Raw genomic sequence first — 110525 nt, forward strand, 5'->3', positions numbered from 1 at the left:
GAGATGGGCTTCGAGGCCCCGGACGGGGAGTCGCCGCTGGACACCGCCGGGGACGGCGAGCCGCGTCGAGAGGTGGTCGAGGCGGACGTCGAGGCCTTGGACGAGCCGGGCTATGCGGACGGCCGCCGGTTCCGCAGTTCGGCCTGTTCCCGCCGGACCCGAAGGCTCCGCTCCCGGCCCCGGCCCTGCCGAACACCCGGATGCGCCCCCGCGGCTGAGTCCGCGCCGGGTCCGCAGCGGGCCAGACCGCACCGCGTTCGCGGAGCACACCCCCGACGACGGCACTCACCCCCGTCTTCCGCCTCACCCTGACAGTCCCCGCCACCCGCACCCCACGAACGAAGGAGCACGACATGACCGAGACCACCCCGACCGTCGACCAGCCGCAGGTGCGGGAGGCGCAGGACCGCTACGCGATCCATGCGGACGGCTCCGGTGACGCGGCCGGCTTCACCGAGTTCGTGGAGCACACCGCCGAGGACGGCACTCGCCAGCGGATCTTCCCGCACACCGAGGTCGGCCAGGAGTGGGGCGGCCACGGCCTCGCCTCCATCCTCGTCCGCGAGGCCCTGACGGACAGTGTCCGCCAGGGGTTCCGGATCGTCCCGGTCTGCCCGTACGTGCGGAAGTGGCTCGCCTCCCATGAGGACGTGGCCGGGCACGTGGACGAGGCGACGGACGCCCACCTGGCGCTTCTGGACTCCCGCTGATCGCACGCCCCGCGCAGACGTCCCGCTTCCGCTGATCGCGTGCCCCACACGCACGCCCCGCGCGGACGCCCCACCCGGCCCCGCACAGCCCGCCGTGTCCGGACCGTGGACTAGCCTGATGTCCCATGACCGGCTCGTCTGATCACCTCGCCTCCGCCCCGCCGCCCGCAGGCCGCGCCCACGCCCCCGGCGTACCGGCGCGTCGGCTTCGACCGCGAGAAGTACATCGAGCTGCAGTCCAGGCACATCCAGGCCCGCCGCGAGCAGATCGGCGGCAAGCTGTACCTGGAGATGGGCGGCAAGCTGTTCGACGACCTGCACGCCTCCCGCGTCCTGCCCGGCTTCACGCCGGACAACAAGATCGCGATGCTCGAGCAGCTGAAGGACGAGACGGAGATCCTGGTCTGCTTCAACGCGAAGGACCTGCAGCGGAACAAGGTCCGCGCGGATCTCGGCATCACCTATGAGGACGACGTGCTGCGCCTCGTGGACGTCTTCCGTGAGCGCGGCTTCCTGGTGGAGCACGTGGTGGTGACGCAGCTGGAGGACTCGAACCACCGGGCGGTCGCCTTCCTGGAGCGGCTGGAGCGGCTGGGCATGAAGGTCGCCCGTCACCGCATCATCCCGGGCTATCCGCAGAACACGGCGCGGATCGTCTCGGAGGAGGGCTTCGGCCGGAACGAGTACTCGGAGACCTCGCGTGACCTCGTGGTGGTCACGGCTCCCGGCCCGGGCTCGGGCAAGCTCGCCACCTGCCTGTCCCAGGTGTTCCATGACCACGCCCGGGGCATCCACTCGGGCTACGCGAAGTTCGAGACGTTCCCCATCTGGGACCTGCCGCTGGAGCACCCGGTGAACGTGGCCTATGAGGCCGCCACGGCGGACCTGGACGACATCAATCTCCTGGACCCGTTCCACCTGGCCGCCTACGGCGAGCAGGTCACCTCGTACAACCGTGACGTGGAGGTCTTCCCGCTGCTGGCGGCGCTGCTGGAGAAGCTCACCGGCTCCTGCCCGTACAAGTCCCCCACGGACATGGGCGTGAACATGGCCGGCCGCGCGATCGTGGACGACGAGGCCTGCCGCGCCGCCTCCGAGCAGGAGGTCATCCGCCGCTACTACAGGGCTGTGGTGGCCGAGGCGATCGCCGGGGACGACGACGAGGTCTCCGAGCGCATCGCCCTGGTGATGTCCCGTCTGGGCCTGTCCTCCGCGGACCGCCCCGTGGTGGACGCCGCCCTGGCCGTCCAGGCCCGCACCGGCGAGCCCGGCTCGGCCCTGCAGCTCGCGGACGGCACGCTCGTCACCGGCAAGACCTCCCGCTGCTCGGCTGCTCGGCCGCCATGCTGCTGAACGCGCTGAAGCACCTGGCGGGCATCGCGGACGACGTCTCGCTGCTCGCCGCCGCGGCCATCGAACCGATCACGGAGGTGAAGGTCCGCCACCTGGGCTCGTCGAACCCCCGCCTGCACACGGATGAGGTCCTCATCGCGCTGTCCGTCTCGGCGGCCACGGACGAGCGTGCCCGCCGCGCCCTGGACAAGCTGGGCGAGCTGGACGGCTGCGACGTCCACACCACCACCATCCTGGGCAGCGTGGACGAGGGCATCTTCCGCTCGCTCGGCATGCTGGTCACGTCCGAGCCGGTGTTCCACAAGAAGGGCCTGTACCGGAAGCGCTGAGGCTCACCGCCTCATTCCCGACGACGGCACTCGCCTCCGCCGCGCCCCTCACGGGGCATTCTGGGCCGCCCCCTTCATTCGGTCCGGTCGCTCTGTGAGTCGTCGGTTTCGATTTGATGGGTGCACTGCCGAGCGTACTCGGCCGGGGGTAGGTAGCCGAGCGATGAGTGCCGACGCAGATGGTTGTACTCGGTCTTCCAGTCGCCGATCACGACCTGGGCGTGCAGCAGTGAGTAGAAGCTGTTGATGTTGAGGCACTCGTCGCGGAGGCGGCTGTTGAACGATTCGACGTATCCGTTGTGCCAGGGCGAGCCGGGCGGAATGTAGAACAGGCCGGTGCGGGTACCCGCCCAGTCGGCCATCGCGTCGCTGATGAACTCGGGCCCGTTGTCGCTGCGGAGCACACCCGGTGCACCGCGGACGGCGACGAGCTCTTCGAGGTGGGCGGTGAGCCGGTCGGCGGTGATCGACCGCTCCACGAGCCCGCCGATGCATTCGCGGGTGTGCTCGTCGACGATGGAGCAGATCTTGATCGGGCAGCCCCGCTCGTCGGCGTCGAACTGGAAGTCCACCGCCCATACGAGGTTCGGTGCGACTGCCGCCGGGGCGTCGACGGTCGAGGATCCGACACGCTTGCGGCGTCGCCGCTGCGGGACGCGGAGGCCTTCGGCTCGCCAGAGGCGTTGGATCTTCTTGTGGTTGACCGCCCGGCCCTCACCCGGGCGTCGTGATACGCCCGCCGGTACCCGTAGCGGGGATGCTTCTTCGCCCACGCGCGCAGCCAGTCTCGCAACGCGCGATCAGGGTCGGCGACCGTGTCGCCCTTGAGCGGGCGACGGTACGCGGACCTGCTCAGCCCGGCCAGACGGCACGCCATCCGCTCGCTCACCTGCAGTGTCCTGATCAGGTGCGAGACGGCGGCGCGGCGCCTGCCCGGGCCTAGAAGTTTCCCTCGGCCAGCTCCTTGAGCGCAGCCTTCTCCAGCTCCGCTTCGGCCAGCAACCGCTTGAGCGTGGCGTTCTGCTTCTCCAGCTCCCTGAGGCGCTTCGCGTCGTCGGCCTTCAGTCCGCCGTACTGATTACGCCACCGGTAATACGTCTGCTCGGATATCCCAAGCTCCCGACACACCGCGGCGATGTCGCTGCCGTCGGCGAGCATCCTGTCGGCCTGCCCGAGCTTGCGGACGACCTGCTCCGGGGTGTGACGCTTCCTGCTGTTCGACATGATCTGACCAGTCTCCCTGCCCTCAACCACGGGCGACAGGACGACTCCCAGAACCACCGGACCTAAAAAACGGGGTCAGCCCACATCCAATCGCAGGGCGACCCGATCGCCGACCACCAGCTCTCAGCATGTTCCAGCACGCGCAGCCAGGCTCTCGCAGATCTGCTCGCACGTGTGCCATGACCCCGACGTGCAACAGCCCCGTGCGGACCCCAAGACACCAATTACTTGCTTTTCCGAATGGTCCTTCGTATTGTGGAGTCGTGAGCAAAGACTACGGGCAGTTCTGCGGACTCGCCAAGGCGGCGTCCGTTCTAGGAGAGCGGTGGGCCCTCCTCGTGCTGCGCGACCTCTCGCTCGGGCCGCGCCGGTTCGGGGACTTGCAGAAAGGGCTCCCCGGTATCCCCACGACGGTCCTGACCACCCGACTACGCGAGTTGGAGGAGCACGGCATCATCGAGCGTCAAGCCCCTCCGTTGGGGCGACGTGGGCTGGTATACGCGATGACCGACCATGGACGCGACCTCACCCCGATCCTCGACGCGCTCGGGCGCTGGGGCGCACGCCGCATGGCCGACCCCGGCACGCATGACGTCATGACGTCATCATCGCTGGCCGGCGCCCTGCGGTCGGCCTACCGGCCGGGCGTAATCCCCGACGAGGTGACCATCCGGGTCGCCGCCGGGCCGGTACTGGCGTGGGCCCGCACCACCCCCGACGGGGTCGCCGTCGGCGCAGGCATCCCCGATGGCCCCATCGACCTGACCATCACCACGGCCCCGCCATGCGCCACATCCTGGCAGGCACACTTTCCCCGTCTGAGGCGCTGGCCACCGGCGCCCTGGCCTTCGACGGCTCCCGCGAGCTGTTCGACCTGTTCCCGCGGGCCTTCCACGTCCCGCTCGACCCGACCATCATCCAAGGAGAATCGACATGAAGCTCAGCATCAACCTGTTCCGCACCTTCGACGGCGTATCACAGGGGCCCGGCTCGGCCCACGAGGACCCACGCGACGGGTTCACCAACGGCGGCTGGCTCATGCCGGTCTTCGACGAGGGTGTCGGCGAGGCCGTGAACGGCTGGTTCGAGCACTGCGGCGCACTGCTGCTCGGACGCCGCACGTACGACACCTTCGCCGCGCACTGGCCGCAGGTCACCGACCCGAGCGACCCGGTCGCCGCGGTGATCAACCGCGCTCCCAAGTATGTGGTCACCTCCTCCGAGCTGGCGACGGACGCCTGGGCCGACTCCACCACGGTGCTGGGCGAGGACTTCCTTGAGCGAATCCGCGAGCTGAAGGCTTCCGACGCCGAGAGTGAGTTGCAGGTGCACGGCTCGGTGAAGCTCGCCCGCACCCTGCACGACGCCGGCCTGGTCGACCTCTACCGCTTCGTGGTGGCCCCTGTGGTCGTCGGCAGCGGCTCGGGGGTGTTCTCGGACGCCGGCCCCGCCACGACGATGTCGGTCACCCACAGCACCGTGACACCGAACGGCTGCCTGGCGATCGAGATGGTTCCGGGCGAGTTCGTCAACGACCTCACGGCGGCCGTGGAGGACGGTCAGGACGTTATCCGTCCCGCCGAGTGAAGCACCCTGGGTTTCGCGCTCCACTTTCCATGTGACTGCCGGTCTACACGCTCGCGTTCGATGGTAGTTCTGCCAACCTCGATCGAGTGCGTGTACACCCGCCGCACACGCAAGAGGGACTGATGCACCCTGGCCGACGGATGGGCCTACGCCCGGTTCTACACCAGTGAGACCGAACGCCGAGATGCCCTTCCCGGCTGGATCGGGCCTTGCCCCTTGATCGTGGACACGGTGTCGGTTCGGTTATGCCGCTTCCGTGAGGGTAGCTGACCTCGCGGTGTCGTAGGCGTTCTCGTAGCTATTTGGGCTCACCTGGCCGATCGTGGAGTGGCGTCGGCGGGTGTTGTAGCGGTTCGCCCATCGGAACACGGCCCGGTAGGCCGTGGCCTGATCTGGAAATGCGGCCCGGCCCTCGAGAAGCTCCCGCTTGAGCGCGGCGTTGAAACTCTCCGCGAGTGAGTTGTCGGCACTCGTGCCCACCGCACCCATGGACTGGACGACGGTGAGCTGCTCGCAGAGGGCCGCGTAGGCCTTCGAGGCGTAGACGCTGCCGTGGTCGCTGTGAAACACGGCGCCGGCGAGACTGCCGCGGTCGCGGGCCGCGGCGCGGAGTGCGTCCTCGACGAGTTCGGTGCGCATGTGGTCGGCGACCTGCCAGCCCGCGAGCTTGCGGGAGCCGAGGTCGATGCACGTCGCGAGATACAGGTTCGACCCGTCTGCGATCGGGAGGTAGGTGATATCGCCGACGTACCGGCGGTTCGGCTCCCCGATCGAGAAGTCCCGGCCGATCAGGTCGGGGAACTTCCTCCCGGACTGGTCCGGGATCGTGGTCTTCACCCGGCGTCGCAGCCGGATCCCCACCAGCTGGTGCTCACGCATCACGCGGGCGACGCGCTTGTGATTCATCGCTCGGCGGCGGTGGTGACGCCGTCGTTGAGGTCGGCGGTGATCCGGGGTGCCCCGTAGGCGCGGTCGCCGCCCTGGGGGGTCCTGCAGCACCCTGATCCGTGCGGCGAGGGCTGTATCTTCGGCCGCTCTCGCCGCCCGTCCCGGAGCCGCCGCGAGCCAGGCGTAGAACGACGACCTCGCGATCTCGACGATCTCGCACAACCGCTTCACGCCGTAGGCGTCCTTGTGGTCCTCGACGAACTGGAAGCGGTTCACCAGTTCGTCTCCCCGGCGAAATACTTCGCCGCCTGACGGAGGATGTCCCGCTCCGTCTCGAGCTTCAGCTTCTCCGCCTTCGACGCCGCCAGTTCCGCCTCCAGCCGCACGATCCTCGCCGCCTGCGACTCCGACCGCCCCGACGTGGGCGGCGACATGGTGCCGGCGGTCGTCGTGCCCGAGCCGTGCTTTTCGACCCACTCCCGCAGCGCACCGCGGGAGATCCCGAGGTCCGCCGCGATGCCATTCAACGTCGCACCGGGCGTCGACTCGTACAAGTCCACCGCCCGCTGCGGAACCCGTCGTGTAGTTCTTCCTAGCCATCCCTTGGATTCTCGCTTCCCCATCATCGTGCTGGAATCAGCGTGTCCAAGATCAGGGGTCAAGCGCCGCGCAGACGCAGCGAAGCAGTGCCGTAACCAACATGCCAACCAGCGTAGGCGACCCATCGCCACTCGGCGACCCAATAGCCCGTCCATGCGTCAAAGACGCGCAGATCCGTATCACCACCGGCCAGAACCAGCTCACAGTCTGTCCGTGCCCGACGAGGGGACTGATGCACCCATAGGTGACAGTCGTCTTCACGCCGCGTCTGCGGGCGTGTGGTCCATGATCAACTCGTACTCGACCGGCGTCAATCGGCCCAGGCGCACCTGCCGGCGGCGGCGGTGGTAGGCCCGCTCGATCCAGGTGATGATCCGGCCGCAGCTCGTCCGGGTGTCCCAGTCGCGTCGGTCCAGCACGTTCTTCTGCAGCAACGCGAAGAAGGATTCCATGCCGCGTTGTCCCCGGCAGCACCGACCTGGCCCATGGACCCGATCAGCCCGTGGGTGGTGAGGGCGTCCTGGAATAGGGCCGAGCGGAACTGCGAGCCGCGGTCCGAGTGCACGATGCACCCGGCGACCACGTCGGTGCCTCCGGCGGGCCACGGCCTGCTCGAGCGCGTTCACGGCCAACGAGGCCTGCATACGGCCGGCCATGGAGTACCCCACGATCCTGCCGGCGTAGAGATCCTTGATCGCGCAGAGGTAGAGCTTGCCCTCACCGGTGGGGTGCTCCGTGATGTCGGTCAACCACAGCCGGTTGGGCTCCTCGGCAGAGAAGTCCCGGCGGACGCGGTCATCGTGCACGGGCGGGCTGGGCGGGTCCCGTTCTTGCCGCGCTTGGCCCGAACGCGCAGTGCCACTGGTTCTCGTGGCAGAGCCGCCAGGCGGTACGGGCCGCCATCGGAGCGCCAGCATTCTCGGCCTCGTCGCGCAGCAGCCGGTACCCGAACTCGGGATCGTTCTGGTGGGCGTCGTGGAGGGCGTTGGCCCGGTGAGCGGCCTCCACCTCCGCGGTGGTGACAGGGTTCTGGAGCCAGCGGTAGTAGGGCTGGCGGGCGAGCTTGAGGACCCGCAAGGACACCACGACCGGGATCTGGTCGGCAGCGAGCTCGGACACGAGCGGGTACATCATTTTTTCGGCAGGTTCGCCTGGGAGAGGTAGGCCGCGGCGCGGCGTAGGACTTCGTTCTCCTGCTCGAGCAGCCGGATCCTGCGGCGGGCTGCGCGGAGTTCTTCGGCCTCGGCCTTGGTGGGGCCGGGTTTGTTCCCAGCTTCGATCTCGGCCTGGCGCATCCAGTTCGTCAGACAAGAGAAGCTGATCCCGAAGTCCTTCGCGATCTGCTTCAAGTGGGTGCCGGGCTCACGGTTCTGGGCGACGCGGACGACGTCATCGCAGAACTCTTGGGGTAGGGGCGGGCAAAGTGCACATCCTTCCCTGCGGTGTGGGAACACCACAGATCGTATGTCACCTATACGTGCATCAGTCCCGTCAAGCGTGGAGGCTGCCCCTACGCCCCTGTCCTTCATGCTCGCCGAAGTGTCGGTGGTATGAGGCAGGCTCAGAGAAGTTCAAGACATTCACAACGAGATCGGAGGGCCCGATGGCTCACCTCAAGCAGCAGTTCAAGGATGCGCTGAGCTCCATCGAGCCCGGCGATGACAAGGCCAACGCGCCGGAGGCGCACCGGCTGGTGCGCGCTGCGCTCGAAGCCGACGCGAAGCTCGCAGAGTACGGGGTGGACCCGGTGCTGATCGGCTCGTACAAGAGGAACGTGTCGATCAAGCGAGTCAAAGACGTTGACGTGTTCGTGCGGCTCCCGGACCTACCGAGCGACGTCACGTCGAAAGACATCCTCGACCGATTCTTCACCGTCCTGCATGCGGAGTTCGGTAGTGATGGCGATGGTCACCGGCGAACGAAGCGTCAGGATCGCAGTTTGCAGGTGTCGTTCCCCGAGTACGACCTGTATGTCGACGCGGTGCCTGCTCGTCCTTACTGGGACGGTGAGACGTGGGAGATCCCTCAGAAGGGCGATGAGGACGAGTGGGTGCGTACCAATCCGGAGAAGCTCACGTCGTTGTCGAGCGAAATGAACTCGGCGCATGACGGCTATTACGTTCCCACGGTGAAGCTGCTCCGTCAGACCCGACGATCGATACTCGGCTCCGGCAAGAAGCCTGGTGGGTTCTTCATCGAGGTCGCGACGTATCAAGCCTTCGCCTCCGGCCTGGTCTCGGGCAACGATCATGCAGAGTATTACGTCTCTGCTCTCGAAGAGGTCAGCAAGATCATCGACGGCTACGTCACCCTCGGCATTGGAGTGAACGACCCCACCATGGCGGGGCACACCATCAGCATTCGTGCGACAGATGATGAGCTGGATGCAGCCAAGACTCGTTTCGCTGAGGCTGCGGAAACCGCGCGCGACGCGCTCGACGAGGAGGACGAGGGCAAAGCCGCACTGGCGTTCCAGGGACTGCTGGGCAAGAACGGGGACGACGATACAGTGTTTCCGATGCCGCCGGGATTCAACGAGGATGGGTCGAAGCGCGCGTCCGCCATCTCGGCTGGCGCACGGACCGTTCCGGCGGGCACGAGGACCTTCGGGTGACCGTCACCGAGTACGACGACTACGTCGCATACTCACGACAGCACTTCGAGGAAGGGCTGATCCGAGCCGGCTTCACGGAGGAAGACCACGGCTGGCGAGGGACAATCGTTCACCCTGGCGGTGCAACCGAGGTTCTCATAACGCTGCGTTCCCGCTACCCCTTTCACCCTCCTCGCGTGGTTCCGCTCGACTCAGATGCGGTCGCGTGGTCCTGGCACAGGGAGTTGGACGGGGCGCTGTGCTTGGTCGCCGAAGACGATCACGACGGACTGTGGTGGACGGAAGCGCCAGCGTTCCTCGAACACGTCACTGCCTGGTTCGAACAGGCGGCAGCAGGCTGGCCAGACGATCGACCCGACCTAGACCTCGACCGTTACTTCAAGCCCTCCGAGGATGAGCGGCTTTATCTCTACGATGACCTGACCCGATATCCCAGCGGATTCGTTCGGTTCCGCCCGGCAGCGAACAACCTGATGCGGATCGCCGGCGGCGCCAAGCCAGCGAAATCCTCGAAGCACAGCAAGGATCGCTTCGGATACGTTGCCAACCTCGGCGATGTAGACGTGCCCCCCAGATCATGGGACGACATCTCCGCTCGCATCGACCCCAGCGTCGACCTGGACCGCAGAATCCGCAACCACACGATCGAGATCGTGGTGCTGATCTACAGCCGGGGCTCTCACAAGGGCGCAATCACACTCGAAGCGTGGCCCACGATAGGTGGCGGCGTCGCAGTCAGAAGCCTGAGCTCGGGTGCCGACACCGATGCCGCCAAGTCCGCACGCTCAGGTCTGCTTGCTCCTGAACTCCGTGGACGTCGGGTAGCGATTGTGGGCGTCGGAGCCCTCGGCTCGTTCGTCGCGGACATGCTCGTGCGCTCCGGTGTTCACAATCTCACCCTGCTCGATGGCGACGTCGTTATGCCCGGAAATCTTGTCCGTCACCTTGTCGGCCCTGAGGCCGTGGGGCGGTCAAAGGTTGAGGCGGTCAAGCAGCATCTGGTTGACCGCAGTGGGATTGCAGCCGCCGACATTGCGGTGATCGATCACTCACTCACCTCGGGCGACGAGGCTGTCAAGCTTCTCGGAGACCACGATCTCGTGGTAAACGCGACCGCCGATTTCGCCACCACTGCACTTCTCCACGTCACCGCACGGGCGTTGTCCAGGCGAATCGTCTCAGCGGCGATCCAGAACGGCGGCACGAGCTACCGAATCGATGTGCTGCCACCGCTCGACGGAGCCGAACCACTGCCACCCTCGTCCAACGTTGTCGATCAGCCTGAGTCTGAACTGTTCGAAGCCGGCTGTGGCAGTCCAGTCTCTCCGACGCCCCCTTACGCGGTGATCGAGGCGGCCGCAGCGACCGTGCGCCACGCCGTCGGCCTGCTCGTCGATCGCCCTCTCCACCCAGCGGGGAAACGCGAGACCTGTCGATCGGCGCAGTAAGGAGTCACGAATGATTCGACCACCAACGCGCATCGACCTGCTCGTCGACGCCTACGAGACCATCGCCTTCGAGGCAGCGAACCACCTCCCTCGGGAGACCGGTGGCATCCTCCTCGGCTACCAGGACAACGGCACCATCGTGGCAACTCACGCCCTGGTCGTTGAGGGGCAAGGGGCAACGACGAACAGGTACGTTCGCGACGACATTCGCGCGGACGAGCTCTTGCAGGAGTTTCTGCAGCAACGAGCTGACGACGATCCGATCGGCTACGTCGGTGAGTGGCACAGCCACCCCTCCCCATCTGGACCGAGCACCGTCGATCACGCAGCGATGCGTGCGACCGCCAAGATCAGTTCAAACCCGATCGCGCTGCTCGTCTTCGCGCCTGGCGCAACCGGTGCGATCTTCGGGCTCATCGCCCGGCGCCAACGGTTCGGGAAGACCACAACGAAGGCAGCAGTCGTCTCTGTCCCTCCTTCGAGATTCCCTCCCCTCGGTCCTTTACCGGACGGTGCCGTCCGCGGCGACGGCCCAGTATTCATCTCCTACCGCCAATCAGACGGCACCGCGCAAGCCGACGCCCTCGAAGATCTACTCCGGGCCGCCGGGCTTGTCGTGTGGAGAGACCACACTGACCTGCGACCCGGCACGACCACCGACCGCCTCGAACAGGCACTCACCCGAGGTCTCTCGGCGGGCGTGCTCGTCGTCACCCCCGACATCGCATACAGCGACATCGTCCGCGAGCGCGAACTGCCACGTCTGCTCCAGCTCGACGCCGATCCCAACTTCAGCCTGTGCATCGCGAACACGGTCTCACGGGCGGGCGAAGAGTTGAAGTGTGACTACGACGCCCCGGATCGGCTCTTGCGACTCGCGCCAGCACGAACTCTGGCTGACAAGAAGCAGGCGAACATGCGTCAGCCGTCTGGCGAAGTCGAGATCGTGCGTGACCTTCTGATGCACCGCATCGAGCAACGAAAGCCCATCATTCGCGCGGAAGGACGCGATCTCACGATTCGTGTGCAAAGCCGCCCCGCCTCGTCTGCCCTCGACGCAGACGAGGAAGACCTTCACATGCGACTCAAACCGTCGGACGACGGGCGGCTTCCTTCCCGAGACGGGCTGGAACTGCTCCGGAAGACTCTCCCGCTGACCAGCGACGCCGTTTACACGGCAGGCGCAAGGAGTGTCCGAGTGTCGGGCGGAGCCCACTTGTCAGTCGGACTCGCAGTTGGCGCGGCGCTGCCTGAAACGAAGATCGGCAGGGTGATAGTGACCGATCCAGAGGGCAATGCCTGGACATCCGCCGCGCCCAATGACGACCCGCAGACCACCGAGCTGACCATCGAGCCCGCCCAAGTCGAACAGGACCGAGCGGGGGAACTCCACCATCGCGTGGCGATCTTCGTGACCTTGACGCCACATGCAGATCGGACCGCTTTCGAACAGCTTGTGAACGACTCGGCCGATGGATTCGACGCGGCCGAGATCATCTCGCTTGGGAGTACAGAACGAATCGACCCACGAGAAGCAGCTCGTCTCAGCGCGGCCATCGCACAGCAAATCAAGAAACTCTCCGCCAGCCAAGGACGCGCCGAGGTACACCTCGCCTTCCATGGTCCTTACACGATGGCCGTACTCATCGGGCGCTACCTCAATACGCTGCGAACCGTCGTCTATGAATGGGATGGCAACAGGAAGGATGAGCCCCGCTACAAGCCCGTGCTCGTCCTCGAACCTGGTGTGACGGGCGGACCGATCACTGAGGTCTTCCCGTAAGGATTGGCACGACGAGCATGGAGGATGCCTACACGTGATCCCTCCGCAAGCATCGTCTTCCCGTCATCCAGCCTTACCAAAGGCCCGCTCGAGATGCTCCGCGGTGGCGGGGTTCACGGTCTCGCTGCGCTGGATGTAGTGCTGCATCGTGATCCTCGGGTCCGTGTGCCCGAGGAGCTCGGAGGCGAGGAGCGCGCCTGGGTCGACGTCACCGGAACGGAGGAGACGGGAGCGGATCGCTTGAAGGGCGAATGACGGCAGTGCGACGCGGCGAACCGAGCGATCCGTCTTCGGATGGTCTTGCCGGTGGGTGGGCTCGCCTTTGCGGCTGATGATCGTCCCGGCTATTCGTGCCGTCGGGATCGGACCGTCCAGGTCGAGGTCCTGGAGGCGTATGGCGAGGACTTCGCCGATGCGGGCGGAGGTGCCGAGCATGACCTCGACGATCTGCCCGAGTTGCCGATCCGGTCTCGGTCCCGCCAGTATCCGCCGGGACTCCCATGCCTTGATCGCGGCTCGGATCTCCTGCACCTCGTCGATCGTGAACGCGTCCGGGATCGTCTTCTTCCGGTGGAGCCGGGAGACGTGGTCCATCGGGTTGCGGGCAGGATCTCGTGTCGGACCGCGAGCGCGAGTGCAAGGCGGAGGACGACGCGGGCGTGCTTGGCCCGGCTGTAGCTGCGCTTGGCGAGTCGTTTGAGGAAGTAGTCGCAGCGGGCGACGCCGATCTCCCGGAGGGTGAGGTCTTTGAATGCGGGGAGGACGAGGGCGCGCATGTCGCGCTCGTAGAGGTTCCTCGTGGTTCGGGAGAGGCGGTCTTCAATTTCCATGTCTTCCAGCCAGTACGCGACGAGCTCTGGGAACGAGCTGTCGGCGCTCATGCCGTTGAATCCTGGCTGGTAGAGGGAGCGTTCGGCGAGCTTCTGCTTGAGCTTGCGCTCCGCGGCGGCCCGTGAGGAGCCGGTGGCCTGGACGAGTCGGTTGCTGCCGTCCCAGTCCCGGTACCGGGCGCGGGCCACATGGTTGCCGTTCGGCTGGGCGCGGGTGGCGATGATCCCGAAGGTTCCAATCGGCGTGCGGGGCCTACCCACGCGTGCCCTCCCCCGCTCCGGGAAAGGTGGCAGCGCCAGTAGGAGAGGCGGGCTCGCGCATGGTGTCCATCCAGGCGCGGATGTCGGTGATGCCGAACATGATGCGCTTGCCGAAGCGGTAGGCGCGCGGGCCTTTGCCGTTGGTGCGCCAGTCATAGATGGTGGACACGGGGACGCCGAGGTAGTCGGCGAGTTCGTCGATGTTCAGGAGCGGTTCCAGGCCGTGCGGGCTGGACTGGTGTTGATTCATCCCTCCAGTTTCGAAGGACAGGCGAGCGGGTCTGTTCTTCCGCCCTGCTCCCCGTGGAGTTGACCGTCGCCGGGCACGCGGATCGCCGCGTGCCGCGACGACTTCGCCGCTCAAGGGCGCGGCCGAGGTCGCGATGCCATTCCTACGGCATGCGCGCCGTTGTCGGTTCAGCAGGCTCGATCGGCGGACACGCACGGCGGTCGCGGCGCCGGACCGCCCACTCCTCCATACGAGCGCGGATGAGGAGCACGACGCTGACCGGGCCCATGATGAGGAACTTGAGCGCATTCCAGCAGAGCAGGAGCAGGAGGAGGTTCAGCCAGCCGGGGCCACCGTCCTCGATCAGCGTCAGGCAGTAGTTCGCTGCGAGGAAGTACGGCACCGCGAGGAGCATCGCGGGGATGCCCCATTTCAGACCCGACGTGGGCGAGCGGGCCGGTATCGCTCCGCAGTACCTCTCGGAACTCGAGCGCGGCCTCAAGGACCCCTCCTCCGAGGTGCTTCACGCGGTGTCTGACGCCCTCGAAACTCCCTTCTACGAGATTGTCCGCCGCGCAGCGTCCGTCCTGGACGGGACGGCCCGTTTCGGACCCGTGGTCCTGGCCATAGCAGCCTGACGCCGCTCACAGCAGATTCGCCCCACATCGACGCGTCCGCCCGACACACTGGGGGCATGCACATCCTCCTCCTCGGCGGCACCGGCTTCCTCGGCCGGGCACTCGCCCACGCGGCGCTCGATGCCGGCCACGCCGTCACGTGCCTCGCCCGCGGATCGGCCCCCGCCGCATCCGGTGCCACCTTCGTCCGCGCCGACCGGGACGACCCCGACGCCCTCGCCCCGGTCGCCTCCCGGACGTGGGACGCCGTCGTCGACCTGACATCCCATCCGGCCCACGCCCACGACGCCGTGCACCAGCTCACCGCCCGCCATCGCCTTCTCGTGTCCACCACCAGCGTGTACGCCGCGTTCGACACCCCCAACCAGTCGGAGAACGCCCCCCTGGCACCGCCCGCAGGCATCGACCGGATGACCGAGATGAACCAGTACCCCGGAGCCAAGCGCCGCTGCGAAGACATCTACCGAGGCGCGGATGGGCAGGTCACCGTGATCCGCCCCGGGCTGATCGGCGGAGCCGGCGACGACACCGGACGCTCCGGCTACTACCCCTGGCGATTCGCACACCCGACGGGGACCGACGTGCTGGTGCCCGATGCGACGTTCCCCGTCTCCGTCATCGACGTGGCAGACCTGGCCGCGTGGATTCTGCATTGCATGGAACACACGGTCACCGGCACGTTCAACGCCGCCGGTCAGACCCACACCTTGGCAGACCTCTACCGGGCGAGCATCGAGGTCACCGGGTCGGCCGCTCAGCCACACGTGATCCCCGACGACGTCCTACTGTCCCAGGGCATCGCCCCGTGGGCGGGGCCGAACTCGCTGCCCCTCTGGATTCCGCTGCCCGGGTTCCGTCACGTCGGCAGCGTCGACTCCTCGGCGGCCCTGGCCCACGGGCTGGTCCGCCGCCCGCTGCGCGAAACCCTCGCGGCCGCCCTGGCCACCGAGGAGGCGCGCACGACGGAGCGCCCCGTGGGGCTGACGGATGCGGAGGAGAGCGCCCTGCGCGCCGCGTGCAGTCCTCGTTGCATCGAGACGTCTGGACCGGATCGGAGTCAGTAGTTCCCTGCGATGGCAGGATGGTGCCATGCCGGACGCCGTCTTCGACCACCCCCGATTGGCCGCCGTCTACGACGTCCTCGGATCACTGGATCGCCCCGACCTGGACGAGTACACGGACATCGTGCGGGACGAGTTCCCTGCCTCGAGGGTCCTCGACATCGGATGCGGCACCGGCGCCTTCGCCCTGCGGCTGGCGAAGCACGGCATCGACGTCGTCGGGGTCGACCCCGCGGCGGCTTCCATCGACGTGGCGCGGGCGAAGTCGGGCGCGGAGGCTGTGACGTGGGTCGTGGGAGTGGCCGAGGACGCGCCACCGTCGCAGGTGGATGCAGTCACGATGACGGCGAATGTCGCTCAGGTGTTCCTCGACGACTCCGCGTGGGACGCCACGCTCCAGGCCGCCCATATCCGGCTCCGGCCCGGCGGGGTGCTGGTCTTCGAGGCCCGTCGACCCGAGGACAGGGCCTGGGAGCGCTGGACGAAGGCGGCCACCCACCGCCTCGTCACGGTGCCGGGCGCAGGCGAGGTCGAGACATGGACGCAGACGACCCGCATCGACGGGGAGCTGGTGACGTTCGACTCTCCGACCGTGTTCCGCGCCGACGGCCAGCGGCTGGAGTCGACCTCCACACTGCGCTTCCGAACCCGCCGTGCGATCGAGGCTGCGCTGGTCGCCGCCGGATTCGATCTGGTCGACGTGCGCGACCTGGCGTATGCACCCGGGCGGGCTTGGCTTTACATCGCCCGCCGGCCCGATGACTCCCCCGGCCATGATGGCCGCACGCGACGGCACGCCATCGGATCATTCGTCGGCCGCGCACTGGCTGCTCACGCACACCCCTGTGCTGGTCGTGCCAGAGCTCTCCCGCCGAGGAGTGCCCCGGCTTGTGGGGTGGTCCGGGGCGACGATGACCTCGCTGCGCCCCCGAGGTCCCGAGCAGTGGCTCACAGCTGGCTTGACGGTGCTCCCCGAGATCCGCCGAGCCGGTATCGGCCGACGCCTCCTGCAGGCCGTGATCGAGGCCGTCGAGACACTCGACGTCCGCTCCATTGACAGCGTGGTGAACGCCCGCATACATGAAGGGGCGCTCCTGTGAGAACCCAGCCGGAAGCTGACGGCCCAGCAGCCCAGACGACGACTCCTCCCTGGCACTGGCCAGCCCCCACCACGGGCAGCCCCGCCTGGACACGCCTGGCCCAATGGACCGCGGACGGACACCATCTGCTCCACGGCTCCGGGACCGCCGGCCTGGGTCGCCTTGAGCCCCGCGCCCCGCTGGACCACAGCCCGGACGAGTACTCCAAGCGCACCGCGGTGTTCGCCACCGAGGACCTAACCTGGGCCATCGCCTACGCCGTACGCGCGTCTGACTGCCCGCAGTTTCTCAACGCCTGCTTCTACCCTGGCGACCGGCCGGGCACGCCCGCGCAAAGACGACTGTTCTTCTCCTATGGCCGCCGGACCGACGGGACCGTGCCGGTGTCTCCCGGGGTGGTCTACGTCGTGAAGGCGAGGTTCTTCGAGCGCCAGCCGCCGGCGTGGGATGTCGACCTGGGACAGGTGATCACCGAGTGCCAGTGGACGAGCCGGGACACAGTAGACGTCGTCGCGGCGGTCCGCGTCACTCCGGCTGATCTGCACGGGCCCATTCCAACCCACGATTCGGCCGAGGTCAGTGCACGGATGACCCAGTACGCGTCGGGGTTCCCCTGGGGTGCACCCGATGCCTGGACACCCGCTCCGTTCGTCGGCTCGACGGAGGGCACATGCGGTGCGTGTTGATCGGCCCGCCCGGCACCGGGAAGTCGACCGTGGGGGCCATGCTGGCCGCGTCCCTCGAGGTGCCGTGGGTCGATCTAGATGTGATGTCCAGGGACGTTGTTGCGGGACTCGCTGATAGGTGAAGGCCTCCTGTTGCGAGAGTGGAGCTGTCTAGGTGAGCCGCCCCCTTCATTCGGTCCGGACGTTCTGTGAGTCGTCGGTTTCGATTTGATGGGTGCACTGCCGAGCGTACTCGGCTGGGGGTAGGTAGCCGAGCGAGGAGTGCCGGCGGTGGTGGTTGTACTCGTCCTTCCAGTCGCCGACGATGACCTGTGCGTGCAGCAGTGAGTAGAAGCTGTTGATGTTGAGGCACTCGTCGCGGATCCGGCTGTTGAACGACTCGACGTACCCGTTGCGCCACGGCGAGCCCGGAGGGATGTAGGACAGGCCGGTCCGGGTGCCGGCCCAGTCGGCCATCGTCTCGCTGATGAACTCGGGCCCGTTGTCCGACCTGAGCACCGCCGGGGCGCCCCGGGCGGCGACGAGGTCCTCGAGGTGGGCGGTGAGTCGGTCGGCGGTAATCGAGCATTCCACGAGGCCGCCGATGCACTCCCGGGTGTGTTCGTCGACGATCGAGCAGATCTTGATCGCCCGGCCGTGCTCGTCGGCGTCGAACTGGAAGTCCACCGCCCACACCACGTTCGGCGCGTCCGCCGTCGGCGCGTCGACGCTCGAGGACCCGACGCGCTTGCGTCGACGCCGCTGCGGGACCCGGAGCCCTTCGTCACGCCTCAGGCGTTGGATCTTCTTGTGGTTCACCACCCACCCTTCGGCGCGGGCGTCGTGGTACGCCCGCCGATACCCGTAGCGGGGATGGTCCTTCGCCCAGGCGCGCAGCCACTCCCGTAGCGCCCGATCCGGGTCCGCGACCGTGTCGCCCTTGAGCGGTCGCCGGTACGCGGAGCGGCTCAGCCCGACCAGACGGCACGCCATCCGTTCGCTCACCCGCAACTTGCGCTTGAGGTGATCGACGGCGGCGCGGCGCCTGTCCGGGCTTAGAAGTTTCCCTCAGCCAGCTCCTTGAGCGCGGCCTTCTCCAGCTCCGCTTCCGCGAGCAGACGCTTCAGGGTCGCGTTCTGCTTCTCCAACTCCTTCAGGCGCTTTGCGTCGTCGGCCTTGAGGCCGCCGTACTGGTTCCGCCACCGGTAGTACGTCTGCTCGGACACCCCGAGCTCCCGACACACCGCCGCGACGTCCTGACCATCGGCGAGCATCCTGTCGGCCTGCCCGAGCTTGCGGACGACCTGCTCCGGGGTGTGACGCTTCCTGCTGTTCGTCATGATCTGACCAGTCTCCCTGCCCTCAACCACGGGCGACAGGACGACTCCCAGAACCACCGGACCTAAAAAACGGGGTCAGCCCAATTCGGCTCTCCTCGGCCCAGCACCCGGGCGGAACGCCCGCCAGGCCCTCACAGACCCGCGGCTCGTCTCAGCCCAGCAGCCCGGCGAACTTCTGCGCCTCGGCGGCGCCGGCCTCGGCGTCCATGCCGGGGTGGCGCAGCAGTCGGGCGAGGGTGGCGGCGTCGAGCTGGGCACCGAGGGCGCAGGCCGCGGCGACCTCGTCCCGCTGGGGCGGCAGGGCGTCGTCGTCGAAGCCCGCCGGCTCGTCCGCCTCGTAGGCCTCGACGAGGTCGGCGAGGGAGGCGGTCATCGCGGCGAGGGACCACATGGGCATCACGTGGTCGAGCGAGCTCGCGGACAGTCCGGCGTGCCCGGCCGACCGCCAGCTGCCGTCCTCCCACACGGCCAGCAGGTGCGTGGGCGTGCGGTCGCCCTCGCCCGGCAGGTGCGGGTGCGTCCAGGCCGGGTACTCGTCGGCGAGCTGTGGCCCGGAGGGCACCTCGGGCGCCCGGAGCTCGTCCCGGTCCCAGGCCCGCAGGACGGCGTGGTCGGCGTCGACCACGTCGAGTGCGGCCCAGCTGCCGCCGCCGTCGTCGACGCTCAGCCGGCGTCCCTCGATCATGGGACGGCCGGGGTAGGAGGCCTGGGTCCGGGCGGCGTGGACCGCCCAGCGGTCCACGAGGTCGGTCAGCGGGGGCAGGTCCAGTTCGATCGCACGCATGGCCCTCACGCTAGGTGTTGTGGGTCATGAGGTTCTTGGCACGAGGGCCGGGCTGAGATGAGACGAGTGGGCCTCTCCCGCAGGATGGAAGTTCCTACACCACCCATCCGCGCAAAGAGACCCACTCATGACTCACGCTAATGCACCCCTGACTCCCACCGGCCGTCTCAGGATGGTCCAACGCCACCTGAACGACGGCATCCCCCAAGCGCACGTGGCAGCCGAGTTCCGCGTCAGCCGCCCCACGGTGGCCACCTGGGTGGCCCGCTACCGCGCCGAGGGCGAGGCAGGACTGCAGGACCGCTCGAGCCGGCCCCACCACTGCCCCGCCCAGCTCGACACCGCGATCCTGGCCGAAATCGAGGCCCTGCGCCGGGACCAGAAGTGGTCCGCCCGACGCATCCATCACCACCTCGTCTCCGAAGGCCACCAGCTGTGCCTGCGCACCGTGGGGAGGTGGATGCACCGGCTGGGCATCTCCCGGTTGCGAGACCTCGCGCCCACGGGTGAGGGCCTGCGCCAACGACCACGGAAGATCACCGCCCGCGGCCCGGGGCACATGGTGCACATGGACGTGAAGAAGATCGGGCGCATCCCCGAAGGGGGAGGCTGGCGTGCTCACGGCCGGGACTCCGCGAACGCGCGAGCGGCCAAACGCGGGCCTGGCCGACGGGTCGGGTACACGTACCTGCACTCGGCGATCGACGGGTACACCCGCCTGGCGTACACCGAGGCGTTGGAGGACGAGAAGGCGGTGACCACGATCGGGTTCTTCTGCCGGGCGAGGGCGTTCTTCGCCGCCCACGGCATCACCGTGGACCGGGTGGTCACGGACAACGGGAACAACTACCGGGCCGTGGACTTCACGGCCAAGGTGGTCTCGCTCGGGGGCCGGCACCACCGGATCCGCCCCTACACCCCGCGTCACAACGGGAAGGTCGAGCGGTACAACCGGCTGATGGTGGACGAGGTCCTCTACGCCCGCCCGTACTCCTCAGAGACGGCCCGGCGTGAGGCCCTGCAGGTGTGGGTGAACCACTACAACTACCATCGGCCTCATACCTCCTGCGGGAACATCCCGCCGGCCTCGTTGGCCCCGGCGCGAGTCAACAACGTCAGGCCCTCCTACAGCTAGGGCGGGCTCCGCACGCCGGTCCAGGGCCTCGAGGCAGCCGACTCACACCGGGGCGTGGCGCAGGGAGCGCTCGAGCACGTCCTCCACGCGCTCGGACACGTCCTCGTCGCGGGCCTCCAGCACGGCCACGGTCCGCTCCAGCCGCGCGACCCGCGCCCCGAAGTCACCGGCCCGGGCGCGCTCCACCAGTGAGGTCTCGGCGAGCACCTGGGCCTCGCGCCAGGCGGCCACCAGCTCACGCTCGTAGAGCCGCTGGCCGGCCTCGGCGGGGGTTCCGGCGGGGCCGGCGCCGAGCACGGCCACCGCGTCGATCCGAGACCGGTCCAGCCCGAGCATGAGCGTCTCGAGCCGCCGCATGACGCCGCGCAGCCGGCGCGCACCGCGCCCCAGGGAGCCCAGGCCCCGCACGCCGGCGGCCTGCCCGGTCAGCGCGTCCAGGACCATCAGCAGGGCCACCAGTCCACCGAGGATGGAGGCGGTCAGCAGGACGTGGGTGGTCGTGGAGGAGACGTCGCCGAACCGGGTGTGGGCGCGCTCGGAGACGTTCCGCAGCTCATCGGCCGCCAGGCGCACCTCGGTGGCGACCATCCGGGTGATCTCGTCGTGGTCCTCCACGATCTCCACCCGCTGGAACGACGCGGTCCCGTTGTCCATGCGGGGGCCGTCCATGGTCACGAGTGCGGAGCCGACCTGCCGGGTGCCGTCCTCCCACACGTACACGGGCACCACCATCACGCCGGGTGCGGGCTCCCCGGTCTCCGGGGCGGCGGCGCCGGTCTCCCGGAGGATGCGGTGGACGCCCTCCTGGGTGACGGCGGGGTCCAGCCGGCCGTCGGCCGCCGCGTCGTCGGGCACGGGCAGCGGGGCGAGGTAGTCCTCGGCGCGCCGCACGGCCACGACCACCTCGTACTCACCGGGCATGCGCTCGTTCACCATCTGCGGGAGCCGTTCGGACTGCACGCCGTAGGCGGGCCCGTCCAGGCGCACCGCGGCCACCTCGCCGAGCTGCTGCTCCTGGACCGCCGCACCGGCGCTGTCCTCCGTGAGGCGGTCTCGCAGCTCTCCGGCCAGGGTGAATGCCGGCAGGCAGACGAGCATCAGCACGAACGCCCAGCCGCGGGGCCCCAGCCCGATCGAGGCGATCGCGCGGGTGCCGGCGAGGAACCGCTTCGGCACGAGCGCCTCCCGCCCGACGGCGGCGCTCGCCCGTTCGTGTCGTCGCGCCTCGTCCTCGGGGTCGGGCTGGACGTCCAGGCCCTCCGGCTGGGCGCCCAGCAGGGTCCGGGCGGCGTGGTCGGCGTCGGCGAGGGCGTCCCGCAGCCCGGCGTCGGAGGGCAGGCCCAGGGACCGGCGCAGGTCCTGGCGGGCGGTGTCGTCCTCGTCCGGTCCGTCCGCGCGCGGCGTCATGGGGATCGGGTAGCGGCCCAGCTGGTCGGAGACGTCGCGGAGCACGGTGGTGAGCCGGTCTTCGGCGGAGGTCCACCGCCGTGTCCCCGCCTGGTCGAACTCCTCGTCCTGGGCCAGGGCGAGCAGGGCCTCGTGGGCGTCGTCGAGGGTCTCGAGGGTCGCCTCGGCCACGGTGCCGCTGGGGGCATCGCGGAGGCGGGCCTTCAGCCGGATCAGTGCTGTGGCGGTCGGTCCGAGCACCCGGTCCAGCACGCGCGTGGACCGTGCCGTTCCGACGAGCACGTCCGAGGAGTCGATGAGCGCCTCGGTGCGTCCGGACAGCCGCTCGGTGTCGGCGACGAGCTCCTCCACCTCCACGGCGAGCTCCCGCCAGGAGCGGGTGTGCAGGTGGTCCCGGTTGTCCTGCACCCGCCCCTCGGCGGTGAACCGCGGGGTGCCGAGCGGCTCCCCCAGCCGGTCCATGCGCCGCTGGGTGGTGCGTGCCCGGCGGGCCACGGCCTCCAGGCTCTTGTGCAGGGCGCGGCGTCCGTCCTTGATGCGGCGGCGTTCCTCCGACCCCGCCACGCTGACGTCGGCCAGCGCGAGTGCCTCGTCCTCGAGCATGGTGCGGGCCAGGCTGGCCTGTGCGCGCTTCATGCCGCGCCGAACTCCCCGTTCCCGGGTGCTCAGGCGCAGGCCTGCGGCGCCGCACACCAGCAGTCCGATCAGGGCCGGCAGGCCCCAGGCGAAGTAGGTGAACACTCCGCGCGGCTGCCCGTCGTAGGTGCGGTCGCCGATGTCCCGGACGGTGTTGACCACGGCGGTCGGTCCCATGCCGCGGGCGAGGTCGGCGTGGTAGCGGCCCTCGAGCCGCAGCTCGACGCGGTAGCGGCGCTTGTCCTCGTGGTTCATGGCGGCGCGGACGTCGGCGGCGACGCGGATCCCGGCGTACTCGCGCTCGTAGCCGAGGTGGTGGGGGCGGTCGTCGGGCCGGGTGGAGATGACCACGTCGTACTCGTCGGTCTCGGGCTCGGCGCTCAGGCTGGCGAAGTAGTCGTCGGTCACGAGGACCTGCAGCGGTCGCCAGCTGGGGATCGGCCGGTCCCCGATCACCTGGTCGACGCTCTCCTGGCTGATGCCGGAGACGGTGTCCTCGCCCTGCACGGTGATCTCGGCGGTGTGCTTCGGCTCGGCGGTGTTGGCGGTCCAGCCGACCCACCCGACGACGCCCAGCAACAGCGCGCAGAGCAGCGCTCCGATCAGTGCGCCGCGTCCGGTGAACACGTAGAGGTCGGCCCAGTGCCGCAGGACGCCGTACTTCTTCATGTCCGCGCGGCGGCGGCCGGCGGAGTAGGCGGTCTCGGAGCCGATGTTCCTGCGGCCGTGCGCGCGGCGGCGTCGGCGGTCGTTGCTGCTCATCGGCTCCTCCGGGACATGTGGCGCAGCCAGCCGCGTCGGCCGTCGGAGGCGGATCTGCCGTGCCCGGCGTACTGCCGGCCGGCGTCCTCCACGGTGGAGTCGAAGCGGACGGGCGGGTGGGCGCCGTGGCCCTCGCGGACGAGGTCCCCGATCAGCCGGGCGGTCTCCTCGGCACGGGCGGCGAGGTCCTCGGCCCGCGACTTCTCGCGTGCCGCACGTCCGGGGCGCAGGCTCTCGCGGAGGCCGCCGGCGCGCTCCTCGACGGCCTGGGTGTGGTGGACGAGCGCGGTGACGGCCTTCCGTCCGGAGGGCAGCTCGTGGGCGCCCTCGGCGGACAGGGCGAGGCCGAGCAGGGAGAGGCGGTGGCGCAGGCTGAGGCTGGGGTCGCCGGCGTGGGCCGCGTACCAGCCCGGGTCCATCTCCTTCCCGACGACGGCCGCTCCCCTGCCTGCCCCGCCTCGCCGGGATCGTGTGGACCCCTGGGAGGAGTCACGGCCGTCCTTGCCGGTGGCAGCCGAGCGGTCTCCGCCGCGGCCACGGGCGGCGCCGGCGACCTTCCTGCGGCGGCTCAGGATGTTCGCGCCGATGCCGAGGACGAGCAGCAGGGGGACGGCCACCAGCAGCAGGGCTCCGAGGGCCGGGACCTGCGAGTCATCGTCACCGAAGAGGCCCGGGTCGAACTGACCGGGACTCTTGACTCCGGGGTCCACCTCGGTGAGCTGGGGCAGGGCCCGGACGAGCTGGTCAAGCGCGTCGTTGAGCCCGTCCTCGTTGCGGTGCCCGGCGAGGATCTCCTCCAGCCTCTGGCGGGCGTCGTCGGTGGCGGTGACGCCGCCTCCCACGGCGAGGTCGACGACGGGCTCGAGGGGGCCGCCGTCGGGAAGGCCGGAGGAGGAGGCGGGCGGGAGCATGACGGTGGCCATGACCCAGCCGGGCTTGAGGCGGGGCTGGCCGGTGTCCACGGTGGCGGCGGCCATGCCGGGGCGCTGTTCCTGGACCATGGCGCGGCCGGTGGCCTCGGCGTCCTCGCGCATGTCCTGCTCGGTGGCGCCCTCGTCCGCGATGTCCACGGTGAGCATGATCTTGCGGTTGCCGAGGGGGATGGAGCGGGCGGTGTCGAGGAGGGCGTCGAGGTCGGCGTGGGGTGTGACCGGGTAGAGGACGGCAAAGTCGATGGACTCGGTGACGCGGGTGACGTGCGGGATGACGCGGCCGTCGGCGACGATCTTGTCCCCCGGCTGCCACTCGGTGGCGTCGATGGGCTGCGGCGAGGGGAAGGAGCGCTCGGAGGGGTCGTTGCCGGGCGCCGTGGGGTAGACGGGGGTCGGCCGGGCGGGCTGTGTTGAGGCCGGGGTGGCCGAGGGTGAGGCGGTGGCGGTGGGCGCGGCCGAGGCCGGTGTTGCCGCGGCGGGAGTCGCCGTGGCGGAGGTGGCGGAGGCGGTCGCGGGGAGGCCGAGCGCGACGGCGGAGACGACGGTGAGGGCCGTCAGGCGCGCGGCGCGGCTGCGCATGGCCCACCTCCCTCCCCTGCTCGCGGGCGTCACAGTCGGGGATCAGTCTACGAAGGCCCTGGCACGCCGGGTGGAGACCAATGTCCACAACCGGGCAGCATCACCCTGCTGCGCTGGCCTCGGCAAACGTCGCAGCCGGCATTTCCCGGTCGAGTTCCCAGGTGATCTGCATGGGCCGTTCGGTTCCCGACCACTCATGGAACTGCAGCGTTCCCAGGCAGAGGAAGGCAGCGCCCTCCCCGATGTCATCCGATCCGGTATTGCGCACAAACATCAACGTGTTCGACTCCCCGCGCTGCTTCGCGAGGTACCGCTGGCCCTGTGGCGACTGGGCACGCGTACGGCTCTGGCTTTCCCAATGGAACTGGGACGGGCTGACCGCGAAGTCCCGATACATCGTCGTCGGCGAGAACCGCGATTCATCCTTCTTCAGCGTGACCAGGAAGGCGTCAGTCTCATAGCGAGAGGACCAGGCGACGCCTTCGCGATGCCCACTCTGCTTGCTGTCCCACGTGGCGATATCGAGTCCAGCAAGAATTTCCTCGCGCCTGTAGTGAGCATGACTCAGCAACGCGGATTCCCGAGGAAGGTCCAAGGGCTCTGGCATGGTGCGTGCAGCGTCGAGAGAACACTCCAGCAACTGTGTCGCTTCCTCGACGAACGCAGCCTGCTGACGAGCCCAGCGAAGCCCCTCGTCGAAGGACGTAAAGCGTTCCCGCTTCTTGTCATGGATCGCTGTGAAGTAGAGCATGCGAGCGAACTGCTGCTCGCGCGCAGTCAGAGCGTCGTAAGGGACGTCCTCGGTCAACAGCCGCGTGTAGGCCTCTGCCCGTTCCGCATCATCGACGTGCCGCAAGGTGATGGCGCGCAAGGACTGCCGACGCTCCTCGTCCGTCATCGGACCCCATGGCGGGGCACCGGCGGCTTGCTCGCGAAGGGTGGTCCAGTTTCGTCCGTTAGCGCCCGGACGCATGACGTCGGCCAGCGACCGATCTGCTTCATCGAGGTACTCCCGCAGGCGGTACTCCCACGGTGAACGACGGCCGGCATGGACGCGAATGTCCTGGGCCAACTGTTTGGCGTTCATGTTGATCTGCTGCCGAATATTGCTCAGGACATGATCACGTGCCACCTCGTCCAAGACGATCTGGCTACCTGCAGGCAGGTACGGGAAGTCGTGATGGAGGTCGTCCACCAGCCGCTTCCGCCCCGACCCCGTCAGGGCTCGCAGCTTAAGGTCGAACCGGAACTCAGCACGCTGGTGGCCGACGAAGTCCAGCGCGGTCAGGACCGCTTTGCCTGGCGCACGGCGCAGGCCGCGGCCCAGCTGCTGCAAGAAAATCGTGGCGCTCTGCGTGGGGCGCAAGAACAGGACCGTGTTGACGGTCGGGATATCAACACCCTCATTGAAGACGTCTACACCACACACGATCTTGAGCTCACCCGTCGCCAGCCGGCTGAGAACAGATGCTCGTTCGTCTGAATGCGTCTCGCCAATGACGACAGCCGCGGGGATGCCCGCCTCGTTGAACTTGTCTGCCATGTATTTGGCATGCTCCACCGTGACACAGAAGGCGAGCGCCCTCATGTCATCGAGATCGGAGACCTTGTCCTCGATTGCCTTGATGATCTTCCCAGCCCGCGCATCATTGCCGGTGTAAACGTTGCTCAATGACTGATGGTCGTACTGACCATGCCGCCACTCGACATGCGTCAGATCGACGTCATCAGAGATACCGAAATAGTGGAACGGGACTAAGAGGTCGTCGGCCAGCGCATCCCACAGACGCAGCTCTGACGCGATCCTTCCCCCGAACAGGTCCTTCACGTTCGTGCCGTCCGTCCGCTCAGGCGTCGCAGTCAGACCCAATACCTCGTGAGGCTGGAGATGCACCAACAGCGCTGAGTACGACGGAGCGGCTGCGTGATGGAACTCGTCAATGACCACCACGGAGAATGCCGCCGGGGCCAAGGACTGGACTCGCTCAGGTTTGAGCGACTGAACGGAGGCAAACACATGTTTCCACTGCGTCGGTTTGTGGCCATCAACATAGAGCTCACCGAAGGCCCCGTCCTTCAAGACTTCTCGGTACGTGTGCAGCGCTTGATCGAGAATCTCCTTACGGTGCGCGACGAACAGCAACCGGGGCCTCCGGCCACCCGCCGCGACCGTCAGGTCGCGGTAGTCGAGGGCAGCCATGACGGTCTTGCCTGTTCCGGTCGCGGCGACAAGCAGGTTGCGATGGTGGCCTCGGCGGCGTTCTGCATTGAGGTCGTCGAGCATGATCTGCTGGTGCAGGCGCGGCGTAACGTCCAGACCAGATAGTTGGATCTTCTCGTCCCTTCGCGCGCCCGAAATGTCATCGCTGCGAAGTGCATCGTCGAGACGCTCGGCATCCGTGTCCGGGTTGTAGAGCTCGAACGCCTTGTCGCCCCAGTAGGACTCGAAGGTGGCCTGGAACTTGCGAATGAGAGCAGGCGTCGCGATTTGGGACAGCCGAACGTTCCACTCGAGACCATCGAGCATTGCAGCCTTAGAAAGGTTGGAGGACCCCACGTAGGCCGTTGACAGTCCAGAATCACGGTGGAATAGCCAGGCCTTGGCGTGCAAACGTGTGGATGCCGTTGTGTAGTTCACCCGCACTTCACCACCGAAGTCGCGGACGATGCGGTCCAAAGCGCGGCGCTCTGTTGCACCGACGTACGTGGTGGTGATGACGCGGAAGGGAATCCCCCGGTCCCGCAGCTCCGTCAGTTCCTTCTCCAGCGTGCGCAATCCATGCCACTTGACGAAGGCACACAGCAGATCCACTCGGTCAGAGGACGCCAGTTCGAATCGAATCTCCGAGCCAATGCTGGGTTCACCTTGGCCGTTTGTCAGAAGAGCGACATCGGAGAACGGAGTTTGGGGACGTTCAAAGGGCGTGGGCTTCGGTTCACGCTTCGGTTGAAGCTCATGCAGGACACGGACCTTGCCGTTGTCGGCCTCCTCCACCTCGTCCGGCCCGTAGTCCGGTCCCAGCGCATCGACAACTCGTGCTGCAAGCGCGAGCTGCTCTTCCCGAGTGCGGGCGGATGCCCCGCTGAAGGCATGTTCAATGAGCCCCGCGAGATGCACGGCAAGGTGCCGCGGCAGCGCATCGTCCGCAACGTTCTCCAGAACCGGCGACAGATCGGTGATCTCTTTAAGGTTCTTCGCGACCTGGCGAGTCTCCAAGCGTTCGTAGACACCAGGCACCAGGTCGTTCTGGCGCTTCTGCGAAGACGAGGGACTCGAGCTCATACTCCGATTCTGACAGGCGCGACCGACGCGATAGTGTCCTGGCTCTCCTCCAGGCACCTGCTTTTGCCTACTCTTGCCCCCATGACCACACCCCAAAACCCGGTGCCCTCCGCTGCGGAGGCGAGTGCCGTCGTCGAGAATCAGGAGCAGGGCTCCTCTCAGCAGCCCGCTCCCCTGGTGCCGGGGGCGCCGCACGGCGCGTTCGAGCGCTTCGACGAGTTCGGCCGCCCGGAGCCTGCCTTCGCCGCCGGGGAGGCCGGCACCCTCCTCGGCTTCCTCGAGTTCCAGCGGGCCACGTTCCGGTGGCGGACCTCCGGGCTCACGGAGGAGCAGCTGCGTCGCCGCGTGGACGGGCACGCCTCCGGGATGACGCTCGGCGGGATGCTCAAGCACCTGGCCTTCGTGGAGTTCTTCTGGTTCGAGGTCACGGCGCTGGGCACGCCGACGTCGCAGCCGTGGGTGGACGTGGACTGGGATGCGGACCCGGACTGGGACTGGCACTCCGCGGACCAGGACGGCGCCGAGGACCTGCGGCGGCTGTGGGAGGAGTCGGTGGCGAGGTCCCAGGGCATCGTGACCGAGCTGCTCGGCGAGGATCCCGCAGCAGGGCTGGCCGGAACGCACCCGGCCTGGGGTGGTGCTGCCGACGTCTCGCTGCGCTGGATCATCGTCCACATGATCGAGGAGTACGCCCGCCACAACGGGCACGCTGACCTGCTGCGCGAGCAGATCGACGGTCAGACCGGGGAGTGATCGGCCGCCTCAGCCGCGCGCAGCGGTGAGCTGGCCCAGGCGGAGGAGGCCGCGGGCCGAGGGCTATGGTGTCCGCTGCGCCTGGCAGAATCGGCGTGATCGCCGCCGACGCCGACCGAGGGGAGACACGTGGAGTCCGTGCTCTGGATCCTGCTGATCGTGCTCCTATCCCCAGTCCTGATCGGTCTCGGCCTGGTCTGGCACGAGCACCGCTTCTACGGGAAGCTGCCGTTCCAGCAGAAGCCGGAGCTGGAGACCGCGAACCACATGGGAGTCCCCGGCCAGGACCACTTCCGTCAGGCCCTGCGTGAACTGCGGATGTCCATGGGCCATGATCGGCCCGCAGACGCAACCGCCTGGGTCCGCGCCGCACGCCGCCGCGGCTGGTGGCTCGCCGAGACCGCCGCCGCCTCGGAGGAGTCGAAGGAGCTCGGGCAGGCATTCCGCAAGGTCGCCGCCACCCGCGCAAACGTGGAGGACAACGCCATCACCATCGAGGACACCAGTCTGGCCGGCAGCCTCGAGACCCACCAGCGGGCCGGTCGGAAGTTCGACACAGCCCGCACCATCGGCAGGCAGGCGTGGTCCGTGCTCACCGCTGACCAGCGCGAAGCCATCCGTGCCCGCGCCGAACACCACCATGCATGGGCGGTCTCCGAAATCGTCGCCGTCATCGGCGGACACTGCCAGGACCCAGGACTCTCCCGCGAGCTCACCGCCGCCGCCCAGGCGCCCGTCACGGACAAGGACCTCGAATCCTGGACCGACTGGGAGGCCTGCCTCCACCACTGGGCCCTGGAGAAGGTCCCCCACTCCGCGCGCGTCCACCCCAAGCGCCCGCCCCTGCCGGCCTACGCCGGCGCCGCGGCGAGGAAGAAGCACCTCGAAGCCGCCGAACACCAGAGACGCCCCTCTAACGCCTCCTTCCCGACGACGGCACCCCGCCTTCCAGCGGAGCCTTCCGCTGGAAGGGGTGCGGCCGTCGTCGAGGACCGACCCACACGCGGCTGGGACGGACGCGGCACCCTGGCACGGCGGCGCGAGCAGGCGCGTGGGCTGCACCTGGAGATGATCCGGAAGGTCGCCTCCTATGACCTGGACTTCGACCTGCAGCTGAAGTACCCGCAGTTCCACAACCGGGACATCCCCGAGGTGCGCGCCATGGACGGTGCCGCCCGGCGCGCCTCGGACGAGTGGGACCTGATCGAGTCCGTGCCGCAGCGGGGGCTGACCGCGGCGGACGTGGCGGCCTACCGGGACGCCGTGGACGCCTTCAAGCAGGCCGTGCTCGCCTGCGATGCGCGGGTGCGGCTCATCGGGGACGCCGGCATCTCCGACGCCGAGCTGCGCGACCTCCAGACCGCTCGCGGCCTGTTCACGCACATCTCCGACCCGGCCAACCCGGAGCCGCTGCGGAACCAGTACCGGGCGCGGCTCGTCCAGGTGCTCCGGCGCATCGACTCACGGCCCGGCAGTCGCGTGAGCTTCACCCCGCAGGGGCTGCTGGCGCTGGAGTCCGGCAAGGGTGAGACCGCGGGCGAGGAACGCGAGGACTGACGGCCGCTGGGTCGGCCACAGTCTCGCCCCGAAGGGCTCAGGGACGCTGCACGCGGATGCCGCCCCAGATGAGCAGCAGGGACACCAGGATGGCCATGAGGCCGCCGCCGAGCCAGGCGAAGATCTCCGTGTAGTCCTCGGCGAGCGCGGCCTCGCGCAGGGGGTCGCCGATGTCCTTGAGGATCCAGACCGCTCCGACGGCGATCGCCAGGCCCAGCAGCACGGCGATGATCCCGATCAGACGGCGCAGGAAGCCGGGGCGGCGGCGGCCGCTGCCGGGGCGGGCTCGGAAGGTGCGTCGCTGTGACGGTTCCATGGCGTGAGCCTAGCGGTCGGGCCTGTGCCGCCCCCAGGGCCAGTCACAGTCCGTCCTGCCGTCGCCGCCTCAGCCCTCCGTGCGGGGCCGCAGCGCCAGGCGCCACTGCCAGCCGGCGAGCACGGGGAACAGCACCGCACCGAAGATGCGCCACCACTCCACGCTCTCCTGCGGGGCGAGCCACTTGAAGCCGAGCATGCCCACCCAGTACGCGGCCACCAGCGTCAGCAGCACGGCGTACAGCCGGTCCCTGCGGCGGGTGTCCGGCTGGAAGCGGGCGGCGTACTCCTGCGGGGTGCCGAATTCCTCGGACAGCGAGCTGCCGGAGGCCGCCGCATGCGCCCGGGCCTCCTCCACCACCTGGCGGGCACGCTCGTCCGAATAGCCCAGCCGGCCACGCAGGGTGCCGCCGAGCACGAGGGCCCAGGTGCCGTCGTCGGGGATCTGCTGCTCGAACTCCTTCGCGGTCTCGTCCGTGGGCAGCAGCAGGAAGCCGAGCACGCCCAGGGCGAGGTAGCCGGCCACGATCGCCAGATGCCACGCGACGCTGCCGGTGAACAGGTGCAAGTCCGCCAGCGTCGGCAGCAGGAAGCCGGCGCCCGTGGCCAGAACCAGGACGGCCCCGACCACGATAGCCACGGAGACCCTGAAGGTGCGGCGCACGATGGTCCGCGACCACAGGGTCACCACCACCGCCATCAGCGACCCGAGCACCAGCGGGACCAACAGGTGGGCCCAGGAGAAGTCCACGGTCAGGCCGTCGCGGATGGCGAAGACCAGCGCGAACGGGATGGAGAACAGCGCCGAGATGATCAGCGCGTTGGACGGCACAGACCTCCACGTCAGCGGAGGCTCCGTCTCCAGGACCACCTGGCCCTCGCCGGCCAGCTCGTCGCGGCGGGAGCGGGCCCAGTCCGCGGCCGGGCCGAACAGCTTGTCCGGGCGCGTGCCCGACCCCTCGACGACGGCCACCGCCTCCGCGAGCTCCCTCGCCACCACGTCCTCCCGGACGTCGTCCATCAGGAAGCGGGCGAGCGCCTCCTCTGCCCAGCGCCGGTCCGACTCCAGGCCGCGGGCCGCGACGAAGCGGTCCAGCAGGGCCGGGATGCGGTCATCGGCTCCGTGGGTGTGCGTGCTCATCGGGGCCCCCTTCGGTGGTGCGGGTGGATGTGGTGTCGGAGGTACGGGTGGAGGTGGTCTCCGCGGTGTGCGAAGACGGCGTCTCGGCGGCGTGGGAGGCGCTGCGGACACCGGCCCAGGCGAGCCCGGCGGCGGCCACGGCACCGGCGACGATCACCCAGTGCACCCAGGACGCCTCCCCGGCCGGGATGAGCACGCCGAACAGCATGGCCACCGTGATGGCCATGGCGATCGTCATCACCACGGCACGGTTGCGGGCGAGGTGGACGCGGTCGCGGGGGACACGGGCGGCGTAGGAGGCCGGCGAGCCGAACTCCTCGGCCAGGGTGGTGCCGGCGTCCGCCGCATGGGCCCGGGCCTCGGCGACCGTCTCCGTGACACGGTGCTCCGGCACGTCCGCACGGGAGCGCAGGAGGTAGGCGAGGCGGGCGGCCCACTCCTCGTCGGTCCGCGGGGTGGCGCCCTGGTCCGCCGCCGCGTCCGGGAGCACCCGGGCGGAGATCGCGGCCAGGCCGCCGTAGACCGCTGCCGCGGCCAGCCACAGGAACGTGCTGGTGCCGGCGACAACGACCTCGCCGAGGGCCAGCATCACCAGGACGACGGCGCAGAGGACCACCCCGGCCAGGGCCAGCCCGACGCCGAGCGCGACCGCCATGGCCAGCCGGCGCTGCAGCCGGTCCCAGGCCCAGAACACCCCCACACCGCCCACGCCGATCACCCCTGGCATCAGGAGCAGGCCCGGGGAGAGGTCGGTGGTGAGTCCGTCCACGGCGAGGGTCAGCACGAACGCGAGGAGGCTCGCGGCCGCCGCGAGCACGAAGCCCACCGAGAAGACGTCCGCCACGGAGGTGGCCGAGGAGTCCGTCAGCGAGGTGCCCTCGGCTGCGGCCTCCGCCTGGACCTCGGCGGCCCAGTCCTCCGGCAGGCCGAACAGCTCGTCCGGGGACTCCTGGGCCTCGGCGACCACGGAGCGGGCCCGCGCGAGCAGGCGATGCCGGTGGGCCGGGGTCACCTGGTCATGGGCGAGGTGCCCGGCCGCCTCACGGGCCCAGTCCGCGTCCTCCTCCCGGCCGCGGACGTCCGCGAAGGAGTCCACGAGGTCCCGGAGCGCACGAGAGGCAGAAGCGCCCCTGCCCAGGGTGCGGGCGACGGGGCCCTGGCGGTCTCGGTGGTCGGTACGGTGCTGCGGCGTGCTCATGAGGTCCCCTCCTCGGTGGTCTGCAGAGTGTCGGCCTCGGATCCCACGGCTGCTCCCGCGGCGCCGAGGCCGGCGAGCGCGACGGCGAGGGCCTGGAAGGACGCCACGGCCTCCGCGTACTCGGCGCGGCCGGCGTCCGTGAGCTCGTAGTCCTTGCGGCCCGGGCCGCCCTGACCCTCCACCCAGCGGGTGTCCACGTGGCCGGCCTCCTCGAGGCGGGCGAGCACCGGGTACAGCGAGCCGCCGCGGAGCTTTCCGAAGCCGCGCTCCGCGAGCGTCTGCGCGATCCCGTACCCGTGCAGCGGCCCCTGCAGGAGCGCACCCAGGATGGCGGGCTCCAGGGCAGCCCGCACCCAGCCGGAGGGCCAAGGGCGGTGGTCTGCGGAGGCGCGGGAGCCGTCGTCGGGAAGGCGGGTCATGTATCTAAGTACACCTTGTACCTAGGTCCGGGCGCAACCCACCCTCACGCCATGGACACCTCGGCGAACGGCCGCCCGGCCTCACGCCACAGCGGCACGATGTACTCCGCGTACTCCCGCCACACCGCCTCCGGCATGACCGTCCAGCACTGCAGCCTGTTCGCCGCGCCCAGCGTCATCGCCAGGTCCAGCGCCCGCTGCTGCACCTGCTGGGGCGGCGCCTCACCGCCGGCGAAGAACTCCTCCAGGTAGGCCGCCCGGATCGCCGTCACCGCGTCTTCCCCGAACACGTTCCGCGCCGGGAACAGCAGCGCCCGCAGCGAGGCGAACGGATGCCCGAGCACCGCATCGCCCCAGTCGCTGATCCGCACGCGCCCGTCCACCAGGAACGCATTGCCCGCGTGCAGGTCGTTGTGCTCCACGCTCAGCAGGTCCAGCTCCGGGTGCTCCCCCACCAGCTCCTCCCACGCCCCGACGACGGCACGCATCTGATCCGCGGCCCTCGCCTTCTCCTCGGGCCGACAGTGGACCGGATGACCGACGGGCAGGGCGGCAAAGACCTCGAGCCGCTCGGCCATGGTGCGGACGGCGTCGGCGGGTCGGAACTCGGGCATGCCCAGTCCGGCGAGGTCGGCGGCCGAGACGCCGCGCTGGACGCGGGCCAAGGCCCGGGCGAGGGCGACGTACCCGGGGGCGGGGCCGTCGTCGGGAAGGGGAAGGAGGAAGGCGATGTCCTCGGTGCGGGAGAGGGCGGCGAGGGTGGGGCCGGCGTCGGCGCTGAGCTGCCAGCCGCGGCTGGCGTCCGCGGCGACGAGCGGGAGGATCTCATCCGGGCAGCGGGCATCCAGGACGCGGCGCAGTCCGACCTCGCGGGCCAGGGACGGGTGCGGGGCCTTGAACCAGTGCAGGAGGCCGGCGGCGGGGCCGGTGCGCGGGGTGGCCTGCCAGATGTCGCCCCAGCCGCGCTCGCGCACGACCGACACGTCCAGGTCCGCCGGCTCCACGGCGAGCGCCTCGGCGATCCAGGCGTGGGCGGCGGTGCGGTCGGCGTCGCTGAGCATGCCGGTCAGCCTACGGGGCGGTCGGGGGCACCGCGCCGGGCCGCCGTGCGCTACCCCGCGGGCTCACTCCACGCCGCGGGCGGCGAGGGCATCCCCCACGTCGTCGGCGTGCTTGAGCGAGAGCACCAGCAGCGGCAGGATCCACGCCCACGGGCGCATGCGCACGCCCCGGGACGCCTGTGCGGCGCGCACCTGGTCGGCGAGGCCGCGCAGGTACCCCATCGCGCTGAGCACCAGGCCCATCGCCAGCCCGACCCGTTCCGGCCGGAAACCGGCCCGCGCCAGGGCCGACCCCACCACCGGGATACGAGTCGCCGCCCCCACGAGCGCCTCGGCCACCGCGGTCATGGCGGCGATGCGCGTGGTCCGTGTCATCACCTGGGCCGCGAGCACCACACCGAGCACCCGCCCGACCGTCGCCACCGCCGCGGTGAGGTCTGCGAAGAGCCACTGGGCGGCCAGCAGCATCGCGTAGAACAGCCACAGGGACCGCAGGTCCGCGGCCAGCATCCGCACGCCGCGCGCGGCACCGAAGCCCACCAGGTAGCAGGCCAGCGCCCCGGCCACGGCCGCCGCGGCGGTCCACAGGGTGGCCGGCACGATCGCCAGCACCAGTGCCCACACCGCGAACACGGCCATCTTCAGCCCGGCCGGGCCGCGGTGCAGCAGCGAGTCCCCGGCCACGTACAGCGAGATCATCGGGGCGGCACCGCCTCACCCGCGCCCTCGGCCGGCGCCACGTCGAGCGCCCCACCGAACTCCTCGGCCACGGCCTCGTCCAGGAACGCCTCGTACTCGGACACCACGTCCTCGGCAGGGCCGTGCGCGCGGAGGCGACCGTCATGGATCCACACGGCCTCGTCGCAGGCGCGGGCCAGATCGAGGTCGTGGGTGACCAGCAGCAGCTGGAACCCGTCCGCGGCCAGCAGCCGGTCCGCGACGATCCGGCGGTGCCGTCCGTCCAGCAGCGAGGTCGGCTCGTCCGCGATCACCAGGGACGGCTCCGCGGACATCACCGCGCACATGGCCAGCCGCTGCGCCTGACCGCTGGACAGGGCCAGGCACGGACGGTCCGCCAGCTCGGTCAGCCGATGTTCGGCCAGGGCGGCCTCCACTCGCGCGGCGATCTGCTCCTTCGGCATCCGCTGGCCGGCCTCGTCCCGGAGGGACTTCACGGTGAGCTCCACGTCCTCGCGGACGGTGGGCATGATGGACTGCGCCGCCGGATTGGCGAACACGAACCCGACCGTCCGCCGCAGCGCCTTCACGTCCTCCACGGCGTCCACACCGTGTACGGTGACGGTCCCGTCCACCACGTCCGCCAGCCCGGCCACCGCGCGCGCGAGCGTGGACTTGCCGGAGCCGTTCTCCCCGACGACGGCCACCCGTCGCGCCGTGAGCCTCAGGTGCACGTCCTGCAGCAGCGTCACGACGCCGTCCGGCCCCTCCGCCTCGACCCGCACCCCGGCCAGGTGCACGCCGTCCGAGGATCCGGGGCTGCGGTCGGGCACGCCCCCCGCCTGCGGTGCCTGCACCCGATGGGCCTCGTGTGCGTGGCCCCACTCGTGCGACCTCTGCTCCGCCGCGCGGCGGCGTCGTCCCCACAGCCCTGCCATGTCAGCTCACCTCCAGTGTCATCGCGATCCCCATTCCCCCGGCCACCGCGGCCGTGACCAGCGCCCGTGCCCCGGGCGGCTGCTCCTGGAGCCGCTGCACCGCCTGCAGGACGGCCACGACCCCGGAGGCGCCCCACGGATGGCCCCATGCGAGGGCGCCGCCGCGGGCGTTCACCCGTGGGTCCACGTCCTCGTCCCCGGATCCTCCGGGACGGGCCAGGCCCACCGCGTCCAACACGGCGAGCGCCTGCACAGCGTAGGCCTCGACCACCTCCACGACGGCGATCCTGCCGTCGTGCCCCACGGTGTCCCCGGAGGCGGAGAGCACCTGCTCGATCGCCGCCACCGGCGCCAGCCCGGGCAGCGCCGGGTCAGAGCCGGTCAGGGCCGCCGCCACGATCCGGCACGGCCGCGGCAGCGTGGCCGATTCAGCACAGGCCGCCCCGGGGACGGCGTCGGGCACCGCGCCGTCGGCCTCGCCCACCTCGGCGCTCGGAGTCGGCGTCTCGACCGAGCACTCCACGCGCACCGCCGCCGCGCCGTCGGCGATCCGGGCGGCTGTCCCACCGGTGACCGCGAACACCGGGTCCGCCTCGGCGAACACGGCCGGGAAGCGGGAGAGGTGAGCGGCGCCGAGCCGGCGGGGACCGTCGTCGTGGGCCGGACGGTGGGCCGCCGCGGCCAGGGCGAGCCGGTGCGAGCGGGCGGCGAACGCCTCCTGACGTGCACGGGTGATGCCCTGGGCGGCGGCGAGGCGGTCCGCGGCGGCGGTGAGATCCGGGTCCTCCCACCCGGACGGGACCATGGGCGCCTGCGTGTAGGGCACGCCGGCGATTCGGCGTTCCGGAGCGGTGGACGGAGACTCCACGCCCGCCGCCACGCACGCTCGCCCCGTCAGCGCGGCATGCTGGGCCGCCTGCACCACGGCGGCGATCCCGGAGCCGCACTGGGCGTCCACGGTCCAGCCGGGCACCGCGGTGCCCAGCCCTGCGCCCAGCGCCGCGATCCGGCCCAGGTTCCCGCCCGGCCCCGTGCAGTTGCCCACGACGACGGCGCCCACCTCCGCCCCGGGCGTCACCGTGCGCTCGGGCCCGACGACGGCGCGGACCGCCTGCGCGGCCAGCGTGGCGGCGTCGAGGTCGGCCTGCGCACGGGAGCGCCCCGTCACAGGGGTGCGGGCGGCGGCGGTGATCCAGAGCCCGGCGGGGAGCATCATGCGGGTACCTCCGGTGCAGGTGGGCGGAGGCGGCGGACCTTCCCGGTGCCGGTGCGCTCCAGTCGGTCCACAGCATGCCAGGCGCGCGGCCGGGACGCTGCCGGCAGGTGCTCGGCCGCGGCCCGTCGCAGGGCCGCCACGGCGGCGTCCGGGTCAGTGCCGGGGACGGTCTCGACCCAGGCGACAACGCGCTGTCCTAACCGCGGAGCGGGTTCGCCCAGCACGAGGGCGGCGGTGCACCAGGGCCGGCCGGTCTCGTCCCGGGCACCGGTGAGGATCTGCTCCACCTCGGAGGGGACCACAGTGGCGCCGCCGGTCTGGATCGCGTCGTCCAGGCGGCCGCCCAGGTGCAGGACTCCCCCGCAGTCCAGGCGGGCACGGTCCCCGGTGCGCAGCCAGCCCTCGGCCGTGAAGCGCGGGGAGCCGTCCGCCAGGACCGAGTCGTCCGGCAGCGCCAGCTGGTCCGAGCGCACGTGCAGCATCCCGTCCACCACCCTGACCTCGACGCCCGGCAGGGGTCGCAGTCCAGTGCCGTCCATGTCCACGGCCACGTAGCTGGTCTCGGCCGAGCCGTAGTAGTGGACCACGCGCACTCCCAGGTCCACGGCGCGCTCGCACAGGCCGGCCGGGAGCCGGTCTCCACCCACCGCCGCCACCCGCACGGTGGCGGCGGACCGGTCCGGGAGCTCCTCGAGCAGGTCCAGCGCGTCGACCAGGTGGGAGGGCGTGCCGGCGAGCGCGCAGGCGGAGGTGCCGGAGCCGTCGTCGGGAAGCAGGTCACGGGCCCGGAGGCGGGCCCGGCCGGGCACGCGCAGCGGCACCCCGGCGAACGCGCAGAAGGAGGCCACGTTCACGGCCATGGAGGACACCGGGTGCGCCGCCAGCAGCAGGGCTTCGTGCCGGTCGAGGCCGAGCCACCGCGCCACCTGCCGGTGCCCGGCCTCCCAGGACGCGTCTGTCCGCAGGACGACGCGCGGGCTCCCGGTGGAGCCGGAGGTGAAGGCGGCCCAGGCGGCTTGCTCGGCGAGGTCCGGGTGTCGCGCGGCGAGGGCGTCCAGGGCCGCGGCGGCGTGCGCGGTTTGGGCCTCCCAGAGGCGGGCGGACCAGCGGTCGTCGCCGACGAGGGGGACCAGGCCGCGGGCCCGTGCCTGCACGGCGGCGGAGAGCACCGCGGCGTGGTCCGCCAGGGCGGTGCCGTCGAGGCCGGGTCCGCCACGGCGGAGCGGGGCGAGCCGAGCGGAGGCCGCCGCCGTCCGCGGGCGCGGGGCGGGAGAGGTCACCGGAAGGCGCGCGGGTAGGCCTTCCACAGGCCGACCACGAGGACCACGGCCACGATCGCCTTGATCAGGTCACCCGGCACGAAGACGCCCATGCTGAGCAGCGCGGCGCCGAACTCCATGCCGCCGACGGTCACGAAGCCGAGGATGCCTCCGGCGTAGACCACGGCGATGCCGCCGATCAGCGCGGCCACCGAGGCGGCCACGGCGATGCGGCCGGCGGGCAGGCCGCGGCGGACCCGGGCGGTCAGGGCCCAGAAGATCAGGCCGACCACGGCGGCGGCGATCGGCCAGACGAGGACGAAGCCCACCGAGGGGCCCGCAAAGACGCCGAGCCCGCCACGGCCGCCGGTCAGCAGCGGCAGGCCAAGGGCGACCAGGCCCACAAAGAGCAGCTGCGAGGCGGCTCCGCGCCACGGGCCGAGGATGAGGCCGGCGAAGATGACCACGATGTTCTGCAGGACGATCGGGGCGGGGACGCCGGCCACCACGATGGGCGGGACCATGCCGAGCACCGCCATGAGGGCGGTCATGACGGCGATGCGTGCCAAGTCTCGGGCCGGCGAGGCGCTGCGGGGGCGACGGGCATCGCGGGAGTCACGGGCGCCGTGGCCGGCGCGGGTGTCTAGGGTGCTGCTCATGGGCGGTCTCCTGGGCGAGCGCGGCGGGGCCGCGGCGAGTTATTGAACAGTGTTCAAGCATAGCCGCACTGAACGGTGTTCATGACGGTCCGGCACCGGGCATGTTCTTGGCACGGGCTGCGGGCTGGAATACCCGCCTCGCCTCCCCGTTGCCACGGATGACGGCGCCTCACCCCCGTGCCTGATCGCGCCTGTGTGCCGGGCCGGTGTCGAGATGCAGTGAAGATTTCAGAAACGCGCAAATATGTTTCATACGCCAGGAAGCGCCTGAACGCTTGACGCTCTGTAGACCCGGGTGTCATTGACGAACTCCCGGAACCGCACATAGAACTGGAGATTCACTGAATGCTCGTCATGCTCCGAGGCAACGCGGCCTCCGGCAAGACCACCGTCGCCCGTCTGCTCCAATCCCAGTTGGACGGTCCGGTCGCCGTGCTCAGCCAGGACCACTTCCGACGGGATGTGTACGCCGAGCGGGAGCAGGAGAGCCTCGCCCATGCGGACCTGCTCGAGGCGGCCGCGCGCCACTGCCTGGCCCGGGGCCATCACGTGATCCTGGACGGAATCTTCCACGCCGGCCGCTACGGGCCAATGCTCCAACGGATCGCCGCCGCCAGCGACGACGCCCGCTTCTACGCCTTCGACCTCACCTTCGCGGAGACCGTCCGCCGCCACGCAACACGCCCCAAGGCCGGCGACTTCAGCGCCGAGGAGATGGCCAGCTGGCACCACGGCTGGCAGCCCCTCGACTTCGTGGCCGAGCACCGCATCACGGCTGCAGAGACCCCGGAGGAGGTCGTGGAGCGCATCCTGCTCCACGCGTAGATCCCCTCGGCATGACCACGCAGCCGCAGCATCGCACCGCCCCACTGGCGGGTGTGGTGATTCGTCCCGCACGTCCTGGGATGGCCCCGCCCTGGTGGTCATCATGGCAACCCGTGGCGGCACACCGTCAGACAACGCTCCAGCCGCTCACTGGCTGCTCGACCGGGCCCCCGTCCTAGTTGTGGCCGAGGCCGCCCTGCTCCAGGGGACCGAGGTCGTGGGCTGGCCTGGCGCCACCCGGACCCCTCTGCATCCTGGAGGCCCAGCGCAGTGGCTCACTGCCGGGCTCACCGTGGATCCCGCCTTTCGCCACCGAGGCATCGGTCACCGTCTGCTGCAGGCTGTGATCGAGGCCGTCGGAGCGCTCCACGGAGACACCCTCCACAGCGTCATGAATGCCCGCAATGCACCATCGCTCGCGTTGCACCGCTCGCTCGGCTTCACGGCCCTGGAGACCGGTCCGTGCTCCCCCAGCATCGAGTTCGACGGCGGCGTCGGCGTCCTTCTGATGCGGCCCAAGGGCTCCTCTGCCTCGCCGCGTTGGGTCTCTACACTCCGACCATGACCATCCATCTGCGTCCCGCCGTTCCCGCAGACGCCCCGACTCTCGCGGCCCTGGCCGTGTCGCAGCGCGAGCATCTGGCCCCGTGGGAGCCGGAACGTCAGGCCCGTTGGTTCACGGAGGCCGGCCAACGCGAGACCCTCGAGCAGGCAGACCGTGACCGCGCCGCGGACCGCTCCTACGCGTACCTCATCACCGACGAGGTGGGCTCGATCTTCGGTCGTCTCACCCTGGCCAGCGTGGTCCGCGGGGCCGGCCAGTTCTGCTCGATCGGCTACTGGGTCGCCCGCGAGGCGACGGGCCGCGGCGTGGCGACCGCCGCCGTCGGGCAGGCCCTGGAGGTCGCCTTCGGCGAGCTCGGACTACACCGCGTGCAGGCTGAGATCCTGCACCACAACCATGCGTCGCGTCGGGTGCTGCAGCGCCACGGGTTCGAGCGTTACGGCCTGGCCCCGCAGTACCTGAAGATCGCCGGTCGCTGGCAGGACCACGAGCTCTGGCAGGTCCTCGCGCCGGCGGAGGGGCAGCGGTGACCCCTGACGACGCCGCCCGGGAAGGACTTTCCACCAGCTCGGCCGCCTATGGCGCCCGCGCGGACGAGTACACGGAGCTGCTGGGGACCATGGACGCCGTGGCCGAGGACGACAGGCTCCTGGTCGAAGCCTGGGCCGACCGGGTGGATGGGGTTCTGGCCGACGTCGGCTGCGGGCCGGCCCACTGGACCGCGCACCTGGCCTCGCGGGGCCATGAGGTGACGGGCATCGAGCCGGTCGAAGAGTTCGTGACCCACGCACACCGCACCCACCCGGAGGTACGCGTGGAGCCGGGCTCGTTCCAGACCCTGCCCGTAGCCGCCTTCAACGGGATCCTGGGCTGGTACTCAATCATCCACACGCCGCCGGTGGAGATGCCTGCCCTCCTGGAGCGCGCGCACCAGGCACTGCGCCCTGGCGGGTCACTGCTGCTGGGCTTCTTCGCGTCAAACCAGGTGGAGGCCTTCGACCACGCCGTCACCACGGCGTGGCACTGGCCGGTCGATGGGCTCTCCCGCCTGTTGATCACGGCGGGATTCACCGTGCTCGACTGTGGCACACGGCAGGACGCCGGCGTACGCCGCCACGGATGGATCGAGTCCAACCGGAGCTGAGTCGTCTGACACTCTCCGCCCCAGAGCCCTCCAAGGAACAGTAGGGCGTGGGCGACCCGGTCCCAGGGGCTGGATTGGGTGGCGCGCAGGAGGGGGTAGGCGTCGGCGGTGGCGCGTTCGGGGGCGACGGCATCGAGGATGGGAACGTCCCATTCGGTCTGTTCGGCCCGCACTGCGGGCAGGACGTGGAGGTCGGATCTGGTGGGGCGGAAGGGCAGGACGGTGCAGGCGATGCCGGGGCTGCGGTAGCTCAGGGTGTTGTTGGCGTCGTGCATGTCCATGCGGTTGAGCCCGGGGGATCAGGGCGAGGTCGAGGGGGTAGCGGGTGGCGGTGCGACTCCCTGTTCTCCGGCCCTAGTGTCGATGAGGACGACATCAGTGGACCGGTTCGCGGTCGGCATGAGGCGGGGGGGCGAACCGATGCCCGGGTAGCGCGTAGGGGGCGGTTTTCCCGGCCAGGGCCAGCCCGTGGGGGAGAACGTCGGGGTCGAGGTAGGCGGTGGTGTCGTGGAAGGGGTCGGCGTTCCAGACTTCGATGGTCAGGCCTGTTCGGGCCAGGGCTGTGGCGAGGTGGGTGGTGACGGTGGTGCGTCCGACGCCGCCTTTGGCGTTGGTCAAGGCCACCAGGCGGGGCACGCTAGCGGGGGAGGGGCGTGCCACGATGGCACGCCTGGACGGACGGCAGGACGAGGCGCCCCCTGGAGGATCGGGGCGTGGCGGGGGATCTCACGTGAGCCTGTGGATGCCCGTCACGGTAGCTACCGAAACTTACCGGCGGCCGCGGCGCCGATGTGGCCTTCGAATGCATCAGCGTGCAGGTTGTGCTCGACACTCTCATGGTCGCGGTGCGGCCCACCGAGGTGCTGGTTGTGGTTTCGATTTGGGGCATGCGGGCGGACTTCGACATCCACAAACTGGTGATGAAGGAGATCGATCTGCGCCGCACTATCGCATACGTCAATTCTCGCCCGGCGACCATTGAGATGGAGGAGACCGGAAAGATGGATCTGGCACCGCTTATCACCGACAGGATCGGTCTGGACGGGGTGGTGGAGGAGGGCTTCGAAACCCTGATTCACCGTAACGAGACGGCCGTGAAGATCCCCGTCTCACCGTCGGGCAAGGACGTCTGACCTGCAGTTGGCGGCCACGGGTTGCTCTTCCTCTGCAACCTCGTCCGGAAAGGATTGTCGGCTCGGTGCCGATGAGCCGGTCGACCCAGTTGCAGCGGGCGGTTTGTCTGCCAGGGGCTAATTGTCCCGGTGATCACGAGGGAAGCTTTCCGTGGTCCTGGCCCTGAAGGGAAGGCGTATCGAGAGGGCGGGGACTATCTCAGTAAGTTTGCTTGGCCCATCTCCGTGTGGGACCAGCGAACGTCCATGCGGGGGTCACCGCTGCGGCGTACAGCATCGGTGGTGACCCGGTCCAGTTCGCCCCGCCACTGCTCGATGGCCAGTAGATCCGAGGACCGCAGCAACGGTTGCCGGTAGATACACAGCGCCCGCTCCAGCTCGCCCTGTTCCAGGGCAGCCCGCAGGCGTGCCACGTCACTGGTCACTCGGGTGGGGTCGTCGAACCGGTAGGGAGTTGCGGCGATAACCGGCCCGAGGCGGCGCCGGACTCGGTGGATCTCCGTGCGGACCGAACTCGGCGTGCCGTGTTCACCATAGAGCTCATAAGCCATCTCCTCCGCACTCCACCCGCGTTCGCGCAAGCTGAGCAGAGCCAGGATCTCCGCGGTACGGGTCGGCAGAGCGAACCAGTCTCCGCCATCGACGCGGGCGGCAGCTGGCTCGGCGAGAAGGCGCAGCTCCAAGTGTGGGGTGCCCGCCGCACCGATGTGTGCGGGGCGCTGACTCTCTGGGGGCGAAAGGAGTGCTTCGACCATGCGGGCGGCCGAGCGCACCAACCACCTCGTGTCGGGCGTGGCGCTGCCTCGCGGCCCAGACAGGTCGATGACCCCAAGAGTCTCCCCAGTAATGGGGTGGTGCACCGGGGCGGAGGTGCAGTCCCAAGCGCTGTGGGACAGCGCAAAGTGCTCTGCCCCGCGCAGTTCCTCCGCGACCCCACTCCGGAGTGCCTGGGCGATGGCATTGGTGCCCACATCGTGCTCGTCCCATCCAGCGCCCTCCACGAAGCCGAGACCGTCGGCACGGCGCAACGCTGCGCGGCCACCGTGTCGCCACAGCACGGTGCCGTCGGGTCCGGTGAGGACAGCCACCCGGGGCTCAGTCGAGTCCTGATGAACGCCCAAGGCGTCCGCGACGGCCTCGACGTGTCCGCCCAGGAGGGAGAGCTGGCGCAGGTGCCTGACCTCGTGGTCGGGGAGCACTTGGGGTGGGCCCGTCAGATCCCGAGAGAGGCCTCGGTTAGTGCACCGTTCCCACGCGGTGCGGACCCGCTCGGGTGCCTCCGTTGATTGCTTGTTGTTCACTGCACTCCTCCGTGCTCAACACCCTGAATCGCCCCGGGTTTGTTAGAGGCTCGTAAGTGCCGTCCCGGCGGGCGCCGGCACGGGGTTCTCATGATGGTAGACGTCCTCGAACTCGACCGGAAGGACCAGCCTGATCTCGCCGTGCACACGACGATGGTTGAACCAGTCGATGTACTCCGCGACCGCGATCTCCAGGTCCTCGATGGACTTGAATGGCCCCTTGTTCCGGATCAGCTCCGCCTTGAACAGCGAGTTGAACGCCTCCGCGAGGGCATTGTCATACGAGTCCCCCGTCGAGCCGACTGAGGCGACTGCGCCGGCCTGGGCGAGCCGCTGGGTGTATTGAAGCGCCCTGGGTTTCGTTCCGACCTACTTCCTCAAGGAGGATCGGATCATGCCCCAGAAGTACACCCCCGAGTTCAAGGCAAGAGCCCTGAAGCTCATCGAAGAACGCGTCCGCGCCGAGCAGTGCTCCGCCTGGGTCGCCTGCACCGCCGTTGGCGAAGCCCTCGGCGGGATCTCCCCACACACCCTGCGGAACTGGTGGAAGCAAGACCGCATCGATCACGGCGAAGCCCCAGGGCTCAGCACCGCTGAAGCCGAGGAGATCAAGAAGCTGCGCCGGGAGAACCTCGAGCTGCGCCGCGCGAACGAGATCCTGCGCAAAGCCTCAGCTTTTTTCGCAGCGGAGCTCGACCGCCCCACGACGAGATGATCGCGTTCATCGACGAACACCGCGATCAGTTCGGGGTCGAGGCCATCTGCCGCACCCTTCGTGCGACGGAATGTGGGTTCATCACCTCCCGCGGCTACCGCGCCGCGAAGACACGACCCAGGTCTTCGAGAACGCTGCGGGACGAGATCCTCGTGGAGGAACTCCGCCGGGTCCACGCGGAGAACTACTCGGTCTACGGGGTGAGAAAGATGCATCAGGCGGTCGTGCGTGCCGGCTGGGTGATCGGCCGGGACCAGGTCGTCCGACTGATGAAGCTCGCCGGCATGGAAGGGGTGCGGCGCGGACGTAAGCCGATCACCACGAGGCCGACAGGCGAGCCGGATGCCCGCCCAGATCTGGTCGAGCGCCGCTTCACCGCGGAAGGCCCGCACCAGCTCTGGGTCGCAGACATCACCTACGTGCGCACGATCTCGGGGTTCTGCTACGTCGCTTTCATCACCGACGTGTACTCCCGGCGGATCGTGGGATGGGCGGTCTCGGCCAGCCTTCATACCGCGGGGCTGCCGTTGCTCGCCCTGGAGCACGCCCTCGTGAGCACCGGTGCAAGCCGTGGCCCCCAAGGCCTGGTGCACCACTCGGATCGCGGCAGCCAGGGTGGATTCAATCGGTCGTCGCAACACCCTCTCGGAATCACTGGAGGTATGGGCGATGGCAAGCAAGGACTGGGCGAGGAAGATCAGTGACGTGCCCGAGGGGACACGTCGGCAGTGGAGAGCGGATCGGGCTTTGCGGGCCCCGATGCGCTCTCCTGGCAGGCCGCAGCCCTCACGGGAGGTCCAACGCCAGTTCTGGCGTGTGATCGCCACCGGTGTCACCACGGTCGAGGCATCCCTGACTGTGGGCGTGTCCTGGCCCGTCGGGGCGCGCTGGTTCCGTCACGCTGGCGGGATGACCCCGCTGTCCTTAGCCGAGCCCACCGGCCGGTATCTGTCCTTCGCTGAGCGTGAGGAGCTCGCGATCCTCCATGCCCAGGGCCAGGGGGTCCGTCAGATCGCACGCACGCTGGGACGTGATCCCGGCACGATCAGCCGTGAGCTGCGCCGTAACTGCGCCACTCGTTCCGGGAAGCAGGAGTACCGGGCCACGGTGGCGCAGTGGAAGGCCCAGGAAGCTGCCAGGCGGCCCAAGCCGGCGAAGCTGGCCACGAACCAGCGACTGCACGACTACGTCCAGGCACGCCTGAACGGGGTGGTCCTGGGCCCCGATGGCGTGGCCGTGCCGGGACCGGTCGGGCCCGGTTTCAAGGGGCGGAAGATGAAACCGCGCCGGGCGGACCGGCGGTGGTCCACGGCGTGGAGCCCTGAGCAGATCAGCCACCGGCTGCGCCTGGAGTTCCCGGATGATGTGTCCATGCGGATCTCTCATGAAGCGATCTATCAGTCCCTGTTCATCCAGGGGCGTGGGGCGCTCAAGCGTGAACTCGTCGCGTGCCTGCGTACCGGGCGGGCTCTGCGCGAGCCGCGGGCACGTACCCGGAACAAGCCCCAGGGCCACGTCACCGAGGACGTGGTGTTCAGCAAGCGCCCACCCGAGGCCGCTGATCGTGCTGTGCCCGGGCACTGGGAAGGGGACCTGATCATCGGGACCGAGCGTTCAGCGATCGGGACTCTGGCCGAGCGCAAGAGCCGGGCCACGATCCTGGTCCACTTGCCCCGCCTGGAGGGATGGGGTGAGCGGTCGCCGGTGAAGAACGGGCCGTCGCTGGGTGGGTACGGGGCTGAGGCGATGACCGCGGCCCTGATCAAGGCGATGGCGACGGTGCCGGAGCAGCTGCGTCAGAGCTTGACGTGGGATCGGGGCAAGGAGCTGGCCGGGCATGTCCAGTTCACGATGGCCACGGGCACGAAGGTGTTCTTCGCTGACCCCCACTCGCCGTGGCAGCGGCCGACGAACGAGAACACGAACGGGGTGCTGCGGCAGTACTTCCCCAAGGGCACGGACCTGTCGAGATGGTCGGCCGAGGACCTCGCAGCAGTCGCGTACACGCTGAACAACAGGCCCAGGAAGGTCCTGGACTGGAAGACTCCCGCGGAGGTCTTCGCCGAGCAGCTACGCTCGCTCTCAACGCACGGTGTTGCAACGACCGGTTGAACCCGCCCAGTACGTCAGCTTGGCGTACTCGGACGCGCTCATCACCGCCGGGGTGACGGCTTCGGTAGGCACCGTGGGCGACTCCTACGACAACGCCCTGGCCGAGACCGTGAACGGGCTCTACAAGGCCGAACTCATCCACTCCAAGCGGATCTGGGAGTCCGTGCAGGCGGTCGAGCTGGCCACCATGGGGTGGGTGCACTGGTGGAACACCACCCGCCTCCATGAGGCCCTGGACTACCGCACGCCCACCGAGGTCGAGGCGGCCTACACTCACCACCAGGACTCAGCGCCCGTTGCGTCCTGACCTCGGAACAAAACCCAGGGCGCTTCAGTATCGCACGGCGACGTACTGGACTCCTTTATCGCTGTGATGCCGTAGCCCGGCCACGTCTTGGCCTGCGCGCTGACGCGTCCAGAACGCCATCTCCAACGCGTCCAGGGCCAGGTCCGTGCGCAGCGACTTCGACAGCTGCCAGCCCAGCACCCGTCGGGAGAACACGTCGATGATGAACGCGGCGTACACCCATCCGCTGAAAGTGCGGCAGTAGGTGATGTCAGCGACCCACAGCTGGTTCGGAGCCGCCGCGGTGAAGTCTCGCTGGACCAGGTCTTGACGCTCATCCGGGCCGCGGCCTGGGACCGTGGTCCTCGGTCCCTTCGCGCGGCTGATCCCGCGCAGGCCTGCGGCTCGCATGAGCCGCTCCACCGTGCACCTGGCCACCTGCAGGCCCTCCCTCCGCAGTTGCGCGTGGACCTTCCGGGCCCCGTAGACCCCGTAGTTGGCCTCATGCACCCGCCGGATTTCCACGAGCACCTGCTCATCGCGCAGGCTGCGCACTGAAGGAGGGCGCGTCTTGGCCGCGTAGTACGTGCTCGGTGCGATCTGTGTGCCTGTCGCGGACAGCGTGGCGCAGATCGGCTCGACACCGAACTCGTGCTTGTGTTCGTCGATGTAGTCCACGATCAGCGCTGTGGGCGGTCGAGCTCCGCCGCGAAGAAAGCCGACGCCGAGCGCAGGATCGCGTTCGCCCGCCGTAGTTCACGGTTCTCCTTCTCCAGCTCGGCCACCCGGGCGGCTTCGCTGGTCGTGATTCCGGGGCGGTGGCCGTGGTCGATCTCGGCTTGGCGGACCCAGTTGCGCAGCGTCTCGGGATTGATCCCGAGCTGTTCTCCTACGCGGCGGAATGCTCCGGTCCTCGTGGCGGGGTCTTGACGGGCTTCCAGCGTCATCCGCGTGGCGCGTTCGCGGAGCTCGTCGGGGTACTTCCGTGGTGCGGGCATGCTCTGCATCCTTCCGTTGGATCAGAGCCTCCACCAGACCCGGAGCGATTCACCCGGTCCACGATGCAACGTTGGGGAAACCCCCACCACGCCACAGTGGTGACAGGCATCACATCGGACCCTATGTCACCGGATGCCCGAGGCACATCGAGGAGGAACCATGACCGACACTGAGACCGCCAGCGAGGTCGGAACGGACGCCGCCCGGCTCTGGCTGGACGCTCTGGACGAGGCGCTCACGGCTAGGAACGCGGACGCAGCCGCGCAGTTGTTCGAAAAGGAGGGCTTCTGGCGGGACTTCCTGGCCTTCACCTGGAACCTGAAGACCCTGGAGGGGCGCGACCGGATCCATCAGATGCTCGCCCAGACGCTGCCACACGTCCGGCCCTCCGGGTGGGAGGTTGAAGGCGAGCCCACCGAGGCGGACGGGGTGACGGAGTGCTGGGTGCGCTTCGAGACGTCGGCCGGAAGCGGGTGGGGCTATCTCAGGCTGCGCGACGGTAAAGCGTGGACTCTGCTGACCACGCTGCAGGACCTGCGCGGCTTCGAGGAACAGAAGGGGCCTCGCCGGGCCCGCGGGGTGGTCCACGAGATCACCCGGGAGCGCACCACCTGGCTGGAGCGGCGTCGGGCGCGGGAGGAAGCTCTTGGGCGGACTGAGCAGCCGTACTGCCTGGTCGTCGGTGGTGGGCAGGGTGGGATCGGCTTGGCCGCTAGGCTGCAGCGTCTTGGTGTCCCTACGATCGTGGTGGATAAGCAGGAGAAGGCTGGGGACGCCTGGCGCAACCGTTACAAATCCCTGCACCTGCATGACCCGGTCTGGTATGACCACATGCCCTACCTGCCGTTTCCGGACGACTGGCCGGTGTTTCCTGCCAAGGACAAGGTAGCTGACTGGCTGATGCATTACGCGGACATCATGGAGCTGAACTACTGGGCGAGGACTGAGTGCCGGTCGGCTGAGTGGGACGAGCGGTCCGGGACTTGGACCGTTGTGGTCGATCGCGACGGCGAGGAGGTCGTGCTGCATCCCACCCAGCTGGTGTTCGCGCTGGGTGTCTCGGGGTACCCGAGAATCCCTGACTTCCCCGGGGCCGACGTCTTCCGGGGCGCGCAGCACCACTCTTCTGCCCACGCCGGCGGTGATGACTGGGAGGGGAAGCGGGCTGTGGTGATCGGCTCCAATAACTCCGCCCACGACATTTGCGCGGACCTTTGGGAGCACGGGGCCGAGGTCACCATGGTCCAGCGCTCCTCGACCCACATTTCTCGTAGCGAGTCGCTCATGGACCTGGTCCTGAAACCCCTCTACTCGGAGGAGGCGCTGGAGGCCGGTATCACCACGGAGAAAGCGGACATGTTGTTCGCGTCCTGGCCGTACCGGGTTCTGCCGGATATCCAGCGGCCCGCGTTCGAGGCGATGGCCCGCAGGGACGAGGACTTCTATGCAGCACTGGAGTCTGCTGGGTTCGACCTCGACTTCGGGGAGGACGGTTCCGGACTGTTCTTGAAGTATTTGCGCCGGGGTTCCGGGTACTACATCGACGTGGGCGCCTCGCAGCTGATCATCGACGGGCGGGTCCGGTTGGCTACTGGCCAGGTTGACCGGTTCACGGACGACGCGGTGGTGCTCGAGGACGGGACAGAGTTGCCGGCCGACCTGGTCGTCTACGCCACCGGCTACGGGTCCATGAACGAGTGGCTGGCTGATCTGATCTCCCCGGAGGTCGCCGATCGGGTGGGCAAGTGCTGGGGCTACGGTTCGAACACCACCCGCGACCCAGGCCCCTGGGAAGGCGAACTACGGAATATGTGGAAGCCCACCAACGTGGAGAACCTATGGATCCACGGTGGGAACCTGCACCAGAGTAGGCACTATTCGAAGTATCTCGCCTTGCAGCTCAAGGCCCGGATGGAGGGCTTGCCCACCCCCGTGTTTGAGCTTGAGGAGTCTCACCACTCTCGGTGACTTTGGCGTTGCACGGATGGGTGGCGCGCCGAGACAGTATTACTGTTTCGGCGCGCCGTTCTTCCGTGCATGGCTCAGTGGTAGACAAGTCCTCCGTCGATAAGCGGCGGCTGGCCTGTCCTGGAGTCGGGAATCAGGCCTGGCGAGGAGGGACGCGAACGGGGCCACGTCCGCCGGGGTCTGAGCCGGGACTGCCGCACGAATAGGTGACACCTGATCTGGCTTGCCCGCAGGGCGGCCTGGAAGGATGTTGCTGTGCCTGCCCCCTATCCCCAAGAGTTCCGTGACGACGTCGTGCGCGTGGCCCGCAGCCGCGAAGAGGGTGTGACGCTCGCGCAGATCGCCAAGGACTTTGGCATCCATGAGATGACCCTGTCGAAGTGGATGCGCCAGGCCGACGTCGAGGACGGCGCGAAGCCTGGGACAACCAAAGCCGAGTCGGCCGAGAACCGTGAGCTGAAGAAGCGGATCCGCCTGCTCGAGCAGGAGAACGAGGTCCTACGACGGGCGGCGGCCTACCTGTCCCAGGCGAACCTGCCGGGAAAAGGCTCTACCCGCTCGTGAAGGAGCTCGCCGCCGTCGGGATCCCCGTCGCGGTGACGTGCCGGGTGCTCAAGCTCTCCCGCCAGCCCTACTACCGCTGGCTGGCGGACCCTGTCACCGACGCCGAGCTGGCCGAGGCGTACCGGGCGAACGCGTTGTTCGACGCCCATCAGGACGATCCGGAGTTCGGCTACCGCTTCCTGGTCGATGAGGCCAAGGAAGCCGGCGAGGTGATGTGTGAGCGCAGCGCGTGGCGGATCTGCCGGGACAACGGCTGGTGGTCGGTGTTCGGGAAGAAGCGCGGCAAGAACGGGAAGAAGCCGGGTCCGCCGGTGCACGATGACCTGGTGGAGCGGGACTTCACTGCTGGCGGTTCAAACCAGCTGTGGTTGACCGACGTCACCGAGCACAGGACCGCCGAGGGCAAGCTCTACATGTGCGCGATCAAAGACGTCTTCTCCGGGCGGATCGTCGGCTACTCCATCGACTCGCGAATGAAAGCCCGGCTGGCCGTCCAGGCACTGCAGAACGCCGTTGCTCGGCGCGGGGATGTGGCCGGTTGCATCGTTCATTCGGACCGCGGGTCGCAATTTCGATCCCGGAAATTCTTCCATGCCCTCAACCGGCACGGCTTGGTCGGCTCGATGGGCAAAGTGGGTGCGGCCGGGGACAACGCCGCCATGGAGAGCTTCTTCGCCCTGCTGCAGAAGAACGTCCTCGACAGGCGGTCCTGGACGACCCGGGATGAGCTACGGATCGCGATCGCCACCTGGACCGAGCGCACCTATCACCGGCGCCGTCGACAAGCCCGTCTCGGGCGGTTGACCCCCATCGAGTACGAGACCATGATGAAGCCCGCCGTGACCCTCCCGGCATAAGACCCCACCTGTCACCTATCGGTGCGGCAGTCCCATCACCCACCAGGTGATGCGACCGAAGCCGGCTTTCTCCGCCCCACCGCCTCGCCCGAAGCCTGGGCGCTCCCTGGCGGAGCGGAGCCCCGGCATCGCGGCTGAATGGCACCCATCTAAGAACGGGGACGGGACTGCGGCGGACGTGGCGAATGCGCGCAACGCGTCGGCGTGGTGGCTGTGCAGTCTCTGCGGGGCGGAGTGGGAAGCTGTCGTCGCGCAGCGAACGCGACGACAGACCATTGGCTGCCCTGATTGCGGGAGAGTCCGCGCCGGAGCTGAGCGATCCCGCCCCCAGCCTGGCTTGTCCCTGGCCGACCTCTACCCCGACGTGGCCGCGCAGTGGCACCCGAGCCGCAATGCCCCGCTGACGCCTCACGAGGTCAGGCCCGGTTCACACAAGCGGGTGTGGTGGAAGAACTCCGCAGGGGAGGAGTGGGAATCAACGGTCTACAACCGCACATCCAAATGTCTGTCGTCCGAGTTCTACGGCGGCGTGGGCCCGGGCTCCCCCAACTCAGCGTGACACATCGACCCGCCCACTCTTCGAAACTCTGGAGGCGGAACGGGCGCACTCACTTTTCACACCTCAGGACCCTTCCCCGGATGTCGAAATTTCCCACCACATGTCGCATGAGATCATGGCCGCCTCCCGAAATTCGCGAAACAGGAGATTTCATTAGCACCTTCAATCACCATCCAGGAGCCCCATCACCCATCCCACCGCCGCACCACGTCTTCGCACCTCAACGCTATTCACCAATACTGGACAATCAGGTCTTCTTAGCGATATAATTAAATAGTTAGAGGATGATCGCACGCCAAACGGTCAAATTTAGACTACAGGAGATAGTATGGGAAATAGAAAACCTTTAGTAGGGGGAGCAAAAAAAAGCCTCGTTAACCTTACCACCCCGGAGATCGATGTAATCAGAAATTTCATGGGCGACATTCAGTCTGCCACATCTGGGTACTACGCCGAGTCTCGTCGAGGCGGAGATCTCGGGGTATGGGTGCGCCGATTTCTTAGTGCCACGCAGGCACTTAATGAGATATTGCAGCTGCAGATTAGCAATAAAGGAACCTACAGAGACATACTCGCCACTGGCTCTCATCCGAATTCCGACATTATTGACGCAGTAAAATTCGCCCGAAATGTATCGCAGCACACTCTTCACATAGTTAGACCAAGTGACCACGTTACCCTCGTGGGCGGCCTTCACGGAATGCGGGCGTACGCAGTTTGGGATACCATTCCCTCAGAAATTGTGTCGCAGCTTCGACCCAACACAAGAACCCTTGAATCGACGTATCGAGCACACCTCGAGGGACAAGAGGTCGCGAGCACCATGCTTACCGTTCTAAGATTCTTTGCAGAAGTTAATTCCGCAATTATACATCGTGACGAGAACGGGGAATGGTCCGGATTTCCGCTTCAGGATCAACCTGGCGTCTCACTTCCTCTTCACCCCGAAGAACCTTTGTGCCACGCGGGGCGCGGAGAGTGGCTGAACGGCCGCTTGCCGAACGGAGATTGTCGATTGGTTCTTGGGCAGACGACCGTCGATGGAACAGCCTACTTGTTTGGTCAAACTTTTCTCGGAAAGGCCTCGTTTGCACCGTTCGTAGAGTCCCTTCAGCAGACAAGGGACGACATCTCTCGCGGATTCCAATACTTCACGGGAGACATAGCCTCCCGTTTGAGCACCTTGCCCGAGTGTCGCCATCTCCCCGGGGCGGAAGGGGCCCTCTTTATTGATAAGGACCCCCGCGAGTGGGGGGCGCGCTGCCTAAGCATCGACCTCCGAACGGATTGGGCCGCCCCGGGTATTGAAATAGAAGAGTGGCGAAGAGCGGTTGCCCTAGAAACTAATACCGCCCTGCCGCCAGACACTCGGTATTTAGTCAGGCGTGCGCGACGCCTAAATGCCACCGTTCCCATTGAGTGGAGATCTTTCTAAAATCACCCTGATGACGGATTTGACATTGGATAATCTGGTAGAATCAATTCATAGACCAGCAACCCGCGTCCGACGCCCCCATTGCCCAATCAATCGCAGTGACCTCTTGACTGGGAAAACCATGACGTTCTTCGTGAGCTGGAGCCGGAATAGCGAACGCACCCCGCCCAGGGCACCTCGCGCGTGAGATCGGGCGCATGGTCCCGGGGCGATCGACGATCTCTATCGAGAATGAGTCACCCAGGGCGCGCGCGTCGTCGAGGAACCACACGACGACACCTATGGTCACACCTTCATGGTTGCCGACCCTTACGGCAACCTCATCCGCACCGGCCCCGGCGACTGACCCAGGGTGAGCCCTCACCCGCGGCGGCGAGTTCACGCTCGACGCCACGGGTGAACCGCGCAATCGTCGCCATCGGGCGGAGTAATGTGAGCCGCTGGTAGAACCAGGGCCTAGATTTCGCACACTCCGCTGAATGGCCTGCTCTGCGAAGAGTTCACCGCCTGTCGTGTGAAATCCTCAGTGCATCTCTACAGCCGGGGCCGTGCACGCCCGCGCCGTGACTCTCAACCTCTCCAAGGAGAACTCGGATGGATGTCGACCTGTTGGTGATCGGCTGGGGCAAGGCGGGCAAGACCCTCGCCGGCCTTGCCGCCGCGCAGGGCCAGAGCGTGGCCCTCGTGGAGCGCTCCCCGAAGATGTACGGCGGCACGTGCATCAACATCGGCTGCGTGCCCACCAAGGACCTGGTCGTCTCGGCCGAGCGGCGCCGCCCGGACGAGGACCCGGCGGAGGCCTTCCGTGCGGCGGTCGTCGAGCGGGACGAGCTGATCGGCAAGCTCAACGCCGCCAACCACGCCATGCTCGAGCGCCCCGAGGTCACCCTCGTGGACGGCACCGCCCGCTTCGTGGGCCCGCGCACCGTGGCCGTGGAGACCACCGAGGGCGAGCAGCGCATCACCGGCGCCACCGTGGTCATCGGCACCGAGGGCCGGGTGCCCTGGTGGCCGGCGGACAAGACGACCGTCACGCTGGCCCAGGTGATGTCCCACGTGGCCCTGGACGAGGCAAGGCACGCCGGCCACGCGGACATCCTGTGCGAGCAGATCGACGGGCAGGTCGGCCTGCGCGGACCGGGGAACAACCTGCCCGGCTGGGACGCGGGCCGGTGGGAGGAGTACGTCCAGAGGATCGAGCGGATCGCGGCCGGGCGGCACGGCGCCGAGTGATCCCCTCATCCGCAGCCTGAGTCCCAGAGCGGGACGGGCCGGCCGAGTCCCGGCGCCGCCTGGCTCACCGGAGGATGCAGAACTCGTTGCCCTCGGGGTCCTGCATGACGGCCCAGCCGAGGTCCTCGCGCCGGTCCTCGGCGAGGGTGGCGCCGAGCGCGAGCGCCCGCTCGACCTGCTCGTCCCGCGTGGAGTCCTCCGAGGCGAGGTCCATGTGGGCCCGGTTCTTGACCCGCTTGGCGTCGGGCACCTTGAAGAACAGGATCGTGTAGCCGTCAGGGCTGACCAGGTAGCACTCGTCGGAGCCCGGCTTGTAGCACTCGGGCTCCTGGATCTCCCAGCCCAGGAGTGCGCGCCAGAACTCGGCGACGGCGTACGGGTCCAGGGCGTCCCAGGTGGTGTGGGAGAGGCGAAGAGACATGAGGGGACCTTCCGTGTCTGCGATCAGGCGGTGGGGTGGCCTGGAGGATAGCCCCGCGACTGTGGCCGCGCCCACACCTCCACTACCCTTCGACCCATGCCCCACTCCCCCGCCGAGGCGAACCGCCGCGCCTATGACGACCCGGCCGTCGCCGCCGACTATGACGCAGCGAACCCGGACGGCCCGGACCACGACTTCTTCCGCCGCCTCGCGCAGGAGACCGGCGCCGAACGGATCGTGGACCTCGGCTGCGGCACGGGGCTCCTGACGGTGACGCTCGCGGGAACGGGACGGGCCGTCGTCGGGATCGATCCGGCGGAGGCGATGCTCGAGGTGGCGCGGACGCGCCCCGGCGGAGATGCCGTCCGCTGGGTGCGCGGCACCGCCGAGCTGATCGAGCCGGCCACCGCGGACCTGGTGATCATGAGCGGCAACGTGGCCATGCACCTCGTCGGCGACGACTGGCACGACGCCCTGAGCAGGATCGCCGCCGGCCTGCTCCCCGGTGGCCGCCTCGCCTTCGAGACCCGCAACCCCGCCCTCCGGGCGTGGGAGGACTGGACCAGCGAGCCCACCGAGACCACGACGACGGCCGCTCGCCTCCTCGAATCAGAGGTCACCTCCGCCCCGGACCACCGGGGCGTGGTGGTGCATCGGTGGCGCAGCGAGGACCTCACCACCGGCACCGTGCAGGAGGGCGAGGAGCACCTGCAGTTCCGGAGCCCGGCACAGGTGCGTGCGGACCTGGAGGCCGTGGGGCTGAGCGTGGAGCGGGTCTCCGGCGGCTGGCAGCGGCAGGAGTTCGACGAGGCACGCGACCCGCTGATGGTCGTGGAGGCCGTGCGCGGTGCAGCGAGGCCGACCTGAGGCTGCCGGCGGGGCCCAGAAAATCATCACTCGATCCGTTTTTCATCATGCGAGGAATGATGAGTTTCCGTTCGAGTGATGAGGAATCGCGGTGCGCTGGACGCTGGGCGCGGGACGCAGTGGCGCTCGGCCGATGCGGCGAGGGGCGTCGAAAGTCGGGGGCCGGCGGTGACGACGCGCGACGTTCGGCGGTGCTCCGCGGCTCCAGGGATGTCTAGACTCGGTGACCATGGAGACCACCGACGCCGCCGTGGCACGGCCCGAGCGCGCCGACAGCAAGACGTCGGACGCATCGACGAACGAGCGGGCGCCAGGCACCTCCGCGAAGAAGGACCCCGAGCCCGAGCGCACCGGCCGGCAGCACTGGAGCTACGCCGCGGCAGCCCTCGCCTACCTGGTGGCGCCGTTCGTCATCGGCCTCGCCCTGCCGGCCGCCTCCGCGACCCTCGCCCTGCTGTTCCTGCTGCCCTCCGCCGCGCTGATGCTCGGCCTGGCCGACGGCCTCGTCTTCCGCACCACCTGGGCCTTCCCGATCCTCACGGCGATCCTCTGCCTCATCGGCCTCCTCGTCTACACGAACGACGGCACCTGGATCTACGCACTCGGCGTGCTCGCCCTCACCCGCGTCGGCACCGCCCTCGGCGGCCGCCGCCGGACCAAGGGCTGAGCCGTGGAGGTCTGGACCCTCGACCACCCCGTGCACGGCTTCCTCGAGCTGCGCCAGGGCTTCGACGCCGAGTTCCTCGCCGAGGACCCGGACTGGCCGCCCCCGACGTCCGCCGGGCAGGACGCCCGGCCGGACGCGGCCGCGCAGACCGGCACCCACTCCCCCGGCGAGGCCACACCCGAGGCGGGCCGCCACGACGAGGCGAGGGGGCCGTCGTCGGGAAGCGGGGCACGGAAGGCCCACGGCGAGCGCGCACCCCTGGGCGCCTCCTACGCCCGACGTGTGCGGGCACGGCTGAAGAACCCGCCGCTGCGGCTGCAGATGCGGGTCGACGGCGAGGTCACCGGTCGCTACCCGCGCACCGGCGTGGACGAGATCCGGCTGGTCAACCGGCGCACGGACGAGGACGGCTGGTCGGAGTTCGGCTCCGACGCCGGGTCGAGCCAGCGGAGGCTCAAGATCCAGTCGAGCATGCTGGACGACCTCCTCTCGGTGCAGCTGCGCGAGGGCTCCTCCGTGGTGGAGTTCGACCCGCCGGCCGGCTCACGCGGGGCGAAGCGGCAGGCCGCCATGGAATCCAGCAGCGTGAAGCGGATCCTGTATCCGTTGATGGGCGGGTTCGGGAAGGCGGGCCTGGCGGTGTTCTTCCTGCTGGTGTTCCCGCTGCTGGCGCGCCTGCTGCCGGACTGGGACGTGGACCTGCCCGAGGTCCGCCTGCCGCAGATCCACCTGCCGGTGCTGAGACTGCCCGAATGGGACATCGACTTCCCGCCGCTGCCCGGATGGCTCGTGACGATCCTCGAGTACGACCAGGTGTGGAAGCCGGTCCTGATCGGCCTGGTGATCGGCGTGATCGCGGTCCGGAACCACCGGAAGTCCCAGCGGCAGAAGGCCGAGTGGGCGGCGAAGAAGCCAGCGGCGGACGAGCGGATGCAGCCGGAGGAGGCCGACGAGGAAGGGGTCGAGGAGGAGGCGTCCACGCCCGTAGGCTCGGCCCCATGACCGCGCAGATCTCCCTCCGGCCCCTCCGCGTGGACGACGCGGCCGAGATGGCCCGCGGGCGAGGCGGTCGGCTACGTCCAGGCCACCGTCCCCCAGGACGGCGGTCCGGCGGAGATCGCCTGGGTGGTCGGCGCACCCTGGCAGAGCCGTGGCTTCGCGACGGCGGCCACCCGCCTCCGCCTGGAGCGTCTCGCCGGTCTGGGCGTGGGTGGGGTGATCGCGCACATCCACCCGGAGCATGCCGCGTCGAACGCGGTCGCCCGGCGATGTGGGCTGCGGCCGACCGACGAGGTGGTCGACGGAGAGGTGCGCTGGACGGGCAACGTCCGGCACGGATGATCCCTGAAGCCTTCGATCCGATCCGGAGCGCGGCGCGCAGTCTCCGGATCGGATCGAGGGCACTGTTCTCGCCTCCCGCCGGTACCGTGAGCGGCATGGGGATCCTCTTCGGCGGCGCGGCCGCGCAGGACGCGGACTATCGCGCACGCTGGAGCGCACATGCCGAGACCTCGGACGAGCGGGAGCTCGTGTGGGCCGTGCTGGGCGACTCGGCGGCCGTCGGCGTGGGCGCCGAGACGTGGGAGGACACCTACGTGGCCCAGGTGGCCGACCGGGTGGCGAAGGAGACCGGGCGGCCGGTCCGCGTGGTGAACCTCGCCGTGTCCGGCGCGAAGGCCCAGCACGTCCTCGAGACCCAGGTGCCGCGGCTCGAGGAACTGCTGGCCGGCGGGACCCGCATGGACGCGGTGACGTGCGTGGTCGGCGGCAACGACGTCACCTGGACGCTCCCCTTCAGGGTCAAGAACTTCGCCGAGCCGCTCGAGGAGATCGCGACCCGACTGCCCGCCGGCTCGACCCTCGGGCTGGTGCCCAGCTTCCGCATCTGGCCGTTCGAGCAGCGGGTGCGGGCGGCGAATGTGGCCGCGCGGGAGGTCGCGGCACGGCATGGACTGGGCGTCGCGGACGTCTACACCGCCACCCTTCGCCGCGGGCTGCGACACCAGCTGGCGCACCTGGCCCGGGACCGCTTCCACCCCAACGGCCGCGGCTACTTCGACTGGGCCTCCGCTGTCTGCCCGGAGGTGCTGCGCCAGGTGCGCGAGGCGCGCTGAGCGCCCGGTGAGCGGCGGACGAAGGCGAGCGGCCGTCGTCGGGAAGCAGCGGGGCATCCCCGTGTCGCGAGCAAAAGCGCTGGGGGCTGGAAGGGGCCCGGACGGGGCGGTCCGCAGACACAGTCACGCCGGGGCCGCGTCCCCACGACACGGCCCCGGCGCTCTCTGCGGCTCCAGCGGACGTCCCCACGACGTCCGGCTGGAATCCCCCCGGGCAGCCATCCCCACAACGGCCCGCCAGAGGGAGTCTGGTCACCGGCGGCGCGTGAACCCCGCTCCGCCGGATCCTGTTCAGTGACGGTCAGTGATCGTGACCGTGGTCCTCCTCGGCACCGTGGTCATGGTCGTGATCGTGGTCATGGTCCGAGTGGTCGTGGCCGTCCTCGGAGTGGTCATGACCCTCGTCCTCGCCGCGGTCGTGACCCTCGTGGTCACCGTGGTCGTCGTCCTCGGAGTGGGCCGGGGCCTCCGGCTCGCCGGTCACGACGGCCATCTCGGTCGCCGGGCCGTCGAGCTCGAACTCGTTGACCTTCTCGCCCTTCACCAGGTCGATCACCACGAGCTTGTTGTTCTCGGCGTCGGTCACGTAGGCGAGGTCACCGGCGGTCTTGAGGATCGGACCCGGCTCCTGCCACTCGTCCTTCTCCTTCCACGCACCGATGGCCTCGATGTCCTTGACGACCTCGCCGGACTCCTCGTCGATGACCTTGACCTTGCCGTCATAGGTCAGGACGACGCCCTCGCCCTCCGGGCCGCGGGCCAGGGAGCGGAACCAGTAGGACGAGCCCAGGTCCACGACCTTCATCTCATCGGTCTCGGTGTCGATCAGCGCGATCTTCGTGGTGCGCTCGACGGCCTCCTTCGGCTCCTTCTCCACCTTGTAGTCGCCCAGGACCACGGAGGAGTCCGCGGAGCCGGCGAGGTTGCCGGAGCGCTGGTAGTCCAGGCCCGGATCGACCTTGTGGAACTCGCCGCCGCGGTAGACCACCGGGCCGTTCTCGCAGCCGAGCGCCACCACGTCCTGGCCGTCCTGCGGCTGGGCCGCAGCCTCGCCGTGCACGCCCGGGCAGTCCTCGGTCTTGGCGATCTCCTTGCCCTGGCGGTCCACGACCTTCACGGTGTGGCGCCCGTCCTCGGTGCCCTCGGTGGTCAGGACGCTGCCGTCCATCAGCTCCAGGGCCACGCCGTGGTGGGCGCCGTCGGTCGTCAGGTCCTCGGTCACCGGGAGCAGGTCCGGGGTGGCCTTGTCCAGGTCATCGGAGACGAAGGTGCCGATGGAGCCCGTGCCGTCCGCGAAGAGGGTGGTCTTGCCGTGGTGCATCACCACGTGACCGGCGTGCTCGCCCGGGAACACGACGCCGGTCATGCCCGGCGCGGACTCGTAGTGGTGGAAGTGGTCGCCGTGGATCTGGGACTTGATGCCGGCGGAGAACACCTCCCAGCCCTTGTCCGTGATCACCATGACGTCCTTGCCGTTGCCGGCGTTGGACAGGCGCTTGAAGCCGGCCAGCTCCTGCTCCTTGAGGACCTCGCCGGTCTCCGCGTCCAGCAGGGTCAGGCCCATCTCGTCCGAGAGGAGCACGCGCGGGGTCACCCCGGAGACCTCCGTGGTCTCGGTCGGGTCCACCCAGTCCTCCTGGCCCACGGACGAGGCGACAGCACCGGCCTCGTCGCCCTGCTCCGCGCCTCCGCCGTCCTTCGACCCCTCCGGCTCCTCGCCGTCCTTCGTTCCCGCAGCGTCCTGCGCGGCGGACTGTCCGGTGGAGCCGGAGGCGGAGGCGCCCGCCTGGTCGCCCTTGGCCGCGGCGTCGCCGTCACCGGCGCACGCGGACAGGGCCAGGGCGGCGGCGGCCAGCGTGGCGGCCAGGGCGGAGAAGGACTTCAGGCGGCGCGCCGGGGCGAGCACGGCGGCGGACAGGGCAGCGGTGTACGAGTTCTCGATCATGAGGCCCAACTGTAAACGCTAATGCTTACCATTCGCAATACGCACGGCAGGAGGCGCCCCGACGGCGGAGTAGCGTGGAGAAGTCAGGGTGAGCGGCCGTCGTCGTGAAGCCCCCACCGATGCGGGCCGCCGGCCCGCCCGAGACCGAGGAGCACCGCCGATGACACCGCCGCAGGGATGGGGCCCCGCACTGACCGAGTCGCTGGGGATCGAGCTGTGGCGGATCCCGCTGGTCGTGCTCACCGCGGTGGTCGTCTACCTGGCCTTCCTCCTGCTGCTGCGCGTGTTCGGCGCGCGCCTGCTCACCGGCCTGTCCGCGTTCGACACGGTGGTCATCATCATGTTCGGCGCGGTCGCCGGACGCGTGATCCTCGGCCACCCGCCCACACTCGCCACCGGGCTGATCGGCCTGCTGACCCTCGTCCTGCTCGAGGTGGTCTTCGGCGCGCTCACGGCCACCGCCCGCGGGCAGCGGGTCTTCACCGGGCGCGCCCGCGTGATCGTGGCGCACGGGCGGGTGCTCGAGACCGCCCGCCGCAGGGCCCACGTCAACCGGCCGGAGCTGCACGCCGCCCTGCGCCGCGCCGGCGTGACGTCGATGGACCAGGTCGCCTGCGTGGTCATGGAGGCCAGCGGGCACCTGTCCGTGATGCGTGCGGGCCAGCCGATCGACCCGGAGCTGCTGGACGGCGTCGTCGGGGCGGACGAGGTGCTGCGCCCGGACTGAGCACCCTCCGGACACGGCGAAGGGGCCGCCTCCCTCAGGGGAGGCGGCCCCATCGTGCCTGCAGCGGCGGCGAAGCCGGGCGCCGGACCGGTCGGCTCAGACGCGCTCGAAGCGCACGCCCGGGTGGGACTGTTCGAGCTCCTCCCAGGTGATGCCGTGCAGCTCGCGGACCTTCACCACGCCGGAGTCGTCCAGCAGGAAGACGCCACGGTCCGCATAGATCCGGGACACGCAGCCCACGCCGGTGAGCGGGAACGTGCACTCGGCGAGGAGCTTGGGCTGCCCCTTCTTGGTGAACAGGTCCATCATCACGTAGGTGTCCTTCGCGCCGATCGCGAGGTCCATGGCGCCGCCGACGGCCGGGATGGCACCTTCCTTGCCGGTGGACCAGTTCGCGAGGTCGCCGGTGGCGGAGACCTGATAGGCGCCGAGGACGCAGACGTCCAGGTGGCCGCCGCGCATCATGGCGAAGGAGTCGGCGTGGTGGAAGTAGGCGGCGCCGGGCAGCTCGGTCACGGGGATCTTGCCGGCGTTGATGAGGTCCGGGTCGATGTCCTCGCCGCGGGCCTGCGGGCCGAAGCCGAGCATGCCGTTCTCCGTGTGGAGGGTGACGTGCTTCTCGTCCTCCAGGTAGTCGGAGACGGTGGTCGGCTGGCCGATGCCGAGGTTCACGTAGGAGCCCGGCGCGATGTCCTCCGCGATGGTCTTGGCCAGCTGCTGCTGGTCCAGCGGGGTGTCGGTCTGGATGAACTCGCTCATGGGTGGACTCCTTCAGTTATTCCCGACGGCGGCGCTCGCCCGCCGCTGCATCTCACCGGACACCGTGGGCACCTGGACGACGACATCCGTGTAGATGCCCGGGGTGACGACGACCTCCGGGTCCAGCGGGGTCTCGAGGACCTCGTCCACCTGGACGATCGACTGCTTCGCGGCGGCGGCCATGATGGGGCCGAAGTTGCGGGCGGTCTTGCGGTAGACGAGGTTGCCCCACGGGTCCGCGGCGTAGGCCTTGATGAGGGCGACGTCCCCGTGGATGGGCGACTCCAGCACGTAGTGCTTCCCGTCGATCTCGCGGACCTCCTTGCCCTCGGCCAGCTGGGTGGCGTAGCCGGTGGGCGTGAAGAAGCCGCCGATGCCGGCGCCGGCGGCGCGGATGCGCTCGGCGAGGTTGCCCTGCGGGACGAGCTCGAGCTCGATCTCCCCGGCCCGGTAGGCCTCGTCGAAGTGCCAGGAGTCGGACTGGCGCGGGAACGAGCAGATGATCTTGGCCACGCGCCGCTCCTTGATCAGCAGCGCGAGGCCGGCGTCGGCCTGGCCGGCGTTGCCGAAGCCGCCAATCAGCACGGTGGCGCCGTCGGTGATCTCGGAGACGGCCTCCGCGGCCGTGTCCACGAAGCGGGTCATGGGAGGGTCCTTCGTCTCTCGCCGGCGGCGGCCGGCGGTGCAGGTGAGGGGTGACGACGACGGACGGGGCCGTCGTCGTTGACTCTCACCGTAGGCGGGGGCGGGCGATGGGCAAACAGATGTTTGCAGAGCGCACACACGGCGTAGGGTGGGAGCCATGGAGAGCACCGCACCCCACCGGAACGAGTTCGTGCAGGCCCTGGCGACGGGCCTGGGCGTGCTGCGCGCGTTCACGCCCGAGCGGCCGGCGCTGACGCTCACGGACGCGGCCGAGGCGGCGGGGATCTCGCGGGCCTCGGCCCGGCGGATGCTGCTGACCCTGGTGCACCTGGGCTACGCGGTGCAGGCGGGGCGGACGTTCGAGCTGACCCCGAAGGTGTTGGAGCTCGGGCACGGCTACTGGACGGGACGGAGCCGCTCCGAGGTGCTGCGGCCGGTGCTCACGCGGGCCTCGCAGCGGCTGGGGCAGTCCTGCTCGGCCGGCATCCTGGACGGCGCCCACCTGATGTACATCGCCCGGGTGCACACGGAGCGGATCCTGCGCGTGAACCTGGACGTGGGCACGCGACTGCCGGCCTTCAATACGTCGATGGGGCGGGTGCTGCTGGCCGGACTCGAGGACGCGGCCGTGCGGCGGGTGTTGGAGGGCTCCCCGCGGACGCCGCGCACCGAGCTGACCCGGACCGGGCTGGACGAGCTGCTGGGCGAGGTCGCGCGGGTCCGGGAGCAGGGGTACGCGGTGGTGGCCGGCGAACTGGACCGGAACCTGGCCTCCGTGGCCGTGCCGGTGCGGGACCAGGACGGCCGCGTGGCCGTCGCGCTGAACACGGCGCTGTCCACCGCGCCCGGGCAGCTGGGCGCCGAGTTCTCCGCCGAGGCGCTCGAGGCCGCCGTGGCCGAGGCCGTCCCGGTGTTGCAGGAGGCGGCGCAGGACGCCGAGGCCGCCCTGGCCCTGGCGCACTGAGGCCGAGGCCGCCGACCCCGCGCCCCGCTCAGCGCAGGAAGTCCTCCGCGGAGTCGTCGAACGCACCCATCCACGGGGTGTGGTGCGCCACGGCCATGGTCCCGGTCACGGTCGACCGGTGCTGCCGGTCGCGGAAGGTCCGCACGTCCTCGATCCGGGCGTCGCGCATCTGCAGGAACGTCTCCGCCACGGCCTCCACGTCCACCGCGGGGCAGTCGGTGTGGGAGGACAGGTCCTGGATGTAGGCGCCCTGCCAGGCCAGCGCGGCCGGCGGGCCGTCGATCTGCGTCATCCGCGTGAACCAGGCGTCCATGTCCGCCTGTCGCTCCTCCGCGTCCGGCACCTCCACCCGGCCGAGCAGCACGTCCCGCGCGAAGTACGCCTGCGCCTCCAGCAGGGTCAGGGTGAACAGCTGCTGGGACGCGCCCACGTAGAGCACGTCCGGGTCCGCATGCCAGACCACGCCCTTCCACAGCCCGATCGGGCAGAGCAGGTTCGGCCCGCCCAGCGCCAGCTCCTTCGGCAGGAACGGGTAGTGGTGCAGATACCCCGTGCAGAGCAGGATCATGTCGAACTCTGCGCTGGTGCCGCCGTCGAAGGTCACCAGGTTCCCCTCGATCCGCTGCACGGCGGGCTGCTCGTCCATGCCCTGAGGCCAGGCCACGCCCTGCGGCTGCTTCCGGTAGGCGGTGGTCACGTGCTGCGCGCCGGCGCGGTGCAGCTGCAGCGCCAGGTCCTGCCCGGAGTAGCTCGAGCCCACCACGAGCACCCGCTTGCCCACATACCCTTCCGGGGAGCGGTAGTCCGAGGAGTGCTGCACCTGCCCGCGGAAGGACTCGATGCCCGGCAGCTGCGGTACGTGCGGGGTGTGGAAGTGGCCCGAGGCCACCACGATCCGGTCGAACTCCTCGACCACCGTCTCCCCGCTGACGAGGTCCTGCGCAGTCAGACGGAAGCGGCCGTCGTCGTGCTTCTCCACCCAGCGGACCGCGGTGCCGAAGCGGATCTGCCCGCGGACGTCCACGTCCTGCATGTGGGCGCGGATGTACTCGGACATCACCTCGCGCGGCAGGTAGGAGGGCACAGGGCGGCCGAAGTGCCGGTCGAACGGGTAGTCCGGGAACTCCATGCACTCCTTGGGCCCGTTGATCCACAGGTCCCGGTACATGGAGGAGTGCACGGGCTCGCCGTACTTGTCCGCGCCGGTGCGCCAGTCCAGGTTCCACTGGCCGCCCCAGTCGTCCTGCCGTTCGAAGGCGACGACCTCGGGGACCTCCGTGCCAGCCTTCTCAGCCAGTGAGAACGCCCGCAGCAGGGCCATGCCGGACGGGCCGGCGCCGATCAGTCCAATGCGCTCGCGCGATGCCATGGGGCGTGCTCCTGAATCTCGGGGACGGGGTGAGGCCGGTGCACGGCCTCCTCCCATCCTGCCCGACGACGGCCGCCCGCCTCCTCCTGCGGACGCGGGCAGATCCGCCCCCGCACACGTGGGATCAACTCGTTCATGGTCTCCACTGAATCGCCCCGGGTCTGGTGGAGGCTCTGATTCAACGGAAGGATGCAGAGCATGCCAGCACCACGGAAGTACCCCGACGAGCTCCGCGAACGCGCCACGCGGATGACCATCGAAGCCCGCCAAGACCCCGCCACGAGGACCGGAGCATTCCGCCGCGTAGGAGAACAGCTCGGGATCAATCCCGAGACGCTGCGGAACTGGGTGCGCCAAGCCGAGATCGACGGTGGCCACCGCCCCGGGATCACGACCAGCGAGGCCTCTCGTGTGGCCGAGCTGGAGAAGGAGAACCGTGAGCTGCGGCGGGCCAACGCGATCCTGCGCTCGGCATCGGCTTTCTTCGCGGCGGATGCTCGAGACGCCCACAGCGCTGATCGTGGACTACATCGACGACCACAAGGACGAATTCGGTGTCGAGCCGATCTGCGCCACACTCTCCGCAGCGGGCACGCAGATCGCACCGAGCACGTACTACGCCGCGAAGACACGTCCTGTCTCGGCCCGCCGTCTGCGCGATGAGCAGCTGCTCGCTGAGATCCGCCGGGTGCACGAGGCCAACTACGGGGTCTACGGGGCCCGGAAGGTCCACGCGCAACTGCGCCGCGAGGGCATCCAAGTTGCCCGATGCACGGTCGAGCGGCTCATGCGTGCCGCAGGGCTGCGCGGTATCAGCCGCGCGAAGGGTCCTCGCACGACAGTCCCGGGCCGGGGACCGGATTCTCGCGAGGATTTGGTGCAGCGAGACTTCACCGCGGTGGCTCCGAACCAGCTGTGGGTCGCTGACATCACCTACTGCCGCACTTTCAGCGGATGGGTGTACGCCGCGTTCATCATCGACGTGTTCTCCCGCCGGGTGCTGGGCTGGCAGCTGTCGAAGTCGCTGCGCACGGACCTGGCCCTGGACGCGTTGGAGATGGCGTTCTGGACGCGTCAGCGCGCAGGCCAGGACGTGGCCGGGCTACGGCACCACAGTGATAGAGGAGCCCAGTACGTCGCGGTGCGCTACACCCAGCGGCTGGCCGAGGCCGGTGCAGTCGCCTCGGTCGGCTCGACGGGGGATTCTTACGATAATGCCCTCGCCGAGGCGTTCAACTCCCTGTTCAAGGCGGAGCTGATCCGGAACAGGGGCCCGTTCAAGTCCATCGAGGACTTAGAGATCGCGGTCGCGGAGTACATCGACTGGTTCAACCATCGTCGTGTGCACGGCGAGATCGGGCTGGTCCCTCCGGTCGAGTTCGAGGACGTCTACCATCATGAGAACCCCGTGCCGGCGCCTGCCGGGGCGGCACTTGCGAGCCTCTAACAATCCCGGGGCGATTCATTTAGCAACACGCCCTACGCCGACCACCTCGAGCAGCACGGCCTGGAGTCCGGCGAGGAGATCACCGGGGAGGCGTGGGGCGAGGGCGGCGCCGAGGTGACCGTGCAGAGCCGCGAGGGCACGTCCTACTGGACCCGGCTGATCTGCGCGCCGGGCACCCCCGTGACGCTCGAGGACAGCCTGGGTGCGACGCTCGAGTCCGACACGTGCGAGACCGGCCTGGGCACCGAAGGCGACGGCGAGGAGCTGACCTTCAGGGCCACCACACCGGACGGGAAGCCGATCCGACTGGTCGTGGTGGAGGCGACGGACATGGAGTCGCCCTCGCCCTGAGCCGGGGGAACCGCCTCCCGTTTCACAAGCGAAAGCGTCTGGAGACGGGCAGGGCCGCCTCCCGTTTCCCGAGCGAAAATGCCAGAGGACGGCTCAGTCGTCGGCGCCGAGGAGCTCGCGGATGTCGTCCGCGGTCAGGGAGTCGGTGAAGGCGCCGGCGCCGGAGTCGTCGGCCTCGTCCATGAGCGCCCCGAACAGCTCGGCCTTGCGGCGCTGCATGTCCAGGACCTTCTCCTCGATCGTCCCCTCGGACACCATCCGGTAGACCATCACGGTCCGGTCCTGCCCGATGCGGTGCGCGCGGTCCACGGCCTGCGCCTCGGCGGCCGGGTTCCACCACGGGTCCATGAGGAACACGTAGTCCGCCTCGGTGAGGGTCAGGCCGAAGCCGCCGGCCTTCAGGGAGATCAGGAACACGGGGGCGTCGCCCTCGCGGAAGCCCTGGATCACCTCGGCGCGGCGGCGTGTGGAGCCGTCCAGGTAGGCGTAGTCCACGCCTAGGTGGTCCAGCTCCTCGCCCACGGTCTTGAGGAAGGTCGTGAACTGGCTGAACACGATCACGCGGTGCCCCTCGCCGAGCACCTCGGTCAGGTCGTCCAGGAACCGCTCCATCTTGGAGCTGGGCACGGATGCGTACTGGTCGTCCACGATCGACGGCGCCAGCGCCAGCATGCGCAGCAGTGTCAGGGACTTGAAGATGGTGAAGCGGTTGCCGTCCACGTCGTCCAGCAGGCCCAGGACCTTCCGGCGCTCGCGCTGCAGCACCCGGTCGTAGAGCTTGCGGTGCGCGGCCTCCAGCTCCACGGAGAGCACCTGCTCCTGCTTCGGCGGCAGGTCCTTGGCCACGAGCTCCTTGGCGCGGCGCAGCATGAACGGGCGCAGGCGCCGGCGCAGCCGCTCGATCCGCTCCGGGTGCTCGCCGCCCTCGATGGGGTTGATGTACTCCTCGCGGAACAGCCGGTGGCTGGGGAACAGCCCGGACACCGCCACGTCCAGCAGGGCCCAGAGGTCCGCCAGGGAGTTCTCCATGGGCGTGCCGGTGATGGCCAGGCGGAACGGGGCGCGCACGTCCCGGGCCACCTGGTGCACCTTGGCGGTGCGGTTCTTGATGAACTGCGCCTCGTCCAGGACCATGCCGGCCCACTGGCGGGCGTGGTACTCCTTCGCGTCGATGCGCAGCAGCGTGTAGCTGGTGACCACCACGTCCGCGCCGGCCACCTCCTCCTCCAGGGGCGTGCGACGCTTGCGGGAGGTCTGGTCCACCACCCGCACGTCCAGTCCCGGGGCGAACTTGGCCGCCTCCGCGGCCCACACCGAGACCACCGACGACGGCGCCACCACCAGGAACGGCTCCTCGCCGACCACCGGGGCCGGGTCGGCCACCGCGCCGGTCGCCTCCGCCACGGCGGGCGCCGCAGGGGCCGCCTCGCCGGCGGACGCGCCGTCCGTCTCGCCGCCCGCCGCCGTCAGCGCCTCGCCCGCGGCGATCCGCCTCTCCTTGGCATGGCAGAGCAGGGCGAGGGTCTGGACCGTCTTGCCCAGGCCCATGTCGTCGGCCAGGATGCCGCCGAGGCCGAGCTCGTACAGGAACGCGAGCCAGCGGAAGCCCTCGCGCTGATAGGGGCGCAGGTCCGCCCGCAGCCCGGCGGGGACCTCCGGGTCCGGCAGCCTGTCCACCGCGGCGAGCCGGCCCATGGCGGCCGTCCAGGCGGGGTCCTCCTGCACCTCGTCCGCCAGGTCCTTGAGGTCCTCCCAGAAGGCCACCTGATGCTTGGAGACCTGCTGGCTCTCCGGCGTCCACTCCTGCAGGGTGGCCGCCTCGGAGAGCAGCGCCCGGAGCTTCTCGAACGCCGGGTGGTCCAGGGACAGGTAGGACCCGTCCATGAGGATCAGCGTGGTCTTCCCGTGCACCAGCGCGGTGAACAGCTCCGCGAACGGCAGCACGTGGCCATCCACGGAGACCTGCACACCCAGGTCGAACCAGTCGTTCTGCGTGGCCTTCGTGCCCACCTCGATCCGGGGCACCGCGGTGAGCTCGCGGTAGTCCGGGCGCTCGCCGGTGACGTCCACCCGGACGTTCTCCAGGGCGGCCAGCTGCGGCAGGACCGTCTCGGAGAAGCGGGCCGCGGCCACGCCCTCCAGGCTCTGGCGGGCGGTGCGGCCGGCGCGCGGCCAGACCTCGGCGGCACGGGCGGCCACCCGCTGCTCGTGCGCGGCGTCGCGCAGGGCGTCCCTGGAGCCCACCTCCACCTGGCGCGGCGGATCGAAGTAGAGCCAGGACCAGTACAGCTCCACCTGGTGGTCCGGCTGGAAGTCCGCCTGCAGGCGCAGCGTCGGCGGCTCGAACTCCGGCAGGTCCACGGAGCCGTCCGTGGAGGCCACCTCGAGCTGGCTCTTCAGGCGCGGGTAGACCCGCTCCAGGAAGTCCGCGCGGTCGGACTGCGGGACGGTGAGCGACTCCTCGGACTCCAGCAGGTGCTGCACGGGCTCGGCCAGGGCCTGCGCGGCCGGCACGAGGTGCACCGCGAAGCCCCCGTCCGTCTCGCGGACCCGGTAGAAGCCGATGCGCCCCACCGGGTGCGCGTCGGAGGCGTCTGCCTCCTCGTCGGCGGCGGTGAGCAGCCGCGGGGACACCGCGAGCTCTCCGCCGCCGGCCTCCCGGACGTCCAGGCCCACGTGGACCGGTTCCTCCAGCACCACCTCGGCCAGGGACCCCTGGGCCACGAGCTCCACCCCGGACCGCTCGGCCTCCTCCAGGAGCTGCCAGATCCGGGGCGAGTCGAAGTTGTTGAGCATGATCCACGCGTCCGTGGGATACGTGTCCTCGGCCATGAGCTGGCGGTAGACCAGGCGCAGCGCCCGCTCGTGGGCGGGGTCGAACTCGGCGCGCGGGTACTGGAACTGCTTCCACGTCAGCCCGCCCTTGATCCATGTGCCCTTCGCGCCCCTCTTCAGCGGGCGCAGCAGCACGAACAGGCCGCGGCCGGCCCGCAGCCGGTCCTCGCCGGCACCGGCCGGACCCCACTGCTGGTACATGGAGCGGGAGGACTCGGCCACCAGCTCCACGCCGATCGCCAGCGGCGCCTGCGGCGTGCGCACGGACGAGGTCTGCAGGCCGGCCAGCGGCTCCATGATCCGGCGCCAGTCCGTGGCGGGGGTGCGCGGCGCACCCGGGCCGGCCGGGCCGTCGTCGTCCCCTCCGGTCCCCCGGGCACCCGAGGTGCCGGAGCGGGCGGCGAGCTCCTCGCCGGTGGTGATCATCGCCGCCAGGTCCGCCTTCGCCCGTCCCAGCGCGTCGTCGGAGCGCAGGCGGACCGCGCGGTAGCAGACGGCGGCCACGTGCTTGCAGTCCGTGCCCACGGGGCAGGTGCACTCGCCGTGGACCGGCTCCCACTCCATCTCCAGCGGGTCGGTGCCCTCGGGCTGGAGGTTCGCGGCGACCGTCGGCTGCAGGCGCACGCGCACCCGGTACGGGCGGGGGACGGAGCCGGCGACCTGGGCGGTGAGCAGCCCGGTCTCCACGTCGAAGCCCACCCGGCCCACCCGGCTGGTGCTCGCGTACTGGAAGCCGCGGGAGGCGGACGTGGCCCCCACCACGGCGCGGATCGCGTCCGTGTCGATGCGAGGCGTGCGGGAACTCGACGAGTCGGAGGCCATTGGACCATGGTCTCACGGCACACCCGGCACGGTCACAGCGGTGTGGACGCGTCCCACCCCTGCCCCACCGCACCGGGGAGGCCCTAGCGTGGGCGCATGACCTCCGCCTCGCCCCTCCAGCTGGACCTGCCCGCCGGCCGCGGCCGGCGCGTGCTCGTCACCGGCGCCTCCGGCTACGTGGGAGGACGGCTGGTGCCCGAGCTGCTCGCCGCCGGGTTCACCGTGCGCGCCGCCGCCCGCCACACCGACGCCCTCGCCGAGCGGCCCTGGGGCCCGGACGTGGAGATCGTCCGCTGCGACCTCTCCGAGCCGGAGGACGTCCGCGCCGCCATGGAGGGCGTCCACACGGTGCTCTACCTCGTCCACTCGATGGGCGGCGGCGGTGACTTCGTGGAGCGCGAGCAGGCCGTCGCGGACACCGTGGCCACCGCCGCGGAGGCCGCCGGCGTGGCCCAGCTGGTCTACCTCTCCGGTCTGCACCCGGACCGGCCCGTGGAGGAGCTCTCGGACCACATGCGCTCCCGCGAGCTCGTGGCCCGCCGCCTCGAGGAGTCCTCCGTCCCCACCCTGACGTTCGAGGCCGGCATCGTGATCGGCTCCGGCTCGACCAGCTTCGAGATGATCCGCCACCTCACCGAGCGGCTGCCCGTCATGCCCGGCCCCTCCTGGCTGGGGAACCGGGTGGAGCCGATCGCGATCCGGGACGTGCTGCACTACCTCGTCCACGCGTGCGACCTCGAGGCCCCGGTGCAGGCCCGCGGGCAGATCGGCTGCGGCACCCCGCAGAGCTTCGCCTCCATGCTCACGGACTACGCGGAGGTCGCCGGGCTCGGCCGCCGCCGCGTGATCGCCCTCCCGCTGCCCGCGATGCACCTGTCCGGCCTCTGGATCGGCCTGGTCACCCCCATCCCGATCGGCGTGGCCCTGCCGCTGGCCGCCTCCCTCGCCGAGGACGCCGTCACGGACGACCACGCCGTGGCCGAGATCGTCCCGGTCCCCGCCGGGGGCCTGACCTCCTACCGGGAGGCGGTCCGCCGTGCGCTGGAGCGGCAGCAGGAGGGTCCGCTCGAGGTCACCTGGGACGCGGACCAGAGCGTCGGCCGGGACCCGGCCGCTCCCCTGCCCGCGGACCCGGACTGGGCCGGGTCCACCGTCTACACGGACGAGCGGGAGAAGGAGACCGAGCTCTCCCCCGAGCGGCTCTGGCCGGTGATCGAGTCCATCGGCGGCCCGAACGGCTGGTACTCGACCCCGTTCCTGTGGCGGATGCGCGGCTGGATGGACAAGCTGATCGGCGGCCCGGGCCTGGCCCGCGGCCGCCGGGACCCCGAGCACCTGCGCCTGGGCGACCACGTCGACTGGTGGCGCGTCGAGTCCCTCGACCGCGGCCGCCTGCTCACCCTGCGCGCCGAGATGCGTGCCGGCGGCCGGGCCTGGCTGCAGCTGGGCGTGGAGCGCACCGCGGACGGGTGCATCTACCGCCAGCGCGCCGTGTTCATGCCCTCCGGGCTGCTCGGCCGCGCCTACTGGACGGCCATCCTGCCCTTCCACGCCCTCGTGTTCCCGTCCATGGCGGAGAACATCGTGGCGGAGGCACGACGACGGCCGCTCCCCTCAGACTGACCCCGCGCCTCCGGCGCGGGCCGGGTCCGGACAGCCGAAGGGCCCGGCCTCTCCGTCAGCGGAGCGGCCGGGCCCTTCGTGTGTGTCAGTGCGGGTCGGCTCAGGCGCCGGCCTCGGCCTGGGCGTCCTCGAGGGTGGTGGACGGGTCCACGATCTGACCCTCCCAGCCGTCGGCGAGCGCGTACACGAGGCAGTGCTGGGAGCCGTCGGCGGAGTTGCGCAGCTCGGTGGCGGAGACGGTCACGTCGGTCTGCTCACCGGCCTCGGCACCGGCGGCACGGCACACGGACTCGGTGTCCGTGGTGTCGTCCTCGCCCTTCTCCGGCACGGCCCAGAGGTACTCGGCGTTGTGCTCGTCCTCGCAGTCGACCTTCTCGAAGGTGCCCACGTCGCGGGCGCCCGGCTCGTTGGTCAGGCAGTCGCCGGCGGAGAAGGAGACCTCCTCGGCCTCCGGGGCCTCGGTGTCCTCGCCCTCGGACTGCTCGCCCTCGGTGGCGGTGGACTCGTTCTGCTCGGCGGTGGCCTGCTCGGTGGCCGACTGGTCGGCGGTGTCCTGCTCGGCGTCCTGGGACTCGCCGGCGCAGGCGGTCAGGGCGAGCAGGGCGGCGGCGCCGAGGGCGGCGACGCGGGAGGAACGGGCGATGCGGTTCATGTGTGCTCTCTTCTCTTCGTCTCTTCGTCGTGTATCTGCGGCTTTCGCGTTCGCACAGCGCGGCTCGGCCGGATCCCCTCCGGCGGCGCGCGGCCCGGGAATCCCGACCCGGGGGCGAATGGCCACTGTACGCCGGATGTGACGCCTGCCCAATGCCGAGGTGAGATGGGTCACCACCAGCGGGGCGTGCGGGTCATCCTGCCCGCCGACCCAGCCGCCGCACCCACCTCTGCCCCGGGGAGAGGACGGCCCAGTTCCTGCGGAGGGTGGCCACGGCCATCCGCAGCTGCCGGCGGCGCGCTGCGGCCGAGGTGAACCCCCGCCCCGAGGCCCCCATCCGCAGCGTCGGCACGTGCACCACGGGATGCCGCCCGCTCAGCGCGAGGCAGAAGGACAGGTCCAGGTCGTCATGGACCAGGGGGTCCACCCGCTCGACCTGCTCCCGCACGTCCCTCCAGGCCGCGGCACGCAGTCCGAAGTTGGAACCCCAGAGGGGGACGGACGCCGCCGCGGCACCGGCGCACCACCGATACCCCAGGGTGTGGAGGACCTCCCGCACCCTGCCCTGGACGCCCACCCGGTCCACGAAGCGGGGCGGCCCCGTCACCCCGGCGACCTCCGGGGCGGACTCCAGCACCGCACAGATCCGCTCCACCCAGTCGGGTGCCGGGCGGCTGTCCGCGTCGCACCGCAGGATCAGGTCGCCCCGCGCGGCGTCATAGCCGGCCGAGGCGGCGGCCGGGATGCCGGGCACCGGCTGCACCACCACCCGGGCGCCGGCCGCACGCGCCACGTCGGCCGAGTGGTCCCGGCTGCCGTTGTCCACCACCACGACCTCGTCCACACGGCGGGACTGCACGCCCAGCAGGGCCAGGCAGGCCCGCAGGTGGGCGGCATCGTCCCGGACCGGGACCACCACCGAGACGGTGGGCCGGCGGGGCCTGTCCGCCTGTGCCCCGCTCACCGGGCCTCCCCAGCGTCCGCGGCCGCGTCCCCCGCCTCCGCGGCCGGCGCCTCCGCAGTGCGCGTCTCCGCGGCCGGCACCCCCGCAGTGCGCGCCTCCACCGTTCGCAGCACCCACCCGCTCGCCGCCGCGGCGCCGATCAGGTTCGCGGCGAGGTCCGTGACCGTGTCCTCGTATCCGACGCCGATCTCCGCCGTGATCCACCGATGGCCGATCCACTCCGCGACCTCCCAGAGCACCCCCAGGGTGCCCACCGCGGACACCAGTGCCGCCCAGCACAGCGTCGGGCCGAGCAGCCGCACCGCCGCGCCGGCCGAGGACCCGCGGCGGCGGAGCCAGGCCCGCACCGCCACCGCCGCCAGCCCCGCGATCACCGCGCTGGTGGCCGCGTGCATGAGCAGGTCCAGGTGTTCCACCCGGTGGTGCAGGCCGGTCACGGAGCACCACCCCGCTGCGAGCAGGACGGTCTGGCCCGTCCAGTCCAGGACCCGGCCTCCCACCAGCCACCGGAGGAGCCACTGGGTGCCGAACACCAGGAACATGACGGCGGCGGAGGGCCACCCGGCGACCGCACCGCCCAACGGCACCAGGGCCAGGCCCACCAGCCGCAGCAGGTCCGCGGGGATCAGCGGGAACACGTCAGTCCTCCCGGCCCCGGCGCGAGCCGGTCAGCAGCAGCCACAGGCCCGGCAGCAGCAGCGCCGCCCCCAGCGGGTAGGCGAAGTCCTCCAGCGGGGCCAGGCCGATGTACACCCCGCCCAGACGCTCGTGCCCGTAGTCGAAGAGGCCGGAGGCGATCATCAGGTTGTCGAAGACGGCCGTGAGGACCCACAGCACCCCCGTCGTCGCGAGCACGGCGCCGGCATGGCGCACCCGCAGGCGGCCGGCGAGGGCGGCGAGCCCGAGGACCGCGGCGGCCAGGCCCAGGAACACGAGGTTCAGCTCCCAGAACGTCATGACTCCTCCCCCTCCCGCGTCGTCCCCCCGGCCCGCGCGGACAGGCCCGCACGGGAGGAGTCGGCGGTCCCGCGGCGCCGGTCCCGTGACTCCGCCAGCCGCACGGCGGCCGTGAACAGGACCATCGTGTTCAGGCTCAGGAACAGCAGGAAGAAGGCCTCCTCCAGCGGCAGCTGGTCCGCCAGCATCACCCCGGTCATCAGGTCCGAGTCGCGGTGCAGGAAGATGCCCTCCGCGATCGCCCACACGTCCCACCACAGGAAGTAGGCCACGCCCGCGGCGAGCACCAGGAGCGCGGGCAGGGGGCGGTGGAACAGGAACAGCCGCCAGCGGTGGTCCACCAGCAGCATGCACCCGATCAGCCCGACCAGCACCAGCAGGTAGGTCATCCGAGTCCTCCCCGCTGCCAGGCCCAGGCGATCAGCAGCATCGTGACCAGGAAGCCGGTGGCGTAGTTCAGCCAGAGGAACACGCGCCAGCCGCCGTGGGCACGTCCGGAGGACGCGTCCGTGACGCCGAGGTGCCGTCCGGCGTTGACGATGTACGGGACGGCCAGCAGGGCGGCCCAGCGTCCCGGCCCCTCGGTGGCCAGCATGAGCAGCCCGGCCCCGGTGTACAGGACCACGGACGCCGCCACGGCCCGGCGGGCGCCCAGGACCGTGGCCACCGAGGCCAGTCCGCCCTCCCGGTCCGGCAGCACGTCCTGCACCGCCCCGAAGATCTGCGACGCCATGCCCCAGAGGAAGAAGCCGGCCAGCAGCGACACCAGCGCCGGCGTGAACGAGGCGCCCGCCAGCACCAGCCCGTACACCGCCGGAGACACGAAATGGGTCGCCGAGGTCGCCGCGTCCAGGAAGGGCCGCTCCTTGAAGCGCAGTCCCGCCCACGAGTAGGCGACCACCGCGAAGAGGCTGACGGCCAGGACGAGGACCGAGGCCACGTCGCCCTGCAGCAGCGCCCAGCCGACGAGCACCCCCACGAACGGCAGGGGCAGCAGACAGGCCGCCAGCAGGACCCGGCGGTGCTCCGCACGGTCCACCACGGCACCCTCCACGCCGCCCTTGCGCGGGTTCCGCAGGTCCGACTCGTAGTCGAAGACGTCGTTGATGCCGTACATGGCCAGGTTGTAGGGCACCAGGAAGAAGAGCGTCCCCACCACCGTGACCCAGACCGGCAGGCCCCCGGTCAGGACCGCCGCGGCCGCGAACGGATAGGCGGTGTTCACCCAGCTCACCGGGCGGGACACCCGCAGCAGCGTTCCGATCATGGCCGCGCCCCCTCGCCCGCCCCGGCCCGGACGCCGGAGACGGCCTCACGGACGATCTCCGCGGAGATCAGGCACATCGGCACGCCGATCCCCGGCCGCACCGAGGAACCCGCATAGAGCAGCCCGCGGACCCTGCGGTCCCGCACGGCGGGCCGGAAGAGGGCGGACTGGCCCAGGACGTGCCCGGGACCCAGCAGGGATCCCCGCCAGGCGTGTACCTGCTCCACGAGGTCGGCCGGCCCGATCGTGCGCCTGACCACCACCCGCTCGGACAGGTCCGGGACCCCGGCCCACTCGGCAAGCTGCGCGACGGCCCGGTCCGCGACCTCCTCCACCCGTGGATCGCCGGGCTCGTCCCGGTCCGGGGTGCGCACCCCGCCGCGCCCCCAGCCGACCTGGGCCGGTGCCGGGACGAGGAGGAACAGGGACTCGTCCCCCGGCGGCGCCATGTCCGGATCCGTGGCCGTGGTGCGCGAGACGTAGAGGGACGTCGGGTCCGGCAGCTCCCGTCCCTGCTCGATCCGCGCGAAGTTCTCGTCCCAGTCCGCGGTGAACAGCAGCGAATGGTGCAGCAGCTGCGGCAGCCGCCCCCGCACGCCCAGGCACACCAGCACACCCGAGAACCCGGGGTCGCGGCTGTCCCATCGGGACTCCGGGGCACGCAGCCCCTCCGGCAGCAGCCGTGTCTGCAGGTGGTGCAGGTCCGCGGCGCCGACCACCACGTCCGCGGGAAGACGCAGCTCCCCTCGACCCTCGGGCACGTCGTGCGCCGCCTGCAGGACCCGCACGCCGGTGACCCGCGGCCCGGAGCCGGACCGACGGCGGAGGCGGGAGGACAGGCCCGGGAGGCGGCCGTCGTCGTGGCCCTCCACCTCCACGGCCGTCGCCTCCGTGTCCGTCAGGATCCGGACCCCCTCCGCGCGGCAGAAGGCCTCCATCGCGTCCACCAGCGCGGCGAACCCGCCGCGGGGGTGCTGCACCCCGTCCACGAGGTCGAGGTGGCTCATCAGGTGGTACATCGCCGGAGCCCGTCGCGGGGAGGTGCCCAGGAACACCGCCGGATAGGCCAGCACCTGGCGCAGCCGGACATCCTCGAACCGCCGGGCGACGTGCGACCACAGGCCGCCGGCCAGCTGCCGGCCGAGCGCCGGCAGCGCCGCGAGGACCTCCCGGTGCGCCAGCTCCCAGGGCCGGTCGAAGTCCGTGTACAGGAACCGGCGCTTCGCCAGGCCGTAGACCCGGTAGGCGGAGGCGAGGTAGGACCGCAGCCGTGCCCCTGCGCCGGGCTCGATGGACTCGAAGAGGTCGCAGGCGGCTCCGGTGCCGCTGCGCACGTCCACGGGACCGTCGGCGAGGTGTCCCTCCGCGAACACCCGGTAGGCCGGGTCCAGGCGGCGCAGGTCCAGCTGCTCGGCGGCGCTGGTGCCCATGAGCCGGAACCAGCGGTCGATCACCTCGGGCATCAGGTACCAGGACGGACCCGTGTCGAAGGTGAACCCCTCGGCGGACCATCGGCCGGACCGGCCGCCCAGGACCTCGTTCTTCTCCACCAGGGTCACGTCGTGGCCGTCGCGAGCGAGCAGGCCGGCCGTCGCCAGCCCGGCGAACCCGCCGCCGACCACCACCACGGTGCGTGCCGCGCTCACGGGCGCCCCCTCCGTCCGGAGGACCCGACGGACCGGGCCAGGATCGCCGCCTTCACCGGCCCCGGCACCCGCACCCGCCGGCCGCGCAGCTCGGCGGCCGGGGTCGCGCCGATGCGCCGGTTCAGCTCGGCGAAGATCCCGTGGGCGGCCAGCACCGCCCGCCCGACCCGTCGGTCCAGCCGGTCTATCCCCGGCCGCGCGGCGTGCAGGTCCTCGGCGATCTCCGCCACCAGCTCCTGCTTGCGCTCCTCGGTCAGCTCCCGCGGCCCCGTCCCCGTGAGGTAGACCCGGCCCAGGCCCTGCTGGTCAGCGCCGAGGTCTCGCAGGAAGTTCACCTTCTGGAAGGCCGCGCCCAGCCGGACCGCACAGGCCCGGAGCATCTCCCGGTCCGCCTCCGTGTGCGCACTCGTCCCCGGCAGCGAGCAGAAGATCCGCAGGCACATCAGGCCCACCACCTCTGCCGATCCGTGGATGTAGGCCGCCAGGGACTCCTCCCCGTGACGGTCCTGCCGGAGGTCTGCGCGCATGGACCGGAAGAACGGGGCCGTCAGCTCCCGTGTGATGCCGTGCCGGCGCGCCACGTCCGCGAACGCGTGCAGCGCCAGGTCCGCGAACGCGTGCAGCGCCAGGTCCGTGGAGAAGCCGGTGTCCATCGCCTCCTCGCACCGACGCTCGTAGTCGTCCAGCAGCGCAGTGGCCTGCCCGGTCGTCGCACCGGCGGCCGCGGCCGTGCCGTCCACCACCTCGTCCGCGACCCGGACCATCGCGTAGACCGCCCCGACGTCCCGGCGCTGCCGCACCGGCAGCGTCCGGCACGCCCAGGCGAACGAGGTGGAGTAGCCGACGATGACCTCGCCGGCGGAGCGCAGCGCGGTGGCCGTGTACCGCCGCAGGTCCCCGTCCGGGTCAGGTCCGCGGGGTGCCCGCCGGTCGGCGCTGTGTTCTGCGTTGCCCATGGTCAGGTCTTCCGGTGGAGGATGTGGTGGCAGGCGGCGGCGAAGTCCTCCTGCTCCCTCGGCCCGAGGCCGAGCGAGCCGATCAGGTGCCGTGCCTCTGCGACGAGCTCGGCCGCCAGGCCGGTGGCGTACTCGACGGCGCCGCTTGCGCGCACGGCGGTCCGGGCCTCGGCCACGGCCGAGGCGAGTGCGTCGAGGCCGTGGGCCTCGGCGGCCGCCACCCGGGCGAGGGCGTCCCGTGCGCCGGCGTCGGAGCGGGCATGGCAGGTCAGCACGGTCGCCTTGCCCTCGCGCAGGTCCGTGTCTGCCGGCTTGCCGGTCTCTCGGGGGTCTCCGAAGGTGCCGAGCACGTGGTCGATCACCTGGTAGGCCACGCCCAGCTTCGACCCGGCGGCGGCGAGGGCGCCGGCGTGCTCCGCAGACGCCCCGGCCAGCAGCGCCCCGGAGCGCAGCGGCGCCTCGAAGGAGTAGCCGGCGGTCTTGCGTCACTCCATCGCCAGGATCCGTTCGGCATCCGGGTGGTCCTCGCCGTAGCGGTGGAGGGAGAACAGGACGTCCTCGAGCTCCCCGGCGGCCGCCTGGGTGGCGGCGTCGAACACCACGGGCGCCACGACCGCGTTCACCGCCGGGTCCGCGCTGCAGGAGGCCGCCAGGCGCAGGGCCTGGGTCAGCAGGACGTCCCCGCCGATCACGCCGGCGGACACGCCGAGGTGCGCGGCCTCCTGCTCGGGCGCACCGGCCTGCACGGCGTCCCGGCGGAACTGCTCCGCCACGGTCGGACGGCCGCGGCGCAGGCGGTCCCGGTCGATGACGTCGTCATGGACGAGCAGGGCCGCATGCAGGAGCTCAAAGGCGATGCCCAGGCGGACGACCTCCGGCGGCCCTCCGGCACCCGGCCTGACGGTCCTGTAGCCGAGGTCCACCAGTGCAGGACGGACGAGCTTCCCGTCCGCGGCGAGGTCCCTGAGACGCTCCCAGAGGCGCAGCGCCGACTCCGGCGCGTCAGGCCCGAAGGGCTGCTCGGCAAGGTGCGCGACCAGCTCGTCCCTGAGCCCTCGCGTGGACCGCATGCTCTGCCCTCCTCGTCATGGCGGCCCCGCACACGGGTCCGTCAGGGCGGCACGATCGTCCTTGTCGCCTGCGATGGCCCGATCTCCGAACCTCCCTGTCCGTCGGCCTATCCACCGCCGCGCCGGCGAGTCCATCCACGAGCCCGGGCGCGCCGGACCCCGGGTCAGTCCCTGTGGCGGGCTGACAGAATGGGCCGCATGAGCTCCCCCGCCGCACACCCCGAGCACCCGACCCCGCAGACCCCGTCCGCGCCGGACGGACCCCAGGACGGCGGTCAGCACGGCGCACAGCACGGCGCCCAGGACGGCGTGGAGGTCGTGGTGCTGCTCGACGAGGACGGGACCCGCGTCGGCACCGAGCCGAAGGCCACCGTGCACCGGCACCGGGACGAGGGCACTCCGCTGCACCTGGCGTTCTCCTGCCACGTCTACGGCCCGGACGGCCGGTTCCTGCTGACCCGCCGCGCCCTGGGGAAGAAGGCGTTCCCCGGCATCTGGACCAACGGCTTCTGCGGCCACCCCGGCGTGGGCGAGTCCCCGGCCGAGGCCGTGGAGCGGCGCTCCGTCCAGGAGCTGGGCGTGCCCGTGCACTCCGTGGAGCCGGTGCTGCCGGACTTCCGCTACCGCGCCGCGGACGCCGCCGGCGTGGAGGAGAACGAGATCTGCCCGGTCTTCCGGGCGCAGACAGACGGCGACCCCGCCCCGGTGTGGGACGAGGTCGCCGAATGGGAGTGGGTTCAGGTCGCGGACCTCACCGCCGCCCTGGCCGCCGTGCCCGCCGCATTCAGCCCGTGGCTGGTGCAGCAGTGGCGGCAGGGGGCCTTCGAGGGCCGCTGAGCCCGGGGCGCAGACGGGACGGCACCGTCACGACGACGGCCGCCCGCCTCCGGCGCCCGGCTCGCCTCAGGCCTGCGGCCGGCCGCCCTGGTCCTGGCCGCCCTGGCCGGCGGCGTCGTTCTGCGCGGCCTGCTCCTCGGCCATGCGACGCACCTCGTCCACGTCCAGGGCCTTGACCTGCTTCACCAGGTCCTCGAGGGCCGGGGCCGGCAGGGCGCCGGGCTGGGAGAAGACGAGCACGCCGCCGCGGAACGCCATGAGGGTCGGGATGGAGGTGATGCCGGCCATCGCCGCCAGCTGCTGCTGGTCCTCGGTGTCCACCTTCACGAAGGCGACGTCGTCGTGCTCCTCGGAGGCGGCCTCGAAGACCGGGCCGAACTGCTTGCACGGGCCGCACCACTCGGCCCAGAAGTCCACGAGGACGGTGTCGTTCTCGGTGATGGTCTGCTGGAAGGACTCAAGGGTCAGGTCGGTGGTGGCCATGGGAGGGATCCTTTCGGACGGGTTCTCGCCGGCGTCCGCCGCGGACGCGGTCACGGTCCGGCGCGTTCTGTCAGGCGGCAACAGGATGCCCCACCCGGTCTATTCCATGCCCGACGGACGAGGGCCCCGACGCCGGCCGTGAGCGTCCGGCATATTCCGTCCGCTCCACCTGGCAGACGGCGTCCCGACGACGGCCACTCACCTCCGGGCTCCGCCCTCCTCCGCGATGCGCCGCACCGGAGCGCGGTGAGACTCTTCAGATCCCGAACTCGAGCGGGTCCTGGCGGGCCGGCCGCCCGGAGTCCGCGGCGTCCACGGCCGCCAGCTCGTCTGCGGTGAGCTCGAGCTCCAGGGAGGCGAGGTTCTCGGCCAGGTGCGCGGCGGAGCCGGAGCGCGGGATGGCCACGCGCCCGGACTGCCGGTGCCAGGCCAGCAGCACCTGCGCGGGGGTGGCCCCGTGCGCCGCGGCGGCTGCCGTCACGGCCGGCACCTCGAACGGCTCCCCGCCGCGGCCCAGCGGCGTGTGGGCCACCACGGCGGCGCCGTGGGCGCGCGTCGCCTCCTGGACGGACCGCTGTTGCACCAGGGCGTCCACCTGGATCTGGTTCACCGCCGCCTGCAGGCCGTCGGCCGCCAGGGTCTCGAGGTGCTCGGACAGGAAGTTGGACACGCCCCACGCGCGGGCGGGACCGTCCTGCCCGGCCAGGTCAGCGAGCGCTGCGGCGGTCTGGCGGAAGGTGCCCTCCTGCGCGGTGCGCCAGGGATTCGGCCAGTGGATGAGCACAAGATCCACACGGTCCAGGCCGAGCCGCTCGAGCGAGCCCTCCAGCGAGGCCCGGACCCGGTCCGCCGGCCCGAAGGCGTCCGCCGTGAGCTTGGTGGTCACCTGCACCGCCTCCCGCGGCACTCCGGCAGCACGCAGGGCGGCCCCCACCACGGCCTCGTTGCCGTAGGCCTGGGCGGTGTCCAGGTGCCGGTATCCCAGTGCCAGGGCGCGTTCGATCGCGGCCTGCCCCTCGGGTCCGGTGAGCTTGTAGGTCCCCAACCCGAGGGCTGGCAGGGCTGTGGCCGGCACGGTGTTCTCCATGCCGGCCACAGTAGCGGCTGGGGATCAGGCGATGCCGAGGAAGGTGACCGCACCGATCACCACGGCGGTGACGATCACCGGCGCCACGATCGTGACCATGCCGACGTCCTTGTAGGACTCGCGGTGGGTCATCCCGCAGACCATGAGCAGGGTGATGACCGCACCGTTGTGGGGCATCGAGTCCAGGCCGCCGGAGGCCATCGCGGTCACACGGTGCATCGCCTCGAGCGCGATGCCCTGGTCCACGGCCATCGTCGTCAGGTCCTCGCCCACCGCGTTCAGGGCGATGGTCATGCCGCCGGAGGCGGAGCCGGTGATGCCGGCGATGACCGAGGTGGAGATCGCCGAGGCCGCCAGGGCGTTCATGCCCGGATTCAGGATGCCCTCGCGGATGATCGCGAACGCGGCCATCGCGGCGACCACGGCACCGTAGCCGACCTCGGAGGCGGTGGAGAAGATCGGCAGCAGCGAGCGCTGGGCGCCGAAGAGGAAGCCGTCCCAGATCTCCTTGAGGTGGCGGACGTTCATCACCAGGATCACGAGGATCGCCGCGAGCAGCGCGCAGAGCACGGCCCACACGGCGATGCGGTCGTCCAGGCTGATGCCGCCGTACTTCTCCTCGGAGAGGAAGCCCCAGTCCATGGCCGGGAAGATCCACATGGTGGAGGCCACGTTCACCACGAACACGGCGAGGATCGGCAGGAACGGGAGGACGTGGTTCGGCGGGGCCGGGAGCAGGCGTTCGGAGGCCTCGGAGGAGATCGGCATGGCTCCGGCTCCCCCGCCGGCGTCCGCACGGCCCTCGGCCTCGCGGGCGGCGGCCTTGCGCTCCAGGTCCGTCGCGTCGCCGAAGCCCTCGCCCGCGGCCACGAGGCGCTTGGCGCGGAACTGCACCCAGAGCCAGCCGAGGACGAACATCATGATGCCGCCGGCGATGCCGATGGCCGGCGCGGCGAACGTGGAGGTGCCGAAGAACTGGCCCGGGATGATGTTCTGGATCTGGGGTGCGCCCGGGATCGCGGTCATCGTGAAGGTCAGGATGCCCACGGCGATCGCGGCGGGGATGAGGCGGCGCGGCAGGTCCGCGGCACGGAACAGCTCCTTGGCCAGCGGGAACATCACGAACACGGCCACGAACACCGAGATGCCGCCGTAGGTGAGGATCGCGCCGGTGATGATCGTGGCGAGGATCGCCTGCTTGGGGCCGAGCCACTTGGTGATCGTCTGGGCGATCGCCTCCGCGTAGCCGGTGATCGCCATGAGGCGGCCGAAGATCGCTCCGGTCAGGAAGATCGGGAAGTAGTTCTTGATGAAGTTCGCCAGCGCCGGCATGAAGATCTCGGTGTACGTCGCCAGCAGCGGCACCCCGGAGAACAGCATGGCCAGCAGCGCGCACAGCGGCGCGGCGATGATGATCGACGTCCCTCGATATGCCAGCGTGATGAGCAGGACCAGCGAGAGGATGATGCCGAGAAGTCCGATGATCATGGACGCCCTCTTCTCAGGTGCGGTGGATGTGGGGATGGACTCCCCCGACGACGGCCGGTCACCTCCGTGCGGAAGGCGCGGGACCGTCGTCGGGAAGCGTGCCGGGCAGGGGCCGGGCGGGGGCGGCGGCCCCGGTCAGATCTCCTCCTGTGTCCTGCCCGGGGTGACGTACTTGACCACCAGGGAGCAGTCCTTGTCCCCGAGGCCCTCGTCCTGCAGACGGCTGAGCTGCTCGCGGGCCAGGGCGGCGGCCTCGAGGTGGAGGCCGGCCTTCTCGCCGGCGGCGAGCGCCAGGGAGACGTCCTTGTGGGCGAGGTCCGCGCGGAAGGTGGCCTCGAAGTCGTTGTTCGCGGCGGAGGAGTCGATGATCCCGGCCACCGGGTACCAGGTCTGCTGCGGCCAGGAGCGGCCGGAGGAGGCGGAGGCGATCTCCCAGAAGGTCTTCGGGTCCAGGCCGAGGTGCTTGGCCAGCTGTGAGCCCTCCGAGCAGGCCATCTGCGCGATGAACAGCATCATGTTGTTCGCGATCTTCGCGGCGATGCCCGCGGTGGGGCCGCCGGCGTTGAAGACGTTGCCGGCCATCGGCTCCACGTGCTTCATCGCCTCGGCCACGTCCTCCTGACTGCCGCCGATCATGAAGGCGAGGGTGCCGGCCGCGGCGCCGGAGATGCCGCCGGAGACCGGGGAGTCGACGAAGCGCAGGCCGTGTTTCGGGGCCTCGTCGTGGCACCACTGCGAGGTCTCGATGTCCACGGTGGAGGAGTCCATCAGGAGGGTGCCCTGCCTGGCCGAGGCGAAGACGCCGGCGTCCTGGGTGCAGACCTCGCGGACGTGCTCGCCCTTGGGGAGCATCGTGATGACGACGTCCGCCTCTCTGACGGCCTCCTCGATGCTCGAGGCGGCGGTGACCCCGTGCTCCACGGCGGTCTGCACGGCCTTCTCGGACAGGTCGAAGCCGGTCACGGTGTGCCCGGCCTTGACGAGGTTTCCGGCCATCGGGGCGCCCATGTTCCCCAGGCCGATCCATGCGTAGTGGGTCATGTCTCCTCCTCTGCGCCGCAGGTCAGCCGCGGCAAGGTGCGCTGCATCACAAGTCCTGACTCACAGTAGGACGTGCAAGCAGTGGTTTCAATGCATCAGGGTGTCGCGAGATTGCACCCCTGATGTGCATCTGTGCACACTCGCAAGATGGACAGAGTCGACGCCGCCGCCCACATGCAGGACCTGGTCACCCTGCTGACCGTGACCCGGCTGGGCCGCGTGGAGGCCGCGGCCGAACAGCTCGGCGTGAACCGAACCACTGTGGGACGTCGCGTGCAGGCACTGGAGAGGGCGCTGGGCGGACGGGTGCTGCTGCGCGGCGCCGCCGGGCTGGAGGTGACGCCGCTGGGTCGGCGGGCGCTCGACGTGGCCGAGCGGCTCGAGTCCGCCCTGGACGCGCTCTGCGACGACGGAGACGCGGACCGGCTGCGCGGCGTGGTCCGGGTCGGGGTGCCCGAAGGATTCGGCGTGCACTTCGCCGCGCCGGCGCTCGGACGACTGGTCTCCGAGCACCCGGAGCTGCGGCTGGAGCTGCGGACCGCACCCATGCGCTCCCGCCTGCCACAGGCGGAGCTGGACCTCGAGGTCACCATCGGGCGGCCGCGAGCCTCACGCGCCCCGGCCGTGCACGTCCGCGACTACGCGTTGAAGCTGTTCGCAGCACCCGCGTATCTGGAGCGGTCCGGGACGCCCACGCATCTCGAGGACCTGAGCCGGCACCGGCTCGTCTACTACGTGGAGTCAGACCTGGCGACGGGGTCGCTGGACCTGGCGAGAGAGGCGCTGCCGGCGATGGAGACGTCCGTGTCCGCGACCTCCGTGACCGCCCACGTGACCGCGACCGCCGCCGGTGCCGGGATCGGGCTGCTGCCGGACTACCTCGCCGAGGGCGACGAGAGGCTCGTCCCCGTGCTGGCCGACGACTTCGCCCACCCCATGGACTACTGGCTGCTCGCCCGCCCCGAGGCGTGGAGGAACCCCGCCGTACGCGCGGTGCACGAGGCGCTGGCCGCGGCATGAGGCGAGACTCGGGGGCGCGAACGCCGGGTGCGTCTCGCACCCCGGGCGGGTGCCGTCGTCGGGACGCAGGCGGGTGCCGTCGTCGGGACGCGGGCGGGTCCCCGGCGGCGACCGCACTCAGGCGACCGCACTCAGGCGACCGCTACTAAGCTGACGGCATGAGCCCCACCTCCCTGCTGATCCTGAACGGCCCGAACCTCAACCTGCTCGGCACGCGCGAGCCGGAGAAGTACGGCACGCAGACGCTCGCCGACGTGGAGGCGCTGGCCGCCGAGACGGCCGCGCGGTTCGGGTGGACGGTCGAGTGCCGGCAGTCCAACCACGAGGGGCAGCTCATCGACTGGATCCACGAGGCGCGCGGCAAGCACGCGGGAATCGTGCTGAACCCGGGCGCCTACAGCCACACCTCGGTGGCGATCCGCGACGCCCTCAGCGCGGTCGAGCTGCCCGTGGTGGAGGTGCACCTGACGAACATCCACGCCCGTGAGGAGTTCCGCCACCACTCCTACATCTCCGGCGTGGCCGTGGCCGTGCTGTGCGGCACCGGCGTGCAGGGATACGCGTACGCCGTGGACCGCCTGGCGAGGCTGGGCGGGGCGAGCGAGCAGCGCGTCACCGGATAATCGACGGTTCGTCACCAGATCGCAGAGATTCTCCGCGGTCCTGTGACGAACCGTCGATTATCAGCCCGGGCCCTCAGCCCTCGCGGTCCGCACCCCTGCCCTCGAGCCAGGCGAGGACGGCCTCGCGGTCCTCGTCCAGGTGCGGCGGGGCCTTCACGAGCCGCGCCGGGGTGCGGGAGTAGTCCACCGGATGGCGCACGGTGGGTGTGCCGCCGGCGTCCGCCACCGGGTCCAGCCCCAGCTTCTCGGCGTACGCGATGCCCTCGTCCACGCCGAGGATGGGCGCGCACGGCACCCCGACCTCCACGAGCTCGTCCTGCCACTGCTGCGCGTCCCGCTCGCCGAGGCGCCCCACCATCAGTGCCCGCAGCTCGTCGCGGTTCTCGTTGCGGGCGGACATGGTCGCGAACTTCTCGTCCTGCGCCAGCTCCGGCATCCCCAGCACCTCGGCCAGGCGGGCGAACTGGCGGTCATTGCCGACCGAGATGATCAGGTCCGTGTCCCGGCAGGCGAAGGGGCCGTAGGGGAACAGGCTGGGGTGGTCGTTGCCCATGCGCCGCGGCACGGCACCGCCGGCCACGTAGGCGGAGGTCTGGTTGACCAGGCCGGACAGGGCGGTCATGAACAGGTTGAGCTCCACGTGCTGGCCCCTGCCGGAGCCCTCGCGCTCGCGCAGCGCGGCCAGGATCGCCACGGCGCAGTGCAGTCCGGTCATCACGTCCATCATCGCCACACCGCCCTTCTGCGGCGGGCCGTCCGCCTCGCCGGTGAGGGACATGAACCCGGAGACGCCCTGGACGAGCATGTCGTAGCCGGGCAGGTGCGCGCCTGCGGCCGTGCCGAAGCCGGTGATGGAGGCGTGCACCAGGTGCGGCCAGCGCTCGGCCACGGAGTCCGCGTCCAGCCCGTACTTGGCCAGGCCGCCGGGCTTGAAGTTCTCCACCAGCACATCGGCCTCGCCCACGATCCGGTGCACCAGCTCCAGCTGCTCCGGGTCCTTCATGTCCAGGGCGATGGAGTGCTTGTTGCGGTTCGCGGACATGAAGTACGTGGACATGTCCCCGTGCACGGGGGGACGCCAGGTGCGGGTGTCGTCCCCGCCAGGCGACTCCACCTTGATGACGGTCGCGCCCAGGTCCGCGAGCAGCATGGTGCAGTACGGTCCGGCAAGCACCCGGGACAGGTCCGCCACCACGATCCCCGCCAGCGGCCCCGTGCCGTCCCCGGTAAGTCCGCTCGCGTCCGCCGGCCCCGTGCCGTCCGTCCCGACGACGGCCGCCTCGCCGCCGTCCTGTCCGGTCGCCTTCTGCATGCCTCGCCTCCTGGAAGTCCCTCGACGGCGGGCCGGGCACACTGCCGGGCACACCGCGTCCTTCGCTCCAGCAGACCACCGCCGCGGTCTCACGTCCAATAGCCGATCCGCACCGATTGTTACCCTCGGCGCATGGATCGGCGCGGTGCCGCGCCCAGTCTGGGCGCCCCGGCGCCCCGCCCGGCAGGAGGAGCATCCCATGGACGTCCGCGAGGCCCACGCGTTCCTGGCCGTGGCCGAGGAGCTGCACTTCGGACGTGCGGCCGAGCGCCTGCACATCGCACAGCCGCCGCTGTCCCGCACCATCCGCAACCTGGAGCGCGCCTACGGCACCGCCCTGTTCGACCGCACCACCCGCACCGTCTCCCTCACCCCCGCCGGCCGCGCCCTCCTGCCGGCCGCGCAGCGCCTCGCCGACGCCGCCGCAGACGTGGACCGCGTCATGGCGGACGTGGCGGCCGGACGCACCGGCCGCATCCGCCTGGGCTTCGCCAGCACCTCGAACCACCGGCACGTCGGCCGTCTGGCCCGCCGGGTCAAGGCCGACCACCCGGGCCTGGCCCTCGAGCTGCACTCGGCGCAGTTCTCCCACCAGGGCTTCTCCCGTGTGATGGACGGCCGCCTGGACCTGGCGATCGGCCGCTGGGACCACCTGCCGCCGGAGCTGGACTCGGTGCTGCTGCGCCGGGAAGAGGTCCTCATCGCCCTGCCCGCGGACCACCGCCTCGCCCACCGGGACGAGGTCGCGTTCGCCGAGCTCGCGGACGAGGACTGGATCGTCCTGCCCACCGGTGTCAGCGCGGCCCTGCACCACCGCTTCACCTCGCTGTCCCTCTCGGCCGGCGTGATCCCGCGCGTGACCGAGACGGCCCCGGACTCCTGGACCATGCTCGTGCTCGTGGCCGCCGGCAACGGCGTCGGCTTCAGCATGGAGACCGTCCGGGACAACGCCCACCACGAGTCCGGCGTCCGGTTCGTCCGCCTCTCCGGCCCGGCGAACCCCATGGACATGCGCATGATCTGGCGCCGGGACCACGACTCCGCCGCCCTGCGCTCCGTCGTCCAGGCGTCCGTGGAGGTCTTCCAGGAGCACGACGACGGCTCCCCCGCCTCCGCCTCGCCCGGCACCGGGGGCTGAACCGTGCCGGTTCGGGGCGTCTGCCCCGCCTCCGCCTCGCTCGGCGCCGGCGACTGCACCGCGCCTCGCCTTCGCCGCCACGCTCGAGGGCGGCGCGATTCAGACCAGAATGATCTGACCGACCCCCGATCGGGACATGAGGTGACGTCAGCGGCGAGCGGGCACCCCACCGACACCCACCGGCGGAGGTGCGGGAGCCGTCGTCGTGCCTGTTTCCCTGTCAGCGCCGGATGCGCGCACCTAGAGTGGCTGTGAGACCACCCGTGCGGCAGCAGCCGCCGCCCCTGCCAGGAGGAACCGTGCCCAAGCACCCCACCGACATCATGAACATCGAGGCCCTCCTCAGCCCCGAGGAGATCGCCGTTCGAGACAGGGTCGCCGAGTTCGTGGACCGCCGTGTCCGTCCGAACATCGGCCAGTGGTTCGAGGACGCCGTCCTCCCCCTCGAGCTCATCCCCGAGATGGCCGAGCTCGGCCTGTTCGGCATGCACCTGGAGGGCTACGGCTGCGCAGGCCGCACCGCCACCGAGTACGGCATCGCCATGCAGGAGATGGAGGCCGGCGACTCCGGTCTGCGCACCGTCGTCTCCGTGCAGGGCTCGCTCGCCATGTCCTCGATCCACAAGCACGGATCCGAGGAGCAGAAGAACGAGTGGCTGCCGAAGATGGCCCAGGGCGAGGCCATCGGCTTCTTCGGCCTCACCGAGCCGACCGCCGGCTCCGACCCGGCCTCCATGGTCACCCGCGCCCGCCTCGAGGGCGACGAGTGGGTCATCGACGGCGCCAAGCGCTGGATCGGCCTGGCCTCCGTGGCCCAGCTCGGCGTGGTCTGGGCGAAGGTCTCCAACGAGGACGTCGCCGCCGCGGACACCGCCGGAGCCCTGGGCCTGGAGATCAAGGACGGCAAGGACGGCGAGACCGTCCGCGGTTTCATCGTGCCGACCGACACCGAAGGCTTCACCGCCACCCCCATCACCCAGAAGCTGTCCATGCGCGCCTCGCTGCAGTGCGACCTGACGTTCGAGGGCATGCGCCTGCCGCTCAACGCGATCCTGCCGAAGAACCCCGGCCTGCGTGCTCCCTTCATGTGCCTGTCCGAGGCCCGCTACGGCATCGCCTGGGGTGCCATGGGCGCCGCCCGCGACTCCATCGAGCAGGCCATCGCCTACTCGAGCGAGCGCCTCCAGTTCGGCAAGCCGCTCTCCGCCTACCAGCTGACCCAGAAGAAGCTCACGGACATGACCGCCGGCCTGCAGACCGGCCAGCTGCTGGCCCTGCAGCTGGGCCGTGCGAAGGACGCCGGCACCCTCACCCCGGCCATGATCTCGCTGGCGAAGCTGAACAACTGCCGCACCGCGATCGAGATCTGCCGCGAGGCCCGCACCATCCTCGGCGGCAACGGCATCACCGGCGACTACTCCCCGCTGCGCCACGCCAACAACCTCGAGTCCGTGCGCACCTACGAGGGCACCGACGAGGTCCACACGCTGATCGTGGGCCAGACCCTCACCGGCGAGGCGGCCTTCCGCGGCTGAGCCGGAGCACGCCCGGCCACAATGACCCCGGCACATGCGTTTTGAGGGCACAACACGGGGTTGAGATTGCAACTCAACGCCGTGTTGTGCCCTCAAAACGCAGGTGGGAGGCCGCCTCAGGAGGCCGAGGTGCCCTCCGCGGCCTGCTCTGCCTCGCCGGCCTGCCCTGCCTCGCCGGCCTGCCCTGCCTCGCCGGCCTGCCCTGCCTCGCCGGCCTGCCCTGCCTCGCCAGCCTGCCCTGCCTCGCCGGCCTGCTCCACGGCGACCTTCTCGGCCGCGGCCTCGTCGTCGCCGTCGGCGGCGAGCTGGCCACAGGCGCCGTCGATCTCCTTGCCGCGGGTATCGCGGAGGGTGCACGGGATGCCGGCGTCCTCCAGGCGCTGCACGAACTCGCGCATCACGTCCGGCTCGGAGGACGTCCAGATGGAGCCCGGGGTCGGGTTCAGCGGGATCGGATTCACGTGCACCCAGCCGCGTCCCCGGGCGTTGAGCTTCTTCGCCAGCAGGTCGGCGCGCCACGGGTGGTCGTTCATGTCCTTGATGAGCGCGTACTCGATGGACACGCGGCGGCCGGTGGCCTGGAAGTACTCGTAGGCCGCGTCGATCGCCTCATCCGCCTTCCAGCGGGAGTTCACGGGGATGAGCTCGTCGCGCAGCTCGTCGTCCGGGGCGTGCAGGGACAGCGCGAAGGTCACCGGGACCTTCTCCTGCGCGAGCTTCCTGATGGCCGGCACCAGCCCCACCGTGGAGACGGTGATGTTACGGGCGGACATGCCCAAGCCCTCCGGGGCCGGGTCCACCATGCGGTGCACGGCGGCCATGAGGCGCTTGTAGTTCGCCAGCGGCTCCCCCATGCCCATGAACACGATGTTCGTGACGCGCTCGGCGTTGTGTCCCTTCTTCTGCAGGCCACCCAGGTCTCCGGCGGCGATCACCTGGTTGGCGCGGACCACCTGCTCCACGATCTCCGCGGCGGACATGTTCCGGGTCAGGCCGTTCTGGCCGGTGGCGCAGAACGGGCAGTTCATGCCGCAGCCGCACTGCGAGGACACGCAGAGCGTGACGCGGCCCGGGTAGCGCATGAGCACGGACTCCACGAGCGCGCCATCGAACAGGCGCCAGAGGAACTTGATGGTGGCGCCGTCGTCCGTCTTGAGGCGGCGCACCTCGGTGAGCAGCGGAGGGAAGAACGCCTCGGCGATCTGCGCACGCTTGTCCTTGGGCAGGTCGGTCATCTGCTCCGGGTCCGTGGTGTGGCGCTCGAAGTAGTGCACCGAGAGCTGCTTGGCGCGGAACGCCGGCAGGCCGATCTCCTTGGCCTTGGCCTGACGCTCCTCCAGGGTCATGTCGGCGAGGTGCTGCGGGGGCTGCTTCACGCGCGGCTGCTTGAACTGCAGCAGCGGGCGGCCCTCGGCGTCGGCGGCCTGGGTCCAGCCCTCGGCCTGGGGCAGCACCTGGGGGCGCTCGGCGGATGCGGCGCTGCGGGTGCGGGGGTTCGGGCGGCGGGGGCTCTTTTCACTCATCTCGGCCATTGTCCCATCCCGGGGCGGGCACGGTCAGGTGCCGCCGGTCACGGGCAACTGCACCCCCGCTGCGCTTTCGCTCGCGAAAGGGGAGGCAGGCCCAGCGCTTTCGCTCGCGAAAGGGGAGGCGGAGGCCCACGGCCGCTTCCCATTTCGCTAGCGAAAACGACGAGGTCTCCCGCGACAACGTCCGGGGCCGGACCCGCCGCTACTCCCGCACGTGCACGGTCCTGTCCCGCCCGGCCAGGTATCCGAACACCGCCGCCAGCGTCCCGGTGCACGCGAACAGCACGGCCGCCGGCACATAGGAGCCCGTCACGGCGAACAGCTGTCCCACCAGGAACGTTCCCGACGAACCGAGCGTGTACCCGACGCCCTGCATCATCCCGGACAGCCTGGACGCCATGGACGCGGTCGCTGTGCGCAGCCCGATCATCGTCAGCGCCACCGCGGTCAGCGCCCCCTGCCCGACGCCGAGCATCGCCGCCCACACGCCCATCGCGCCCATCGGCCCGAGGATCACCAGCACGAACCCCGCCCCCGTCAGCACCGCCGCGGCCACGGCCAGCCAGGACTGCCGCCGCATCCGGGCCGCCAGGATCGGCGCCACCAGCGACCCGGCCACCTGCAGCATGATCGACGCCGCAACCACCGACCCCGCAGCCCCGGCCTCCATCCCCCGGTGCCGCAGGATCGGCGCCATCCACGCGAACACCGCGAACGAGCTCATCGCCTGCGCGGCCATCATCAGCGTCAGCCACCAGGCGGTCCGGGACCGGAACGGGCTCGCCTCCCGCTCCGGGTGGGGCACGACGACGGCACCGTCCTCCGCCTGTCCGCTCCCCTGGTCATCGTGGTCGGCGGGGCGTGCCTCGCTGCTTTCCTCGGAGACGGCCGATGACACGGTGCGGGGCCCGGCGGAGCTGAGGGGCCGTCGTCGGGACGAAGCGGGGTCCGGGCGGTGGACGCGGCCGACCAGGCCGCGCATGGACCACAGAGCAGGGGCGATCGCGATCAGGACCAGGAGCGCGAAACCGGCCCAGGCGCCGAGGGCGAGGCGGACGTCCCCGAGCGCGCCGAGCAGCGGCTGGGTGAAGGCGGCGCCGAGCGCGGCGGACGCGCAGATGGTCATGGTGTAGATGCCGCTCATCAGCCCGATGCTGGAGGGGAAGTCCATCTTCACGATCACCGGCAGGACCACGTTCCCCACGGAGATGCCCAGGGCCGCGGCAAGGGTGCCGACCCAGAGGGGCCAGAGGGCGTCGCCGGCGGGGAGGGAGCGGATGCCCAGGCCCGCCGCAATGAGGACGAGGCCGACGGCGAGCGCGGACCAGGTGCCCCAGCGTCGGGCGAGCAGGGGGACGAGCGGGGCCGCGAGCCCGACGACCGTGACCGGCAGGGCCGAGATCAGCGCGACGGCGCCGGGACCCATGCCGGTCAGCGCCGTCCACTCGGACAACACCGCGGCGAAGGAGGAGAAGACCGTGCGCAGGTTCAGCGCGATCAGCACCACGCACACGATCAGGTAGACGGTGAACGCGGTGGAGCGACGGCTCGGCCACAGGGCGTCGGGGATGTTCGCGTTCACAGGGACCAGGGTAGACCCGAGGTGGGGCGACGGAGCGCGGGTGTCGGCGGGAACGTGCGAGCGCGGGCGAGGACGGGGCGAAGGTACCGCCCCGGCCCCCACCGCCGTTTTCGCTGACGAAATGGGAGGTGTCAGCCGGCGTCACGGCGGCGCCGAGTCTGCCGTCCGGCGCGGGCCTTGGCCCGACGGTGGGCGGGCGAATTGCCGACGATCAGGCCCGGACGGCTGCGCATGTCCTTGCGCTCGATGATGCGTTCCATGGGCGCGCGCAGGACGGCCCGCACGATGAACGGCGTCGCGATCAGCGCGAGGACCATGAGGCCGACGACGACCCATTCCGTGGTGCTCATGCGTGTCATCCTCCCAGATCGGCCGGGAGGTCGGCCGGCGCGCTCAGCGCCGCAGTGTGCCGCGCTCAGCGCCGCAGTGTGCGCAGGATCCAGCGGGCCACACTGGACTGCAGCGCCTCCGGCAGGCGCCGGTACACGGGGGCGGCCACGGTCCAGATGCGCGCTTCGCGACGGGAGTCCCGGCCGGTCCACGCCCACCCGAGCCCGGCGCGGACGGAGGCCGGAAGCAGCCCGGCGGTGAGCAGCCTCGCCAGAGGCAGGGCGGCACGCAACGGCGGTGACAGGCCCTGCCCGGAGAAGAGGTCGGCGGCGATGTCGCGGACCTCGGGGGTGATCTGAAGCCCGGCCATGTGCGTGTCCCAGTAGGCGTCGAAGGCGGTGCGGTCGGCCGGCCAGCGCTCTTGCGCAACGCCGAGCGAGGTCGCCAGGGACGCGTACTCCCGGTACATCCGCTCCGCCTGGTCGGCCGGAAGCGTGCCCCAGACACGGTGGCGCACCTGCTCTCCGGCCCAGTGGAGGGTGGCGGCGACCCAGAGCTGGGCGTCGGGGTCGAAGGCCGAGTACGCCCGGCCCTGTGCGTCCAGCCCGCGGACGGGAGCATGCGCGCGGTGGACGTGTCCTAGCACCTTCCTGCGCGCGAACTGTGCCTCCGGCAGCACGGCCACGCAGATGTACTGCAGGGTGTGCCGCAGCCGGGCGATCGGGTCCTCGGTGAACCTTGAGTGCGCGGCCACTCCCGCCCCGACCCGATGGTCCGCCACCTGCAGCAGGATCGCCGCCCCGGCCCCGGCGAGCATGACCGACTGCCGAGCGACCTCCGCCGCCGTGCGCGGCGACGGTGCTGGACGCAGGAGGGGACGCAACGAGGTCATGGCTCCATCGTCGCAGGGCGTGCGGCCGGCGGTGGAGGGCCTCCCCTTTCGCGAGCGACGACGAACGGGGTGACAGGGCACAGTTGCCGCGCCGCCGACGGCGCCCGGAGGGTGGCCCGGACCCGCGCTCGCGTGAACGTCCGGTGAACCGCGCGCGGGCGGCGCCGTTCACCTTGTGTTCACCTCAGGTCACCATCGACCCTCCTGCCAGAAACCGCGGAATCGCACCGATTCCCCGCCGCCCGCCTGCCCCTCACTGTGACCCCCGCCATGCCGATCACCCTGTCCACACTTGCTTTTCGCCCCGTTTCGCGTATCCTTGGTTTAGGAGTTGTTCATCTGCCGTTCACCTTCCCGAACGGAGAGCGAACCAGAACCCAAGATTTCCCGGCGGACCGCTTCCCCGAACGTCCGCCCCGAGACGCCGGACCCGTCCGGCACGCAAAGGAGGTGCTCGCACATGAGCATCAACACCACCGAGTACCGCGAGGCCCTGCCCACCCAGCCGAACCCCGTCCTGCTGCGCCGCGTGATGACCCGCGTCGAGAACGACCTGGTCGCCCGCCACGCCGCCACCCTCGACGAGGCCACCGTCCGTTCGACCTTCCGTGAGGTCGTCGACGAGTTCAAGGCCACCGCCCGCCTGTACCACTTCATGCCGACCCTCACCGAGCACGACGCCGAGCGTCGCCTCCGCGAGATGGAGGAGGACGTGGAGCTGGCGGCCGCCTGATCCCGGAGGACCGCTCAGGCTTCCCGACGACGGCGGGGCACCTTTCGTACAGAAGGTGCCCCGCCGTCGTCGTGCGTGGAGGAGAAGGATTCAGGCACCGACATCCGCACCCAGCGCCCGGCGCATCGGCTGGAACTTCACGCCGATCTCCGTGACCTCCTCGGCCGGGTCCGCGCCCGGCACGATGCCGCCGCCGGCGTGCAGGCGGACGGCCACGGCCACGTCGGGGGTGGGTACGCCCTCGGCGTTCGCCACGCCGTCGCCTGCGCCCCTGTCCGGCCCCTCCGCCGCCCGCACGGCCTGCCCGCAGCGCAGGGCCAGGGCGATCTCGCCGTCGCCGGAGCCGTCCACCCAGCCCACGGGAGCGCCGTAGCGGCCGCGGTCCACGGGCTCGACCTCGGCGATCACGCGCACGGCGTCGGGGGTCGGGGTGCCGCCCACGGCGGCGGTCGGGTGCATGCGGGTGACCACGTCCAGCACGGTGCCGCCGGCGGCCTTGAGCCGCCCGGAGATGCGGGTGGCCAGATGGTGCACGTTCGGCAGGGTCAGCACGTGCGGCATGAACGTCGAGTCGTCCATCTGAAGCACCGGGGTCAGCGCCTCCCACACGGAGCGCGCGGCCCAGTGATGCTCGTCCGCCAGGCGATGGTCCGCGGCGATGTACGCCTTGGCAGCCTCATCAGCCTGCACGGTGGACCCGCGTGGCACGGAGCCGGCGAGCACGAGGGACTCCACCGCACCGTCGTGCTGGGTGGCGAGCATCTCCGGGGTGGCACCCAGCAGACCGCCGACGGCGAACACCCAGGTCTGCGGGTAGGCCTCGCGCAGCCGGTCCAACGCGGACCAGAGCGCACCGTCATCCGCCGGCACGGTCTCGGTGCGGCTGATGACCACCTTGCGCAGGATCTCGCCGGTGGCCTCCGGGCCCTCGGACGGCCGGCCCAGGCGCTCGAGCACCGCACGGACGCCGTCGGCGTAGCCGGAGTCGTCCCAGGCGCGCTCCGGGTCCGAGGCCGCCAGCGGCATGTGCCCGTGCGGGGCGAGCTCAGCGGCCTCGTCCACGGCCACGGCCGCACGCAGGGCGGTGGCTGAGACGTCCTGCACGAACAGCTTCACGCCCTGTGGACTCTGCTCGGTCCAGTGCGTGGGGATGCGCAGCACGGCCGGCTCGTCCGAGGCGTCGGTGAAGGTTCCGGCGACCCAGGCCCGCTGGGCCGGCTGCGGCCGCGGCTCGTCCGCGTCCGCCGCCGGCACCGGGAGCATCGCCAGGGTGCCGGTCTGCGGGGTGGCTTTCACACTGCGGGACCACAGCTCGGAGATGCGGCGCAGCCGGTCCTTCCCCTTCAGCAGCACGGTCCACCCTCCGGCGCCGACCAGAGCCCTCTCCCCCTGGACCCACACCACGGCGTCCGCGAAGGCGGCGTCGGCATGGACGGAGGGCAGGAGGGAGCGCAGATTCTCGTGCGGGGCGGACATGCCACCCATTGTCCCGCACCCGGGGTGTGGGGCGTCCCGCAGCGGTCCGGCTGAGAGGCCGAACACGTTGCATGCATACCCCTAGGGGGTATAGAAAAGAGGGTATGGAGAGCACCGTGACCAGCTGTTGCGACGACGCGGAGGGGCATGCCGTCCCCGGCCACACCCACGGCTACGGCGAGCAGAAGGAGGCGTACCTCAAACGCCTGCGCCGTATCGAAGGCCAGATCCGCGGGCTGCAGCGCATGGTGGACGAGGACGTTTACTGCATCGACATCCTCACCCAGGTCTCGGCGGCCACGACGTCCCTGCAGTCCGTGAGCCTCGCCCTGGTGCAGGACCACCTGCGGCACTGCGTGGCCGAGGCCGCCGTGCAGGCCGACCACACCGGCCGCGCCGACATCGTGGACGCGAAGGTCGCCGAGGCCACCGCCGCGATCGGCCGCCTCCTGCGCTGAAGCACCCACCCCCCTCTGCGCTTTGGGTTGAGTTCGGGCCCGTCGAGGACCCCAGGACCGGCCCCAAGTCAACCGACAACGAGAGAGAAGGAGCCCCACATGACCACCACCGCACTGACGATGACCGGCCTGACCTGCGACCACTGCGTCGCCTCCGTCACCGAGGAGATCTCCGAGCTGCCGGCGGTCACCGCCGTGGACGTCGACCTCGTCCCCGGCGGCGTCTCCACCGCCACCGTCACCTCCGACCAGCCCCTAGACCCCGCCGACCTGCGCGCCGCGGTCGAGGAGGCCGGCTACGAGGTCGTGTCCGCCTGATGCCCACCGGCCCCTCCCCCCTTCCCGACGACGGCCGCCCCGCCTCGGCGGGGACCTCGGCTATGGCCTCACCTCAGGCGTCACACGACACCGCCCCGGCACCGCGCGACCCGGCGGACGCGCACGCGCAGGAGCCGCCGGCGCCCACCCGCACCGTGACCCTCGACGTCACGGGCATGACGTGCGCGTCCTGCGTGCGCCGGGTGGAGCGCAAGCTGGGCAAGGTGGACGGGGTCTCGGCGACGGTGAACCTGCCGCTGGAGCAGGCCGCCGTCACCGCACCCGAGTCCGTCTCGGACGCGGAGCTGATCGCCGCCGTGGAGGCGGCCGGCTACGGGGCGAGCGTGCAGGAGAAGGCCCCGGCCGTCGTCGGGAAGCACGGCACCCGCCGTCCCGACGACGGGACGGACCCGGCCGACCCGGACGGCGGCACACCCGCCGGCTCCCCTGCCGACCCCGCGTCCGGCGCCACCGATGCGCACGCCCCGGACACGCTGCTGCGGCGGCTGGTGGTGGCGGCGCTGCTGACCGTGCCGACCGTGGTGGCCTCGATGGTCCCTGCCGCGCAGTTCCCGCACTGGGGCTGGGTGGCGCTCGCCCTCTCCGCGCCCGTGGTGTTCTACGCCGCCTGGCCCTTCCATGCGGCCGCCGCGCGCACCGCCCGGCACGGATCGTCCACCATGGACACGCTGGTGTCCGTGGGCGTGCTGGTGTCCTGGGGCTACTCGACGATCGAGCTGCTCCTGCACCCGCAGATGACCGCACACGTGGGCCACACGATGGCCGAGATGGCGGACCACAGCCTCTACTTCGAGACCGCGGCGGTCATCACCACGTTCCTGCTGCTGGGCCGTTGGCTCGAGGCGCGCGCGAAGCGCCGGGCCGGGCAGGCGCTGCGGACGCTGCTGGACCTCGGCGCCGCGCAGGCGACGCTGTGGGACCCGGCCACGCGGACCGAGCAGGTGGTGCCGGCGGAGTCCTTGGCCCCGGGCGACACGGTGCTGATCCGCCCCGGCGAGAAGGTCCCGACGGACGCCGTGGTGGTCGAGGGGGCCTCCGCCGTGGACGCCTCGCTGCTGACGGGCGAGTCCGTGCCGGTGGAGGTCGGACCCGGCGACGAGCTCACCGGCGCCACCGTGAACGTCACCGGGCGGCTGGTGGCGCGGGCCGTGCGCACCGGCGCGGACACCACGCTCGCCCAGATGGGACGCCTGGTGGCCGAGGCACAGGCCGGCAAGGCGAAGGTCGCCCGGCTGGCGGACCGCATCTCCGCGGTGTTCGTGCCGATCGTCATGGCGATCGCCGCGGTCACCCTGGTGGTGTGGCTGCTGATGACCGGCGGAGACGTGGCCTCGGCGCTGCGGGCCTCTGTGGCCGTGCTGGTGATCGCGTGCCCGTGCGCGCTGGGCCTGGCGACGCCCGTGGGGCTGCTGGCCGGAACGGGAAGGGCCTCGCAGCTGGGCATCCTCATCCGCGGGCCCGAGGTCCTCGAGGACTCCCGCACCGTGGACACGATCGTCCTGGACAAGACCGGCACCGTCACCGAGGGACGCATGCGGCTGACGCAGGTCGTGCCCCTGCCCGACGACGGCGGTGACGGCGACGGCCGGGGCGTTTTCGTTCGGGGAAACGTCGAGTCGCCGGACGCTTTCGTTCGGGAAACCGTCGGGTTCGTTCGGTCGGACCCCCTTCCCGACGACGGCACCCGCCCCCGCCACGACGCCCGCCGGGCGCTGACCCCGGCCCAGGCGGCCCTGCTCACCCTCGCCGCAGCGGTGGAGCACGGCTCGGAGCATCCGATCGCCAAGGCGATCGTGGAAGGCGCCGCGGAGCACGGACTGCAGCTGCCCGCCGTGGAGGACTTCGCTTCCTCGGCCGGCGGCGGCGTGAGCGGTCGCGTGGTGTTCGACGGCCAGGCCCCGGCGGGGTCCGCGCACCACGTCGCAGGGCAGCAGACTGCCGGGCAGGGCACTGCCGCCCCCGCGTCCCAGCACGTGGCGGTCGGCCGCGGCGACCTCATCCTCCAGCACGTCACCCGCCCGTTCTCCCCCGAGGCCGAAGCCCGGTTCGCCGCGGCCGAAGAGTCCGGGTCGACGGCCGTCTGGGTGGCCGTGGACGGCGAGCTGGCCGGCTTCGTGGCCGTGCAGGACACCGTGAAGGAGTCCTCCGCCGCAGCCATCGCTGACCTCAAGGCCATGGGCCTGCGTCCGATGCTCGTCACCGGGGACAACGCCGCGGTCGCCAAGGCCGTCGCCGCCGAGGTCGGGATCGACCCGGAGGACGTGGTGGCCGGTGTCCGGCCGGAGGCCAAGGTCGAGGTGGTCCGGTCTCTGCAGGGCGAGGGAGCCGTCGTCGGGATGGTGGGCGACGGCGTCAACGACGCCCCGGCGCTGGCCCTGGCGGACGTGGGCATCGCGATGGGCTCGGGCACCGATGTGGCGCGCGAGGCCGCGGCGATCACCGTGATGGGGTCGGACCTGCGGCAGGTGGTGCAGTCACTGGAGCTGTCCCGGAAGACGCTCGGCGTGATCCGCATGAACCTGTTCTGGGCGTTCGCCTACAACACGCTCGGCATCCCGGTGGCGGCACTGGGCCTGCTCAACCCGATGATCGCCGGCGGGGCGATGGCCGCCTCCTCCGTGCTGGTGGTGCTGAACTCCCTGCGGCTCACGCGCTACGCGCGCTGACGCCGAGGCACGACGACGCCCCGGCAACCTCGAAGGTCCAGGGCGTCGGGGCGTCAGGGCGGGGGCCAGGCGGGCCGCCGGGACCCTTCGGCGGCACCAGCGGGACCAGTCCCCCGCCATCTCTCCGCCGGGGCTTCGTTCCGATCGAGTCGCCGCCGGGGCTTCGTTCCGATCGAGAGCCTCTCTGGCGCACTCCGGATCGGATCGAGTGCTCAGGACCGAGCGCTCACCAGCTCACGGCGCGACGGCGCGGGAGCGCTCCAGCCAGCGCTCGAGCTCGCCGGACTCCTCCCACCGCTCGAACAGCTCAGAGACGGCCGGCTCGCGCAGGGTCGTGCCGATGTGCTCGCGCAGCCGGTCGATGTCCTCCTCGGAGAACTGCTCCAGGAAGGGGGCCAGGTCCAGCTCCGCGCCCTCCCCCAGCTGGGCGTGCTCCACGATCTGGTCGAGCGCGTCGATCCCGTCCCCGCGCGCCACCCGCACCAGCGCACCCATGGCGAGGAGCTGCTCGCCCGTGCGCATGGAGATGTAGCCGTCGGAGGACTCGGCGCGGATGGTGCGCCGGTAGTCGTCCAGGCGGAAGGTGCCGTCCAGGACCTCGTCCAGGAGGTCGGTGGCGGTGTCGTTCTCGAAGACCTTCGTTCCCCAGCTGGACATGTCGCCAGACGAGGACTCATCCGCCGCCCGCGGCCAGATGTCCCGCCCGCTGCGCGATCAGTGACAGTTCCCGTTCCATCTGCTTCCGCGTGACTCTCATGGCCAGCGGCCCCATCACCGTCGTGCCGACCCGCTCGGCCAGGCCCTTCACCCCCGTCGCCGGCGCCTCGACGTGCCGGCCCACCCTGATGCTCCACATCGGTTCGACGGCGGTCATGTGGTCTCCTTCCGGAGGGCGGGTTCCGTCGTCAGCGTAGACCCGCGACGGGCCCGTGCGTCAGTCCCTAGACTCGACCCCATGAGCGAGCACATCCGTCCCGAGACCGGCGAGAACACCACCGCACCGCCCCAGGCCGCGAAGCAGGCCGCGTGGCCCGAGCGGGTGGAGGTCGGCGAGCGCCAGGTGGCCTATCGGCTGACCGTGAAGGCCGCTGCAGACGAGCTGTGGGCGCTGCTCGCAGACCCGCACCGCCACCACGAGGTGGACGGCTCCGGCACCGTGAAGCCGCAGGTGGAGGGCCCCCACCGGCTTGCTGTGGGCGACCGGTTCAGGGTCCACATGAAGAAGTACCGGGTGCCCTACGTGATGCCCCTGACCGTCACCGGCTCCGAGCCGGGCCGCCTCATCGAGTGGGCACACCCGGGCGGACACCGCTGGCGCTGGGAGTTCCGGGACAACGGGGACGGCACCACGGACGTCACCGAGACCTTCGACTACTCGTGGGTCGGCCAGCGGCAGGCCAAGGCCTACGAGCTGCTGCGGCTGCAGAAGGAGAACGCCCGCGGCATCTCCGCCTCGCTCACGCGCCTGGCCGCGCGCCACGCCTGAACCGGCGCAGGCGCGTTGCCTGCCGCTCAGGCGCGGCCGCACCGGACCGGCCGCACCGCTCAGGCGCGCGGACGCGGGCTGGTGGAGTGTCCGGTGAAGTAGGCGACGAGCTCGCCGTCGGCCTCGATGCGGACCTCGATCATGCGGTCGCGGCCGAACTCGATCTGCTGACGGGCGATCGCGGTCAGGCGGGTGCCGAGCTTCGCCGGGGCCACGTAGGTGATCTCCGCACGGCGGGTCACCGGGGCCGCGCCGAAGGTGGCCACGCAGTAGGCCAGGGCGGTGTCTGCGAGGTGGAAGAGGAAGCCGCCGTGGCAGATCTTGTGGGAGTTCACCATGTCCGCGGTGACGTCACGGTGCATCTCCACGTGGCCGACCGACACCTCGCCGAGGGTCACGCCGTGGTCCTTCACGGCCGGGTCGTTGACGTAGATCTCCTCCAGGCGGGCGACGACCGACTCCAGGGACTCGTTCTCGGTGCCGGCTTCGGCGGGGGTGGTCGGGGCGACGTGCTCGGTCATGCTGCTCCTTCGAAGCGGTGGGCCTGCAGGGCGCAGGGCGGGTTGCGGCGCGGCGGGGTCCGCGGACGGTGGGCACCGATCCCGACCAGTATGCCGGTGAGCGCGCTCACTCAAGGAGGCGAGGAGACGGGCCGAGGTGCGGGACCGACGTCGGGAAGCCGTCTCTTCCTGTTCCCGCCGGCGGAATGAGAAGCCCCGCCTCCCTTTTCGCGAGCGAAAGCGCCCCCCATTTCGCGAGCGAAAACGCCACCTGTCACCGGCTCACACGCGACCGCGGGCCCGGCACCGACTCGTCGGCACCGGGCCCGTTGCACCCGGATCGGGGCGCTGGGACGTTGCGTTGGAGGCCTCAGTCCTCCATCGCGTAGTCGATCACCACGCGGCCGTCGATCTTGCCGTGCCGCATCTCGTCGAACACCGCGTTGATGTCGCCGAGCGGGCGGGTGTGGAAGGTCGGCTTGATCTTTCCGGCCGCGTAGAACTCGAGCGCCTCGACCATGTCCTGACGGGTGCCCACGATCGAGCCGCGGATGGTCAGGCCCTTGAGGACGATGTCGAAGATCGGGGCCGGGAAGTCTCCCGGGGGCAGGCCGTTGAAGACGATGGTGCCGCCGCGGCGGGTCATGGCGATCGCCTGGCCGAACGCCTGCGGGTGCACCGCGGTGACGAGCACGCCGTGGGCGCCGCCGATCTTCTCCTGGATCTCGACCGACGGGTCGGCCACGTTCGCGTTGACGGTGATCTCGGCGCCGTGCTGCTCGGCGAGCTTGAGCTTGTCGTCGGCGACGTCCACCGCCACCACGCGCATGCCCATGGCCACCGCGTACTGGACGGCGATGTGGCCGAGGCCGCCGATGCCGGAGATCACGACCCACTGGCCGGGCCGCACCTCGGTCTCCTTCAGGCCCTTGTACACGGTCACGCCGGCGCAGAGGACCGGGCCGACCTCCATCGGGTCCGAGCCCTCCGGGATGATCGGGGCGTAGCGGGCGTCCACGAGCATGTACTCGCCGAACGAGCCGTCGAAGGAGTAGCCGCCGTTGAGCTGCTCCTCACAGAGGGTCTCCCAACCGGTGCGGCAGTACTGGCAGTGGCCGCAGGCGGACCAGAGCCAGGCGTTGCCGACCATGTCGCCGACCTTGACGTTCTCCACGTCCGGGCCGACCTCCTCGACGATGCCGACGCCCTCGTGGCCGGGGATGAACGGCGGGGTCGGCTGGACCGGCCAGTCGCCCTCCATGGCGTGCAGGTCCGTGTGGCAGACGCCGGTGGCGATCAGCTTCACGAGGGCCTGGTGCTGGCCGGGCGTGGGGCGCTCGACCTCCTTGACCTCGGCCTCGTTGCCGAACTGGGTGACGACTGCTGCCTTCATGGCGGTCATGGGGAATCACCTTTCCTGGGTGGGTGCGGTGTTGTGGAGGGGGTTGTCCGGATGGGGGTGGTCTGGAGCACGACGACGGCCGCTCACCGGCGGCCGCCGCCGCGCCTGTCCGTGGGGTCGGCTCAGAAGAAGCCGAGCTTGTCCGGCGAGTAGGACACGAGCATGGACTTGGTCTGCTGGTAGTGCTCGAGCATCATCTTGTGGTTCTCGCGGCCGATGCCGGAGGCCTTGTAGCCGCCGAACGCCGCGTGCGCCGGGTAGTTGTGGTAGTTGTTCACCCACACGCGGCCGGCCTGGATGGCACGGCCCGCACGGTAGGCGGTGTTGCCGTCGCGGGACCACACGCCGGCGCCGAGGCCGTAGAGGGTGTCGTTCGCGATGCCCATGGCGTCGTCGAAGTCCTTGAACGTGGTCATGGAGACGACCGGCCCGAAGATCTCCTCCTGGAAGATGCGCATGGAGTTGTCCCCGCGGAAGATGGTCGGCTGCACGTAGTAGCCGCCGGCGAGCTCGCCCTCCATCTCGGCCTGGCCGCCGCCGGTGAGCACCTCGGCGCCCTCCTGACGGCCGATGTCCAGGTAGGACAGGATCTTCTCCAGCTGGTCGTTGGAGGCCTGGGCGCCCATCATGACGTCCGTGTCCAGCGGGTTGCCGGTCTTGATCTTCTCGGTGCGGGCCACCACGGTCTCGAGGAACTTGTCCGCGATCGACTCCTGGACCAGCGCGCGGGACGGGCAGGTGCAGACCTCGCCCTGGTTGAGCGCGAAGAGGGTGAAGCCCTCCTGCGTCTTGTCCCAGTAGGCGTCGTCGGAGGCCATGACGTCCTCGAAGAAGATGTTCGGGGACTTGCCGCCGAGCTCGAGGGTCACGGGGATGATGTTCTCGGACGCGTACTGCATGATCAGGCGGCCGGTGGTGGTCTCGCCGGTGAAGGCGACCTTGCGGATGCGCGGGTTCTGGGCGAGCGGCTTGCCGGCCTCGAGGCCGAAGCCGTTGACCACGTTGATCACGCCCGGCGGGAGCAGGTCGCCGATGAGCTCCATCAGGACCATGATCGAGGCCGGGGTCTGCTCGGCCGGCTTGAGGACCACGCAGTTGCCGGCGGCCAGGGCCGGGGCGAGCTTCCACACGCCCATCAGCAGCGGGAAGTTCCAGGGGATGATCTGGCCGACCACACCCAGCGGCTCGTGGAAGTGGTAGGCGGTGGTGTCGTCGTCGATCTGGGACAGGCCGCCCTCCTGGGCGCGGATCGCGCCGGCGAAGTAGCGGAAGTGGTCGATCGCCAGCGGGAGGTCCGCGTTGAGGGTCTCGCGCACGGCCTTGCCGTTGTCCCACGTCTCGGCGACCGCGAGCATCTCGAGGTTCTCCTCCATGCGGTCCGCGATCTTCAGCAGGACCCCGGAGCGCTCGGCCACGGAGGCCTTGCCCCAGGACTCGAAGGCGGCCCAGCCGGCGTCGATCGCCGCGTCGATGTCCTCGGCGGTGCCGCGGCCGACCTCGGTGAAGGCCTTGCCGGTCACCGGGGTGATGTTCTCGAAGTACTGGCCCTTCTTCGGGGCCACCCACTCGCCGCCGATGTAGTGCTCGTAGCGGGGCTTGAACTCGACCTTCGCTCCGTCGGTTCCGGGGAATGCGTAGACGGTCATGGTGCTGACTCCTTCGTCTGCGGTGGCGTCGGCGCCGGGGCGGCGCCCTGGTGCATGGGTATGACGCTAGTCACAGAGACGTTGCACGAAGGTTGCAACGCAGCGTCCTGCGGAGCCGGTCAGCCGATCTCGCGCTCGAGCCGCTCCAGCGTGGAGACGGCCACCGCGCGCCGGGGCGAGTCGGACGGCAGCAGCCTCAGGGCGGCGGACCACAGCTCGACGTCGTCGCGGGCCTCGGGGCGGGCCAGGTAGGCCCAGAGCTGCTCGGCGTCCGCGTCCTCGGCGACGGCCTCGCGCAGCCCCTCCCCCAGCTCCGCGCGGATGGCGGCGATGCCCGGGGACTCCGACCGCGGCAGCACCGGCCCCGCGGCGGCGTGCAGGGCCCGGTCCAGGTCTCCGTGGCGCAGGGCGTCGCGGGCGCACAGCACGTCCGCGTGCACGTCCCCGGCCAGGCGATACGGCCGGGACAGCAGCTCCACCGGCGCCTCGGCGTCCTGGAGCGTCCGCCGCAGCCGGTGCACCTCGGCGCGCAGGGAGATCGCGCGGGCGGCGCCGTCGGTCGGCTTGGGACGGCGTCCCGCCGCCGCCTTCGCGGCCCTCTTCCTCCCGACGACGGCCCCCTCCTCCGGGTACAGGGCCGTCTCGAGCTCGGCGCCGGTCAGGCCCGTGCCGTGCCAGGCCAGGAGCGTGAGGATCTCGGCGTGCCGGCCGGTCAGCTCGACGCCGTCGAGCATGGGCGGCAGGTGACCGGTGACGCGCAGCAGCCCCTCCGCGCCCTGGTGACGGTGGGGCTCGACCGCGGCGGGAGGAGCAGGTGAGGCGGACGGAGAGGGCGACGGAGCCGTCGTCGGGACGGAGATCCGCGGGGTGCCGCGGGATGGGGCGGGCAGGTCCCGCCAGGCGGCGTGGACGGTGTCCGCGGTGGACTGCAGCAGGGGCAGGGCGAGGGGACTGACGGCGTCCTCGCCGCCGGTGAGGTCGATGACCCCGACCAGGCGGCCGGTCACCGGGTCCGTCAGCGGGACGGCCGAGCAGTTCCAGGGATGCACGCGACGGCTGAGGTGCTCGGCGCCGCTGACCTGCATGGCGGCGCCGGTCGCGAGGACGACCCCGGGCGCGGAGGTGCCCATGGACGCCTCGGACCAGTCGGCGCCGGCGACGAAGCCCATGGCCTCGGCACGGTTCAGCGCGGTGCGGTCTCCCTCGACCCAGAGCAGGTGGCCGCGCTCGTTGCCGATCGCCACGAGCAGGCCGGCCTCCGCGGCGGGGGCCACGAGCATGCGGCGGACGATCGGCAGGGCCGCGGCGATGCGCTGCTCGCAGCGGGCCTCGGTGAGGTCGGCGTCCGAGAGGGTGGCGGGGTCCGCGTCACCGGGGAGGCGCTGGGCGTCGAGGCTCCCCAGGGAGCGCAGCCAGGACTCGCGGACCTCGCGGCGCAGGCCCTGGAGGGCGGCGCGCAGGCCTTCGCCTGCGGGGGCGGCGGCGGGCGGGACCAGCGGCTGCGGTGCCGTGGAGAGCGACTCGTGGGCCCTCTCCACCGCACGCTGATAGGCGCCGAGGGCGAGGGTCGGGCTCATCAGGCGGCGTCCTGGCCGAGGAGGCGGGAGCGGATGAGGAAGCGCTTGCCCTCGGGCGCCTCCACGGAGAAGCCGGAGCCCCGGCCGTCCACCACGTCCAGGGTGAGGTGGGTGTGCTTCCAGTACTCGAACTGGGAGGCGGACATCCAGAACGGCACCTCGGCGGCCTCGGCGGGGACGGGGTCGGTGCCGTCCGCGGGGGCGTCGGCGTCCTCGGCCGCGGAGAGGTCGAACGTGCCGAGCAGGACGTCCGAGCCGCCGGTCTTGAAGTCCCCGGCGGGGTAGCACATGGGCGAGGAGCCGTCGCAGCAGCCGCCGGACTGGTGGAACATCAGGCCCCCGTGGAGGGGGATGAGCTTCCGGAGCATCGTGAGGGCGTCGGGCGTCATGGCGACGCGCGAGTCCGACTCGCCGGAGATCTCCGGGCGGGAGTCGAGCGCGGACCCTCCGGCGGCGTCGTTCGGGACGCCGTCGCGGTCGGCGGCGGCGTCGTGCGTGAGGCGGTCGGGATCCATCGGGCACCTCCTGGCCGGTCTGACATGGGCGTTCGCGTCTGCGACCGCGTTGCGGGCTGACCACCCAGCCTAGTGAGGCCTGTGACCCGTGTCACGGGGGTCTCGCCTGGGAGTTCCCTGCCCGCCGCCGTGACTAGGCTCGGCCCATGAGCACGCCGCACGACCCCTCCCCCAGCACCACCGTGGACGGCCTGACCCTGCGCCCGCTGCGCGCAGAGGACGAGGCCCCGGTGCGGGCGATGCAGGAGGAGCTCTCCGCCGACGGCTTCGACGTCCTGATGGGCCGCACCGAGGAGCCGTGGGACCGGATCCGCGCCGAGTTCGCCCGCGAGGCCGCCGGTGAGGTCCTTCAGGGCTGGGTCCCTGCGTCCTTCCTCGTCGCGGAGGATGCGGGCGGGAACATCATCGGCCGCGTGTCCATCCGGTGGGAGCTCAACGACGCCCTGCGCCACGTCAACGGCCACACCGGCTACTGCGTCCGCCCGGGCTTCCGCCGGCGCGGCCACGCCTCCCGCATGCTCCGCGGGGCGCTGCGGCTGCTCGGCGAGCGCGGCGTCGGCTCGGCGCTGGTCACCTGCGGCGCGGACAACGACGCCTCGGCCGGCGTGATCCGCGCGTGCGGCGGCATCGAGCGGGACGTGGTCCTCACCCGCGCGGACGGCAACCCCCACGGGCCGCGCACCCGCCGCTTCGACGTTCCGACGACGGCCTGAGACCGGCGCCTCGCGCCTCACCGGAGCGACCCCGCCGCGGAAGTCGCCGGCCGGGTTCAGTGGCCGCCGCCCAGTCGGCCGGCCATCCGGGCACGCATGGCCCGGCTGGCCACGTTCAGCCCGGTGATCTCAACCGTGGTGCCGTGGCGGCGGTACTTCTCCTCGATGGCGTCCAGGGCCGCGACGGTGGAGGCGTCCCACAGGTGCGCCTCGCGGAAGTCGATCTCCACCCGCCCCGGATCCCCTGCGTAGTCGAACTGCGTGTAGAGGTCGTTGGAGGAGGCGAAGAACAGCTCTCCGCGCACCCGGTACCGTGCCACGGCGGCCCCACCCTCGTCCTGCACCGTCCGGGAGACGGTGGCCAGGTGCGCCACCCGGCGGGCGAACATCACCATGGCCGTGAGCACGCCGAGGCCGACGCCCACGGCAAGGTTGTGGGTGGCAACGGTGGCCACCACCGTCACGAGCATCACGAGGGTCTCGGACTTGGGCATGAAGGCGAGGGTGGACGGGCGGATGGAGTGCCAGTCGAAGGTCGCCAGGGACACGAAGACCATCACGGCCACGAGGGCGGCCATGGGCACCAGCGCCACGACGTCCCCGAGGCTGACCGAGAGGATGAGTGTGAACACGCCCGCCATGAAGGTGGAGATGCGGGTGCGTGCGGCGGAGGCCTTCACGTTGATCATGGTCTGGCCGATCATCGCGCAGCCCCCCATGCCGCCGAAGAGGCCGGACACGATGTTGCCCACGCCCTGGCCCCAGGACTCGCGGACCTTGGAGGAGCGCGTGTCCGTGATGTCGTCGACGAGCTTGGCGGTCATGAGGGACTCGAGCAGGCCGACCACGGCCATGCCGAGCGCATAGGGGGCGATCACCTGCAGGGTCTCGAACGTGAAGGGGACGGCCGGGACCAGCAGGGTCGGCAGGGAGTCCGGAAGCCTCCCCTTGTCCCCCACGGTGGGGACGTCGACGGCGAAGGCGAGGGTGATCGCTGTGACCACCACGATCGCCACGAGCGGGGCGGGGACGGCCGTGGACACACGTGGCAGCAGCAGGATGATCGCGAGGCCGAGCGCGGTCAGCGGGTAGACCAGCCAGGGGACGCCCATCAGGTCCGGGAGCTGGGAGCTGAAGATCAGGATGGCCAGGGCGTTCACGAAGCCGACCATCACGGAGCGGGGCACGAACCGCATCAGCTTCGCCACGCCCAGCAGGCCCAGGAGCACCTGGATCACGCCGGCCAGGATCACCGCGGCCAGGAGATGGTCCAGTCCGTGGGACTTCACGAGCGGCGCGACCACCAGGGCGGTGGCCGCGGTCGCCGCAGAGATCATGGCGGGTCGGCCGCCCACGAAGGCGATCGTGATGGCCATCGTGGCGGCGGCGAAGAGGCCGACCTGCGGGTCCACCCCGGCGATCAGGGCGAACGCGATGGCCTCGGGGATCAGGGCGAGGCCCACCACGAGGCCGGCCAGGACCTCGGTCTTCAGCCTGCGGGGCGAGCGCAGCGCGCGCAGGACCGACTGCTGGTCCTCGGGAGTCTCGTGCGGGGTCTCGGACGGCGTGGGCGGCGCCGGGGCGGTGCGGGGGTCGGCCATGCACCGAACTCTACCCTTACGTGAGGGTAGAGTTGCAGGCCCGGCCGCAGAAGAGGGGCAGGTCACACGACGATCAGGGAGCGAGGTCCTCCAGCTCGGCCAGCAGCTCGTCCGCCTGCGTCAGCTTGCGGGCCAGGGTGTCACGGCCGCGGCGAGCGCGATCCAGGAACCCGTCGAGCTCGTCGGGGTCGCCCCCGACCGCCCCGGACTCGAGCAGCTCGAGCATGCGGGAGGTCTCCTCGAGGCTGAACCCGAGGGGCGTGATGCGCTTGACCCGGAGCAGACGCCGGACGTCGTCCTCCGTGTAGAGCCGGAACCCGCCCTCACTGCGGGCCGACGGCGGGACCAGCCCGACGTCGTCGTAGTGGCGGATGGAGCGC

The 110525-nt window shown here is 70.6% G+C and carries 102 protein-coding genes, 11 pseudogenes and 3 other annotated features (1 of these 116 running past the window's edge); of the genes and pseudogenes, 51 read left to right on the top strand and 62 right to left on the bottom strand.

Features of this window, described 5'->3' with window-relative positions; genetic code table 11:
- Positions 1-353: 353 nt before the first annotated feature.
- Both CEQ11_RS00005 and CEQ11_RS00010 read left to right on the top strand, forming a co-directional pair.
- Positions 354-710: a GNAT family N-acetyltransferase gene (locus CEQ11_RS00005; RefSeq protein ID WP_088477298.1), complete on the top strand. Its 357-nt coding sequence runs from the start codon at positions 354-356 to the stop codon at positions 708-710.
- A gap of 141 nt (positions 711-851) precedes the next feature.
- Positions 852-2392 (top strand): annotated as a pseudogene (locus CEQ11_RS00010) (DUF1846 domain-containing protein).
- 74 nt (positions 2393-2466) lie between these two features.
- Here CEQ11_RS00010 and CEQ11_RS00015 read toward each other — a convergent pair.
- A pseudogene (locus CEQ11_RS00015) lies at positions 2467-3616 on the bottom strand (IS3-like element ISPfr10 family transposase).
- 179 nt (positions 3617-3795) lie between these two features.
- Here CEQ11_RS00015 and CEQ11_RS13370 point away from each other — a divergent pair.
- The 3 genes and pseudogenes from CEQ11_RS13370 to CEQ11_RS00025 all read left to right on the top strand — a co-directional run.
- A pseudogene (locus CEQ11_RS13370) lies at positions 3796-4176 on the top strand (winged helix-turn-helix transcriptional regulator); the annotation flags it as partial.
- A 224-nt stretch (positions 4177-4400) separates the two neighbouring features.
- A complete protein-coding gene (locus CEQ11_RS12815) occupies positions 4401-4553 on the top strand; it encodes a hypothetical protein (RefSeq protein WP_193762946.1) in 153 nt (50 codons plus the stop codon).
- Positions 4550-5203, top strand: a complete 654-nt coding sequence (locus CEQ11_RS00025; RefSeq protein WP_088477299.1) for a dihydrofolate reductase family protein — start codon at positions 4550-4552, stop codon at positions 5201-5203. The genes CEQ11_RS12815 and CEQ11_RS00025 overlap by 4 nt, the downstream gene beginning before the upstream one ends.
- A gap of 243 nt (positions 5204-5446) precedes the next feature.
- On the opposite strand, the gene CEQ11_RS00030 is transcribed toward CEQ11_RS00025, so the two are convergent.
- The 3 genes and pseudogenes from CEQ11_RS00030 to CEQ11_RS00035 form a co-directional block, all read right to left on the bottom strand.
- Positions 5447-6367: an IS3 family transposase gene (locus CEQ11_RS00030; protein ID WP_227718641.1), complete on the bottom strand. Its 921-nt coding sequence runs from the start codon at positions 6365-6367 to the stop codon at positions 5447-5449.
- Positions 6364-6651, bottom strand: coding sequence for a hypothetical protein (locus CEQ11_RS12980; RefSeq protein WP_227718642.1), 288 nt, complete (start codon positions 6649-6651; stop codon positions 6364-6366). Before CEQ11_RS12980 ends, CEQ11_RS00030 begins: the two co-directional genes overlap by 4 nt.
- Before the next feature lie 297 nt (positions 6652-6948).
- A pseudogene (locus CEQ11_RS00035) lies at positions 6949-8145 on the bottom strand (IS3 family transposase).
- A 149-nt stretch (positions 8146-8294) separates the two neighbouring features.
- On the opposite strand from CEQ11_RS00035, the gene CEQ11_RS00040 reads away from it, so the two are divergent.
- From CEQ11_RS00040 to CEQ11_RS00050, 3 genes are read left to right on the top strand one after another with little or no spacing between them, the layout of a single operon-like run.
- Positions 8295-9305, top strand: a complete 1011-nt coding sequence (locus CEQ11_RS00040) for a nucleotidyltransferase (protein WP_088477300.1) — start codon at positions 8295-8297, stop codon at positions 9303-9305.
- A complete protein-coding gene (locus CEQ11_RS00045) occupies positions 9302-10753 on the top strand; it encodes a ThiF family adenylyltransferase (protein ID WP_102957461.1) in 1452 nt (483 codons plus the stop codon). The genes CEQ11_RS00040 and CEQ11_RS00045 overlap by 4 nt, the downstream gene beginning before the upstream one ends.
- Positions 10754-10763: 10 nt before the next feature.
- Positions 10764-12536 carry an SAVED domain-containing protein gene (locus CEQ11_RS00050; protein ID WP_088477301.1) on the top strand — a complete coding sequence of 591 codons (1773 nt, stop codon included), beginning with the start codon at positions 10764-10766 and terminating at the stop codon, positions 12534-12536.
- Between the two features lie 63 nt (positions 12537-12599).
- Here the strand turns inward: CEQ11_RS00050 and CEQ11_RS12985 are convergent, their stop codons facing one another.
- The 4 genes and pseudogenes from CEQ11_RS12985 to CEQ11_RS12820 all read right to left on the bottom strand — a co-directional run bounded on the left by CEQ11_RS12985 (position 12600) and on the right by CEQ11_RS12820 (position 14271).
- Complete coding sequence (locus CEQ11_RS12985; protein WP_227718931.1) at positions 12600-13130, bottom strand: hypothetical protein; 531 nt, start codon at positions 13128-13130, stop codon at positions 12600-12602.
- A gap of 155 nt (positions 13131-13285) precedes the next feature.
- Positions 13286-13417, bottom strand: a pseudogene (locus CEQ11_RS13375) (site-specific integrase); the annotation flags it as partial.
- A 202-nt stretch (positions 13418-13619) separates the two neighbouring features.
- The gene (locus CEQ11_RS00060; RefSeq protein WP_088477302.1) at positions 13620-13877 is read right to left on the bottom strand and encodes an AlpA family transcriptional regulator; all 258 of its coding nucleotides are present in this window, start codon (positions 13875-13877) and stop codon (positions 13620-13622) included.
- Positions 13878-14019: 142 nt separating this feature from the next.
- Complete coding sequence (locus tag CEQ11_RS12820; protein ID WP_193762947.1) at positions 14020-14271, bottom strand: hypothetical protein; 252 nt, start codon at positions 14269-14271, stop codon at positions 14020-14022.
- A gap of 7 nt (positions 14272-14278) precedes the next feature.
- On the opposite strand from CEQ11_RS12820, the gene CEQ11_RS13380 reads away from it, so the two are divergent.
- From CEQ11_RS13380 to CEQ11_RS12640, 6 genes and pseudogenes are all read left to right on the top strand, one after another.
- Positions 14279-14494 (top strand): helix-turn-helix domain-containing protein, encoded by a 216-nt coding sequence (locus CEQ11_RS13380; RefSeq protein WP_088477303.1) that lies wholly within the window; start codon positions 14279-14281, stop codon positions 14492-14494.
- A gap of 56 nt (positions 14495-14550) precedes the next feature.
- Positions 14551-15558, top strand: a complete 1008-nt coding sequence (locus CEQ11_RS00075) for an NAD-dependent epimerase/dehydratase family protein (RefSeq protein ID WP_088477304.1) — start codon at positions 14551-14553, stop codon at positions 15556-15558.
- Between the two features lie 25 nt (positions 15559-15583).
- Positions 15584-16240 (top strand): annotated as a pseudogene (locus tag CEQ11_RS13385) (class I SAM-dependent methyltransferase); the annotation flags it as partial.
- A gap of 226 nt (positions 16241-16466) precedes the next feature.
- Positions 16467-16655 carry a GNAT family N-acetyltransferase gene (locus tag CEQ11_RS13390; protein ID WP_369804892.1) on the top strand — a complete coding sequence of 63 codons (189 nt, stop codon included), beginning with the start codon at positions 16467-16469 and terminating at the stop codon, positions 16653-16655.
- 218 nt (positions 16656-16873) lie between these two features.
- Positions 16874-17341, top strand: coding sequence for a hypothetical protein (locus CEQ11_RS00090; protein ID WP_088477305.1), 468 nt, complete (start codon positions 16874-16876; stop codon positions 17339-17341).
- Entirely contained in the window at positions 17326-17463 is a 138-nt protein-coding gene (locus CEQ11_RS12640) for an AAA family ATPase (RefSeq protein WP_127913423.1), read from the top strand. The genes CEQ11_RS00090 and CEQ11_RS12640 overlap by 16 nt, the downstream gene beginning before the upstream one ends.
- Positions 17464-17509: 46 nt before the next feature.
- Here CEQ11_RS12640 and CEQ11_RS00095 read toward each other — a convergent pair.
- Together CEQ11_RS00095 and CEQ11_RS00100 are read right to left on the bottom strand one after the other, a co-directional pair.
- Positions 17510-18660 (bottom strand): IS3 family transposase gene (locus CEQ11_RS00095; RefSeq protein WP_088478810.1). Its coding sequence is split into 2 segments (ribosomal slippage): positions 17510-18390 and positions 18390-18660, totalling 1152 coding nucleotides; the frame shifts between segments, so codons are not numbered across the junction.
- 151 nt (positions 18661-18811) lie between these two features.
- Entirely contained in the window at positions 18812-19444 is a 633-nt protein-coding gene (locus CEQ11_RS00100) for a hypothetical protein (protein WP_088477306.1), read from the bottom strand.
- A gap of 127 nt (positions 19445-19571) precedes the next feature.
- On the opposite strand from CEQ11_RS00100, the gene CEQ11_RS00105 reads away from it, so the two are divergent.
- Positions 19572-20579, top strand: coding sequence for an IS481 family transposase (locus CEQ11_RS00105; RefSeq protein WP_088477307.1), 1008 nt, complete (start codon positions 19572-19574; stop codon positions 20577-20579).
- A 42-nt stretch (positions 20580-20621) separates the two neighbouring features.
- Here CEQ11_RS00105 and CEQ11_RS00110 read toward each other — a convergent pair whose 3' ends face one another.
- The 3 genes from CEQ11_RS00110 to CEQ11_RS00120 form a co-directional block, all read right to left on the bottom strand.
- Positions 20622-23384 carry a hypothetical protein gene (locus tag CEQ11_RS00110; protein ID WP_088477308.1) on the bottom strand — a complete coding sequence of 921 codons (2763 nt, stop codon included), beginning with the start codon at positions 23382-23384 and terminating at the stop codon, positions 20622-20624.
- Positions 23381-24895, bottom strand: a complete 1515-nt coding sequence (locus CEQ11_RS00115) for a hypothetical protein (protein WP_088477309.1) — start codon at positions 24893-24895, stop codon at positions 23381-23383. The genes CEQ11_RS00110 and CEQ11_RS00115 overlap by 4 nt, the downstream gene beginning before the upstream one ends.
- A gap of 100 nt (positions 24896-24995) precedes the next feature.
- Positions 24996-28178 carry a DEAD/DEAH box helicase gene (locus CEQ11_RS00120; protein WP_088477310.1) on the bottom strand — a complete coding sequence of 1061 codons (3183 nt, stop codon included), beginning with the start codon at positions 28176-28178 and terminating at the stop codon, positions 24996-24998.
- Between the two features lie 81 nt (positions 28179-28259).
- Here CEQ11_RS00120 and CEQ11_RS00125 point away from each other — a divergent pair, with 81 nt between their 5' ends.
- Together CEQ11_RS00125 and CEQ11_RS00130 are read left to right on the top strand one after the other, a co-directional pair.
- Entirely contained in the window at positions 28260-28931 is a 672-nt protein-coding gene (locus CEQ11_RS00125; RefSeq protein WP_088477311.1) for a DinB family protein, read from the top strand.
- Positions 28932-29060: 129 nt separating this feature from the next.
- Positions 29061-30488, top strand: a complete 1428-nt coding sequence (locus CEQ11_RS00130) for a hypothetical protein (RefSeq protein ID WP_088477312.1) — start codon at positions 29061-29063, stop codon at positions 30486-30488.
- Positions 30489-30525: 37 nt separating this feature from the next.
- Here CEQ11_RS00130 and CEQ11_RS00135 read toward each other — a convergent pair whose 3' ends face one another.
- From CEQ11_RS00135 to CEQ11_RS00180, 10 genes are all read right to left on the bottom strand, one after another.
- Positions 30526-30804: a hypothetical protein gene (locus CEQ11_RS00135; RefSeq protein WP_088477313.1), complete on the bottom strand. Its 279-nt coding sequence runs from the start codon at positions 30802-30804 to the stop codon at positions 30526-30528.
- 69 nt (positions 30805-30873) lie between these two features.
- Complete coding sequence (locus CEQ11_RS00140) at positions 30874-31944, bottom strand: hypothetical protein (protein ID WP_088477314.1); 1071 nt, start codon at positions 31942-31944, stop codon at positions 30874-30876.
- A complete protein-coding gene (locus CEQ11_RS00145; protein ID WP_088477315.1) occupies positions 31916-33142 on the bottom strand; it encodes a hypothetical protein in 1227 nt (408 codons plus the stop codon). Before CEQ11_RS00145 ends, CEQ11_RS00140 begins: the two co-directional genes overlap by 29 nt.
- On the bottom strand, positions 33139-33561 hold the full coding sequence (locus CEQ11_RS00150) for a PadR family transcriptional regulator (protein WP_088477316.1): 423 nt from the start codon (positions 33559-33561) through the stop codon (positions 33139-33141). The genes CEQ11_RS00145 and CEQ11_RS00150 overlap by 4 nt, the downstream gene beginning before the upstream one ends.
- A gap of 44 nt (positions 33562-33605) precedes the next feature.
- Positions 33606-34622, bottom strand: a complete 1017-nt coding sequence (locus CEQ11_RS00155) for a phosphotransferase family protein (RefSeq protein WP_088477317.1) — start codon at positions 34620-34622, stop codon at positions 33606-33608.
- A gap of 63 nt (positions 34623-34685) precedes the next feature.
- Positions 34686-35321 carry a CbiQ family ECF transporter T component gene (locus CEQ11_RS00160; protein WP_088477318.1) on the bottom strand — a complete coding sequence of 212 codons (636 nt, stop codon included), beginning with the start codon at positions 35319-35321 and terminating at the stop codon, positions 34686-34688.
- Positions 35318-36133 (bottom strand): energy-coupling factor ABC transporter ATP-binding protein, encoded by an 816-nt coding sequence (locus CEQ11_RS00165; RefSeq protein ID WP_227718643.1) that lies wholly within the window; start codon positions 36131-36133, stop codon positions 35318-35320. Before CEQ11_RS00165 ends, CEQ11_RS00160 begins: the two co-directional genes overlap by 4 nt.
- Before the next feature lie 106 nt (positions 36134-36239).
- Positions 36240-37454, bottom strand: a complete 1215-nt coding sequence (locus CEQ11_RS00170) for an acetyl-CoA acetyltransferase (protein ID WP_088477320.1) — start codon at positions 37452-37454, stop codon at positions 36240-36242.
- On the bottom strand, positions 37451-38734 hold the full coding sequence (locus CEQ11_RS00175; protein ID WP_088477321.1) for an AMP-binding protein: 1284 nt from the start codon (positions 38732-38734) through the stop codon (positions 37451-37453). The genes CEQ11_RS00170 and CEQ11_RS00175 overlap by 4 nt, the downstream gene beginning before the upstream one ends.
- The gene (locus tag CEQ11_RS00180) at positions 38731-39372 is read right to left on the bottom strand and encodes a biotin transporter BioY (protein ID WP_088477322.1); all 642 of its coding nucleotides are present in this window, start codon (positions 39370-39372) and stop codon (positions 38731-38733) included. The genes CEQ11_RS00175 and CEQ11_RS00180 overlap by 4 nt, the downstream gene beginning before the upstream one ends.
- 345 nt (positions 39373-39717) lie before the next feature.
- On the opposite strand from CEQ11_RS00180, the gene CEQ11_RS00185 reads away from it, so the two are divergent.
- The 4 genes from CEQ11_RS00185 (at position 39718) to CEQ11_RS00200 (ending at position 41906) form a co-directional block, all read left to right on the top strand.
- The gene (locus CEQ11_RS00185; protein ID WP_088477323.1) at positions 39718-40197 is read left to right on the top strand and encodes an AAA family ATPase; all 480 of its coding nucleotides are present in this window, start codon (positions 39718-39720) and stop codon (positions 40195-40197) included.
- A gap of 103 nt (positions 40198-40300) precedes the next feature.
- On the top strand, positions 40301-40762 hold the full coding sequence (locus tag CEQ11_RS13395) for a GNAT family N-acetyltransferase (protein ID WP_153052694.1): 462 nt from the start codon (positions 40301-40303) through the stop codon (positions 40760-40762).
- Positions 40759-41292: a GNAT family N-acetyltransferase gene (locus tag CEQ11_RS00195; protein WP_088477325.1), complete on the top strand. Its 534-nt coding sequence runs from the start codon at positions 40759-40761 to the stop codon at positions 41290-41292. The genes CEQ11_RS13395 and CEQ11_RS00195 overlap by 4 nt, the downstream gene beginning before the upstream one ends.
- Positions 41289-41906, top strand: a complete 618-nt coding sequence (locus tag CEQ11_RS00200; RefSeq protein WP_227718644.1) for a bifunctional 2-polyprenyl-6-hydroxyphenol methylase/3-demethylubiquinol 3-O-methyltransferase UbiG — start codon at positions 41289-41291, stop codon at positions 41904-41906. The genes CEQ11_RS00195 and CEQ11_RS00200 overlap by 4 nt, the downstream gene beginning before the upstream one ends.
- A gap of 375 nt (positions 41907-42281) precedes the next feature.
- Here CEQ11_RS00200 and CEQ11_RS00205 read toward each other — a convergent pair whose 3' ends face one another.
- A complete protein-coding gene (locus tag CEQ11_RS00205; protein ID WP_193762950.1) occupies positions 42282-42530 on the bottom strand; it encodes a ParA family protein in 249 nt (82 codons plus the stop codon).
- A gap of 152 nt (positions 42531-42682) precedes the next feature.
- Here CEQ11_RS00205 and CEQ11_RS00210 point away from each other — a divergent pair.
- A pseudogene (locus tag CEQ11_RS00210) lies at positions 42683-43039 on the top strand (zinc-binding dehydrogenase); the annotation flags it as partial.
- 194 nt (positions 43040-43233) lie between these two features.
- Here the strand turns inward: CEQ11_RS00210 and CEQ11_RS00215 are convergent.
- Both CEQ11_RS00215 and CEQ11_RS13400 read right to left on the bottom strand, forming a co-directional pair.
- Entirely contained in the window at positions 43234-44340 is a 1107-nt protein-coding gene (locus CEQ11_RS00215) for a GAF domain-containing protein (RefSeq protein ID WP_127913424.1), read from the bottom strand.
- Between the two features lie 42 nt (positions 44341-44382).
- Positions 44383-44634, bottom strand: a pseudogene (locus CEQ11_RS13400) (IS3 family transposase); the annotation flags it as partial.
- Positions 44635-44734: 100 nt separating this feature from the next.
- Between CEQ11_RS13400 and CEQ11_RS00230 the strand changes: the two are divergent.
- The 4 genes and pseudogenes from CEQ11_RS00230 to CEQ11_RS00245 form a co-directional block, all read left to right on the top strand.
- Positions 44735-45055, top strand: coding sequence for a transposase (locus CEQ11_RS00230; RefSeq protein WP_088477330.1), 321 nt, complete (start codon positions 44735-44737; stop codon positions 45053-45055).
- Positions 45013-45116 (top strand) — a sequence feature (AL1L pseudoknot). (Overlaps the previous gene by 43 nt.)
- Positions 45052-45759 carry an IS3 family transposase gene (locus tag CEQ11_RS00235; RefSeq protein ID WP_088477331.1) on the top strand — a complete coding sequence of 236 codons (708 nt, stop codon included), beginning with the start codon at positions 45052-45054 and terminating at the stop codon, positions 45757-45759. (Overlaps the previous feature by 65 nt.) Before CEQ11_RS00230 ends, CEQ11_RS00235 begins: the two co-directional genes overlap by 4 nt.
- Before the next feature lie 205 nt (positions 45760-45964).
- Positions 45965-47167, top strand: coding sequence for an IS30 family transposase (locus tag CEQ11_RS00240; protein ID WP_102957538.1), 1203 nt, complete (start codon positions 45965-45967; stop codon positions 47165-47167).
- Between the two features lie 4 nt (positions 47168-47171).
- Positions 47172-47474: pseudogene (locus CEQ11_RS00245) on the top strand (integrase core domain-containing protein); the annotation flags it as partial.
- A gap of 24 nt (positions 47475-47498) precedes the next feature.
- Here the strand turns inward: CEQ11_RS00245 and CEQ11_RS00250 are convergent.
- Both CEQ11_RS00250 and CEQ11_RS00255 read right to left on the bottom strand, forming a co-directional pair.
- Positions 47499-48131 (bottom strand): IS3 family transposase, encoded by a 633-nt coding sequence (locus CEQ11_RS00250; protein ID WP_088477334.1) that lies wholly within the window; start codon positions 48129-48131, stop codon positions 47499-47501.
- Positions 48045-48173, bottom strand: a sequence feature (AL1L pseudoknot). Its footprint overlaps the gene before it by 87 nt.
- Positions 48134-48451: a transposase gene (locus tag CEQ11_RS00255; protein ID WP_006943480.1), complete on the bottom strand. Its 318-nt coding sequence runs from the start codon at positions 48449-48451 to the stop codon at positions 48134-48136. It overlaps the preceding feature by 40 nt.
- Positions 48452-48611: 160 nt before the next feature.
- Here CEQ11_RS00255 and CEQ11_RS00260 point away from each other — a divergent pair, with 160 nt between their 5' ends.
- The 4 genes from CEQ11_RS00260 to CEQ11_RS00275 all read left to right on the top strand — a co-directional run bounded on the left by CEQ11_RS00260 (position 48612) and on the right by CEQ11_RS00275 (position 55068).
- Entirely contained in the window at positions 48612-50420 is a 1809-nt protein-coding gene (locus CEQ11_RS00260; protein ID WP_088477335.1) for an NAD(P)/FAD-dependent oxidoreductase, read from the top strand.
- Between the two features lie 255 nt (positions 50421-50675).
- A protein-coding gene (locus CEQ11_RS00265) for an IS3 family transposase (RefSeq protein ID WP_088477336.1) occupies positions 50676-51841 on the top strand; the annotation gives its coding sequence in 2 pieces (ribosomal slippage) (positions 50676-50960 and positions 50963-51841; 1164 coding nt in all).
- A gap of 49 nt (positions 51842-51890) precedes the next feature.
- Positions 51891-52400: a zinc-ribbon domain-containing protein gene (locus tag CEQ11_RS13405; protein WP_088477337.1), complete on the top strand. Its 510-nt coding sequence runs from the start codon at positions 51891-51893 to the stop codon at positions 52398-52400.
- A gap of 2029 nt (positions 52401-54429) precedes the next feature.
- Positions 54430-55068, top strand: coding sequence for a DUF664 domain-containing protein (locus CEQ11_RS00275; protein ID WP_088477338.1), 639 nt, complete (start codon positions 54430-54432; stop codon positions 55066-55068).
- 64 nt (positions 55069-55132) lie between these two features.
- Here the strand turns inward: CEQ11_RS00275 and CEQ11_RS00280 are convergent, their stop codons facing one another.
- Positions 55133-55489: a VOC family protein gene (locus CEQ11_RS00280; RefSeq protein WP_088477339.1), complete on the bottom strand. Its 357-nt coding sequence runs from the start codon at positions 55487-55489 to the stop codon at positions 55133-55135.
- 96 nt (positions 55490-55585) lie between these two features.
- Here CEQ11_RS00280 and CEQ11_RS00285 point away from each other — a divergent pair, with 96 nt between their 5' ends.
- The 5 genes and pseudogenes from CEQ11_RS00285 (at position 55586) to CEQ11_RS00305 (ending at position 59137) form a co-directional block, all read left to right on the top strand.
- Positions 55586-56356 carry a bifunctional 2-polyprenyl-6-hydroxyphenol methylase/3-demethylubiquinol 3-O-methyltransferase UbiG gene (locus tag CEQ11_RS00285; RefSeq protein ID WP_088477340.1) on the top strand — a complete coding sequence of 257 codons (771 nt, stop codon included), beginning with the start codon at positions 55586-55588 and terminating at the stop codon, positions 56354-56356.
- Positions 56357-56585: 229 nt separating this feature from the next.
- The gene (locus tag CEQ11_RS00290; protein WP_127913426.1) at positions 56586-57023 is read left to right on the top strand and encodes a hypothetical protein; all 438 of its coding nucleotides are present in this window, start codon (positions 56586-56588) and stop codon (positions 57021-57023) included.
- Positions 57024-57026: 3 nt separating this feature from the next.
- On the top strand, positions 57027-58025 hold the full coding sequence (locus CEQ11_RS00295; RefSeq protein WP_088477342.1) for a hypothetical protein: 999 nt from the start codon (positions 57027-57029) through the stop codon (positions 58023-58025).
- A 69-nt stretch (positions 58026-58094) separates the two neighbouring features.
- Positions 58095-58364: pseudogene (locus tag CEQ11_RS00300) on the top strand (GNAT family N-acetyltransferase); the annotation flags it as partial.
- 95 nt (positions 58365-58459) lie between these two features.
- Entirely contained in the window at positions 58460-59137 is a 678-nt protein-coding gene (locus CEQ11_RS00305; protein ID WP_088477343.1) for an SGNH/GDSL hydrolase family protein, read from the top strand.
- A 301-nt stretch (positions 59138-59438) separates the two neighbouring features.
- Here CEQ11_RS00305 and CEQ11_RS00310 read toward each other — a convergent pair whose 3' ends face one another.
- Positions 59439-61082, bottom strand: a complete 1644-nt coding sequence (locus tag CEQ11_RS00310; protein WP_193762951.1) for a hypothetical protein — start codon at positions 61080-61082, stop codon at positions 59439-59441.
- Positions 61083-61242: 160 nt separating this feature from the next.
- Here CEQ11_RS00310 and CEQ11_RS00315 point away from each other — a divergent pair, with 160 nt between their 5' ends.
- Positions 61243-61809 carry a DUF421 domain-containing protein gene (locus tag CEQ11_RS00315; protein ID WP_088477344.1) on the top strand — a complete coding sequence of 189 codons (567 nt, stop codon included), beginning with the start codon at positions 61243-61245 and terminating at the stop codon, positions 61807-61809.
- Between the two features lie 96 nt (positions 61810-61905).
- Here the strand turns inward: CEQ11_RS00315 and CEQ11_RS00320 are convergent, their stop codons facing one another.
- Both CEQ11_RS00320 and CEQ11_RS00325 read right to left on the bottom strand, forming a co-directional pair.
- Complete coding sequence (locus CEQ11_RS00320) at positions 61906-62568, bottom strand: 3-oxoacid CoA-transferase subunit B (RefSeq protein ID WP_088477345.1); 663 nt, start codon at positions 62566-62568, stop codon at positions 61906-61908.
- A gap of 12 nt (positions 62569-62580) precedes the next feature.
- Complete coding sequence (locus CEQ11_RS00325; protein ID WP_088477346.1) at positions 62581-63213, bottom strand: 3-oxoacid CoA-transferase subunit A; 633 nt, start codon at positions 63211-63213, stop codon at positions 62581-62583.
- A gap of 157 nt (positions 63214-63370) precedes the next feature.
- On the opposite strand from CEQ11_RS00325, the gene CEQ11_RS00330 reads away from it, so the two are divergent.
- Positions 63371-64177: an IclR family transcriptional regulator C-terminal domain-containing protein gene (locus CEQ11_RS00330; RefSeq protein WP_088477347.1), complete on the top strand. Its 807-nt coding sequence runs from the start codon at positions 63371-63373 to the stop codon at positions 64175-64177.
- 28 nt (positions 64178-64205) lie between these two features.
- On the opposite strand, the gene CEQ11_RS00335 is transcribed toward CEQ11_RS00330, so the two are convergent.
- Positions 64206-65546, bottom strand: a complete 1341-nt coding sequence (locus tag CEQ11_RS00335) for an NAD(P)/FAD-dependent oxidoreductase (RefSeq protein WP_088477348.1) — start codon at positions 65544-65546, stop codon at positions 64206-64208.
- Positions 65547-65744: 198 nt separating this feature from the next.
- On the opposite strand from CEQ11_RS00335, the gene CEQ11_RS00340 reads away from it, so the two are divergent.
- Both CEQ11_RS00340 and CEQ11_RS00345 read left to right on the top strand, forming a co-directional pair.
- Positions 65745-66993 (top strand): IS3 family transposase gene (locus tag CEQ11_RS00340; RefSeq protein WP_088477349.1). Its coding sequence is split into 2 segments (ribosomal slippage): positions 65745-66046 and positions 66045-66993, totalling 1251 coding nucleotides; the frame shifts between segments, so codons are not numbered across the junction.
- Positions 66023-66153: a sequence feature (AL1L pseudoknot), on the top strand. Its footprint overlaps the gene before it by 131 nt.
- 114 nt (positions 66994-67107) lie before the next feature.
- The gene (locus tag CEQ11_RS00345; RefSeq protein ID WP_088477350.1) at positions 67108-67344 is read left to right on the top strand and encodes a hypothetical protein; all 237 of its coding nucleotides are present in this window, start codon (positions 67108-67110) and stop codon (positions 67342-67344) included.
- Positions 67345-67437: 93 nt separating this feature from the next.
- On the opposite strand, the gene CEQ11_RS00350 is transcribed toward CEQ11_RS00345, so the two are convergent.
- Complete coding sequence (locus tag CEQ11_RS00350) at positions 67438-71001, bottom strand: SNF2-related protein (protein ID WP_088477351.1); 3564 nt, start codon at positions 70999-71001, stop codon at positions 67438-67440.
- Positions 71002-71097: 96 nt separating this feature from the next.
- On the opposite strand from CEQ11_RS00350, the gene CEQ11_RS00355 reads away from it, so the two are divergent.
- Positions 71098-72624 carry an SDR family oxidoreductase gene (locus CEQ11_RS00355; protein WP_088477352.1) on the top strand — a complete coding sequence of 509 codons (1527 nt, stop codon included), beginning with the start codon at positions 71098-71100 and terminating at the stop codon, positions 72622-72624.
- A 100-nt stretch (positions 72625-72724) separates the two neighbouring features.
- On the opposite strand, the gene CEQ11_RS00360 is transcribed toward CEQ11_RS00355, so the two are convergent.
- The 9 genes and pseudogenes from CEQ11_RS00360 to CEQ11_RS12995 all read right to left on the bottom strand — a co-directional run bounded on the left by CEQ11_RS00360 (position 72725) and on the right by CEQ11_RS12995 (position 80136).
- Positions 72725-73276 (bottom strand): hypothetical protein, encoded by a 552-nt coding sequence (locus tag CEQ11_RS00360; protein ID WP_088477353.1) that lies wholly within the window; start codon positions 73274-73276, stop codon positions 72725-72727.
- Positions 73277-73469: 193 nt separating this feature from the next.
- Positions 73470-74240 (bottom strand): glycosyltransferase family 2 protein, encoded by a 771-nt coding sequence (locus CEQ11_RS00365; RefSeq protein ID WP_088477354.1) that lies wholly within the window; start codon positions 74238-74240, stop codon positions 73470-73472.
- Positions 74237-74878, bottom strand: a complete 642-nt coding sequence (locus tag CEQ11_RS00370) for a hypothetical protein (protein WP_227718647.1) — start codon at positions 74876-74878, stop codon at positions 74237-74239. The genes CEQ11_RS00365 and CEQ11_RS00370 overlap by 4 nt, the downstream gene beginning before the upstream one ends.
- A gap of 1 nt (position 74879) precedes the next feature.
- Entirely contained in the window at positions 74880-75197 is a 318-nt protein-coding gene (locus CEQ11_RS00375; protein ID WP_088477355.1) for a lycopene cyclase domain-containing protein, read from the bottom strand.
- The gene (locus tag CEQ11_RS00380) at positions 75194-75586 is read right to left on the bottom strand and encodes a lycopene cyclase domain-containing protein (protein WP_102957464.1); all 393 of its coding nucleotides are present in this window, start codon (positions 75584-75586) and stop codon (positions 75194-75196) included. The genes CEQ11_RS00375 and CEQ11_RS00380 overlap by 4 nt, the downstream gene beginning before the upstream one ends.
- Positions 75583-76464 carry a prenyltransferase gene (locus tag CEQ11_RS00385; RefSeq protein WP_088477356.1) on the bottom strand — a complete coding sequence of 294 codons (882 nt, stop codon included), beginning with the start codon at positions 76462-76464 and terminating at the stop codon, positions 75583-75585. The genes CEQ11_RS00380 and CEQ11_RS00385 overlap by 4 nt, the downstream gene beginning before the upstream one ends.
- A complete protein-coding gene (gene crtI / locus CEQ11_RS00390; RefSeq protein WP_088477357.1) occupies positions 76461-78110 on the bottom strand; it encodes a phytoene desaturase family protein in 1650 nt (549 codons plus the stop codon). Before crtI ends, CEQ11_RS00385 begins: the two co-directional genes overlap by 4 nt.
- On the bottom strand, positions 78107-79066 hold the full coding sequence (locus tag CEQ11_RS00395) for a squalene/phytoene synthase family protein (protein ID WP_088477358.1): 960 nt from the start codon (positions 79064-79066) through the stop codon (positions 78107-78109). Before CEQ11_RS00395 ends, crtI begins: the two co-directional genes overlap by 4 nt.
- 2 nt (positions 79067-79068) lie before the next feature.
- Positions 79069-80136, bottom strand: a pseudogene (locus CEQ11_RS12995) (polyprenyl synthetase family protein).
- A gap of 198 nt (positions 80137-80334) precedes the next feature.
- Between CEQ11_RS12995 and idi the strand changes: the two are divergent.
- Positions 80335-80973, top strand: a complete 639-nt coding sequence (idi, locus tag CEQ11_RS00410) for an isopentenyl-diphosphate Delta-isomerase (protein ID WP_088478811.1) — start codon at positions 80335-80337, stop codon at positions 80971-80973.
- Between the two features lie 66 nt (positions 80974-81039).
- Here idi and trxA read toward each other — a convergent pair whose 3' ends face one another.
- The 4 genes from trxA to mmsB all read right to left on the bottom strand — a co-directional run bounded on the left by trxA (position 81040) and on the right by mmsB (position 85072).
- Positions 81040-81456: a thioredoxin gene (trxA, locus tag CEQ11_RS00415; protein ID WP_088477361.1), complete on the bottom strand. Its 417-nt coding sequence runs from the start codon at positions 81454-81456 to the stop codon at positions 81040-81042.
- A 256-nt stretch (positions 81457-81712) separates the two neighbouring features.
- Entirely contained in the window at positions 81713-82543 is an 831-nt protein-coding gene (locus tag CEQ11_RS00420) for an aldo/keto reductase (protein ID WP_088478812.1), read from the bottom strand.
- 24 nt (positions 82544-82567) lie between these two features.
- A complete protein-coding gene (locus CEQ11_RS00425; RefSeq protein ID WP_088477362.1) occupies positions 82568-84031 on the bottom strand; it encodes a GntP family permease in 1464 nt (487 codons plus the stop codon).
- Between the two features lie 135 nt (positions 84032-84166).
- Positions 84167-85072 (bottom strand): 3-hydroxyisobutyrate dehydrogenase, encoded by a 906-nt coding sequence (gene mmsB, locus CEQ11_RS00430; RefSeq protein ID WP_088477363.1) that lies wholly within the window; start codon positions 85070-85072, stop codon positions 84167-84169.
- Positions 85073-85219: 147 nt separating this feature from the next.
- On the opposite strand from mmsB, the gene CEQ11_RS00435 reads away from it, so the two are divergent.
- Both CEQ11_RS00435 and aroQ read left to right on the top strand, forming a co-directional pair.
- Entirely contained in the window at positions 85220-86092 is an 873-nt protein-coding gene (locus CEQ11_RS00435; RefSeq protein WP_227718649.1) for a LysR family transcriptional regulator, read from the top strand.
- A 158-nt stretch (positions 86093-86250) separates the two neighbouring features.
- Positions 86251-86715 carry a type II 3-dehydroquinate dehydratase gene (gene aroQ, locus CEQ11_RS00440; protein WP_088477365.1) on the top strand — a complete coding sequence of 155 codons (465 nt, stop codon included), beginning with the start codon at positions 86251-86253 and terminating at the stop codon, positions 86713-86715.
- Between the two features lie 73 nt (positions 86716-86788).
- On the opposite strand, the gene CEQ11_RS00445 is transcribed toward aroQ, so the two are convergent.
- Positions 86789-88027, bottom strand: coding sequence for a CaiB/BaiF CoA-transferase family protein (locus CEQ11_RS00445; protein ID WP_088477366.1), 1239 nt, complete (start codon positions 88025-88027; stop codon positions 86789-86791).
- A 199-nt stretch (positions 88028-88226) separates the two neighbouring features.
- Here CEQ11_RS00445 and CEQ11_RS00450 point away from each other — a divergent pair, with 199 nt between their 5' ends.
- Both CEQ11_RS00450 and CEQ11_RS00455 read left to right on the top strand, forming a co-directional pair.
- Positions 88227-89165: a LysR family transcriptional regulator gene (locus CEQ11_RS00450; protein ID WP_088477367.1), complete on the top strand. Its 939-nt coding sequence runs from the start codon at positions 88227-88229 to the stop codon at positions 89163-89165.
- A gap of 323 nt (positions 89166-89488) precedes the next feature.
- Positions 89489-90700, top strand: coding sequence for an acyl-CoA dehydrogenase family protein (locus tag CEQ11_RS00455; RefSeq protein WP_227718881.1), 1212 nt, complete (start codon positions 89489-89491; stop codon positions 90698-90700).
- A 116-nt stretch (positions 90701-90816) separates the two neighbouring features.
- Here CEQ11_RS00455 and rlmN read toward each other — a convergent pair whose 3' ends face one another.
- From rlmN to CEQ11_RS00475, 4 genes are all read right to left on the bottom strand, one after another.
- Positions 90817-92223, bottom strand: coding sequence for a 23S rRNA (adenine(2503)-C(2))-methyltransferase RlmN (rlmN, locus tag CEQ11_RS00460; protein ID WP_088478813.1), 1407 nt, complete (start codon positions 92221-92223; stop codon positions 90817-90819).
- A 208-nt stretch (positions 92224-92431) separates the two neighbouring features.
- On the bottom strand, positions 92432-93811 hold the full coding sequence (locus CEQ11_RS00465; protein WP_088477369.1) for an MFS transporter: 1380 nt from the start codon (positions 93809-93811) through the stop codon (positions 92432-92434).
- A gap of 131 nt (positions 93812-93942) precedes the next feature.
- Complete coding sequence (locus CEQ11_RS00470) at positions 93943-94161, bottom strand: hypothetical protein (protein WP_088477370.1); 219 nt, start codon at positions 94159-94161, stop codon at positions 93943-93945.
- Positions 94162-94226: 65 nt separating this feature from the next.
- Positions 94227-95033 carry an oxygenase MpaB family protein gene (locus tag CEQ11_RS00475; protein WP_227718650.1) on the bottom strand — a complete coding sequence of 269 codons (807 nt, stop codon included), beginning with the start codon at positions 95031-95033 and terminating at the stop codon, positions 94227-94229.
- A 460-nt stretch (positions 95034-95493) separates the two neighbouring features.
- On the opposite strand from CEQ11_RS00475, the gene CEQ11_RS12830 reads away from it, so the two are divergent.
- Complete coding sequence (locus CEQ11_RS12830; protein WP_088477372.1) at positions 95494-95766, top strand: three-helix bundle dimerization domain-containing protein; 273 nt, start codon at positions 95494-95496, stop codon at positions 95764-95766.
- Between the two features lie 90 nt (positions 95767-95856).
- On the opposite strand, the gene CEQ11_RS00485 is transcribed toward CEQ11_RS12830, so the two are convergent.
- Positions 95857-97242 (bottom strand): isochorismate synthase MenF, encoded by a 1386-nt coding sequence (locus CEQ11_RS00485; protein ID WP_193762952.1) that lies wholly within the window; start codon positions 97240-97242, stop codon positions 95857-95859.
- Positions 97243-97346: 104 nt separating this feature from the next.
- Between CEQ11_RS00485 and CEQ11_RS00490 the strand changes: the two genes are divergently transcribed.
- From CEQ11_RS00490 to CEQ11_RS00500, 3 genes are all read left to right on the top strand, one after another.
- Positions 97347-97700 carry a metal-sensitive transcriptional regulator gene (locus tag CEQ11_RS00490; RefSeq protein ID WP_088477374.1) on the top strand — a complete coding sequence of 118 codons (354 nt, stop codon included), beginning with the start codon at positions 97347-97349 and terminating at the stop codon, positions 97698-97700.
- Between the two features lie 99 nt (positions 97701-97799).
- Positions 97800-98018 (top strand): heavy-metal-associated domain-containing protein, encoded by a 219-nt coding sequence (locus CEQ11_RS00495; protein WP_088477375.1) that lies wholly within the window; start codon positions 97800-97802, stop codon positions 98016-98018.
- A gap of 62 nt (positions 98019-98080) precedes the next feature.
- Positions 98081-100705, top strand: coding sequence for a cation-translocating P-type ATPase (locus CEQ11_RS00500; protein ID WP_088477376.1), 2625 nt, complete (start codon positions 98081-98083; stop codon positions 100703-100705).
- Positions 100706-100939: 234 nt separating this feature from the next.
- On the opposite strand, the gene CEQ11_RS00505 is transcribed toward CEQ11_RS00500, so the two are convergent.
- Together CEQ11_RS00505 and CEQ11_RS00510 are read right to left on the bottom strand one after the other, a co-directional pair.
- On the bottom strand, positions 100940-101362 hold the full coding sequence (locus tag CEQ11_RS00505) for a DUF4259 domain-containing protein (RefSeq protein ID WP_088477377.1): 423 nt from the start codon (positions 101360-101362) through the stop codon (positions 100940-100942).
- 16 nt (positions 101363-101378) lie between these two features.
- Complete coding sequence (locus tag CEQ11_RS00510) at positions 101379-101579, bottom strand: hypothetical protein (RefSeq protein ID WP_088477378.1); 201 nt, start codon at positions 101577-101579, stop codon at positions 101379-101381.
- An 81-nt stretch (positions 101580-101660) separates the two neighbouring features.
- Here CEQ11_RS00510 and CEQ11_RS00515 point away from each other — a divergent pair, with 81 nt between their 5' ends.
- On the top strand, positions 101661-102191 hold the full coding sequence (locus tag CEQ11_RS00515; protein WP_088477379.1) for an SRPBCC family protein: 531 nt from the start codon (positions 101661-101663) through the stop codon (positions 102189-102191).
- Between the two features lie 59 nt (positions 102192-102250).
- Here the strand turns inward: CEQ11_RS00515 and CEQ11_RS00520 are convergent, their stop codons facing one another.
- From CEQ11_RS00520 to CEQ11_RS00540, 5 genes are all read right to left on the bottom strand, one after another.
- On the bottom strand, positions 102251-102712 hold the full coding sequence (locus CEQ11_RS00520; RefSeq protein ID WP_088477380.1) for a hotdog fold thioesterase: 462 nt from the start codon (positions 102710-102712) through the stop codon (positions 102251-102253).
- Positions 102713-103061: 349 nt separating this feature from the next.
- On the bottom strand, positions 103062-104093 hold the full coding sequence (gene adhP / locus CEQ11_RS00525) for an alcohol dehydrogenase AdhP (RefSeq protein ID WP_088477381.1): 1032 nt from the start codon (positions 104091-104093) through the stop codon (positions 103062-103064).
- Positions 104094-104215: 122 nt separating this feature from the next.
- On the bottom strand, positions 104216-105739 hold the full coding sequence (gene adh / locus CEQ11_RS00530; protein WP_088477382.1) for an aldehyde dehydrogenase: 1524 nt from the start codon (positions 105737-105739) through the stop codon (positions 104216-104218).
- A gap of 119 nt (positions 105740-105858) precedes the next feature.
- Positions 105859-107316, bottom strand: coding sequence for a GAF domain-containing protein (locus tag CEQ11_RS00535; protein WP_088477383.1), 1458 nt, complete (start codon positions 107314-107316; stop codon positions 105859-105861).
- The gene (locus tag CEQ11_RS00540; RefSeq protein WP_088477384.1) at positions 107316-107831 is read right to left on the bottom strand and encodes a DUF779 domain-containing protein; all 516 of its coding nucleotides are present in this window, start codon (positions 107829-107831) and stop codon (positions 107316-107318) included. Before CEQ11_RS00540 ends, CEQ11_RS00535 begins: the two co-directional genes overlap by 1 nt.
- A 146-nt stretch (positions 107832-107977) precedes the next feature.
- Here CEQ11_RS00540 and CEQ11_RS00545 point away from each other — a divergent pair, with 146 nt between their 5' ends.
- On the top strand, positions 107978-108544 hold the full coding sequence (locus CEQ11_RS00545) for a GNAT family N-acetyltransferase (protein ID WP_088477385.1): 567 nt from the start codon (positions 107978-107980) through the stop codon (positions 108542-108544).
- 56 nt (positions 108545-108600) lie between these two features.
- On the opposite strand, the gene CEQ11_RS00550 is transcribed toward CEQ11_RS00545, so the two are convergent.
- Both CEQ11_RS00550 and CEQ11_RS00555 read right to left on the bottom strand, forming a co-directional pair.
- Positions 108601-110145, bottom strand: coding sequence for a SulP family inorganic anion transporter (locus CEQ11_RS00550; protein WP_088477386.1), 1545 nt, complete (start codon positions 110143-110145; stop codon positions 108601-108603).
- Positions 110146-110218: 73 nt separating this feature from the next.
- On the bottom strand, positions 110219-110525 hold the 3' portion of the coding sequence (locus CEQ11_RS00555) for a MerR family transcriptional regulator (protein WP_088477387.1). 77 nt of this gene lie beyond the right edge of the window; only the last 307 of its 384 coding nucleotides appear in the window; the start codon falls outside the window, past its right edge; the stop codon is at positions 110219-110221.

The sequence above is a fragment of the Micrococcus sp. FDAARGOS_333 genome, assembly GCF_002206575.2.
Taxonomy (GTDB): domain Bacteria; phylum Actinomycetota; class Actinomycetes; order Actinomycetales; family Micrococcaceae; genus Micrococcus; species Micrococcus lylae.

Bases quoted from the DNA above. Each gene is read 5' to 3' on its own strand.
- CEQ11_RS00140 (WP_088477314.1), bottom strand. From the start codon at position 31,944: ATGAGCACGCACACCCACGGAGCCGATGACCGCATCCCGGCCCTGCTG.
- CEQ11_RS00305 (WP_088477343.1), top strand. From the start codon at position 58,460: ATGGGGATCCTCTTCGGCGGCGCGGCCGCGCAGGACGCGGACTATCGC.
- CEQ11_RS00150 (WP_088477316.1), bottom strand. From the start codon at position 33,561: ATGACCCGCCTTCCCGACGACGGCTCCCGCGCCTCCGCAGACCACCGC.
- CEQ11_RS00110 (WP_088477308.1), bottom strand. From the start codon at position 23,384: ATGAGCAGCAACGACCGCCGACGCCGCCGCGCGCACGGCCGCAGGAAC.
- CEQ11_RS00255 (WP_006943480.1), bottom strand. From the start codon at position 48,451: ATGCCCGCACCACGGAAGTACCCCGACGAGCTCCGCGAACGCGCCACG.
- CEQ11_RS12985 (WP_227718931.1), bottom strand. From the start codon at position 13,130: ATGGACCACGTCTCCCGGCTCCACCGGAAGAAGACGATCCCGGACGCG.
- CEQ11_RS00180 (WP_088477322.1), bottom strand. From the start codon at position 39,372: ATGAGCAGCACCCTAGACACCCGCGCCGGCCACGGCGCCCGTGACTCC.
- trxA (WP_088477361.1), bottom strand. From the start codon at position 81,456: ATGGCCACCACCGACCTGACCCTTGAGTCCTTCCAGCAGACCATCACC.
- CEQ11_RS00360 (WP_088477353.1), bottom strand. From the start codon at position 73,276: ATGAACCGCATCGCCCGTTCCTCCCGCGTCGCCGCCCTCGGCGCCGCC.
- CEQ11_RS00115 (WP_088477309.1), bottom strand. From the start codon at position 24,895: ATGCGCAGCCGCGCCGCGCGCCTGACGGCCCTCACCGTCGTCTCCGCC.
- CEQ11_RS00230 (WP_088477330.1), top strand. From the start codon at position 44,735: ATGCCCCAGAAGTACACCCCCGAGTTCAAGGCAAGAGCCCTGAAGCTC.
- CEQ11_RS00435 (WP_227718649.1), top strand. From the start codon at position 85,220: ATGGACAGAGTCGACGCCGCCGCCCACATGCAGGACCTGGTCACCCTG.
- CEQ11_RS12820 (WP_193762947.1), bottom strand. From the start codon at position 14,271: ATGCTCCTCGCGGTGCCGTACTTCCTCGCAGCGAACTACTGCCTGACG.
- CEQ11_RS00195 (WP_088477325.1), top strand. From the start codon at position 40,759: ATGACCATCCATCTGCGTCCCGCCGTTCCCGCAGACGCCCCGACTCTC.
- CEQ11_RS12640 (WP_127913423.1), top strand. From the start codon at position 17,326: ATGCGGTGCGTGTTGATCGGCCCGCCCGGCACCGGGAAGTCGACCGTG.
- CEQ11_RS00075 (WP_088477304.1), top strand. From the start codon at position 14,551: ATGCACATCCTCCTCCTCGGCGGCACCGGCTTCCTCGGCCGGGCACTC.
- adh (WP_088477382.1), bottom strand. From the start codon at position 105,739: ATGACCGTCTACGCATTCCCCGGAACCGACGGAGCGAAGGTCGAGTTC.
- CEQ11_RS13390 (WP_369804892.1), top strand. From the start codon at position 16,467: ATGACCTCGCTGCGCCCCCGAGGTCCCGAGCAGTGGCTCACAGCTGGC.
- CEQ11_RS13380 (WP_088477303.1), top strand. From the start codon at position 14,279: ATGCCCCATTTCAGACCCGACGTGGGCGAGCGGGCCGGTATCGCTCCG.
- CEQ11_RS00315 (WP_088477344.1), top strand. From the start codon at position 61,243: ATGACACCGCCGCAGGGATGGGGCCCCGCACTGACCGAGTCGCTGGGG.
- CEQ11_RS13395 (WP_153052694.1), top strand. From the start codon at position 40,301: ATGGCAACCCGTGGCGGCACACCGTCAGACAACGCTCCAGCCGCTCAC.
- CEQ11_RS00170 (WP_088477320.1), bottom strand. From the start codon at position 37,454: ATGATGCTCCCCGCCGGGCTCTGGATCACCGCCGCCGCCCGCACCCCT.
- CEQ11_RS00280 (WP_088477339.1), bottom strand. From the start codon at position 55,489: ATGTCTCTTCGCCTCTCCCACACCACCTGGGACGCCCTGGACCCGTAC.
- CEQ11_RS00185 (WP_088477323.1), top strand. From the start codon at position 39,718: ATGCTCGTCATGCTCCGAGGCAACGCGGCCTCCGGCAAGACCACCGTC.
- CEQ11_RS00320 (WP_088477345.1), bottom strand. From the start codon at position 62,568: ATGAGCGAGTTCATCCAGACCGACACCCCGCTGGACCAGCAGCAGCTG.
- CEQ11_RS00485 (WP_193762952.1), bottom strand. From the start codon at position 97,242: ATGTCCGCCCCGCACGAGAATCTGCGCTCCCTCCTGCCCTCCGTCCAT.
- CEQ11_RS00475 (WP_227718650.1), bottom strand. From the start codon at position 95,033: ATGACCTCGTTGCGTCCCCTCCTGCGTCCAGCACCGTCGCCGCGCACG.
- CEQ11_RS00395 (WP_088477358.1), bottom strand. From the start codon at position 79,066: ATGGGCAACGCAGAACACAGCGCCGACCGGCGGGCACCCCGCGGACCT.
- CEQ11_RS00425 (WP_088477362.1), bottom strand. From the start codon at position 84,031: ATGATCATCGGACTTCTCGGCATCATCCTCTCGCTGGTCCTGCTCATC.
- CEQ11_RS00325 (WP_088477346.1), bottom strand. From the start codon at position 63,213: ATGACCCGCTTCGTGGACACGGCCGCGGAGGCCGTCTCCGAGATCACC.
- CEQ11_RS00500 (WP_088477376.1), top strand. From the start codon at position 98,081: ATGGCCTCACCTCAGGCGTCACACGACACCGCCCCGGCACCGCGCGAC.
- CEQ11_RS00275 (WP_088477338.1), top strand. From the start codon at position 54,430: ATGGATGTCGACCTGTTGGTGATCGGCTGGGGCAAGGCGGGCAAGACC.
- CEQ11_RS00375 (WP_088477355.1), bottom strand. From the start codon at position 75,197: ATGACGTTCTGGGAGCTGAACCTCGTGTTCCTGGGCCTGGCCGCCGCG.
- CEQ11_RS00510 (WP_088477378.1), bottom strand. From the start codon at position 101,579: ATGACCGCCGTCGAACCGATGTGGAGCATCAGGGTGGGCCGGCACGTC.
- CEQ11_RS00100 (WP_088477306.1), bottom strand. From the start codon at position 19,444: ATGCGTGCGATCGAACTGGACCTGCCCCCGCTGACCGACCTCGTGGAC.
- CEQ11_RS00540 (WP_088477384.1), bottom strand. From the start codon at position 107,831: ATGGATCCCGACCGCCTCACGCACGACGCCGCCGCCGACCGCGACGGC.
- CEQ11_RS00050 (WP_088477301.1), top strand. From the start codon at position 10,764: ATGATTCGACCACCAACGCGCATCGACCTGCTCGTCGACGCCTACGAG.
- CEQ11_RS00260 (WP_088477335.1), top strand. From the start codon at position 48,612: ATGACCGACACTGAGACCGCCAGCGAGGTCGGAACGGACGCCGCCCGG.
- CEQ11_RS00445 (WP_088477366.1), bottom strand. From the start codon at position 88,027: ATGCAGAAGGCGACCGGACAGGACGGCGGCGAGGCGGCCGTCGTCGGG.
- CEQ11_RS00330 (WP_088477347.1), top strand. From the start codon at position 63,371: ATGGAGAGCACCGCACCCCACCGGAACGAGTTCGTGCAGGCCCTGGCG.
- aroQ (WP_088477365.1), top strand. From the start codon at position 86,251: ATGAGCCCCACCTCCCTGCTGATCCTGAACGGCCCGAACCTCAACCTG.
- CEQ11_RS00450 (WP_088477367.1), top strand. From the start codon at position 88,227: ATGGACGTCCGCGAGGCCCACGCGTTCCTGGCCGTGGCCGAGGAGCTG.
- CEQ11_RS00385 (WP_088477356.1), bottom strand. From the start codon at position 76,464: ATGATCGGAACGCTGCTGCGGGTGTCCCGCCCGGTGAGCTGGGTGAAC.
- CEQ11_RS00535 (WP_088477383.1), bottom strand. From the start codon at position 107,316: ATGAGCCCGACCCTCGCCCTCGGCGCCTATCAGCGTGCGGTGGAGAGG.
- CEQ11_RS00335 (WP_088477348.1), bottom strand. From the start codon at position 65,546: ATGGCATCGCGCGAGCGCATTGGACTGATCGGCGCCGGCCCGTCCGGC.
- CEQ11_RS00520 (WP_088477380.1), bottom strand. From the start codon at position 102,712: ATGACCGAGCACGTCGCCCCGACCACCCCCGCCGAAGCCGGCACCGAG.
- CEQ11_RS00290 (WP_127913426.1), top strand. From the start codon at position 56,586: ATGGAGACCACCGACGCCGCCGTGGCACGGCCCGAGCGCGCCGACAGC.
- CEQ11_RS00515 (WP_088477379.1), top strand. From the start codon at position 101,661: ATGAGCGAGCACATCCGTCCCGAGACCGGCGAGAACACCACCGCACCG.
- CEQ11_RS00105 (WP_088477307.1), top strand. From the start codon at position 19,572: ATGACTCACGCTAATGCACCCCTGACTCCCACCGGCCGTCTCAGGATG.
- CEQ11_RS00545 (WP_088477385.1), top strand. From the start codon at position 107,978: ATGAGCACGCCGCACGACCCCTCCCCCAGCACCACCGTGGACGGCCTG.
- CEQ11_RS00240 (WP_102957538.1), top strand. From the start codon at position 45,965: ATGACCCCGCTGTCCTTAGCCGAGCCCACCGGCCGGTATCTGTCCTTC.
- adhP (WP_088477381.1), bottom strand. From the start codon at position 104,093: ATGACCGCCATGAAGGCAGCAGTCGTCACCCAGTTCGGCAACGAGGCC.
- CEQ11_RS00155 (WP_088477317.1), bottom strand. From the start codon at position 34,622: ATGCTCAGCGACGCCGACCGCACCGCCGCCCACGCCTGGATCGCCGAG.
- CEQ11_RS00160 (WP_088477318.1), bottom strand. From the start codon at position 35,321: ATGATCTCGCTGTACGTGGCCGGGGACTCGCTGCTGCACCGCGGCCCG.
- CEQ11_RS12815 (WP_193762946.1), top strand. From the start codon at position 4,401: ATGCGCCACATCCTGGCAGGCACACTTTCCCCGTCTGAGGCGCTGGCC.
- CEQ11_RS00125 (WP_088477311.1), top strand. From the start codon at position 28,260: ATGACCACACCCCAAAACCCGGTGCCCTCCGCTGCGGAGGCGAGTGCC.
- CEQ11_RS00285 (WP_088477340.1), top strand. From the start codon at position 55,586: ATGCCCCACTCCCCCGCCGAGGCGAACCGCCGCGCCTATGACGACCCG.
- CEQ11_RS12830 (WP_088477372.1), top strand. From the start codon at position 95,494: ATGAGCATCAACACCACCGAGTACCGCGAGGCCCTGCCCACCCAGCCG.
- CEQ11_RS00120 (WP_088477310.1), bottom strand. From the start codon at position 28,178: ATGAGCTCGAGTCCCTCGTCTTCGCAGAAGCGCCAGAACGACCTGGTG.
- CEQ11_RS00420 (WP_088478812.1), bottom strand. From the start codon at position 82,543: ATGGAGAACACCGTGCCGGCCACAGCCCTGCCAGCCCTCGGGTTGGGG.
- CEQ11_RS00135 (WP_088477313.1), bottom strand. From the start codon at position 30,804: ATGGAACCGTCACAGCGACGCACCTTCCGAGCCCGCCCCGGCAGCGGC.
- CEQ11_RS00350 (WP_088477351.1), bottom strand. From the start codon at position 71,001: ATGGCCTCCGACTCGTCGAGTTCCCGCACGCCTCGCATCGACACGGAC.
- CEQ11_RS00455 (WP_227718881.1), top strand. From the start codon at position 89,489: ATGAACATCGAGGCCCTCCTCAGCCCCGAGGAGATCGCCGTTCGAGAC.
- CEQ11_RS00060 (WP_088477302.1), bottom strand. From the start codon at position 13,877: ATGAATCAACACCAGTCCAGCCCGCACGGCCTGGAACCGCTCCTGAAC.
- CEQ11_RS00310 (WP_193762951.1), bottom strand. From the start codon at position 61,082: ATGATCGAGAACTCGTACACCGCTGCCCTGTCCGCCGCCGTGCTCGCC.
- CEQ11_RS00005 (WP_088477298.1), top strand. From the start codon at position 354: ATGACCGAGACCACCCCGACCGTCGACCAGCCGCAGGTGCGGGAGGCG.
- CEQ11_RS00235 (WP_088477331.1), top strand. From the start codon at position 45,052: ATGATCGCGTTCATCGACGAACACCGCGATCAGTTCGGGGTCGAGGCC.
- CEQ11_RS00495 (WP_088477375.1), top strand. From the start codon at position 97,800: ATGACCACCACCGCACTGACGATGACCGGCCTGACCTGCGACCACTGC.
- CEQ11_RS00355 (WP_088477352.1), top strand. From the start codon at position 71,098: ATGACCTCCGCCTCGCCCCTCCAGCTGGACCTGCCCGCCGGCCGCGGC.
- CEQ11_RS00505 (WP_088477377.1), bottom strand. From the start codon at position 101,362: ATGTCCAGCTGGGGAACGAAGGTCTTCGAGAACGACACCGCCACCGAC.
- CEQ11_RS00040 (WP_088477300.1), top strand. From the start codon at position 8,295: ATGGCTCACCTCAAGCAGCAGTTCAAGGATGCGCTGAGCTCCATCGAG.
- idi (WP_088478811.1), top strand. From the start codon at position 80,335: ATGAGCTCCCCCGCCGCACACCCCGAGCACCCGACCCCGCAGACCCCG.
- rlmN (WP_088478813.1), bottom strand. From the start codon at position 92,223: ATGAGTGAAAAGAGCCCCCGCCGCCCGAACCCCCGCACCCGCAGCGCC.
- CEQ11_RS00145 (WP_088477315.1), bottom strand. From the start codon at position 33,142: ATGAGCACGCCGCAGCACCGTACCGACCACCGAGACCGCCAGGGCCCC.
- mmsB (WP_088477363.1), bottom strand. From the start codon at position 85,072: ATGACCCACTACGCATGGATCGGCCTGGGGAACATGGGCGCCCCGATG.
- CEQ11_RS00025 (WP_088477299.1), top strand. From the start codon at position 4,550: ATGAAGCTCAGCATCAACCTGTTCCGCACCTTCGACGGCGTATCACAG.
- CEQ11_RS13405 (WP_088477337.1), top strand. From the start codon at position 51,891: ATGCGACCGAAGCCGGCTTTCTCCGCCCCACCGCCTCGCCCGAAGCCT.
- CEQ11_RS00380 (WP_102957464.1), bottom strand. From the start codon at position 75,586: ATGACCTACCTGCTGGTGCTGGTCGGGCTGATCGGGTGCATGCTGCTG.
- CEQ11_RS00490 (WP_088477374.1), top strand. From the start codon at position 97,347: ATGGAGAGCACCGTGACCAGCTGTTGCGACGACGCGGAGGGGCATGCC.
- CEQ11_RS00470 (WP_088477370.1), bottom strand. From the start codon at position 94,161: ATGAGCACCACGGAATGGGTCGTCGTCGGCCTCATGGTCCTCGCGCTG.
- CEQ11_RS00550 (WP_088477386.1), bottom strand. From the start codon at position 110,145: ATGGCCGACCCCCGCACCGCCCCGGCGCCGCCCACGCCGTCCGAGACC.